The organism is Bradyrhizobium sp. USDA 4474 (assembly GCF_054057515.1).
The window spans coordinates 2,660,001-2,770,446 of sequence record NZ_JBSRZJ010000002.1; the positions used below are offsets into that span (position 1 = coordinate 2,660,001).

The window sequence follows — 110,446 nt, forward strand, 5'->3', positions numbered from 1 at the left end:
CCAGGTACTTAGATGTTTCAGTTCCCTGGGTTCGCTTGAAACCTCCTATGTATTCAGAAGTCTCATACCTTCTCTTGATAACCGGAAATCCAAAACCTCGAGGGTTATGGTCCCGATCATTTCTGGTCGAACACCAAGACCTGAGGTCTTGGAGTTCCGGCTATCGAAGGTGGGTTTCCCCATTCGGAAATCCGCGGATCAAAGCTTCTTCGCAGCTCCCCACGGCTTATCGCAGCGTAGCACGTCCTTCATCGCCTCTCAGCGCCAAGGCATCCACCGAACACCCTTAAGGCACTTGATTGCTCTCATTATCAATGTCCACACACTCGGCAGAATGTTGTCTGTACGATTGCCTTTCGGCGCGCGCCCTCGATGAACGCTACGTACAGCCGGACAATGATTAGAAAGACCAGCTTGCTTCGTAAGATCGTTCCGATAGCGAGGCGGTCAAGCTTCGCTAAAAGGATCATTTCACAACTCGAGAGCCAACCTTGCGGTCAGCGTCGAGCGCCGAAAATGATCCGGAGATAATGAAGGATTCGCGCAGCAATCTGCTACACGACCCAACTCGGATCGATCTCCTCTTTACGATGTCAGAAAACCCGCAACTTGCTGTCTATCCAGACTAGCAGGATGCGAAGTGATGTTTCGCGGACGACGGTACATGACCTCGGTGATCAAACCATCTGGTGGAGCCAGACGGGATCGAACCGACGACCTCATGCTTGCAAAGCACGCGCTCTCCCAGCTGAGCTATGGCCCCGTAACCAGAAGACGAATGCTCACTCGATGAGTGTGGTGGGCCTGGGAAGACTTGAACTTCCGACCTCACGCTTATCAAGCGCGCGCTCTAACCAACTGAGCTACAAGCCCCTAACGCCTATCCCGTTAAGGACCATGGGATCCTGCGCAGCAGGCCCAGCGCGTGTTCGTCCGCGAAGAAAGAGAAACGTAGACGGCGAAATCCCGCCAATGGAGCTCAACGATCTGGCGATCTGTTGGCCCCTGATGTTTCTAAAACAGCTCGATAGAAGCAAGCTTCTGAAGAGCCATCCTTAGAAAGGAGGTGATCCAGCCGCAGGTTCCCCTACGGCTACCTTGTTACGACTTCACCCCAGTCGCTGACCCTACCGTGGCCGGCTGCCTCCTTGCGGTTAGCGCACCGTCTTCAGGTAAAACCAACTCCCATGGTGTGACGGGCGGTGTGTACAAGGCCCGGGAACGTATTCACCGTGGCGTGCTGATCCACGATTACTAGCGATTCCAACTTCATGGGCTCGAGTTGCAGAGCCCAATCCGAACTGAGACGGCTTTTTGAGATTTGCGAAGGGTCACCCCTTAGCATCCCATTGTCACCGCCATTGTAGCACGTGTGTAGCCCAGCCCGTAAGGGCCATGAGGACTTGACGTCATCCCCACCTTCCTCGCGGCTTATCACCGGCAGTCTCCTTAGAGTGCTCAACTAAATGGTAGCAACTAAGGACGGGGGTTGCGCTCGTTGCGGGACTTAACCCAACATCTCACGACACGAGCTGACGACAGCCATGCAGCACCTGTGTTCCAGGCTCCGAAGAGAAAGTCACATCTCTGCGACCGGTCCTGGACATGTCAAGGGCTGGTAAGGTTCTGCGCGTTGCGTCGAATTAAACCACATGCTCCACCGCTTGTGCGGGCCCCCGTCAATTCCTTTGAGTTTTAATCTTGCGACCGTACTCCCCAGGCGGAATGCTTAAAGCGTTAGCTGCGCCACTAGTGAGTAAACCCACTAACGGCTGGCATTCATCGTTTACGGCGTGGACTACCAGGGTATCTAATCCTGTTTGCTCCCCACGCTTTCGTGCCTCAGCGTCAGTACCGGGCCAGTGAGCCGCCTTCGCCACTGGTGTTCTTGCGAATATCTACGAATTTCACCTCTACACTCGCAGTTCCACTCACCTCTCCCGGACTCAAGATCTTCAGTATCAAAGGCAGTTCTGGAGTTGAGCTCCAGGATTTCACCCCTGACTTAAAAACCCGCCTACGCACCCTTTACGCCCAGTGATTCCGAGCAACGCTAGCCCCCTTCGTATTACCGCGGCTGCTGGCACGAAGTTAGCCGGGGCTTATTCTTGCGGTACCGTCATTATCTTCCCGCACAAAAGAGCTTTACAACCCTAGGGCCTTCATCACTCACGCGGCATGGCTGGATCAGGGTTGCCCCCATTGTCCAATATTCCCCACTGCTGCCTCCCGTAGGAGTTTGGGCCGTGTCTCAGTCCCAATGTGGCTGATCATCCTCTCAGACCAGCTACTGATCGTCGCCTTGGTAGGCCATTACCCTACCAACTAGCTAATCAGACGCGGGCCGATCTTTCGGCGATAAATCTTTCCCCGTAAGGGCTTATCCGGTATTAGCACAAGTTTCCCTGTGTTGTTCCGAACCAAAAGGTACGTTCCCACGCGTTACTCACCCGTCTGCCGCTGACGTATTGCTACGCCCGCTCGACTTGCATGTGTTAAGCCTGCCGCCAGCGTTCGCTCTGAGCCAGGATCAAACTCTCAAGTTGGACTTGAACTTTGAACCGGCTGATCACAACGTTTGACGAGGTCCCACCATTATCGACCGAAGTCGATGTGCTGCCTGCGATTCACATCGCTGGCAACGATGGTGTTTCCTTTGAAACGTGTACCGCCGAAGTCTTTCGTCCGGTCTCGATCAGAAAAGCCGAAGCTTTTCAGAAGCGAGACCCGCAAGGACTCCGCCGTCCACGTTTCTCTTTCTTCATCTTCACTTGTCAAACAGCCCGGGACCAGGAGGCCCCAACCTTCCGGAGTGGAAGGGTTCCGACACCCTTACTGACGTCGAATGACTCCAACCGATTGTGTCGGCTGTTGTGTCACTCAACAAGTTGAGGAGCATCAGTGGCGCGTTCGCTCGCCTTGGTCAGTGACCCGGCGGCGCCGCGCTCAGTGGTTGGGGTTATAGGCCGCACCTTCCGGGCTGTCAACGCCAATCGTCAACAAATCGTCGCACAGTGGATTGTCGCAAAAAATCTAGTGATTACAGTACATTAGCGAGCCATGGAGCGCGCGAGGCGGAGCGTCTCGGTAAAAAATCTGAAAAAAAGTTTGGGCCCGGGCGGCCTCCTGAGGGGGCCTGGGAGGGTCCTGAGGGGGGCCGGAAGAGGCCTCGGGCGCCGCGTCGCCCAAGGCCCTGCGCCCGCCATTCAGGAAACTTTTTCGATCTTAGGCGCCGTACTAGAGCCACAATCCCGCGGCGTTCTGGTATGACACAAGCTTGAATCGCAGTGATGCCAGTGGGGGCTGCCGGCGATTTGCTTGGGGTTCAGGGAAGGCGATCTGACGATGACGCGGCCTTCTTCGGACATTCGAAAGACACCGAGAGACCTTCACCTGCCCAGCTGTTCGTAATTTCGACCGGGCCCTCACTTGGGGCCTTCTGAGCGCGAGCACCTGTGCGGTACGGCTTTTTCCGCAATCCCCTGGAGAGGGCGAGCTGGGGAAGGTCTGCGGCGAGGGTTCGGATCGTTGATTGGGGGACTTGGGTTGAACCAGAGGACGTCACGCGGCGCTTACGGGCGTGAGACCGGGATCATCGATCTCGGCCACGAGCCGCCGCTGTCCGTCGATGGTTCCGAGGCCGCCGTCATCGATCGCCGTCGCGTCTCGGTGCAATGGTTCAGCGGCACAATTCTGACCGGACTCTGCGGCGCAGCCCTGATCGGCGGCGCCGTATTCGCATCTCTCGACGGCGAAATGACTTTCGCCAAGGTGCCGGAGCGGGTCGAAGGCGCGCTGCGTGGCGCCTTCGGCGCGGCCGATCGCACCGCGACCCTGCACAAGAGCGACCGTCTGCCCCCGCCGAGCGACACCACGGCCTCGCGCAACATCGTCCGCGTCTCGACGGTGGCTCGCGTCGGCAACCGTGACGTGATGCGCGTCCGCCCCTTCGTTCGGATCGCCGGCAATCTGTCGATGACGACCAGCGACCTGTCGGCGAAAATCCCGCCTTTCAACGCGCAACGTCTGCTCACCGACGTCGGCTCAGACGCGAAGACTGCTGCCGACGACCCGAACAACCCCGAAGCCGTCGAGCCCGACGCCGAGGTCTCCTTCGTCACCAAGGACCTGTCGCCGGTGCTGCCGAAGGCCAAGATTTCCGCGGTCGTGGCGCTCGACGACATCCTGATGCGGGTGCGCGATGCCGCCAATTGGCGCGGCAATGGCGGGGTGCGCTACGCATCCCTCGCCAATGCCACCGCCGACGTCTCAGGCACGACCGGACCATCCGAGATGAAGATGGCCTACGCCGCCGAAGCGTCGCCGTCCGATCCCTATGCCGGTTTCGAGACCCGCGTGGTGCCTGAAAACGTCACGCTGCTGCCGAAGACGAAGGAGCAGATCACCGGCGGCAATCCGAACGGCGAGCGCGTCCACCTGGTCAAGAAGGGCGACAGCGTCGGCTCGGTCCTCCGCGATCTCGGCGCCACCGCGGACGAGATCAAGGCGATCACGGCAACGCTCGGCCCGCGCGGCCGCGACGGCGGCCTGAAGGAAGGCGAGAAGCTTCGCATCCTGATGGCACCCGCAAGCCCCGGCGCGCGGCTCCAGCCCTACCGCGTCGTGGTCGCCAACGACACCGTGGTCGAAGCGATCGCGGCGTTGTCCGATCTCGGCAAATACGTCGCGGTCGACGTTTCCAGCATGAATACCGTCGCCGACGCTACGGCCAACACCAACAGCGACGACGATGAAGATGACGACGGCAGCGGCGTGCGGCTCTACCAGAGCATCTACGAGACCGCGATGCGCAACAAAGTGCCGATGCCCGTCATCGACGACATGATCAAGATCTACTCCTACGACGTCGATTTCCAGCGCAAGGTGCAGCCGGGCGATTCGTTCGACGTGTTCTATGCCGGCGAAGACGAGGGCTCGACGGCGGTCGACAAGAGCGAAGTGCTGTTCGCCTCGCTCACGGTCGGCGGTGAAACCAAGAAATATTATCGCTACCAGAGCCCGGACGACGGCGTCGTCGACTACTATGACGAGACCGGCAAGAGCGCGAAGAAGTTCCTGGTCCGCAAGCCCGTCAACAGCGCCATCATGCGCTCCGGCTTCGGCGGCCGCCGCCATCCGATCCTCGGCTATGTGAAGATGCACACCGGCGTCGACTGGGCCACGGCCTACGGAACGCCGATCTTCGCCGCCGGCAACGGCGTGATCGAGAAGGCCCAGCTCGAAGGCGGCTACGGCAAATACGTCCGCATCAAGCACAACAACGGCTACGAGACCGCCTATGGCCACATGTCGGCCTTTGCCAAGGGCATGGAGCCCGGCAAGAAGGTGCGGCAGGGCCAGGTCATCGGCTTCGTCGGCTCGACCGGCCAGTCGACCGGCCCGCACGTTCATTACGAGATCCTCGTCAACGGCCGCTTCGTCGACCCGATGCGCGTGAAGCTGCCGCGCGGCCGTTCGCTCGAGGGCCCGATGCTCGCGGGGTTCGAGAAGGAGCGCGACCGCCTCGACGCCATGATGAGCGGCCGGGCCGGCGCCATCGCCCGCATGTCGGATGCGACCGGCGGGCCGTTGCAGGTCAGCAACCGCTGATTGGACAAGCGGTTGAAATCGACCTGCCATCCCCCGAAACGTGATTGCGGTGCGACGTCATTTTGACGCGCCGCAATTTCAAGTTTCGTTTGCCAAAGCGGTTTGACGAGCAAATACTTTCCAAAAAAGGGGAGGTCTCGCCATGACGCACAGGTTCGCCTGCGCAGCCTTCGCCGCTGCGATTTTTGCAACCACGAGCGCTTTTGCCGATGGCTGGGAGGTCACAAAGCTTGTCCCGGGCTCGGCCTTCCACGGCGTGCACGGACTCGGAATCGATAAGGACGGCCATCTGTTTGCGGGCAGCGTCGCAGGTGCGGCGCTCTATGAAGTTGACGTTGCCGCGGGTACCGCCAAGGTTGCAATCCCCGCACCTGTGGGCATGGCCGACGACATCGCCTTCGCGCCCGATGGCACCATGGCCTGGACCGGTTTCCTGACCGGCGATCTCTATGCGCGCAAGGGCGACGGCCCGATCAAGAAGCTGGCCAGCGGCCTTCCCGGCATCAATTCGCTCGCCTATCGCAGGGATGGCCGGCTCTACGCCACCACCGTCTTCCTCGGCGACACGCTCTATGAAATCGACGTCGACGGAGTCAAACCGCCGCGCCAGATCATGGACAAGATGGGCGGCCTCAACGGCTTCGAGTTCGGGCCCGACGACAAGCTCTACGGTCCGCTCTGGTTCAAGGGACAGGTCGCAAAGGTCGACGTCGACAAGGCCGAACTGACCGTCGTCGCCGACGGATTCAAGGTCCCCGCCGCGGTGAATTTCGATTCCAAGGGCAATCTCTGGGTGGTCGACACGGCGCTCGGCCAGCTCGTTCGCGTCGATCCCAAGTCCGGCACCAAGACCGTGGTCGCGCAACTGAAGCCGTCGCTGGACAATCTCGCCATCGACGACAGGGACCGCATCTACGTCTCCAACATGGCCGACAACGGCATCCAGGAGGTCGATCCGGCGACCGGCCAGGCGAAGCAAATCATCGTCGGCAAGCTCGCTTTGCCCGGCGGCATCGGCGTTACCTCTGAAAACAGCAAGGATACGATCCACGTCGCCGACGTGTTTGCCTATCGCACGGTGGACGGCGCAACCGGCGAGGTCATCGAGAAGGCGCGCATGCACGCCGACGGCGTCACCCTCGAATATCCGATGAGCGCGACGGCGAAAGGCAACGACGTGGTCCTGTCGAGCTGGTTCACCGGCACGGTACAGGTGATCGACGGCAAGTCCGGCGCGACGCGCGAGATGCTGCACGGCTTTAAGGCGCCGCACGACGCCATCGTGCTTGCCGACGGCAGCCTGCTGGTGGCCGAACTCGGCACCAAATCTCTGGTCAAAGTCAGCGGTGAGCACGGCAAGGATCGCGCCACGCTGATCGGCGGGCTCGAAGGCCCGATCGGCCTCGTCGCCGGATCGGGCGACGAGGTCTATGTCACCGAAGCCTTTGCCGGTACCGTCTCCAGGATCGACAAGAATGGCGAGAAGACGGTGCTGGCCAAGGACCTCAAAATGCCCGAAGGTCTTGCGCGCGCAAACGACGGCCGGTTGATCGTGGCGGAGGTCGGCGCCACCAGGCTGATCGAAATCGACCCGGAGAACGGCCAGGTTACGGAGATTGCGGCCAATCTTCCGATCGGCCTGATCGGAGCGCCCAATGGCCTGCCGACCCACATCCCGACCGGCGTTGCGGTCGGCAGCTCCGGCACCATCTATTTCAGCTCGGACGTCGAGAATGCGATTTACAAGGTCGTGAAGAAGTAGGCTCGCCTGGGGGGACGCCGGCCGCGGAACAGGTGCCCCGGCTTTCCTGTTAGACGCTGACGGAAACCCCCACCAGCAGGAGGACCGTCCCATGACGCGCCTCTCACGCGACGATGTCGTCAAGGCCGTGGACCGGGCCGACGACGTCACCATAGCCCAGATCATCGAAACCGGCGCAACTGTCGAGGAACTCACTGAGGCCCAAGCCTGGCTCGCCAACGACGAACCCATGATCAACGATTTGCGGCCACTGGCACAGGGCCGCGTGCGTGAACTCGTGGATATTCTCTCGGAGCTAGAACAGGACGATGACGAGCAAGGTCCTGCCGGGCCTGGCTCGGCGTCGGCAATCAGCTAGCCGATCAACTGACAAAAATTCGCCCCGGAGAGAGCAACCTCTCCGGAGCGAATTGCTTTGGCGATGCGCGTCGGCGCTCAGTTCAGCTTGCGCTTCGGCACCGGCGCCTCGAACGGGGCGATCTCAGCGGTCTGCGGCGCCTTGCCGTTGAAGGTCAGCACATTGCCTTCAGACGAGATCGCAACCGTGTCGCCATCCCTGACGTCGCCGGCCAGGATCATCTCCGCGAGCGGATCCTGGAGGTAGCGCTGGACCACCCGCTTCAGCGGCCGCGCACCGTAGGCCGGATCCCAGCCCTTGGCCGCGAGCCAGTCGCGGCCCGAGGCGTCGAGCGTCAGCACGATCTTGCGATCGGTCAGCAGCTTCTGCAGCCGCGCGAACTGGATCTCGACGATCCGGCCCATCTCGCTGCGCTGCAGGCGATGGAACAGGATGATCTCGTCGACGCGGTTGAGAAACTCGGGGCGGAAATGCCCCCGCACCATTCCCATCACCTGCTCACGCACGGCGGAGGTGTCTTCGCCCTCCGGTTGATTCACCAGAAACTCCGAACCGAGGTTCGAGGTCATGATGATCAAGGTATTGCGGAAATCGACGGTACGGCCCTGGCCATCGGTCAGGCGGCCGTCGTCGAGCACCTGCAACAGGACGTTGAAGACGTCGGGATGGGCTTTCTCGATCTCGTCGAACAAGACGACCTGATAAGGCCGGCGCCGCACCGCTTCGGTGAGTGCACCACCCTCGTCGTAACCGACATAGCCGGGAGGCGCGCCGATCAGCCGCGAGACCGAATGCTTCTCCATGTACTCGGACATGTCGAGGCGAACCATCGCGGTCTCGTCGTTGAACAGGTACTCGGCGAGCGCTTTCGTCAACTCGGTCTTGCCGACGCCGGTGGGACCCAAGAACATGAACGAGCCGGTCGGCCGATTCGGATCCTGCAGGCCCGCGCGCGAGCGGCGCACGGCCGTTGCGACGGCACGCACGGCCTCGGCTTGGCCGACGACGCGCTTGCCGAGCTGCTCCTCCATCTTGAGGAGCTTCTCCTTCTCGCCTTCCAGCATCTTGTCGACGGGCACGCCGGTCCAGCGCGAGACCACCTGCGCGATGTGGTTGGCGGTGACCGCCTCCTCCATCATCTCGCCGGAGTTCTCCTTGGCCTCGATATCAGCCAGTTGCTTTTCCAGCTGCGGGATCCGGCCGTAGGCCAGCTCGCCCGCCTTCTGGAACTCGCCGCGCCGCTGCGCATCGGCCAGATCGACGCGCAAGGCGTCGAGCTCCGACTTCAGCTTCTGGGCGTTGGAGAGCTTGCTCTTCTCCGCACTCCAGCGCGCGGTCAGCGCGGTGGATTTCTCCTCGAGCTCGGCCAGCTCCTTCTGCAGCGTTTCGAGACGCGACTTGGAGCCGAGATCGCTTTCCTTCTTCAGCGCTTCCTGCTCGATCTTGAGCCGGATGATCTCCCGATCGAGCGAATCCAGCTCTTCCGGCTTGGAATCGACCTGCATCTTCAGCCGCGCCGCGGCCTCGTCCACGAGGTCGATGGCCTTGTCCGGCAGGAAGCGGTCTGTGATGTAACGGTTGGACAGCGTCGTCGCGGCCACGAGCGCGGAATCGGTGATCCGTACTCCGTGGTGCTGCTCATACTTGTCCTTGAGGCCGCGCAGGATCGAGATCGTGTCCTCGACCGAAGGCTCGCTGACGAAGATCGGCTGGAAACGCCGCGCCAGCGCCGCATCCTTCTCGACATGCTTGCGGTACTCGTCGAGCGTGGTCGCACCGATGCAGTGCAGCTCGCCGCGGGCGAGCGCGGGCTTGAGCAGGTTGGAGGCGTCCATCGCGCCCTCGCCCTTGCCGGCGCCGATCAGCGTGTGCATCTCGTCGATGAACAGGATGAAGGTGCCTTCGCTCGCGGTCACTTCCTGGAGCACGGCCTTCAGCCGCTCCTCGAACTCACCGCGGTATTTTGCACCCGCGATCAGTGCGCCAAGATCGAGCGATAGCAGCTTCTTGTCCTGGAGGCTCTCCGGCACGTCACCGTTGACGATGCGCAGCGCGAGGCCTTCGGCGATGGCGGTCTTGCCGACGCCGGGCTCGCCGATCAGGACGGGATTGTTCTTGGTCCGGCGCGAGAGCACCTGGATGGTGCGGCGGATCTCCTCGTCGCGGCCGATGACCGGGTCGAGCTTGCCGTCGCGCGCGGCCTGGGTCAGGTCGCGGGCATATTTCTTCAGCGCGTCATAGGCGTTCTCGGCGGTCGCGGAATCCGCGGTGCGGCCCTTGCGCAGCGCCTCGATGGCGGCGTTGAGGTTTTGCGGGGTGACGCCGCCCTTCGCGAGAATCGCGCCGGCCTCGCTGGTCTTCTCCAGCGTGAGGCCGAGCAGCAGACGCTCGACCGTGACAAAGCTGTCGCCCGCCTTCTCGCCGGCTTTTTCGGCGGCATCGAAGGTGCGGGCAAGCTCGGGTGCCAGATAGATCTGGCCGGCACCGCCGCCGGAAACCTTCGGCACCTTGCCCAGGGCATCCTCGGTCGCCTTCAGAATGGCGCGGGAATTACCGCCGGCGCGGTCGATCAGGCCGGAAGCCAAGCCTTCACTGTCGTCCAGCAGCACTTTCAGGAGATGCAGGGTGGAAAACTGCTGATGTCCCTCGCGCATCGCAAGCGACTGCGCGGACTGGATGAAGCCCCTGGAGCGTTCGGTATATTTATCGATATTCATGTGGTTTCTGTCCCTCGGCCTGCCCCTGGGGCCCTAACAGGCACCCCAAACGGCATCTTCATTGGGTTTCCGCTTGCCGCGTTGACGTTGCTCAACCGGCAGCGGTCGTTATCGGCCGACACTGGCGCCGGCCTGAACCAGATGTGGGAAGCGTGCCCTCGGATCGGAAGAGGCAAGTTCACAATTTCGTGCGCAGATCGGCCCACTTGGCGAGGACAGAGCGAATCCCCTAAGTAGCCGCATGACCGCCAATCAGACGGCCGAGATCACCGGCCTTTACCGCTACCCGATCAAAGGCCTGACGCCGGAACCCCTGTCCCGGGTGCCCTTGCGCTCAGGCCAGACCCTGCCCTCCGATCGCCGCTACGCCATCGAGAACGGACCCAGCGGATTTGACCCGGAAGCCCCGGGATGGCAGCCCAAAATCCAGTTTCTGATGCTGGCCCGCAATGAGCGGTTGGCCTCCCTGGACAGCCGGTTCGAGGACGCGACCAATCGCCTGACCCTTCGCAAGAACGGCCAGATCGTCGCCAGCGGCGATCTCGAGACCGCCGACGGCCGCGCCGCCATCGAGGCCTATTTCGCGGAGAATTTTCATGCGGAGCTGAAGGGGCCGCCAAAAGTTCTGTCCGGCCGTGGCCACAGTTTTTCCGACGTGGCCCGCAAGGTCGTGTCCATCATCAACATCGAGAGCGTCCGCGCCATCGAGACCATGCTCGATGGCATCGCCGTCAATCCCCTGCGCTTCCGCGCCAATCTCTACGTGACGGGCTGGCCAGCCTGGTCCGAGCTCGACCTCGTCGGCCAGACGCTCGCGATCGGGCAGGCGCGGCTGAAGGTGGTGAAGCGCATCGTCCGCTGCCCGGCCACGAATGTGGATCCGGTGACGGCGAAGCGCGATCTCGAGATACCGCCGACGTTGTCGCGCCATCTCGGCCACATGGACTGCGGCATCTATGCCGAGGTGATGGCCGACGGCGAGATCGGCGTGGGCGATGCGGTCGCCGTGGAACAACCGAGATTGGTGTGAGCTTCGTAGGGTGGGTTAGCGAAGCGGATGCGCAAGGCGCAATCCGCTGCGCGTAACTCATCACTTCTGCCGCCGCGGAGACCAAAGTGGTGGGTTACGCCAGCGGATCACGATTCGCGCAATCCGCTAGCTAACCCACCCGACGCACCGTCACCTCAATTCGGCATCACATACGCATAGATGCGGCCGCGCGAGATCGGGGCCTCGCGGACGCGATTGCCGTTGTTGCCGGAGATCATGATCGGATTGCCGTGCGCGTCGATGCCGGTAATGATGCCGACATGCCCGCCGCGGCGGCCGCGCGACATCACCGCGATGGCCCCGACCTGCGGGCCGGAGACGCGCGTGCCGTAATGCGCGAACGAGCTCGCCATGTCGGACCCGGTGCCCTGATGGCCGGTCTTCTGAAGCACCATGTTCATGAAACGCGCGCACCACAGGCTGCCGCGCCCAGTCGGATTGCCGCCGAGATAACGGCGCGCCTCGGACACGAGCCCCGATCCACCGCCGAAGCCACCGCTCGCGACCGCGCCGCCGCCATTGGCGCTCGGATCATAGCTGGCCTGCGTGTTGGCGAATCCACTCCCCTGCAATTGCGCCGCGCTGCGCTCGAAGCGCGAGCTGCCTGCATGGTGGCGATAATGATGATGCCTGGCGTGATGCACGTAGGCGTGCCGCTCCGCGCTGTGACGATGATGGGGCCGCGCTGAGGCCGGAGAAACGAACGCGGCACAAGCCGCGAAGATGAACGCCAGCGCGACAACACAACGCGACAGGCGAGACGCAAACAACTCAACCATACTTCATCCTCGTTGACACCCCCACTTCCCAAGTCGGCCCGTGCGGTGGCCGACATCGACAGAGGCCGTTAAGCCGCCCGATGTGGCGAGAAAAAGACACCATGGCCCGTGAATAGCTGCGATGATTTTGCGGCAATGTTGGTGTGAAGCCGCCTCATTGCCGACATCTGCATTAACCGCAATTCTCAAGTCGCGGCTTGAAGAGAGGGAAACAGTTAATACCCCACGCCACGACCAGGGACGGCGTCCGCCTCCCGTTCGAGGAAGCGGGTCAGGCAACGCCGATACTTTTTCTGCACGAGTTCAAGCAGTGCCGCGCCAATGCCGATCAATTCGAGACGCTGGGCTCGGCGGTCCGCGGAAGGATTCCGGATGGCTTCCCTGCGCTGGCAACGGACGGAGTCCCGACTTCGGAAACATCGCGAGGCCGGTAGATGCTTTTCGAAACAGTCTCGCGCCCCATGCAAGGGTCATCCTCGTCGCCGCAGATGATCAGCGCGGGACACTCTGGATTGCTTCGTCCCAAGAGCTCCTCGCAGTGACGACGGATCGAGCTGAGTTCCTTGGGGCAAGGCGATCTTTACTTCCCCTGCCCGCGCGTGAGCAGAAACACGCCCTGCTCGCCGAACAGATTCCACACCCACCATGGCAGCCGAAGCCGCAGCGGGCGGCCGTAGAGGTCGAGCGCCTCGGCGCGCTCCATCTTGACGTGGATCTCGTCGCAGAGTTCGACGAAATCCTTGATCGTGCAGAAATGGATGTTGGAGGTGTCGTACCAGCTCGCCGGCAGGTTCTCCGTGCGCGGCATGTGGCCGCCGATCAAGAGCTGCAGGCGCATGCGCCAGAAGCCGAAATTGGGGAACGACACGATGGCGCGGCGGCCGATGCGCAGGAGGTTCTCCAGCACGACCTTGGGCTGCCGCGTCGCCTGCAGCGTCTGCGACAGGATCACGTAGTCGAAGGCATCGTCGGGATAGTTGACGAGGTCGGTATCGGCATCGCCCTGCACCACCGCGAGGCCCTTGGCCACGCAGCGGTTGACGCCTTCGCGCGACAGTTCGATGCCGCGGCCGTCGATGCCGCGGGTCTCCAAGAGCTGCAGCAGATCGCCGTCACCGCAGCCAACGTCGAGCACTTTCGAGCCGGGCTTGACCATTTCGGCGACCAGCAGATGGTCGGCGCGAAATGGACCGGGCTGTTCGGACGCGAGGCCATTGAGCGGCAGCAGTTCCTGTACAGACATCGCCAGCCGTCCTCGTCAGTCGTTCTTGCCGGTCAACCCGCGCGCCTTGCCCGCCGATTGCAGGAAGGCACGCGAGATGTCGAAGAATTCGGGCACGTCGAGCAGGAACGCGTCGTGGCCGCGGTCGGTCTCGATCTCGGCGAATGACACCCGCGCGCTCGAGGCGTTCAGCGCGTGCACCAGCGCGCGCGATTCCGACGTCGGGAACAGCCAGTCGCTGGTGAAGGAGACCACGCAGAAGCGCGTCTCGATCCCGGCGAACGCTTTCGCCAGCACGCCGCCATGGTCGCCGGCGATATCGAAATAGTCCATCGCGCGGGTCAGATACAGATAGGAGTTGGCGTCGAAGCGTTCGACAAAGGACGAGCCCTGGTAGCGCAGATAGGACTCGACCTGGAAGTCGGCGTCGAACGAGAAGGTCGGCAGCTCGCGGTCCTGCATGCGGCGGCCGAACTTGCGATGCAGCGCGGCGTCCGAGAGATAGGTGATGTGCGCCGCCATGCGCGCGACCGCAAGGCCGCGATGCGGATGGATGCCCTGATCGGCGTAGGCGCCGTTGTGCCAGTCGGGATCGGCCATCACGGCCTGGCGGCCGAGCTCGTGGAAGGCGATGTTCTGCGCGGAGTGCCGCGTCGAGCAGGCAATCGCCAGCGCGGAGTAGACGCGCGCAGGGTACGCCGCGGTCCATTGCAGCACCTGCATGCCGCCCATCGAGCCGCCGACCACGGCAAACAGCGTATCGATGCCGAGCCGGTCGATCAGCATCGCCTGCGCGCGCACCATGTCCGGGATGGTGATGACGGGGAAATCGAGGCCCCAGACCTTGCCGGTCGCGGGATTGATCGAGGCTGGACCCGTAGAGCCCATGCAGCCGCCGATCACGTTGGAGCAGATGATGAAGTACCTGGCAGGATCGAGGGGCCGACCGGGACCGACCAGCGTCTCCCACCAGCCGGATTTGCCGGTGACGGGATGCACATTGGCGACGTGCTGGTCGCCAGTCAGCGCATGGCAGATCAGAACCGCGTTGGAGCGATCGGCGTTGAGCTCGCCATAGGTCTTGTAGGCGATCTGGAACGGGGTGAGATCGACGCCGCAATCCAGCCGCAGCGGCTGGTCCGCGCCGAACAGCGCGACTTCCGAACTCGGATGATCGACCTCATGCGACCGGTCGTCGGCACTGATCGCGGGACTGGGTACGGACTTGACGCCAACCATCTCTGACCATCGACCTCGTTTGCGATCGGACTTCAGATCGCGACTGACATCAGGCCATGAAAAACCCGGCCTGAACGATAGGTTCGGCCGGGATCGAAAGCGTCCCCGGCCTGTTTAGCGAGTTTTTTAACGTGGCTGCAAGCCGGCCGGCTCAAATGACCACGGAACAGGCAAAAACCTACCGGCTTGGGCCCATTTCGTCAAGTCGCGCTCCGGATGAACCAAAATCGTCTCTCACTGGGCAGCTCTGCAGGACGTCATTTCTCTTTGCTTTCGCCGCCCTGACTGCCTAATCAGGACATTGCCCGCAGCTTCCCAACAGTCCTGTCAGACATGTCCCAACGCCCGCCCGCGCCACCATCGCTCCAGGAATTGCGCAAGGAGATCGACGCGATCGACGAGGGCATGCACCGCCTGCTGATGCAGCGCGGCGACATCATCGACCGGCTGATCCAGGTGAAGCAGACCCAGGAGGTCGGCTCCGCGTTCCGCCCGGCGCGCGAGGCCTCGATGATGCGCGAGATCGTGCAGCGCCATCGCGGCATCCTGCCGCTCGACACGGTCGAAAGCATCTGGCGCGTCATCATCTCGACCTTCACCTATGTCCAGGCGCCGTTCTCCGTGCATGCCGACATCTCGGTGAGCGAGCCCGCGATGCGCGATTCCGTGCGCTTCCATTTCGGCTTCACCGTTCCTTACGTCGCACATTTCAGTGCACAGGCAGCGGTGGAGGCGGTGGCGAAATCCAAGGGTGATCTGGCGCTGGTCTCGGCGACCTCGAGCCGCACGCCGTGGTGGCTGGAGCTCGAAGCCGACGGCGCGCCGAAGATCATCGCGCGCATGCCCTTCGTCGAGCGCGCCGACCATCCGGCCGCGCTGCCCGTGTTCGCGGTGTCCCGCGTTGCCGACAGTGCCGTGGTGACGGAGGTCGAAACGTTCAGCGTGCGTGTCTCGGGGTGGAACGCCGAGGTCGCGCGGGCGCTGTCGCCGCTCGCCGAGATCGTGGCGGTGCCCGATACCGCCTTCGACGGCGCGGCGCTGCTGGTCTCAGTCGCGGGCGCCGCCAGCATCGACAAGATCAGGGCGGCCCTGATCGCAGCTGGGGCCTCCGTGCGCTCCACGGCCCTCGTCGGCAGCCACGCAACGCGCTATACGGTGCCCCCGACCGGGTCGAAATCGTAGATCGCGAACCGCCTCAAGACCATTTTCGGAGTTGAAGATGTCCCGCCCCGTGCCGAATCCCGGCATTCTCGATATTGCGCCCTACACGCCCGGCAAGAGCCCGGTCGCCGAGCCGGGCCGCAAGGTGTTCAAGCTCTCGGCCAACGAGACGCCGTTCGGACCCTCGCCCAGGGCGATCGAGGCCTTCAAGCATGTCGCGGAGCATCTGGAAGACTACCCCGAGGGAACCTCGCGCGTGCTGCGCGAGGCGATCGGCCGCTCGTTCGGGCTCGACCCGAACCGCATCATCTGCGGCGCCGGGTCGGACGAAATCCTCAACCTGCTCGCCCACACCTATCTCAGCCACGGCGACGAGGCGATCTCGACCACGCACGGCTTTCTGGTCTACCCGATCGCAACCATGGCGGTCGGCGCCAAGAACGTGGTCGCGGCCGAGAAGAACCTGACCTGCGACGTCGACGCCATTCTCAACGCAGTGACGCCGCGCACGAAGCTGGTCTGGCTCGCCAATCCCAACAACCCGACCGGCACCTATGTGCCGTTCGACGAGGTCAAGCGCCTGCGCGCCGGCCTGCCCTCGCACGTGCTGCTGGTGCTCGATGCCGCCTATGCCGACTATGTCTCGCGCAACGATTACGAGATGGGAATCGAGCTCGTCGCCACCACGGAGAATACCGTGGTGACGCACACCTTCTCAAAGATCCACGGTCTTGCGGCACTGCGCGTCGGCTGGATGTTCGGCCCCGAACACATCGTCGACGCGGTCAACCGCATCCGCGGACCCTTCAACGTGTCCACGCCGGCGATGTATGCCGCGGTCGCGGCGATCGAGGACACCGCCCACCAGGCGATGTCGAAGCAGTTCACCGAGACCTGGCGCAACTGGCTCACCGAGGAGATCGGCAAGCTCGGGCTGAAGGTGACGCCGGGCGTCGCCAATTTCGTGCTGATCCACTTTCCGCAGGAGGGCAAGACGGCGGACGCCGCCGACGCCTTCCTCACCAAGCGCGGCCTGGTGCTGCGGGCGTTGAAGAACTACGGCCTGCAGCATGCGCTGCGCATGACCATCGGCACCGAGGAGGCCAACCGCCTCGTCGTCGACGCCTTGCGCGACTTCATGGCCGGCAAATGAGTGTGGATCCGCACTTCCAGCGCATCGCGCTGATCGGCTTCGGCCTGATCGGCGGCTCAATCGCACGCGCTGCGAAGCGCCAGGGTCTGGCCGGCGAGATCGTCACCACCGCGCGCTCGGAGAAGACGCGTGCGCGGGTGCTGGAGCTCGGCATCGTCGACCGGGTCGTGGCGACAAATGCGGAAGCGGTGAAGGACGCCGATCTCGTCATCCTCTGCATCCCCGTCGGCGCCTGCGGGCCGGTGGCGCAGGAGATTGCGGCGCATCTCAAGCCCGGCGCTGTGATCTCGGATGTCGGCTCGGTCAAGGGCGCCATCGTCAGGGACATGGCGCCGCATTTGCCGGAGACCGTTCATTTCGTGCCGGCACATCCGGTCGCAGGCACCGAGCATTCGGGGCCGGATTCCGGCTTCGCCGAGCTCTTCATCAACCGCTGGTGCATCCTCACGCCGCCTGACGGCACCGACGCCGAGGCCACCGCGCACCTGCGCGCTTTCTGGGCGGCTATGGGCGCCAGAGTCGAGGTGATGACGCCGGATCACCATGATCTCGTGCTCGCAATCACCAGCCATCTGCCGCATCTGATCGCCTACACCATCGTCGGCACCGCCGACGAGCTGGCGCAGGTGACGGAATCGGAGGTCATCAAGTTCTCCGCCGGCGGCTTCCGCGACTTCACCCGCATCGCAGCCTCCGATCCGACGATGTGGCGCGACGTCTTCCTCGCCAACAAGGACGCCGTGCTGGAGATGCTCGGCACCTTCACCGAGGATCTCGCCAAGCTCACCCGCGCGATCCGCCGTGGCGACGGCGAGGCGCTGTTCGACCATTTCACCCGCACCCGCGCCATCCGTCGCGGAATCGTCGAGATCGGCCAGGATTCGGCCGCAGCCGACTTCGGCCGCCAGCACGGGCAGCTCGACAAGAAGCCGGGCTAACCAATCCTTGATCCCTGCGATGCGACGGCGTCCGGCCGGCGCTTCATCATCATGGCGCGAAGGCGCCGTGAGCGCGGATCAATACAGCGGGGGAATCTGGCCGACCTTGATGGGGCCGAGCATCACGGCGCCATCGGCGAATTTGAGCGGAAAGGTACGGGCCTTCTTGCCCTCGAGCGTGCTCTCGGTGCCAATCGAATTGATGCCGGCGGCAACACCGGCATTGGCGTTCTGCTTGATGACCTTGCCGAGGCCGGGAACGGCGCGGTCGAGTGCGCCGAAGAGATTGTTGAGATCCTGCGACTTGACGCCGGGCGCGACGCGATCGAGCGTCGCCTGCGGCACGCCGTCTTCCAGCATCTTCTCGATGCCGAGCGCCGGGATGATGCGCTCGAGGCCGGTCACGGTCATCTGCAATTCGCCGTCCAATCGGCCATTGGCCGAGAGGCCCAGCGTGCCGGCTGCGACCGCGATCATCTCGCCCTGCTGGATCCGCGACTGCACGATCTCGATATGGCCGCCGGCGGCCTGGATCTCCCGGAAGCGCTGCGGCCAGGGCTTCGGTGTGAGATCGGAAAGCCCGGTGATCTTCGCGCGCGTGTCGGCCTCGAACGGCTCGGCGAGCAACGGATGGACGCCCTGAATACTGCCCTGCGAAATCTGGAGCACGGTCTCGATGACAGGATGATCTGCCGACGATCCGTCCGCGAGACGTCCATGCAGCTCGATTTCCTTGGCGCGCGCAAGGGGTACCTGCACGGCGCCGTCGACCCTGACGATGCTGGGATCGTCGAACACGATCGAGGCGCGCTCCGGGATGGCCGGCAGGCCGATCACGCTGCTGCGGCCCTTGCTCCAGTTCACCACGAAGGTGTTTTGCGTGACGCCGTCGACCAGCGTTGCGGGCGCCGAGAACTCGGCGATGACGTGCTTGGGATCGTAGACCTGTCCCACGACCAGAATGTTGTCGAGCTTGGCCGTGAAGGGGGTCTTGCTCGCATTCTGCGAGACCAAGGCGACGCTGGCGCCGGAGCACTGAATCTCGAAGCGGAACGGGAATCCCGCGATCGAGCGCCTGGCGCAATCATAGATGCGCCCGGCCTTTGCCTCCTGCGCGCGCCAGGCATCGACCGCCACCCCGGCCTGCGAGGCCGCATAGAACCAGAAGCCGCTCCAGGCGGCTGCAAGGATCAGGAGGAGGACGGGAGCAATGAAAAGCCCCCAACGGGAGCGCCGGCGTACGGCAATGGTCATATCGGACATGCGGCGACCCTTTGGTCCCAGATTTTGTCAAAATGTAAGCGAGGCAGGCCCGGGACAAAAGGCGGAGAATTCGCTTCGCTTGGGCAACCACTTCTGGTAGCGGTGCCCGAAATGTCGGAAATCACCCTCCCCTCCGTCACATCAGCCAAGGGCGACCTCTGGGTGTTCGGCTACGGCTCCCTGATGTGGCGGCCGGGCTTCGAATTCGAGGAGCGCGTCCCGGCGCGGCTGGTCGGCGAGCATCGTGCGCTCTGCGTCTATTCCTTCGTGCATCGCGGCACACCGGAACAGCCCGGCCTGGTGCTGGGGCTCGACCGCGGCGGCGCCTGCCGCGGCATCGCTTTCCGCGTCGCTGAAAAGAACCGCGCCGACGTCGTCGCTTACTTGCGCGCGCGCGAGCAGGTGACGTCGGTCTATCGCGAGGTGATGCGCTCGGTGTGGCTGGAGAATGAAGCGCGCGAGCGCGTCTCGGCGCTCGCCTACGTCGTCGACCGCGGCCATGTCCAATATGCCGGGCGGCTGTCGCTCGCCGACCAGCATCGCCATGTGCTGCAAGGCCACGGCCAGTCCGGCGCCAACCGCGATTACGTGACGGCGACCGTGAAGGCGATCGAGGCCGAGGGCTTTCGCGACACGCAATTGCATCAGCTCGCGATGATGCTGCATGGTGACGCGCATACTTCGCACGCGCCGGCGCCCGACGAAAACAGAGACAGCCGCTAGCTGCCCGACGGAGCATAACTCGGCGCGCTGCCGATCAACTGCTCCTGCTCCTTGCGGCCGGCCTCGACGAGGCGAGCGGTCGCATCTTCGATCGCGGTCTGCACGCGCGTGAGAAATTGGTCCTTGGGCAGGCTCGGCGGCAGCGGATCGAGAAACTCCACCACCAACGTGCCGGGATAGCGCATGAAGGTTCGGCGCGGCCAGAACAGGCCGGAATTGAGCGCGATCGGCAGACACGACACGCCACAGGACGAATAGATCTGCGCAAAGCCGGTTTTGTAATCCGGCGGCGCCCCCGGCGCGCGACGGGTGCCTTCGGGAAAGATGACGAGCTGACCGCCTGCGCGCACGGCCTCGCGCGCGCGCCGCGTCATGTCCAGCAGAGCCTTCACGCCGGCATTGCGATCGATCGCGATCATCCCGGTCTTGACCAGGAACTGACCGAACACCGGAATCTGCATGAGCTGGCGCTTGAGGATGAAGATCGGCCGGTGAAAGAAGCCCGGCAGCACGAAGGTTTCCCAGAACGACTGGTGCTTCGCTACGATCACCAGCGGTCCCTGCGGAATCTTCTCGACCCCGCGGAATTCGACCTTGATGTCGCAGACCACGCGCATCAGCACCAGTGTGGCCTTTGCCCACCACTCGGCCACCGTCAGCATGGCACGCGGCGGCAAGGCGAAGGTTGGCAGCGCCACGATCGCGAGGCATACCAGCACCGCGTAGAACAGCACGTTGAACAGGAGCGAACGGAGGAAAATCAGGAACATCGAAAATCCGATCAATTGGCCTGCGCCGTTGCAGGCCGCCTGGATTGCAGACCCGCAGGCTGCTCCGACATCTCGGGCGAAAGGTCAATCCCGAAATCCTCCAGCCGAACCCTGAGTTCGGCGGCGATGTACTTGACGTATTCCAACAGCAAGAGCCGCAGCGTCGAGCCCGAGGTCCACCACGGCTCCTCGCGCCATTTGTCACCCACCACCGCGAACGGGACCAGCACCGTTTCCGGCATCGCATGCGAGAATTCCACCAGCGCGCGCGGCATGTGGTAGTTCGAGGTGACCACGATCAACGATTTGAAGCCTCGTCCCTCGGCCCAGCGCCGCGCCTCTGCCGCGTTGCCGCGGGTCGTGAGCGCGGTGCGGTCGAGATCGACGCAGCAGGCCATGAAGGATTGGTTCTCCGGCAGCGTCCGGGAGATGTCATTGGCGGTTGAGGTCGGGTGCACGCCCGAGATCAGGAGCCTCTTGCCGTAGCCGGCCGCCAGCAGCTCCATCGCGTCCGGCACCCGCGAAGAGCCGCCGGTCAGCACCACAATTCCGTCGGCCTTGCGATCAGGGGCGATCTCGGCGCCGCGCAGTTGCGACAGGAACGCGACGAATCCCGCCGCAGCGGCGACAAAGGCGAACGCGATCGTCGATACGACCGTCGCGCGCAGCCAGCCGCGCGGCAGTTTCGGCGATCGATCGTCGGTCGGCGAGGTCATTATGATGTCGGTAATCCCTTCCCGAATGATTTTAGGACGTTTTGAGGCGAAGTGGAGTCCGGTTTATCGGGCTCAATCAACGTCATTCAATGTTGCGAACAGCGTCTGGCGCGAGGCGACCGCGGTGATCGCACCGATCAGGACGGCCTGCACTGCGAGCACGACATAGCCTGATGGCCGCAGCGAGAAGGTGCCGAGCAGGGCTGCGAACTGGTCGCCGACCGGGGTGCCGGAGAACCAGCCGGCGATCGACTCCGAGAAACCGAACAGCAACATGGCGACGCCGCCCCCGATGACGCCCCCTTCGAGACCGAGACGGAGGAAGTGCCGCAGGAAGTGATTGGCGATGTAGCGGTCGCCCGCGCCGACGAAATGCAGGACCTCGACGATCGGCCGGTTGGCCGCCATCGCGCCGCGGGTCGCGAACGAGACCGAGATGATGGTCGCGACGATGACGAGCGCGAGGATGCCGATTCCGGCGAGCACGGTGGCATTGGTCATCGAACGCATCCGCTCGATCCAGGCGCGGTGATCGTCGACGCTGGCGTTCGGCGCGACCTGCGTCACGCGCGCGCGCAAGCCGCCGAGATCGAGCACCGTTCCGGGCTGCACGCGCGCGATGATCATGCGCGGCACCGGCAGATCGTCCATCGACAGCCCGGTGCCGAGCCAGGGCTCGAGCAGCTTGCCGCTCTCCTCCTTGGTGAACGGCTTGACGTCGACGATACCGGGCTGCGCGCGTACCACCTCGCTGACCGCAGCCGTGTCGCGCTCGATGTCGCGCCCGGATTGCGGACGGACCTGGATGGTGATCTCGCTCGCGACATCCGACTGCCATTCCGCTGCCGACGCGCTGACCAGCAGCACCGCGCCCGTCGTCATCGAGGCGAGGAAGGTCATGATGGCGACGACGGCAACCAGCGCGCGGCCGTGGATCGAGGCGCGCGGCACGATCGGCGACATGTTGCGGGCCCTGGCCGGAAGCTGCGGACGCTCCTGCCCGAGATCGACCAATACGCCGCGCTCGTCGGTCCTACTCATAGACGTGCAGCCGTCCCTGATGCAGCACGAAGCGGCGCGCTTCGTACTGGTCCATCAACGCAATGTCGTGGGTTGCGATGATCACGGCCGTGCCCGACTTGTTGAGCTCGATGAAGAGCCGCAGCAAGCGTCGCCCGAGCGTCGGGTCGACGCTGCCGGTCGGCTCGTCCGCGAGCAGCAGCTGCGGCCGCGAGATCACCGCGCGCGCGATCGCCGCGCGCTGCTTCTCGCCCCCGGACAGGATCGGCGGCAGCGCATCCATGCGGTCCCCGAGCCCGACCCAGCGCAGGAGATCGATGACTTCCTTGCGGTAGCTGGATTCGCTGCGGCCCATGACGCGGAACGGCAGTGCCACATTCTCGTAGGTCGTCATGTGGTCGAGCAGGCGGAAATCCTGGAGCACGATGCCGATGCGCTTGCGCAAATCGGCGATCTCGTCCTTGCCAAGGGTGGAGATGTCGTGACCGAACAGGTTGACGAGGCCCCGCGTCGGCCGGTGCGACAGGAACAACAGGCGCAGCAACGACGTCTTGCCGGCGCCGGACGGTCCGGTGAGGAACTGGAAGGAATGCGCCGGAATCTGGAAACTGAGGTCGCGCAGGATCTCCGGCCCCAGACCGTAGCGTAATCCGACATTTTCGAACCGAACCAAGCTCAGCTCCGTTCGAGAGGGGACGTAAGCCGCATCGCGGGCGAGGTATCGCCGCATGCGAGCAAGGGGTTGTGCGACCGTTATGGTTTCCGGTTCGTTAACGGTCGCCGTGTAGCATCACCGGCTGCATCCTTAGAAGTCCCTTCTCGGGAGAACCTGCCTCAGGAGAATCTTGGCGCCAGGTTCCCCGCGACAAGGTCATCGTCGAGGCCGTCCATGCATATCGTCTGCCCCCATTGTACGACTTCCTACGCCATCAAGCTTGCTAGCCTTGGCGCCAATGGGCGGACGGTCCGCTGCTCGCGCTGCAAGGAAACCTGGATGGCGCATCCCGCAGATGCCATCGAAGAGGCGACCGTACCGGCCATGGCTGCGGCCAGCCGGACCGACGACCAATCCGACCTCGCCGCCCAGTGGAACTCCTACGCCTCGGACGCGACCGCCGAGACGCCGGTGGTCGAAAGCCCCTCGATCGCCAGCGACTGGCCGACCGAGGATGCCGCTGAGGACGAATGGTCAGCAGCAGCCCGGCAGGCCGAGGAGGAAGTCGCCGGGGTACAGCACCAATCCTGGTTCCGAGGGCTGTTCCGCCGCCGCGGCGCGAAGGTGAGCCGGCCGAAGCCGGCCGTGGCCCCACGCAAATCTTACTACGGCCTGCCGACCACCTGCGCCGCCATGGGCGCGCTGGTGCTGGCGCTGGTGATCTGGCGCGGCGACATGGTGCGCTTGCTGCCGCAGACGGCGGCCTTCTACAAATTGGTCGGGCTCGAGGTGAACCTGCGCGGCCTCGCCTTCAAGGACGTCAAGCTCTCGACCGAGACCGTGGATGGTAAGCAGGTGCTGGTGATCGAGGGCGTGATCGTTGGCCAGGGCAAGAAGCCGCTCGATATCCCGCGCTTGCGTTTTGCCGTGCGCGATGCGCAGGGCGCTGAGATCTACGCCTGGAATTCGGTGCTGGAGCAGACCGTGCTGCAACCCGGCGAACGCGCCTTCTTCCGCTCGCGTCTGGCCTCGCCACCGCCGGAAGGCCGCAATATCGACGTTCGCTTCTTCAACCGGCGCGACATTGCCGGCGGCAGCATATAATCCGGCCTTGTAGAGTCCGCACGGGAGGCTGTCCCATGCCCAAGATATTGATCGCCGATGACGAGGATTCGATGCGCCAATTGGTGGCGCGCGCGATTGCCATGGACGGCCACCAGACCGTCACCGCACAGGACGGCGCCGAGGCGCTGGAAATTTTGACCCGCGAGGACGGCGCGTTCGACCTGTTGCTCACCGACATCCAGATGCCCGTCATGGATGGCATCGCGCTGGCCCTCTCCGCCGCGCGCGAATTTCCTCAGCTCACCATTTTGCTGATGACCGGCTTTGCCGACCAGCGCGAGCGCGCCTCGAACCTCAATGCGCTGGTGCATGATGTCGTGACCAAGCCGTTCTCGGTCGCGGATATCCGCACGGCGGTCGCGGACGCGCTCGCGGCGAAGAAGGGGTAGCGGCGGCTCCATATTCCGCTGTCATGCCCCGGCTTGACCGGGGCATCCAGAACGCCGCGGCCTCTCGGTCTAGACACAATTGTCTCTGGAAAACTGGATCGCCCGATCAAGTCGGGCGATGACGGCGAGATTGGAGTGGGGGGCTGCACAAGCCCGTCAGGATTTGCGCAGCGACTCCTGCCCTCAAAAATCCTTCAGCAGCCGCTCGATGTAGTCGAGCTCGATCTGCGGGCGCGAGGGGTCGCCGAGGCGGCGACGCAGCTCTTCGAGAATGCGGCGGACGCGCTGCACGTCGATCTCGCCGGGAATCTTGACCGTGTAATCGTCACCGAGATCGCCGCGGCGAAGCGGACGGCCGAGCGGATCGGTCTGATTCCCGCCACTCTGCTGGCGGCCGGCGCGATTGCCGGGACCATCTCCCTGGCCGTCGCCGTCGCCCTGCTGCATCGCCTCAGCCATCTTCTGCGCACCCTTGCGCATCGCATCCAGCGCCTTGCCCTGGGAATCCACCGCACCGTCGGCATTGCCTTCGCCGAGCTTCGAGCCGGCGTCACCCATGGCGCTGTCGGCGGAGTCGAGCCCGCCGTCATCATCACCCTGGTCGGCGTCCTGATCGCCGTCCTGGCCCTGGTCGCCTTGCTGACCCTGCTGCTGGCCCTTCTGTCCTTGCTGGCCTTTCTGACCCCTTTGCGAGAGGCCGCGCTTGGCCATTTCGTCCTGCAGCTTCTTGAGGCGGTCGCGCAGCGCCTGCTGGTCCTGCTGCAGGTCCGACATCGACTGGTCGCCCTGCTGCTTGCCGCGCATGCGGTCGCGGCGCGAATCCTGGCCCTGCTTGTAGGTCCTGTCGCGCAATTGCTGCTGCTTGCGGATCATGTCGCCGAGCTCGTTCAGCGCCTGCTCCATATCGCTCTCGCCGGACTGTCCCGGCTGCGCCATCTGGAGGCCCTCCAGCATCTGCTGGAGCTGGTCGAGCAGCTGCTTGGCCGCATCCTTGTCGCCGGAGCGCGACAGGCGCTCCATGCGATCGATCATGTTCTGGAGGTCCTGCTGGCGCAGGATCTTCGTGTTCGGATCGAGCGGTCGCGCGAGATTTTGCGCGTCCTTGTTGTTGCGGAACTGTTCGGCGAGCTGGCGCATGAAATTGTCCAGCGCCGCCCGCAGATCCTGCGTGAGCTTCTTGATCTCCTCGTCGCTGGCGCCGCGATCCAGCGCCTGCTTGAGCGCGTCCTGCGCCGCGCGCAACGCCTTCTCGACGTCGGAGATGTTGCCGTCCTCGATCGTCACCGCGAGCGCCCACAGGCTCGCCACCACCTCGCGCAGCGCGTCGTCGGTGCGCGCCGCCTCGAGCTGGCGCGTGACACTGTAGAGGCCGAGATATTGTCCCGTCTCCTGCGTGAACAGTTCGGGCGCGATCATCAGCGCGTCGAGCGCGGTGTAGACGTCGGAATTCCTGTTGGCGTCGAGCGCGAGGATACGACGCTGCTCGATCAGCGCGCGCGCCAAGGGTTTGGTGAACAGACGCTCCGGCAAGCGCATGTTGAAGGGTTCGCTTCGAGCCTCGTTGCCGGCCTCGTCCTTGGCGGTGAGCGTCAACGTGACGTCGGCGCCGGCATAGGGATCCTCGCTAAGATCCTTTACCGTCTGGCCGACGCCGTTACGGGTGCGCGCGTTCGGCAGCACGAGCGGGAATTGCGGCGGCTGGAACAGCGGTCGCGCCGCGGTCTTGTTATCGGCCTTGTTATCGGCCTTGCCGTCACCGCCCTTGGCGGCATCATTGGTGCGCGCCGCAACCTGCGCCTCGGCGCCGGTGACGCCGTAATCATCCTCGATCTTGTAGACGAGTTGGAGCGCGCCGCGCGCCTGACGCTCCGGATCCTTGGCGAGCGCGATGGTCGGCGGACGGTCCGGCGTCGCTGCGAAGGCCCATTGCGGCTGGCCCGAGGGCGCGCGGACATGCGCGGTGCCGTCGCCGGCGATGGTGAAATGCTTTTCGTTGGTGCCCTTCGGTGCGGCCTCGGTCGGCGCGACTTCCTTCAGGCCGCCGGAGGTGACGACATCCAGGCTGCCGCCGGACGATCGCACGATCAGGGTCGAACCCGCGGGAACGGCGAGCGGGCCGGAGACCGGCAGCGCCGCCGCCTCCTTGTTGGCGGCCGACAGGATGACCGGCGGCTTTGCGGTGTAGAGCGGCGGCGTCACCCAGGCGTCGACGCGGACATTGGTCGGCGTCAGTACGCCGTTCCAGTCGAAGGCCGCGCCCAGCCGCATCGCGCGCTCGTCGCCGGCGGCAAAGAAGGTCGCGACCAGCATCACCGTGACCAGCGCGCGCAGGGCCCAGGGGTCGTGGATGGCGAGGCGCGGGTGAGGCAGACCGGCCCGGATGCGCTTGAGCGAGGCCAGCGTGCGCTCGCGCTGAGCCCGCCAGAGCGCCTGCGCGACCGGGTCTTGCGAGGTCAGTGTGTCCGTGAGTGTCGTGGCGGGGCGGTGGCGGATGCCCGAACCGCGATCGAGCCGTGCGAGCGCCTCTTCGCGGCTTGGCCAGCGAAAACGAACCAGCGGGAACAGCGCGGCGACTGCAAGGCCCGCGAAGATGACGAGGCCGATGGCGCGCGCGACGGAGGGCAACGCCAGCCAGAGGCCCGCCCAGGACACCACCAGAAACAGGCCGATAACGGTGAGGACGCGCGCCAGACCGGGCCAGGCACGCTCCCAGGCGATAGCGTAGGTGGACCGCTCGAGGGCCTGCGCCAGCTTCAAGCGCGACACAGCATCGCCATCACGGATCGGGTCCGACGGGTCTGGGGGGGCGCCGTTCAATCAACTCTCCAGGTTGCCCGGTAGAGAAGCGTACCACAACGGCAGCACTGAGGCATCCGTTCCTGTACGGGAGAGCCCCCTTTTCCCGCATAACACGGGGACGTGACTGGCCCGGCGCAACCCCGTAACTTTCCGCGGCATCCCCTCGGGGAATGCAAGCGAAGAAGAGGAAACGTCATGGACAAGAAGATGCACGACAAGGGCCTTGAGGTCCGCAAGGCGGTGCTGGGCGAGGCCTATGTCAACAACGCCCTGAAGAACGTCGACGATTTCAACCGTCCGTTCCAGGAGATGCTCAACGAATATTGCTGGGGCACGGTGTGGGGCCGCGAGGAGTTGCCGCGCAAGACCCGCAGCATGCTCAACATCGCGATGATCGCGATCCTCAACCGACAGCACGAATTCCGCGCGCATCTGAAGGGCGCGCTCACCAACGGCGTCACCCGCGACGAAATCCGCGAGATCCTGATGCAGGTCGCGATCTATGGCGGCATGCCGGCCGCGGTCGACAGTTTCCGGATGGCGCGCGAGGTGTTCGCCGAGATCGATGCGAAGGCGTGAACGAAGCTGACGGCTCTCAACTTTATTGCTCCGTCATGGCGAGCGGAGCGAAGCAATCCGGAACTCCCTCCGCGGAAATAGCTTGGATTGCTTCGTCGCTTCAGCGCAAAATTGCTACGGCGTGGAAGGAATCAACACCATGGACATCGGATTCATCGGCCTCGGCAACATGGGCTTTCCAATGGCGCGGCGGCTGATCGAGGCCGGCCACACGCTCGTCGTGTTCGACACCCGCAAGGAGGTCGTGGACAAGCTGGTCGCACGCGGCGCGACCGCTGCGATGTCGCCGAAGGACGTCGCCGACAAGGTCGAGACCGTGATGGCGAGCCTGCCGTCGCTCAAGGCTTCGCTCGAGGTCGCCACCGGCGCGAACGGCGTGATCGAGGGCGGGCGAGTAAAACGCTTCATTGATCTGTCGACGGTCGGCTCGCAGATGGCGGCGAAAATCCACGGCCTGCTCGCACAACGCAACATCGTGCAGATCGACTGCCCGGTGTCCGGGGGCGTCGGCGGCGCCGAGAAGGGCACGCTCGCGGTGATGGTGTCGGGGCCGAAGGGCGACTTCGAGCTGCTCAAGCCTGTTCTCGACGTTATCGGAAAAGTGTTCTTCATCGGCGAGAAGCCGGGCGCGGCGCAGACCATGAAGCTCGCCAACAATTTCCTCTCGGCCACCGCCATCGTGGCGACATCGGAAGCCGTGGTGATGGGCGTGAAAGCCGGGCTCGATCCGGCCGTGATGATCGACGTCATCAATGCGGGCTCGGGCATGAACACCGCGAGCCGCGACAAGTTTCCGCGCTCGGTGCTGCCGCGCAGCTTCGACTTCGGCTTCGCCACCGGATTGATGGTGAAGGACGTCCGGCTCGCGCTGGAGGAGATGAAGCAGCTCGGCCTGTCGATGGAGGTTGCCGACGCCGTCGGACGGCTGTGGGAAGCGGTGATAGCTGCGGAAGGCGCTGAGTCCGATTTCACCGCGGCGATCAAGCCGATCGAGAAGAAGGCTGGCGTCGTGGTTGGCGGAGCGAAGGGCGGATTGGCGAGGAAATAGGACCCGAACCACTCACAGCCACGGCGCCGGGGTGTCCATGGCGATGAGCTGCTCGACCTCGATGCGAGGGCGCACGACGGCATACTGGTCGCCCTTCACCAGCACTTCCGGCACCAGCGGCCGGGTGTTGTAAGTGCCGGCCTGCACCGCGCCATAGGCGCCTGATGTCATGATGGCGACGAGATCGCCCGGCTTCGGCGTCGGCAAGGTGCGATCAAGCGCGAGATAGTCGCCGGTCTCGCAGACCGGGCCAACGACATCGGCGGTGATGGTCGCCGCCCCCTTCGCCGGCTGCATCACCGGCAGAATGTCGTGATGCGCCTCGTACAGCGTCGGCCGAATGAGGTCGTTCATGGCGGCATCGATGACGACGAAGTTCTTGCCGTCGCCGTGCTTCACATAGATCACCTTGGCGACGAGGATGCCGGCATTGCCGACGATCATGCGGCCCGGCTCGAACATCAGGGTGCAGCCTAGATTGTGGCTGACGCGCTTGACCATCGCGGCGTAGGCATCGGGCGCTGGCGGTGCCTCGCGATCCATGTAATAGGGAATGCCGAGCCCGCCGCCGAAATCGACGTGGCTGATGTTGTGGCCATCGGCGCGCAGTGTCTGCACGAATTCGGAGAGGATGCGGAACGCGATCTCCATCTTCGAAAGGTCAGTGATCTGGCTGCCGATGTGAACGTCGGCGCCTGTTACCTCGATGCCGGGAAGCCTTGCGGCGCGCGCGTAGACCTCGCGCGCGTGCACGATCGGAATGCCGAACTTGTTCTCGGATCTGCCGGTGGAGATCTTGGCGTGGGTGCCTGCATCGACATCAGGATTGACGCGGATGGAGATGCGCGCGGTCTTGCCCATGTCGGTCGCAAGCCGCGACAGCAGCTCCAGCTCGGGCTCGGATTCGACATTGAGACAGAGGATGTCGGCGGCCAGCGCCGCGCGCAGCTCGGTCTCGGTCTTGCCCACGCCGGAGAACACGATCTTGCTGGCGGGGATGCCGGCCGCCAGTGCGCGCTTCAGTTCGCCGCCCGAAACCACGTCAGCGCCGGCGCCCAGCCTGGCCAGCGTGCGCAGCACCGACTGGTTGGAGTTCGCCTTCATGGCGTAGCAGACCAGGACCTTCTCGCCGGCAAAGGCATCGGCGAAGACGCGGTAATGGCGCTCCAGCGTCGCGGTCGAATAGCAATAGAACGGCGTCCCGACGGCCGCGGCCAGCTCGGACAGGTTGATCGCCTCGGCGTGCAGCACGCCGTTGCGGTAGTCGAAATGGTTCATCACGTCAGCTCGATTGGCCCAGCCTACCGGCCGGGCGTTTCGTCCAGGAGCGGGTCAAGGATAAACGTTTTCTTCCTGCCCTTGGCCGCCGCCGGCGGTGCCTCCGAACCATAGGTCGGATTGAACACGCTCGGCGTCTTCTGGGCTTCGGTCTCGGTATCACCAGGCGCGGAGATATTGGCCGTGGACGCGTTGGAGGCGGTCGGCGGAAGGTCGAGCGGGCCCCGGCGGCCACAACCGGCGAGCGCAAGCGCGCTCAGGCTCAAGACGATGATGGCCCACCCCGAGCCGGCCGGGCGAAACTTTGACGTCACGACGAAATCCCCACTACGCGGCCGCACCATACAGAGGTTGGCCCGGTCTGGCGAGTGCAGGAAGGCCACGGAAGGTCGGTCAAATTTCGGCCCTCAGCCCAATTTTCGCTCTTTTTCCAGCCGCTTGGCCCAGGCTTTGGCCTGTGACGCCACGTTCTTCGGCGCGGTGCCGCCGAAGCTGGTGCGGCTCTTCACCGACGATTCGACCGAGAGCACGCCGAGCACGTCCCTGGTGATTTTGGGCTCGATCGCCTGCATCTCCTTCAGGGGCAGCTCGTGCAGCGCCACACCACCCTCGGCAGCCTTGGCGACGATGCGGCCGGTGACGTGGTGGGCCTCGCGGAACGGCATCTTCAGCGTCCGCACCAGCCAGTCGGCAAGATCGGTCGCGGTGGCGTAACCCTCGCCGGCAGCAAGCCTCATCCTGCCTTCGTCAGGCACGAGGTCGCGGACCATGCCGGTCATGGCGCGGATCGCGAGCGACAGCGCGGCAAAGCCCTCCATCGCGCCCTGCTTGTCCTCCTGCATGTCTTTTTGATAGGCGAGCGGCAGGCCCTTCATCACGATCAGGAGACCGTTGAGCGCGCCGATGACGCGACCGGTCTTGGCACGCACGAGCTCGGCCGCGTCAGGATTGCGCTTCTGCGGCATGATCGAGGAGCCGGTGGTGAACTTGTCGCTGAGGCGGATCATGCCGACCAGCGGCGAGGTCCAGATCACGATCTCCTCGGCAAAACGCGACATATGCACGGCGCAGATCGAGGCGGCCGAGAGCGTCTCCAGCACGAAGTCGCGATCGGACACCGCGTCCAGCGAATTCGCCATCGGTCGATCGAAGGCGAGCGCCTTCGCGGTGGCGTGGCGATCGATCGGAAACGAGGTGCCGGCGAGCGCGGCTGCGCCCAGCGGCGATTCATTGAGCCGCTTGCGCGCGTCCTGGAAACGGCCGCGGTCGCGCGCGGCCATCTCGACATAGGCGAGCAGGTGGTGGCCAAAGGTCACGGGCTGCGCGGTCTGGAGATGGGTGAAGCCGGGCATCACGGTGCCGGCGTGTTCGAGCGCACGATCCACCAGCGCCTGCTGGAACGCGGCGAGCGCGGCGTCGGTCTCGTCGACGATATCGCGGACATAGAGACGGAAATCGGTCGCGACCTGATCGTTGCGCGAGCGTGCGGTGTGCAGGCGGCCGGCCGCGGGACCGATCAGCTCCGACAGGCGGCTCTCGACATTCATATGGATGTCCTCGAGCGCGCGCTTGAATTCGAAGCCGCCCTTGCCGATCTCTGACAAAATCGTGTCTAGACCCTTGCCGATATTTTTCGCATCAGAGGCCGTGATGATGCCCTGGCTGGCCAGCATCGCGGCGTGGGCCTTGGACGCGGCAATGTCCTGGGCAAAGAGGTGACGATCGACGTCGATGGAGACGTTGATCTCTTCCATGATCTCATCGGGACGTTCCGAGAACCGGCCGCCCCACATCTTGTTGCTCATGATCCCCTGCTCACGCCTTTGCCGCATGTTTGCTGGCGCAAGCCAGCCGTATTAAGAGGCCCCTGATAGCCATATCTGCGACCGGATGACAAACGATATGCTCGACCCCAAGCCCTCCGCCACGCGCCGGATCCCCATCGTGATCGCCACCGTGCTGGTTGGCGGCCTGGCCGGCTTTGCGGCGCTGTACGGACTGGGCCGGAGCCGGGCCCCGTCAGGCGATCCGGCCTGCAAGGCCGCTGTCGCCACGGCCCAGAAGATCGCTCCGCTCGCCCAAGGCGAGGTAGCGGCGCTGACCATGGCGAGCGCGCCCCTCAAGCTGCCGGATCTCACCTTCGAGGATGCCGACGGCAAGCCGAGGAAGCTGTCGGATTTCCGCGGCAAGACGCTGCTGGTGAACCTCTGGGCCACCTGGTGCGTGCCCTGTCGCAAGGAAATGCCGGCGCTGAACCAGCTCCAGACCAAGCTTTCAGGCCCTGACTTCGAGGTGGTGGCGATCAACATCGACACCCGCGACCCGGAGAAGCCCAAAAACTTCCTGAAGGACGCCAACCTGACCCGTCTCGGCTATTTCACGGATCAGAAAGCCAAGGTTTTTCAAGATCTTAAATCAATAGGTCGAGCCCTGGGCATGCCGACCTCGGTGCTGGTCGATCCGCAGGGCTGCGAGATCGCGACGATCGCGGGGCCGGCGGAATGGGCGAGCGACGACGCGCTCAAGCTGCTGCGGGCCGCGCTGGGACCGGCGGCTGCGTCCTTTTAAGCAGAGATATTGAGGTTGCCGCCGACGCCAGGGCCGACATTGGCCAGCGAAGGCTGACCGGCGCCCATCAGCGTCAGGACGGCGGACTTCTCCGCATCCGCGTTCTGCTTCATCAGCGTCGCCGCGATGTTCGACTGCAGCGCGCCTTGCTGAGAGGCCAGCATGGTGCTGACCATCGCCATCGTGTCCATTACGCAACCCTCGTACCGGCGACAGCCTAGGCGGAGCGGGTTAACGCGCCATGAATTGTCACGGGGCGTATTGGCGGCCTTACCGCGTCGGAACCGGCTTGGCGCCGCGATAGTCGTAGAAGCCGCGTTGGGTCTTGCGCCCGAGCCAGCCGGCCTCGACGTATTTCACCAGCAGCGGGCACGGCCGGTACTTGGAGTCGGCCAGCCCCTCATGCAGGACCTGCATGATCGACAGACACGTATCGAGACCGATGAAATCGGCGAGTTCCAGCGGGCCCATCGGATGGTGCGCGCCGAGCTTCATCGCCGCGTCGATGGCCTCGACGTTGCCGACGCCTTCATACAGCGTGTAGATCGCCTCGTTGATCATCGGCAGCAGAATGCGGTTGACGATGAAGGCCGGGAAATCCTCGGAGACCGCGACCTGCTTGCCGAGCTTGGCGACGAATTCCTTGGACGCCTCGAAGGTCGAATCATCGGTGGCGATGCCGCGGATCAGCTCGACCAGCTCCATCAGCGGCACCGGATTCATGAAGTGAATGCCGATGAAGCGCTCCGGCCGGTCGGTGGCGGCGGCAAGGCGGGTGATCGAGATCGATGACGTGTCGGAGGCGACGATCGCCTCCGGCTTCAAGATCGCGCAGAGGTCGTGGAATATCTTGCGCTTGACCTCTTCCTTCTCGACCGCGGTCTCGATCACGAGATCGCAGTCGGCGAGGTCGTCGAGCTTCTCGGCGAGCTTGATGCGCCCGATCGCCTTGGACTTGTCCTCCTCGGTGACCCCCTTCTTGGAGACCTGGCGGGCCAGATTGCCATTGATGGTCGCCATGCCTGACTTGAGACGATCGGCCGAGATGTCGTTGAGCACCACGTCGAAACCGGCCAGGGCCGCGACATGCGCGATGCCATTGCCCATCTGCCCCGCGCCGATCACGCCGACCTTCTTGATTACTGCCGCCATAATGTCATCCACCGGAACGGCGCGCATATCGCGCCCTGCCTATCCCCTGAGCCGGGAGGTCTGATTTCATCAGAAACCCGATTAGATCAGAATCCTGGCTCGAAACCTAGATTGGATCGCTTCGAAGGCGTGCCCCACGCCAAAGAAAAGGGGTGAGAAATGCAACAGCGGCCGGAGTTGATGCCTCCGGCCGGTGCTTTTAACGCGTTTTACTTACCGAGCTTGCCGAGTTCGGCCGCCAGTTCCGGAACTGCCTGGTAGAGGTCGGCGACCAGGCCGTAATCGGCGACCTGGAAGATGGGCGCGTCCTCGTCCTTGTTGATCGCAACGATCACCTTGGAATCCTTCATGCCGGCCAGATGCTGGATCGCGCCGGAAATGCCCACCGCGACATAGAGCTCGGGGGCCACGACCTTGCCGGTCTGGCCGACCTGCCAGTCGTTCGGCGCATAGCCGGCGTCGACCGCCGCGCGCGAGGCACCGACACCGGCCCCTAGCTTGTCGGCGAGCGGCTCGATGTACTTGGCGAAGTTCTCGCGGCTCTGCATGGCACGACCACCGGAGACGATGATCTTGGCCGAGGTCAGCTCCGGACGGTCGCTCTTGGCGACCTCCTCGCCGACGAAGGTCGACAGGCCGGGATCGGCCGCCGCCGCGACGGCCTCGACCGGCGCGCTGCCGCCCTCGCCGGCTGCGGCGAAGGTGGAGGTGCGGACCGTGATGACCTTCTTGGCGTCCTTCGACTTCACCGTCTGGATGGCGTTGCCGGCATAGATCGGACGCTCAAAGGTGTCGGGCGCGACGACCTTGATGATCTCCGAGACCTGCATGACGTCGAGCAGCGCGGCGACGCGCGGCATCACGTTCTTGAAGCGCGAGGTCGCGGGCGCGACGATCGCGTCATAGGACGGGGCCAGCGAGACGATCAGCGCGGCCAGCGGCTCGGCGAGATCGTGCGCGTAGGTCCCGCCGTCGGCGAGCAGCACCTTCTTGACGCCGGCGAGCTTGGCAGCGGCGTCCGCCGCGGCCTTTGCGTTCTCGCCGGCGACGAGCACCTCGACATCGGCGCCGAGCGCGGCGGCCGCGGTCAGGGCCTTGTTGGTTGCATCCTTGAGCGACGCGTTGTCGTGTTCGGCAATCAGCAGCGTCGTCATCAGAGCACCCCGGCTTCGTTCTTGAGTTTCGACACCAGCTCGGCGACGTCCTTGACCTTGACGCCCGCCTTGCGGCCCGCCGGTTCAGTCGTCTTGAGAACCTCGAGGCGCGCGGCGACATCGACGCCGTAATCGGCGACGGTCTTCTCCGCGATCGGCTTCTTCTTCGCCTTCATGATGTTGGGCAGCGACGCATAGCGCGGCTCGTTGAGACGAAGGTCGGTGGTGACGATCGCCGGTCCCTTCAACTTCACGGTCTGGAGACCGCCGTCGACTTCGCGGGTGACCTTGAAGTCGCTTCCGTCGACCTCGAGCTTCGAGGCAAACGTCGCCTGCGACCAGCCCAGCAGCGCGGCCAGCATCTGGCCGGTCTGATTGCTGTCGTCGTCGATCGCCTGCTTGCCGAGGATGATCAGCCCCGGCTGCTCTTCGTCCGCAACCTTCTTCAGGATCTTGGCAACCGCGAGCGGCTCGACGGTGCCTTCGGCCTTCACCAGGATGCCGCGATCGGCACCCATGGCAAGACCGGTGCGGATCGTCTCCGACGCCTGCGCCGGTCCGATGGAGACCACCACGACCTCGGTCGCCTTGCCGGCTTCCTTCAGGCGCAGCGCTTCCTCGACCGCGATTTCGTCGAAGGGGTTCATCGACATCTTCACGTTGGCGAGTTCAACGCCCGATCCATCGCCCTTGACGCGGACCTTGACGTTGTAATCGACCACCCGCTTTACCGGCACTAAGACCTTCATCGATCCTCTTTCACTCAACTTGGGAGGGGGTTATTCAACTGGCGCGGAACCTAAAGGCCTGATCCGGCCCGGTCAACGCGCGACGGGCCTAATTTTAGCTCCCTGAAATGCCGACCTCAATGGGTCAGCGATTCTGGCCCGGGACCCAGAGCACGTCGCCGGCGCCATTCCCGTTAGCAGCGCGGCTGGCCACGAACAGGAAGTCCGACAGTCGATTCATATATTGAATGCCAGCTGCACCGACCGGCTCTCCGGGTTGGGCGGCCAGTTCCACGATCATGCGTTCCGCCCTGCGGCAAATCGTGCGGGCGACGTGGAGGTGGGCGGCGGCCGGCGTACCGCCCGGCAGCACGAAGGACGTCAGCGGCGCGAGCTTGTCGTTGAGCGCGTCGATGTCGCGCTCGAGCCGCTCGACCTGGCCTGCCACCACCCGCAGCCGCTCGGCTTTACCCTCGCGCTCAGGCACAGCTAGGTCGGCACCGAGATCGAACAGATCGTTCTGGATACGGCCGAGCATCGCATCGAGCTCGGGAGCATCCTCGGTGTGGAGGCGGACCACGCCGATCGCGGCATTGGTCTCGTCGACCGTGCCATAGGCCGCGATGCGCAGATCGTATTTCGGGCGGCGCTCGCCGGTTCCGAGCGCTGTCGTGCCGTCGTCACCGGTCTTCGTGTAGATGCGGTTCAGGATAACCATGGTCAGCGTCCCATGATCCAGACGGCGAGCATGGCAATGACGATCGCGACGAACTGCAGCAGCACGCGCAGACGCATCAGCTTCTGCGAGGTGTTGGGCGAGCCGCCGCGCATCATGTTGACCAGACCAAGCAGCAGCACCAAGGCCACGGCGCCGGCTGCGACCGGCAGGATGAAAGTACTCAGGAGAGATGCCATTTGGGGGTGATAACACCGTGTGCGGCGCTCCGCCATGGCGTTCCCAATCTGGCCTTTGAGACGATAATGTCAGAAACTCATGAGATGATTTCCGATCCGCGCCCATCCCTGGCCCTGTTCGCCTCTCGCCGCTTGCGGGGAGAGGCCGACGCGCGGAACGCGCGGCGGCTGACGGGGGCTCTCCGCAAGGATGATGACGGAGGGCTTCGCGGAGACTCCCCCTCCCGCGGAATCCGCGCTACGTGCGCCTTCCGGCCGCTCCCCGCACGCGGGCAGAGGCGAAGTCGGAGCAAGCAGTGAGAGCAATCCGTACCATCTACGTCGTCGTAGAGGACGCTTTCTACACCTTCCTGGCCGACGACGGCTGGGCGATCGCGAGCCACATCGCGCTATCGACCCTGATGGCGCTGTTCCCGTTCCTGATCGTGTTGACTTCGCTCGCCGGCTTCTTCGGCTCCAAGGAGCTCGCCGATCAGGCCGCCAGCCTGATGCTTCAGGTTTGGCCCAAGCAGGTGTCCGATTCGATTTCGGGCGAGGTCCACGACGTGCTCACCACGACCCGCTCCGGCGTGCTGACGATCGGCGCGGTGCTGTCGGTCTATTTCGCCTCGAACGGCGTCGAGGCGCTCAGGGTCGCGCTCAACCGCGCCTATGCGGTGGTGGAGATGCGGCGCTGGTACTGGCTGCGGCTGGAATCGATCGGCTACACGCTGGTGGCGGCCGTCACCGCACTCGCCATGGCATTCCTGATCGTACTCGGGCCGCTGCTGATCGAAGCTGCGCGGCGCCATATTCCACTCTTCGTCGAATCCAACGAAAGCATCCTCACCTCGCTGCGCTACGGCATCACGATCGCCGCGCTGGTCGTCGCGCTCTTCATCCTGCATGCCTGGTTGCCGGCGGGGCGGCGCAGCTTCCTTCAGATCCTGCCCGGAATCGTCTTCACGATGGTGGCATCGCTGATCTCCGGCATCGTGTTCGGACAATATCTGGCGCGCTTCGCCAACAATTACGTGACGATGTATGCGGGGCTCGCCTCGGTGATCATCGCCCTGGTGTTTCTGTATTTTATCGCTGCGATCTTCGTTTACGGCGGCGAGCTCAACGCCGCGATCATCAAGTCACGGCTTCCTCACGGCGTGTCGCTTCAAGCAGCGCAGTCGCTAGAGCACGCGGGGACACAGGCTTGACCAGGAAAGCATCCGCGCCGGCCTCGCGCGACGCCGCCTCATCCTCGCCGCGACCGGACACGCCGATGATCGGGATCTGAGCCAGCGGCGCCTGCATCGTGCGGATCCGTCTGATCGCCTCGACGCCATCGATGCCGGGCAACACCATGTCCATCAGCACGGCATCGAAGCCGCCCTGCGCGAGCCGGTTCACCGCGTCCTCACCGCGCCCGATGAACTCGGCATGATGGCCGAGCTCGGTCAGGATCGTGTTGAGCACGACACGGCCGAACGGATTGTCTTCGACGCTGAGCACGCGCAACGCGGCCAGCCCATCCGCGGCGTCACCAGCAGGCTTGCGCCTCTTCACCGGCCCCGCCGCGTCGAGCGTGACTGTCAGCGTAAAGGTCGCACCGCCACCACGGCGCGGCGCGACCGTGATGTCGCCGCCCATCGCGCGCGCCAGCTGCTTCACCGAGGACAAGCCGAGCCCGGCGCCGCCGAAGCGTGACGCGATGGTGACATTGGCCTGGGTGAACGGGCGGAATAGTCGCTTGATCTCGGCCATGGTCAGGCCGATGCCGCTGTCGGAGACCGCAAAGGCAACGCCCACCCGGCGCTTGTCGCTCTTCCTGCTCTTGGCGGCACGCCAAGGCTTGACTGCGAACGCCACACCCCCTTGGTCGGTGAATTTGACCGCATTATCGATCAGGTTCTCGAGCGCGGCGCGCAGACGCACGGGATCGCCAACCACCAGCCCCGGCAGCTTCTCTGAGATATCGACCTGTCCCTGAAGTCCCTTGGCTGCAGCACGCCCGGCGAGCGAATCGCCGGCGCTGCGAGCCAGTGCACGCAAATCGAACAAATCCTCCCGCAGCGTGCTGCCGCCGCTCCCGTTGCCTTGGCCGGTCCTGGCGGCGTCCACGAACAGAGTCGCAAGGCTCGCCAGATGCTCGGCGCCGGCCTTGATGGTGTCGGCCCAGCGCCGTTCCCGCTCGCCGAGATCGGAGGTCGCGAGCAGGTCGCTGATCGCGAGAATGCCGGTCAGGGGCGTGCGGACCTCATGGGCAAAGGCCGCGAGGGCAGCCTGGACCACGTCCGGAGCGACCGCCTTGGTGCTGCGCTTGCGCACCTTGGCGGCCGGCCCGGGTCGCTTCCGAGGCGACCGCCTAGACGTCCGCGTGGTGCGCGCCGGGCGCGTTTCTGCCGCCATAAGTCCCCTTCGAAGCAGTACCTTCGAACCCCAGCCTGTCAGGCAGCATGGCACGACGGAATAGGTGGAGTCACGGCGGTGTTGGGCTAAACCCCAGAGAAATCTAACCTAATCCCACCAGCTGGCGGATACCGGCGGGCGAGGCTCCGATTGCGCGCAACTGCCGCAGCCCGGTCGAGCGACCCGATTTCGACAGCTTCCTTCCGTCACTGTCTCGAATCAGGGCGTGGTGGCGATAAGCCGGCTCGGCCAGGCCGAGCAAAGCCTGGAGCAGGCGGTGGACCGAGGTGGCGTGAAACAGGTCCTGACCGCGCACGATCTCACTCGTCTCCTGGAGCGCGTCGTCGACCACCACGGACAGGTGATAGCTGGTCGGCGTCTCCTTGCGGGCCAGGATCACGTCGCCCCAGGCGTCAGGCCGCGCTGCGACCACGCCCCGCTCGCCATCGGGTCCCTCGCCCAGCTCGTTCCAGGTCAGGCTGGAGACGCGCCGGCGGGCCGCTGCCATGTCGAGGCGCAAGGCGTAAGGCACGCCGCTGTCGATCAAGCGCGACCGCTCGCCGGCAGACAGTAATTGGGCGTTACCAGGATAGAGCGGCGCGCCGTCGGGATCACGCGGCCATGGCCCGTCCGCCGCGCGCGCGGTCACCAGCCTGGCAATCTCGGCGCGGCTTTCGAACGCGGGATAGACGAGACCGAGCGCCGAGAGTTTTTCCAGCGCGGCGCGATAGTCGGCAAGATGCTCCGACTGTCGCCGTACCGGCATTTCCCAGGTGATGCCCAGCCAGGCAAGGTCTTCGTAGATCGCGGCCTCATATTCCGGCCGGCAGCGCGTCGCGTCGATGTCCTCGATCCGCAGCAACAGACGCCCGCCGCTGCCCCGCGCGCGATCGAAGTTCAGCAGCGCCGAATAGGCATGGCCGAGATGCAAATGGCCGTTCGGGCTGGGGGCAAATCGGAAAACGGGTGGCGGCATAGGCAAAGATCTCGTCATGGCCGGGCTGTCCGGGCCATCCACGTTCTTCGGTGCGACTTACCAACCGTGTCAAGGTCGCGAACGAACACGATGTCCCCGCCCATGCTAACAATAACGCGCGGTTGGAAAGACGCGGATGGCCGGGAAAGCCCGGCCATGACGCCGAGAGAGTTTGCCGAGCCATCATGACCATCCACCTCGAAACCCAATCCGATCTCGAAGAAGCTGTTCGCACGCTGGTCAAGCGCGATCCGCGGCTCAAGCCGGTGCTTGATATCGCCGGGATGCCGGCATTGCGGCGGCGGGAGCCGGGCTTTGCGGGGCTTGCGCACATCGTTTGCGGGCAGCAGCTTTCCACCGCGAGCGCGGCGGCGATCTGGGGACGTCTGTCAGCCGCCTTCGATCCGTTCGACCACGAGGCCGTGCGCCGCGCCCGGACCGACCGGCTGGGGCGGCTCGGCCTGTCCGCGGCCAAGATCAAGACCCTGAAGCATCTCGCGCGCGAGATCATCGAGGAACGGCTGAACCTCGACGTGCTCGCGGAGGAAGATGCAGATGCCGCGCATCACACGCTGATCTCGCTGCCCGGCATCGGCCCGTGGACCGCCGACGTCTATCTTCTGTTTTGCCTCGGTCATGGCGATGCATGGCCGGCCGGCGACCTCGCCGTGCAGGAAGGCATCAAGATCGGCCTTGGCCTTCAGGCGCGGCCGACGGAAAAACAGATGGCCCCGCTCGCCGAGCCCTGGCGCCCGCTGCGTGGTGCCGCCGCGCATCTGTGGTGGAGCTACTACCGCGCGGTCAAGAAGCGCGAGGGCATCATCGCGGGCGAAGCGAACCCTGTTTCAGACAATATTGCTGTTGCAAAGCGCACAGCCCTCAAGAAGAAGGCGCCGGCGCGGGGAAAACGGGGATCTTCACCATGACGCCGATCGACTGCGTCGTCGCACGCAGCGATCTCGAGCGATGCAAGCTGATCGACACTCCCCCTTCCGGATGCGGCCGCACCGACCGCTTCGCATTCAGTGCCAACAACGTCACGTGTGCCGCGATGGGCGACGAGCTGAAATCCTGGCAGATCCTACCGGCGTCGCAGGGGGTTCGGCAACATTCGTGTGTGGGACTTTGGCGAGGTGATCGCCTCGGCGCGTCTCAACGCGCAGCCCTCCCAATCGCGGCGTTTTTGCGCGTTTCGCCACCCCGCCGCCGCATTGCTTGCGCCTGAATAAGTCGCTCGACGGGCTTCACAATCCCGTCACGCTGCATGTAGTATGTCAGTACATGCTGCTTCGCAGCGTATATTGGAGGCCAGGAGCGTTACTTGAACGCACATGTCTCGCAAGGCAGTTGGCCGGTGCTGGTCCTGAACGCGGACTTCCGGCCGCTGAGTTACTACCCACTGTCTCTGTGGTCGTGGCAGGACGCGATCAAGGCGGTGTTCCTCGACCGCGTCAATATCGTAGCGCATTACGATCAGGCGGTTCACAGTCCCACGCTGCAAATGCAGCTGCCGAGCGTGGTCTCGCTCAAATCCTTCGTCAAGCCGACCACCCATCCCGCCTTCACACGGTTCAACGTCTTCCTGCGCGATCGTTTCGCCTGCCAATATTGCGGCTCGCCCGAAGACCTCACCTTCGATCACATCATTCCCCGCAGCAAGGGCGGCCAGACCACCTGGGAAAATGTGGTTGCGGCGTGCTCGCCCTGTAATCTGCGCAAGGGCAATCTGACGCCTGCACAAGCCAAGATGTTTCCGCGTCAGAGCGCGTTCGCGCCGACCGTGCACCAGCTCCACCGCAACGGCCGGCTGTTCCCGCCAAACTATCTGCACGACAGCTGGCTGGACTACCTGTACTGGGATACGGAGCTGGATCCGTAAGGCATCGCTGCGTCCCGTCTCGTCGCCCTCCCCGGCGGCGACAGAACGCGGGCAAGGTCCGGCCGTGCCGGCCAACCCCTATCCTTTCGTTACCGGACCTTAACTCTCCGTCCGCAATCTCGCCGACAGATCGGCCGGCCATGTGCCCAGTAGAGATTAGCGAACGGATGCTCACCGCAACATTGGAGCAGATCCAGGCCTCGCCGCGAAAGCGGACGATTTATGTCTGCATCATCGTCACACTGCTGGCAGCCATCCTCATCTTCAAGGCGATCCGCTTTTTCGACGGCGGCCTCTGGTATGGCGGCCAGACCGTCGACTTCGCAGCCTTCCACATTGTCGCGCAGCGCATCTGGCTCGGTGACCTCGACCTGACCTACCGGTTGGCTGCGTTCACGAAGATGCAGATGGCAGCAGCCGGCGGCGCCACCGCCGTCATGCCCTGGACCTACCCACCGCAATTCGATCTGTTGCTCGCCCCCCTGGCGTTCCTCCCGGGCTGGGCCGCCTATGCTCTGTTCACGACCGTCACGCTGGCGGCCTATCTGATGACGCTCCGCGTGATTGCTGGAAACAACCTTGCGCTCGTGCTCGTCGTGTTTTTCCCGGCGATCGCGATCACCATCGCCATCGGGCAGAATGGTCTGCTGACCGGGGCCCTGATCGGACTGATCTGCATCAACGCGGAGCGGCGCCCGGTGCTATCGGGCATCGCCCTCGGAATCATGGTCATCAAGCCTCACCTGGCGGTTACGGCCGGCATCTACGTGCTGATGACGCGCCGCTGGACGGCGGTGCTGACCGCCGCGATCGTGGTGATCGCGAGCTCGCTCGTCTGCGCGCTCGCCTTCGGCCCGCAAATCTGGAGCGCGTGGCTCGGCAGCATCCGCGAAGCCGCGAGCTATCTGGAGGAAGGCCGCTATCAGCTGTTTCGGATGATCTCGGCCTATGCGGCCTTGTACAATGCCGGACTTCCGCCAGCCGGAGCGTTCTGGGGACAAATGGCCATGGCTGCATTGGCGCTCGTCACCGTCGCACTCGCGGTTGCGCGCGGACCGTCCCCCCGCTTCGCGCTCGGCGTCGTCGCGGTCACCTCCGTGATGATCAGCCCCTATGCCTACGACTATGACTTGCCGATCGTGGGAATCGGTCTCGCGCTGCTGCTTCCCGATCTTGCCCGGCTGGCTTGCCGGCGCGAACGCGGCGCCATCTATGCTCTCCTGCTGCTGGCCAACGGCTACGGATTGTTGCAATCGGCGCGGCTGTCCGCGGAAAACGCCCAGGCTGACAGCCTTGGGCGCACCATGACGCCGGCCGTCGGAGGCTTCGCCCTCATGGCCGTGCTCGTGATGCTGCTGTGGGTCCTGCTGCGCCAGGCGGGCCCCGCCGCGGTTCGCCTGCACGGCGAGCCTGCCTAACTTTCCTCCCGCTCGCGCACGAGGGAACCGGAATGGCCGGCGCCCGTTCAGATGAGAGGCCAAGCCGCGGCGAGGGCCGTGGTGCCAGCAACGGAGGTCCACCATGCCCGCAACCGAGAGGGATCACGTCTACAAGATCTTGGAACTGGTCGGATCGTCCGAGGCCTCGATCGAGGATGCGATCAAGAACGCGATCGGCCGGGCCTCCAAGACCATTCGCGAAATGAAATGGTTCGAGGTGGTACAGACGCGGGGCCACATCGAGAACGGCGCGGTACGGCACTACCAGGTCACGCTGCGCGTCGGGTTCACACTCGATGAGTGAAGCGCCGAGCGCGAGGTGACCATTACACCACGGCTGCGTGGTTAACATCCGCGTACGAGGGCTCGATCAAATGTCGACAAACCTCACCGGTTCAGTACGGCCCCGCGCAATCATCACAGTTCCTGCAACAGGCCGTTAAGACCAAAGTGAGAGGTTTGCCCAGAATTGGAGCAAACCCGATGGTCACGAGCCGCGAACTCGGCAAGACCCACCTTCCGCTCTGGGCGGCGGGATTCGTTGCGCTGATCTGCGTCACGATTCTGGGCTTGAGCATCTGGCGCGAATGGGAAACGCGCAATGCAGAAGTCCGAAACGCCGAGATCGACGTCACCAATCTGGCGCATTCGCTGATCCAGCACGCGGACGATACGTTCGAGCTCGCCGATACGATTCTGGTCGGATTGGTGCACCGGCTCGAGCTCGACGGATTGGGTCCGGACACGATCTCAAAGCTCCAGACCTATCTGCCGACCCGGAAATCATCGGACCGTATCCGCGGCATCTTCGTCTACGACGAAACCGGCCGCTGGCTCGCCACAACCGAGCATGTCGACTTCTCCGGGCTCAACAACAGCGACCGCGAATATTTCCAGCAGCATCGCGCCTCCCCGGACAAGGGCACGCTGATCGGTCGGCCCGTCAGGAGCCGCTCCGGCGGCCAGTGGATCATCACGGCGTCCCGCCGGATCAACCATCCCGATGGCAGCTTCGCCGGCGTCGCGCTGCTCACGATCGACGTCGCCTATTTCTCGAAATTCTATGAACGTTTCGACCTCGGACCGAATGGCTCGGCGTCGCTGCTCAACGACGCCGGCATCCTGCTGGCCCGGACCGGCGACAAGAGCGAAGCTTTCGTCGGCCGGGACCTGTCCAAAACGCCCTTGTTCAGGGATTGGGCAAGCCGGCCCGAAGCGGCGGTCTATTACTTCAAGTCGCCGCTCGATAACCTGCAGCGCCTAAGCTACTATCAGCGCAGCAGCCGCTATCCCCTGATGGTGCTGGCGAGCAAGTCTCAGGAGGACGTGCTGGCCCCCTGGCGACGCGCGGCGGGCACGCGCATGATCTTCGTCCTCGGTCTCGTGCTGCTGATCGCCGTGATCGGCTTCTATCTGGTCCGTCAGTTGCTGCAACGGCAGCGCATGGCACAGGTCCTGGTTGCCAAGGAAGCAAATTTTCGCCTGCTGGCCGAGCAATCCAGCGACATGGTGACCCGGATCGGGCTGGATAACCGGCTGCTCTACGTCTCGCCCTCGTGCGTACGCATCACCGGGTGGTCGGCCGACGAACTGCTCGATACGTCGGCCCTGGCCGGCATCCACGAGGATGACATGGAACGGGTCGAGCAGGCCATCGCCGCGCTGAAGAACGGCGAGGCCGAGGAAGCGCGGTTCATCTATCGCCAGCGCCATCGCGACAAGGGCGAGATCTGGGCCGAGGCGGCTCTGCACGTGACGCTAGCGTCTGACAGCGGCGAGATCGACGGCGTCGTCGCCGTCATGCGCGACATGACCGAGCAGAAGGACCTTCAGGACAAGCTTGCCTCGCTTGCGACGACCGACGGCCTCACCGGGCTTGCCAACCGACGGGCATTCGACGAACGCCTGGCCGACGAATGGGCGCGCGCCCGGCGCGACGGAACGCAGCTGTCGCTCCTGCTGATCGATGTCGATCATTTCAAGAAATTCAACGACCATTACGGACACCTGGCGGGCGATGGTTGCCTGCGCGCGCTGGGCCGGATTCTATCCGCCACCGCCAGGCGCCCCGCCGACCTCACGGCGCGCTACGGCGGCGAGGAGTTCGCCGTGCTGTTGCCGAACACCGGTCCGGACGGCTGCGTCGAGGTCGGCGAAGGGATTCGCCAGGCCCTGCACGACCTCGCCATGCTGCACGCGCAAAATCCACCCTCCCGTCTGGTGACTGTCAGCGTCGGCGCCGCGACGAGCCTTCCATCCCAGGCCCCGGACTCAAATACGCTGCTCGCCGCCGCCGACCGCGCACTCTACGCGGCCAAGGACAGCGGCCGTGACCGGCTGGTGATGTCGGGGCAGGTCGTCCCCTGGCCCGCGAAGAGCGCCTGACGGAATTGTCGGTCACGTCCCGACGGGATATGACTGCAGTCGTCGCCGAATGTTCGGCCTACCCGCGAGCGCAGCAGTGACCGACGAAATAAAGCTCGTCCTCTTCGACATGGACAACGTCCTCTGCGACTACGACAGGAGCAAGCGCGTGGCGCGCCTGGCGGAGCTTGCGGGATCGACCGACGAATTCGTTCACCAGGCGATCTGGGGCAGCGGCTTTGAGCTGCTCGGCGATTCCGGCACGCTCGATGCCGTCGACTACCTGCGGGGCTTCGGCGAGCGCATCGGCTATCTGCTGTCGCTCGATCAATGGGTGGAGGCGCGGCGCTGCTCGATGCGGGCCGATCGCGCGATGCTGGAGCTTGTCGGGCAGCTGCGCCGAACCGTCGATATTGCGGTCCTGACCAACAATACCACGCTGGTTGCCGATCACATCGATACGCTGCTGCCTGAATTGCGACCGCTGTTCGGAATCAAGATCTACACCTCGGCACAGTTCAAGACGGCGAAGCCCGATCCGCTCTGCTACCGGCGCTGCGTTTCGGAGCTCGAAGTCAGACCCGAGACCGTCCTCTTTGTCGACGACCTCCCGGCCAATGTCACCGGCGCCAGGGAAGCCGGCCTGCTTGCGCATCACCACACGTCCGTGGACACGTTCAGGCAAGCCCTTTCGGGTCACGGCCTGCTTGGCCAGCGATGAGCGAATTCGACATCAGGCCAGATCGACGCCACGCCGCTCCGGGATCAGCGCGAGCAACGCCACGATATCGATGAGGTAGAGCAGTGCAAGTCCTGCGATCGCGGTCGGAAAGCCATAGGCGGCACTGACGATGCCGACGACCAGCGGACCGAAGCCGGCCACCGCCCGACCGATGTTGAAGAACACGTTCTGCGCAGTGGCGCGCGCTGCGGTCGGATAAAGCTCACTCATCAACGCGCCGTAACCGCCGAGCATGCCATTGACGAAGAAGCCCATCACGGCTCCGCCGATCAAGAGCGCAGCAGCGGTCGTGAGCTGCGAATAGACCACCACCATGGCAGCCGCACCCAACATATAGGTCAGAAACGTCGCCCGGCGGCCGAAACGGTCGGCCGCATGACCGAACAGGAAGATGCCGAGCGCCATGCCTGCGATGGTGACTGATGTCTAGACGGCCGATTGCGTCAGGCCATAGCCGAACTGCATCGAGAGATAGTTCGGCAGCCAGATCATGATGCCGTAATAGCCGAAATTCTGCACCGAACAGAGGATGATCAACCCGATGCCGATCCGGGTCGTCTCCGCATCGGCCACGAGCGCGCGAAGTGACGAGCCAGCACTCTCCGCCTTTGCCTTGTGCGCAATGAAGACGTCAGGCTCGTGCAGCTTGCGCCGGATCACGTAGGCGATTACTGCCGGAAACACGCCGAGCGCAAACATCCCGCGCCAGCCGATGATCGGCAACAGGACCGGTGTCACCAGCGCCGCCGTGAGCACGCCGAACTGCCAGCCCAGCCCGACATAGGAGGTGGCCCGCGCGCGTTTGCTCGCTGGCCAGACCTCGGCCACCAGCGCCATGCCGATGCCGAATTCGCCGCCGAGTCCAATACCGGCGACGGCCCGATAGGCCAGCAGGTCCCAATAGCCCTGCGCCAGCGCGCAGAGGCCGGTGAAGACCGCGAACAGAACGATGCTCCAGGTCAGAACCCGCACGCGGCCAAGCCGGTCCGACAGCACACCGAAGATGAGACCGCCGACGACCGCGCCGACCAGAGTGCCGGTCACCAGCGAGGCCGCCTGCGGCTGCGTCAGGTGAAGGTCTTTCGAAATCGCCGTCAACATGAAGCCGAGGATGAGCAGGTCGAACCCGTCCATGGCGTATCCGAGCGCCGATCCCCACAGCGCCCGACGTGCTTCCACGTCCCGACCGCTCGCACGCGCCATCTCGACCGCGCCGAGAACCACATCCTGTACCTGGCTCATGCATCCCCCTACGCCAGCCGATCCCTTGCGATCAAGACCCCCGAAGAGCTACGCACCGCGCAACTTAGACGAGATGACACGCCACAAAATGCCCGCCCGCGCCTTCCTTCAGCTCAGGCGCGGATTCGGCGCAGCGCGGCTGGGCAATCGGACAACGGGTGTGGAAGTGACAACCCGCGGGCGGCTTCATCGGGCTCGGCACGTCGCCCTTGAGGCGGATGCGGTTGCGCTTGAGCTTGGGATCGGGCACCGGCACCGCGGAGAGCAGCGCCTTGGTGTAGGGATGCTGCGGATTGCGATAGAGATCGCTCGCCTTGGCCAGTTCGACGATACGGCCGAGATACATCACCGCGACACGGTCGGAGATGTGCTCGACCACCGACAGGTCGTGCGCCACGAAGAGATAGGTGAGGTTGAGCTCGGCCTGGAGATCTTCCAGCAGGTTGATGACCTGCGCCTGGATCGAAACGTCGAGCGCGGAGACCGGCTCGTCGCAGACGATCAGCTTCGGCTCGACCGCGAGCGCACGCGCGATCACGATGCGCTGGCGCTGGCCGCCGGAGAATTCATGCGGATAGCGGCGCATGTGCTCGGCCTTGAGGCCGACCTTCATCAGCAGGCCAGCCACGCGCTCCTCGCGCTCTTTGGCGTTGGCTGCGAGCTTGTGGATGGTAAAGGCTTCGCCGAGAATGGAGCCGACCGTCATGCGCGGATTGAGTGAGGCGAACGGATCCTGGAACACCAACTGCATGTTCCGCCGCATCGCGCGCAGGTCGTTGCCGTCGAGCTTGCCGACGTCCTGGCCGTCAAACACGACGTTGCCCTCAGTAGGCTCGATCAGGCGCAGCACACAGCGCCCCGTCGTCGACTTGCCGCAACCGGACTCGCCGACGAGACCGAGCGTCTCGCCGCGGTCGACCGAGAACGACACGCCGTCGACGGCGTAGACGGTGGCGACCTGGCGCGACATCAGGCCGCCAAGTACCGGGAAATGTTTCTTCAGGCCGCTGACGCGCAGCAAGGGCTCGCTCATGTCGCGCCTCCCAACTGCGGATCGCCGAGGTGACAAGCCATGCGATGACCGGGCGCGATCTCGCGCAGCAGCGGCTCCTTCGCTGTGCAGACGTTCATGGCGAACTTGCAGCGCGGCGCAAAGCGGCAGCCGACCGGCGGATTGATCAGGATCGGCACAGAGCCGCCGATCGCCTCGAGCCGCGTCTTGTGCGCGCTGTCGAGATCGATGCGCGGGATCGAGCGGATCAGGCCCTGCGTATAGGGATGGCCCGGATCGGCGAAGAGCGCGTCGACGCCGGCTTCTTCCACCACCTTGCCGGCATACATGACGACGACACGTTGCGCCGTTTCGGCGACGACACCCATGGCATGGGTGATCAGCATCACCGCCATGCCGAAGCGCTCCTTCATGTCCTGGAGCAAATCGAGAATCTGCGCCTGGATGGTGACGTCCAGCGCGGTGGTCGGCTCGTCGGCGATGATCAGCTTGGGCTTGCAGGCGAGCGCCATCGCGATCATCACGCGCTGGCGCATGCCACCGGAAAACTGATGCGGATAATTGTGCACGCGGCCCTCGGCGTTCGGGATCTGCACCAACTTCAGCATCTCGATGGTACGCGCGAGCGCCTGCTTCTTGGTCACGGCCTCGTGCCGGCGCAGGCTCTCGGCGATCTGCTCGCCGACCGTCAGCACCGGATTGAGCGAGGTCATCGGCTCCTGGAAGATGAAGCCGATCTCCTTGGCCCTGATGTCGTCGAGCTGGTTGCTCGTCAGCGGCACCAGGTCGCGTCCCTCGAAGATGATCTCGCCGGCCGCGATGCGGCCCGGTGGCATCGCGATCAGCTTCAGGATCGACATCGCCGTGACGGTCTTGCCGCAGCCCGATTCGCCGACGACGCAGAGCGTCTCGCCCTTGTTGATGGTGATGTCGACGCCGTCGACAGCCTGGAGGATGCCGTCATCGGTGGAGAAGTGGGTCTTGAGACCTTTGATCTCGAGCAGCGCCGCCATCAGATCACCCGTCGCGCATCCAGCGCGTCACGCAGACCGTCGCCGATGAAGTTGATGGCGACGACCGCGATGAAGATCGCACCGCCGGGAAACAGGGCCCAATGCGGCCCGATGTCGAGAAAGTCCTTGGCGTCGTACAGCAGCCGGCCCCAGGTCGGGGTGTCAGGCGGGAAGCCGAGGCCGAGGAAGGACAGCGTCGATTCCGCGATGATCGCGGCGGCAACGTCGATGGTACCGGCGATGATCACCGGACCGAGCGCATTGGGCAGGATGTGCTTCACCACCTGACGCACCGGGCTCGCACCGAGCGCGCGCGCGGCCTCGACGAACTCCTTCTCGCGGATCGACAGGAACTGTGCGCGGACGAGACGCGCCACCGGCATCCAGCGCAGGCCGCCGATCACGAGCACGATCAGGATGAAGATGCCGCCCTCCGGGCCGAACACCTGCTTCAGCCCGTCGCGGAACAGATAGATCAACAACAGCAGCAGCGGCAGTTGCGGCAGTGACAGAAACAGGTCGGTCAGCCACATCAATCCGTACCCGAGCGCGCCGCGGGACATGCCGGCGAGCGAACCAATCAGCGTGCCGATGAACACCGACACCAGCATCGCGGCGAGCCCGACGGCGAGCGAGATACGGCCGCCATAGATCATGCGGGCGAGGATGTCCTGACCGAGATCGTCGGTGCCGAAGGGATGGGCGAGCGACGGCCCCTGCAGGCCCGCCACGATATCGATGTCGTCGATCTTGACGGGCCAGACGAAGGGGCCGGCCAGCACCGCCAGAATCAGGATGAGGAGCAGAAACGCGCTGACCACGGCAAGCCTGTGCCGGCTGAAGCGCCGCCACGTCTCGCGCGAGGGCGAGTAGACGCGCCGCTCAGCGGAAGGAGATGCGAGGGTCAAGCCAGCCATAAAGGACGTCCGCGATGAGATTGAACAGCACCACGAGGCACGCGAAGACGAAAGTGACGGCCATCACCACCGGCGTGTCGTTGGAAAGGATGGAAGAGATCAGGAGCGAGCCGATGCCGGGAATGCGGAAGATCTGCTCGGTGACGAGGGCGCCGCCGAACACCGCCGGCATCTGCAGCGCGATCAGCGTCACGACCGGGATCATGGCGTTGCGCATCACGTGCTTGACGATGACCTTGGTCTGGCCGAGGCCCTTGGCCCGCGCCGTGGTGACATAATCGAGCCTGATGACGTCGAGCATCGCCGAGCGGACGAATCGCGTCATCGAGGCCGCCTGGAACAGGCCGAGCACGGCCACCGGCATGATCGCCTGCCGGATCATCTCCAGCACATAGTGGATACCGGTGGCCTTGATGTCGGCGGTATAGACGAACGGCAGCCAGTCCAGCGTCACCGAGAAGATCAGGATGAACAGGATGCCGGTGAAGAAGGTCGGCAGCGAGAAGCCGACGAAGGCGAGCGTGTTCGCGACCTGGTCGAACAGCGAATAGGGTTTTGTGGCGGCATAGACGCCGACGGGAATCGCGATCAGCAGCGCCAGGATCTGCGCCGAGCCGATCACGTAAAGCGTGGCCGGCAGGCGCTGCAGGATGAGCGTGTCCACATTCATCCGGCTGACGAAGGAGAAGCCCCAGTCGCCGTGCAGCATGGCGTTGAGCCAGTGCAAATAGCGAAGGTAGATCGGATCGTCGAGGCCGAACCTCGCCCGAAGCGCGGCTTGCACCTCGGGCGGCACGTTCGGATTGGTCGCGAGTTCGCTGAAGGGATCGCCTGGCGCAAGCGCCAGGACGACGAACAGGACCAGCGAGATTCCGAGCAGGCTCGGAATCGCGATCATCAGACGACGCAGGACGTACTGACTCATGAGCGAATAATCCGCTTAGACGCCCGTGCTCAGCCCTCGCGATACCAGTCCTGGATGTTGTCAGTCCGGTTGGCCCAGCCCGAGATGACCGGTCGCAGCGTATTGGCGCAGGCATCGACCGTAAGACGGTGCATCACCGGGATGAACACGGTGTCCTGCCACAACATGTCGTTGCACTTGATGTAGAGCGCGGCGCGCTTGACCGGGTCGATCTCGGTCTCGGCCGCATCGATGGCGGCATCGTAGTCCTTGTTGACCCAGCGCGGGAAGTTCTGCCCCTGCCATTTGTTGTCCTTGCTGGCCACCTGGCTCGAGATGTAGCGCTTCATGTGCAGCGCCGGATCCGGCTGCGTCATCGGAATCTGGAATTCCTCGATGTCGGCGTAAAACTTCGAGTAGGTGTCGGGGTTGGCTACGTCGGAAGAGAAGAACACCGAGGCGACGACGGATTTTAGTTCGACGTCGATCCCTGCTTTCTGACAGGCCTGCTTGACGATGGCCTGGGTCTTCTGCCGCGGACCGTTGGTCGAGGTCTGGTAGAGAAGCTTCAGCTTCTTTCCGTCCTTCTCGCGGATGCCGTCCGCACCGGCCTTCCAGCCGGCCTGCTCCAGCAACGCGATCGCCTTGTCGACGTTGAACTCCCATTTGGTGTTCTTCGACACGAAGTCGTCGGGGCCATTGAGGTAATTCGAGGTGGTGCGTCCGGCACGGCCGTAGATGGCCTTCTTGACGGAGGCGCGATCGACCAGCAGCGCGAGCGCCTGGCGCACCGCGGGATCCGACAGGGTCGGGTGCTTGGTCTTCATCGACGACCGCTCGCCGTCGACCTCGGTGTTGGGATCGGTGAAGTTGATGGCGATGAACTCGATGTCGCCGCCCACGGCATAGGTGGTCTTGCCCTTACCGCCCTTCTCGAGACGCAGCAGCACCTCGTCCTCCACCTGCATGTTCCAGGCGAAATCGAATTCTCCGGTCTGGATCACGGCCCGTGCTGCGGAGACGGCATCGCCGCCGCCCTTCATGTCGATTGTGTCGAAATACGGTCTGTTGGGCATGTGATAGTCGGGATTGAGCTGGCCGCGGACCAGATCGCCCGGCTTGAATTCGACGAATTTGTAAGGGCCTGTCCCGACAGGAGCCAGGTTGGTCGGCGCCTCGCGGGATTTCGATCCCTTGTAGTCGGCAAACAGATGTTTCGGAATGACGCAGCCGTAAGCGCCGACGAATGCATTCGCCCAGAATGGCGTAGGCTTGTTGAACAGAAGGCGGATGGTCAGGTCATCCACCTTTTCGACGGTCAAGTCACTGTAGGCCGTGATGGAGACGGCCGCGGTAGCGGGGTCGCTGGCATAGGCCCAGGTAAATACGAAATCATCGGCCGTCAGGGGCTTGCCGTCATGCCATTTGACGCCCGGCTTGATCTTCCAGGTCACCGACTTGCCATCGGCTGCGAGGCCGCCATTCGCGACCGAGGGGATTTCGGCGGCTAGGATCGGATTGAGGTGACCGTCGATGTCCCAGCTTGCGAGCGGCTCGTAGAACAGGCGCGAGCCGTCCTGATCCTTCGTGCCGGTGGCAAAATGCGGATTGAGCAAGGTGGGGCCCTGCCACCACAACAGCTTGAGCGGACCGCCACCACCGCGCTTGGTCGGAGGATACGGAGACGGGCTCTGGGCCATGGCTACGCCGCCGAGGGCAAGTATCTGGTTGGCGAGGGGCGCGGTCAGGCCGACCGCGGCCAGACGTTTGACGAAGGCGCGGCGATCCATCCGCCCGTCCTTCACGTCACCGATCATCGAACGCAGTTCTTTGTCCAGCATGGTTGTCCCCCGTCTGGTCCCGGATGGATGCAGGCAGCCGCGGGAGGCCGCCTGATTTTGGCTGGCGGTAGATGGCACACTGAATAGGCCGCACGTCAACTGCGACCGTGTGTATGCAAACGGTGTTCTGGCTGTCGGTTGAGCAAAACTTTGCTTCCAAGCCCAACAGTTCGGCATTCCGGCGTCAAAATCCGCCGGAAACCAAGTTGCACTGCGAAAAATTTGTTCGCGAGATCAGACGAAGTATCGAGATGGAATTCTACGCCACGGACATCGTGAGCGGCGGCGCGACATGGTCCGGCAGCGGGCAGACATAAGGCGTCTTGGCGGTCCGCTTCGTCAGATCGGCCTTCGCAGCCTTGATCAGTTCCGGTTCGGTCAACGCCTTGATTCCGAGGCCGGCCATGGCCTTGGCCGCCTGCACCATGGCCTTGTGGGCATGCGGGCTCTTGCCCTGTGCCACCACCTGCCAGGTGTGGAAAGGTGTGCCGATTGCAACCGTTGGTGCGTGAACCTGCACGGTCGGCACCACCCAGCTCACATCGCCCACGTCGGTCGAGCCGACCAGCGGGTTGCGCTTGGCATCGAGCGGCACCAGGAAGTCGGCGAGCGGCCGATCGGTCGGCTCCATGCCGATCGCGTAATAGACCGACGCGATGTCCTTGTCGGTCAGCGTCGCGCGTATCCGACTGGCAAAGTCGTTGTCCGTATCGTCGAAATGCGGCGGTCCGAGCTCTTCCATGACCCGATGCAGCGCCTGCTCCAGCGGTGTGTTCGGCAGGATATTGGAGACCGCGGAGATGATCTTCATCTCGACCTTGGTCTCGGTCATCAGGGCAGCGCCCTCTGCGATCTTGCTGACACGCCCGACCAGTTCGTTCATTCCGGGAAGGTCGCGGGCACGAATGGAATAACGCACGCGGGCATGGGCCTGCACCACGTTGGGGGCGATGCCGCCGGTATCGAGCAGCGCGTAGTGCACGCGCGCGTCGCTCGGCATGTGCTCGCGCATGTAGTTCACACCGACGTTCATCAGCTCGACCGCATCGAGCGCGGAGCGGCCGAGATGCGGCGAAGCCGCCGCATGGGAGGTACGGCCGGTGAAGATGAAGTCGGCGCGCGTATTGGCGAGCGACGGGGTGACAGCGACTTCCCAAAAGCTGTGCGGGTGCCAGGTGATGGCGATATCGGCGTCTTCGAACGCGCCGGAGCGCACCATGAAGGCCTTGGCCGCACCGCCTTCTTCCGCCGGGCAGCCGTAATAGCGCACGCGGCCGGGCACCTTGTTCTCGGCGAGCCAGTCCTTGACCGCGGTCGCAGCCAGTAGCGCCGCAGAGCCGAGCAGATTGTGACCGCAGCCATGGCCGTGCCCGCCGGTCTCGACCGGACGGTGCTCGGCAACGCCCGCCTCCTGGCTCAGGCCCGGCAGCGCGTCATACTCACCCATGAAGGCGATGACCGGACCCCCTTCGCCCCATTCGCCCATGACAGCGGTCGGAATGCCCGCCACCTTCTCGGTGACGCGGAAACCCTGGTGGCGCAGCTCGGCGAGATGCTCGGCCACGGAACGCGCCTCGGTGTAGCAGACTTCGGGCATGCCCCAGACCTTGTCGCTCAGGTCGATGAAACGTCCCTTGATGGTGTCGATGCCACGCCAAATGTCGCTGCGATTGTCCATGGTTCGGTCCGTGATCTCTTGGTCAAACGAAGCGGCAATGGTTAGCAGCTTCACCGGACCCCGCCTAGCACCTCGCCGGACACCAGCCATGCGACCGCTGCCGGATCAGGCAATCGTCAACCGGCTTTAGGCCAACAATTCCGGTCATCTTCGCAAATCGCCGTCACGAGTCCGGAATAGTTGCGGTCAAGTCTTTCAAGACGGCCTCCTCCGGCCTAAATTATGCTTGCTTCGCGCGTCGTTCCGCAGCCACGGCGGAGCGATGCTCTCAGCCAGGAGAACTCCATGCCCGCCCTGACCGAATGGAGAGTGCCGCCGGCCAATCAGCCGCGTGCGACCGATTACGGTTTCGATCTCGACCGCGCGCTTGCATCCGTCGTTGGCCTGCACGCCATCATCCCGTCGGATGCCTTCAGCGCCGAAACTCTCGGCACCGAACGCGCCGGCAACGGCGTCGTGATCGATCACGGGCTGGTTCTCACCATCGGCTACCTCATCACAGAGGCCGAGTCGGTGTGGCTGCATCTCGGCGACGGCCGCGTGGTGGCGGGACACGTCCTCGGATTCGACGCCGTCACCGGCTTCGGCCTGGTCCAAGCGCTCGGCCAGCTCGAGATCGAACCGCTCCCGCTCGGTTCCTCGGCAGAGACCCGGCTCGGCGACCGCGTCGTGGTCGGCGGCGCCGGTGGGCGCACGCGATCGGTTGCGAGCCAGATCGTCGCCAAGCAGGAATTTGCCGGCTACTGGGAGTATCTGCTCGACGAGGCATTGTTCACCTACCCCGCCCATCCGAATTGGGGCGGCACCGCGCTGCTCAACGACCGGGGCGAATTGATCGGCATTGGTTCGCTCCAGCTCGAACGTGAACGCGACGGCAGGGCCGAGCACGTCAACATGATCGTTCCCATCGACCTGTTGAAGCCGATCATCGACGATCTCCGCAAATTCGGTCGCGTCAACAAGCCGGCGCGACCGTGGCTCGGACTCTACTCGACCGAAATCGACAACCGCGTGGTGGTGATCGGCACCTCCGCCAACGGTCCGGCCGCCCGTGCCGAACTCAAGACCGACGACATCATCCTGGCCGTGGACGGCGACAAGGTCACGAGCCAGACGGCCTTTTACAAGAAGTTGTGGGCGCTCGGCGCCGCCGGGGTCGACGTGCCACTCACCGTGCATCATGCAGGCGTCACTTTCGACGTTACGGTGACGTCGACCGACCGCTTCAAGCTCCTGAAGGCACCGAAGCTGCACTGACCGGACCGAACTGACGCCAAGCAAAGGAAGCGGCGATGACCGAGGCCGTCATTGACGACATCGTGGCCGTGCTGCCGCCGCTGCTCAATGCGCTCGAAGCGCTCGGTGATTTCGCCCGGCATTTGCATCCGCCGGCTTTCGGCTCGGTGATGACCGCAATCGGCGCGCCCGATAATGCACTACAGACGGCACACGCTGCGATCGGAGAATGGCCGGAGCAGTTCGCCGGCCTGCGCGAACGGCTCGATCGCAGCTGCAAGGAGACGCTCGCCGCCTTTGCCGGCATCCGCGGCGTCGAGCGCGGCAATGGCGATCTCGTCGCGGTGTTCCGCGCGCTGCGCCATCTGCCGCGCGCCCAGGAGGCGCTTTATCCGCTGTCGCTGCAGTTTCCGCCGGTCAGCAATTTCTTCCTGAACTCAGCCAATCGCGACAACAGCGATGTGCTGGCGCGACTCGAAACGGGCGCCGCCGATGACACCGGTATCTTGCACGATCACAACGAGCCCGGCAGCCGCGGCGGCTTCTCGGTGTATGTGCCCGAGTATTACACAGCCGATCGAGCCTGGCCTCTGGTGATCGCGTTGCATGGCGGCAGCGGCAACGGACGTGGTTTCCTGTGGAGTTGGCTGCGCGATGCCCGCAGCGTTGGCGCGATCCTGGTCGCGCCAACGGCGACAGGACAGACCTGGGCGCTGATGGGCGACGACACGGACACGCCGAACCTGATGCGCATCCTCGAAATGGTGCGCAGCCGCTGGAGCATCGACCCCTCACGCATGCTGCTGACCGGCATGAGCGACGGCGGCACCTTCTGCTATGTCAGCGGGCTCGATGGCGCCTCACCCTTCACTCATCTCGCCCCGGTGTCGGCGACCTTCCATCCGCTGATGGCTGAAATGGCCGACGCCACGCGCCTGCAAGGGCTGCCTGTTTTCATCACCCACGGCAAGCTCGACTGGATGTTTCCCGTGCAGAGCGCGCGGCAGACGCAAGCCGCACTGAGGGCGGCCGGTGCTGACGTCACCTATCGCGAGATCGACGACCTCAGTCACACCTATCCGCGCGAGATCAACGCGGAGCTGCTTCATTGGCTGAACGAGGGATGAACCGGATGTCCTTACCTGCGCCGCACTGTCGCGGAACCATCACTCCGGGCTGACGTTATCCGCCCGTCACCGGAGGTTCGCCATGCAGACTTTTTTCGGAATGATTTTAGGCGCCCTGCTGCTCGCTTGTGGCGTCTATGTCTATGACTCCATGCAGACGTCCTCAGTCGCCAATGGCGAGGTCGCGACCAGCAATCGCACCATCGTGAACTGGGATGTCGCGAAGGCCGATTGGGATCTGCTGCGCGATCGTGCGCACAAGGACTGGGTCCGGATCTCGTCGAAGTAATCTCGGTGGACCAGACATGAACAAGGCGCCGTCGCGGGTCCGCGACGGCGCCTTGTTCTTGTCTGCGATAGGTCAGTTCATCTTGGCCTTGCGGGCGTCGGCGATGACCTGCTCGAACTCGGCCATACTGAGCACGCCCGGCACGCGGTACTTGCCGACGATGAAGGACGGCGTGCCGCGGAAGCCAAAGGCTTCAGCCTGGTCGTTGTTGCGCTTGAGGATCGCCTCGATGTCCTTGCCGTGCGCGGTGAGATCACTCTTGAGGCGATCCATGTCGAGGCCGACGGAAGCCAGCAGCTCGTTGACGCGCGACTCGGTCAGGCGCGAGCTGACGCCCATCATGGCGTCGTGGGCCTGATGGTACTTGTCCTGGAATTTCGCGGCCAGCGCGATCCGCGCGGCCGTGACCGAGACAGGCCCGAGAATCGGCCAGTCCTTCAAGACCAGCCTGACCTTGCCGTCGTCCTGGATGACCTGGCGCAGCTCCGGCTCGAGCTTGCGGCAATAGGGACAGTTATAGTCGGACCACTCGATGATAGAGATGTTGCCATCGGGATTGCCGGCGACGGGAACGTCGGGATCACGCAGTACCTTGGCTTCGGTCAGCACCTCGCCATCGTCGGCAGCCGCACGCGCCAGGCTCATACCGCCAGCCGCGAAGGCGCCCACGCCGATCCACGTCAGCGCCGTACGGCGCGTCGGCCGAAGGCCTCCATCAAGGCCCTTATTCCTAAATCCAGCCATATCTCGTCCCGTTTCGGTCCCATCTCTGCAGATACGCGTCGGAACCGGAAGATGTTACACCCCTATAGAGCGTCGCGGGGACGATGTCATCGCACCAGCCGCGTGACCGAGCGCATCGGGCCGCTCAGGCCAGGCCTGGATCGTATTCGCCGGCTCAAAAGCGAGGCTTCCTTCATGAATGACGGCACGGGCGACGTCTGGGTCGAGGCCGGTTACCGAGCTCGCGATCCGGCAGTGGACCCGCGAAAGCGATCGCAGATGGCGCCGAAACTGGCCGGGAGGCTATTGGTCTGAACAAGAGGCCGGAGCTTGGCTCCGGCCTCGGCGTCATCTCGAAACCTCAGGCGGCGCCTTTCAGCTTCTTGTTGCATTCGCTGTAATAGCCGCCGCCCTTTTCGATCCACTTCATGCCGCCATTGCCGTTGGTGGCCTTGTTGGCGTTGTACTGGTCGACACAGGTGTGCAGGCGCGCCTTGCCGGCCGTCTCCTTGGCATATTTCGGATCGACCGCGTTCGGGAAGATCGCGGGGCCGGCCGGCAGGGTGGGCGCCGGAGCAGCAGCGGGCGCGGCCTCCTTCTTGGCCTGCTTCGGCTCGGCCGCAGGCGGAGGCGCGGCCGCAGCCGGTGCAGCGGCCGGCGTCGCATCCGCGCCGCACTGGGCCTTGCGGAATTCATTCCACTTCATGGTACCGAGCGAGCCGTCCTTCTTGGCCGCCTGATATTTCGCGCTGCACTCCTGCGAGGTCAGCGCCTGAGCCGGCGCGCTCGCCACCAGCGCGGCAACGCCCGATACCGCAATTGCACACAACAATTTGGCTTGAATGGTCATCCTTGGTCTCCCTCGGGGAAGCAAAACGAGGGTTGCTATCCTAGCGTGTCGACGCCTTCCGACAAGGAAGCGATGGGGGCCGGGGCCAAAATATAGTGCTCGCGCCGTTCAGATTATTCATGTCGCGTTCAGCAACGCGGGCCGAGGTTTGCGTCCCTTCGCAATTCCCGCAAGAAGAGTGCAACACCATGACCATCGCTTCCCGCCTCGCCGTCGTTGCTATTGCCTCCCTGTTCGCCACCGGCACGGCGTTCGCCCAGACCGCGGCGCCGGCCGCCAAGACCGATGCCACCACGACCGCCGACAAGAAGGCGCCCAAGGAGCACTCGGCCGAATCCCTCGAATGCTCCAAGCAGGCGGACGCCAAGGGGCTGCACGGCAAGGAGCGCAAGAAATTCCGCTCCGAGTGCATCAAGACCGCCAAGGGCGGCGCCGCGCCTGCCCCCGCCGCCGACAAGAAGTAAATCCGTCACAATCCTCTCCTCGCCTTTGGCGAGAGGCGCGCGCATTGCGGCATGACGAGCCCGCAATTGTGCGCCTCTCGCCGATTTGCGATAAGGTGGTGTGAAGCAAATCACCGCCTCCCTTCCGTTCGAATGGCCGAGCCGTGCCAAGGTTTTGAGCACTGCGGAGACGCTCGTCATCGGCGCCGCCGGCGGATTGGCCTTTCTGGCCGCGGGCTTGCCGGGCGGATTGATCTCGGGATCGATGATTGCAGTCGGCGTCGCCGCGATTGCCGGACGCCAGTTGTCCGTGCCGCCCCTCCTGACCCAGACAGTGCTGGTGCTGCTCGGCATTTCGCTGGGCTCCGTGGTCTCGCGTCACCTGATCCAACAGGTCAGTGCCTACCCGCTGACCATCGGGCTCCTGGCTCTCGCCACCTTCTGCTCGACTTTCGGCTCGAGCTATTACCTTCAGCGCGTCCATGGCTGGGACCGCACCTCGGCCTTCCTTGCCGGCAGCCCCGGCGCACTGTCTCAGATCTCCATCCTGGCAGTTGAGCGCGGGGCCGATCTGCCGGGAATCGCGGTGGTGCAGACCATGCGCGTGATCATCCTCACGGCGGCGCTGCCGATGGTGCTGGCAATCGCGGGCGTCGCGCCCTCTGTTGGACCGTCGCTGACGACGACGATCGCTTCACCGCGCGATCTTCTCGAATTGGTCGCCGCTTCGCTGGCGGCATCGCTGGTGCTGCGGCTCATCGGGTTTCCGGCAAGCTGGATGTTCGGGGCGATGATCGCCTCCAGCGTGCTGCACGGCGCCGGCTGGGTCGACGGCGGTCTTCCGAACTGGGTCCGCGGCGTGTCGCTGGTCGGCATTGGCGCGCTGATCGGCAGCCGCTTCGCCCGGATGCGGATCAAGACGCTGGCCGGCCACATCAACGCCGCGCTGGGCTCGTTTGCCGTGGCCATCGCCGTGTCCGCGGTCTTCGTCGGCATCGTCGCGCTCACGACGCAGGTGAAGTTCTCCGACGTCGTCGTCGCCTTCGCACCCGGCGCGATGGACGCAATGCTGGCCCTGGCGCTCACGCTGCACATCGACCCGATCTTCGTCGGCGCCCACCACCTCTCGCGCTTCGTGTTCGTGACCATCGCGACACCTGGTATCGTCCACCTGTTCGGCCGCACGCAGGACGACGTCGACGATTAGCCCGGTCCTGCCGTTGCCTGCCCCTTCAGCTCGGCAATCTGCGCCTCGAGGTCCGCAATCCGCTGGTCTCTTGCCGCCAGCGCCGCCGCCACATCGGGGGCGTCGAACTTTTGCGGAATGTGCTGCGGGCAGTTGGTGTCCCACGCGGCGATCTTGAATACGATCACCTGCTCGGGCCGGGCGCGATAGCCCTTCGGCATCAGCGCATCCGTCAGTGCATCGTCATCCTCGACCACCCGTGCCTCGCCCCAGATCTTCACCCGGCGGCGATGGGCGTAATCCATCACGAAAATGTAGGCCCTGGAATTCTCGGAGAGATTACCCTGAGTGACGTATTGCCGGTTGCCGGCGTAGTCGGTGAAGGCGAGCGTTTGCTTGTCCAAGACCTTCAAAAAGCCCTTCGGCCCGCCGCGATGCTGGATATAGGGTTGGCCGTCGGCCGAGGCCGTGGCGAAATAGAAGCTGTTGGCATCAGCAAGAAAAGCCGCGAGATTCTCATCGACCTCGGTGCGCCACCCCCGCTGCTCGGCCTGGGCATAGCCGTCCCGCGATCCCTTTCGGGTCTGGATCGATTTTACTGCCGGCGAGAAGGCGACGTCGCTGGCGTAGGCGTGAGTTGCCGTCATCGGAACATCTCCTGGAATTCCGGCGCAATGCTGCGTCTGTCGGCAGATAAAATGGACCTTCCATCTATCAAAACAATCTGGCCTGTTGACACTTCATCATTTCACTATATGCAATAATGCGCATGGACCGGCTGGAAGCCATGCACGTCTTCGTCACCGTCGCCGACCTGCGTGGCTTCGCGCCGGCAGCGCGAAAATTGCGGCTGTCGCCCTCCGCGGTGACGCGACTGATCGCCTCGCTTGAAGAGCATCTCGGCGCAAGGCTGCTGCAACGGACCACGCGGCAGGTGAGACTGACCGACGTCGGGACGCGCTATCTGGAGCGCGTCCGGCGGATCCTCGCCGATGTCGAGGAAGCCGACGGCTCCGCGCGGGAGGAGCGCAACCGGCCGAGCGGGCGCCTGGTGGTGTCGGCCCCGGTCGGCTTCGGCCGGCTGCATGTCAGTCCGGTCATGACCGCCTATCTGAAGCGTTATGCCGGCGTTGCCTGCGAACTCCGGCTGTCGGATAACCTCGTCAACCTCGTGGAAGACGCTGTCGACGCCGCGGTACGGATCGGCCACCTCGCCGACTCCTCCCTGGTCGCGCGCCACGTCGGCGAGATGCGGCGGATCACGGTGGCAGCGCCGGACTATCTCAAGCGCCATGGCGAGCCGAAGACGCCGGAGGCGCTGACCGAGCATCGGACCATCCTGTTCGGTCCCGCGACGGCGTGGCGCTTCGCGCAAGGCGGGCCGCGACCTCGAGGTGACGCCATCGCCGCGCTTCACCAGCAACAGCGCCGATGCCGCCCTGCAATATGCCGAGGCCGGCGGCGGCATCACGCGCGTGCTGGCCTATCAGGCCGCAGAGGGGCTGAAGCGCGGACGGCTCAAGATTCTGCTGGCGAAATACGAGCAGCCGGCGCTGCCGATTCACATCGTCTACCCGACCTCGCGCCTGCTCTCGGCCAAGGTGCGCGCGTTCATCGATCTCGTGGTGGAGAAGGCGGATTGGCGGTTTGGGTAGGCTCAGCCTTTCTTGGGCACCACCCGAAACGTCCCGCTCGCCCGCGCGATCACGACGCCGTCGGCCTTGATCAAGCTCTGCGCGAAGCAGATTGTCTTGCCGGTCTTGATCACGTCGCTCTCGATCGAGCACCATTGACCGATCTCGGCGGAGCCGACGAAATCGATAGACAGCGAAACCGTCACGAACGAAATGGTCCAGCCCGTCGCCTGCGCGCAACTGTAGCCCATGGCGTTGTCGGCGAGCGCGGTGATCAGCCCGCCATGGATCAGACCACGGCCGTTGGTGTGTGGCCTTGCCAACCGAAGACCGATGACAACGGCCCTCTCCGTTTTCTTTGCGTAGAGCGGCTCCCAGGGTTCGGTCAGCGGACTCTTGCGGGGGAGCGGCTCGAAGCCGTCGGGGATATCGGTCATGTCAGTCTCGTGCGCGTCGCAATGATTGTTGCCACATTGAACGCGATGGACGTGACGGACGCATCAATTACAAAGTTTTAAACGGGATTTGCGCGGATGTTTGAAACGGATGGCGTCCCAGTGGCGGAGCTAGAGAGATGGTGGGCACGGCGCTTCGCGACCTTGCCCACCCTACGGCACCGACTTCGTCGTGCTAAAACGGCAGCCCCACATAGTTCTCCGACAGCGACGTCATCGCGGCCCGGGACTGCGTGACGTAGTCGAGCTCGGCGACCTGGATGCGCGCGCCGATGCTGCCATTGTCAGGGAATTTGTGCAGCATCGAGGTCATCCACCAGGAGAAGCGCACGGCTTTCCAGACGCGCGCGAGCGCCTTGGCGGAATAGCCATCGATGCCGGCGCTCGATTTCTCGCCGTAGAACTCGCGGAGCGCACTCGACAGATAATGCGCATCGCTGGCCGCGAGGTTCAGCCCCTTGGCGCCGGTCGGCGGCACGATGTGGGCGGCATCGCCGCACAGGAACAGCTTGCCGAAACGCATCGGCTCGGCGACGAAGCTGCGCAAGGGCGCGATGCTCTTCTCGATCGAGGGGCCCGTCACCAGGTTGTCGGCCGCCTCCTGGTCGAGCCGGCGCTTCAATTCGTCCCAGAAGCGGTCGTCGGACCACTGATCGACATGGTCGTCGAGCGAGCACTGCAGATAATGCCGGCTGCGCTTCATCGATCGCATGGTGCAGAGGGCAAAGCCGCGGGCATGGTTGGAATAGATCAGTTCGTGACTGACCGGCGGTGTCTCCGACAGGATACCGAGCCAGCCGAACGGATAGACCCGTTCGAACTGCTCGATCGCCGAAGCGGGTACGCTGGCGCGGCTGACACCGTGAAAGCCATCGCAGCCAGCGATGAAATCGCAATCGAGCGTTTGGGTGACGCCGTCCTTGACCCAGGTTACGCGCGGGTGATTGCCATCGAAATCATGCGGCTGCACATCCTTGGCCTCGTAGACGGTGGTGAGGCCAGCCGCTTTCCGCGCGTCCATCAGGTCGAGCGTGACCTCGGTCTGGCCATAGATCATGACCGTCTTGCCGGTCGCGGCCTTCATGTCGATGCGATGCCGACGGCCGGCGAAGGCAAGCTCGATGCCTTCATGCAACAGCCCTTCGGCATGCGCCCGCGCGCCGGCGCCGATCTGGTCGAGCAGTCCAACCGTTCCCTGCTCCAGAAGGCCGGCCCGGATGCGTCCGAGCACGTAATCCGGGCTCTGTCGCTCGAGAATAACGTTGTCGACGCCGTATTGACGCAGAAGTTGCCCGAGCAACAATCCTGCCGGCCCGGCCCCGACGATTGCGACTTTTGTCCGCAATACTTGCTCCTCCCGATCCTGTAGGCTTTCGTCGCGGCCCGCTTGTCGCGTTGATCCGCCCAGGATAATTATATCATATAACGGTTGGAAAAAAGGGAGGCCGGTCGCCTGGGAAGCGACAAATCCATGCAGCATCCCTGACGTAGATGACGCAGCAGTTCCGGCTTGAACGCGCCGGCCAATTAGATAACATGTTAATTAACGAGACCGGGCCGTCGAAGCCCGCCGTCACAAAGAGGGAGAGACACGTGATGAGGAAAGCCTGTCTGGCTTTGCTGCTGGCCGCAAGCGCGACGCCAGCGTTCGCGCAGGACAAGACCGTCGATCTAAAGGTCTCGCACTGGGTGCCGGCCTCGCACCCGCTGCAAAAGTCGCTGGAAGACTGGGTGGCCGCGGTGAACAAGGACTCCGGCGGCACCATCACGGGCAAGGTGTTCCCGGCCCAGCAACTCGGCAAGGCGTTCGACCATTACGACATGGCGCGCGACGGCATCGCCGATGTCACCTATGTCAATCCCGGCTACCAGCCCGGTCGCTTCCCGATCATCGGCGCCGGCGAATTGCCCTTCCTGGTCTCGGACGCCAAGGGCGGATCGGAGGGGCTGGACGCCTGGTATCGCAAATATGCCGCGAAGGAGATGAAGGACGTCAAATACTGCCTCGCCTTCGTCCACTCACCTTCCTCGTTCCACTCCCGCACCAAGAAAATCGTGGTGCCGGAGGACGTGAAGGGCATGAAGATCCGGCCCGCCCATGCCACCATGGCGAATTTCGTGACCGCGCTCGGGGGCACCAATGTGCAGTCCTCCGCACCTGAAGTGCGCGACATCATCGAGCGCGGCGTCGCCGATGCGGTGACCTTCCCCTGGGGCTCGCTGGTGCTGTTCGGCATCGACAAGGTGACCAAGTACGACATGGACGCGCCACTCTACACGACCACGTTCGTGTTCGTGATGAACAAGGACAAGTACGATGCGATGTCCGACAAGCAGAAGGCCGCGATCGACAAGAACTGCACGACCGAGATGGCCGGCGTGGTTGGCGAGCACTGGGGCAAGTTCGAGGATGCCGGAATCGACAAGGTGAAGGCGGAAGAAAGTCACGAGATCTACAAGCTGACACCGGAGCAGACCGCCGCCTGGAAGAAGGCGGCCGACCCGCTGGTCAAGACCTGGGGTGAAGGCGCCCGAAAGGCCGGCGTCGATCCCGACGCCGCGCTGGCGGATCTCAAGGCATCGCTGAAGAAGTACAACGCGCTGGCGGAGTGAGGCCAGCTGATGCAGCGGCTTCCTTCTTGCCCCTCGCCCCGGCTAACGGGGAGAGGATCGGGGTGAGGGGCTGCTTCCGCAAAGATGGTGACAGATACTCTCGCGGAGAGTCCCCCTCACCCGGAATCCGCCCTTACGCGCGCATTCCGGCCTCTCCCCGCACGCGGGGAGAGGCGGGCGGGCGCGGCGAGATCCGGATCAAAGCAATGACGGCACACGACGAGGCACTCCCAACAAAGCGCTCCTGGATGGACCGCATCATCGACACGATCGAATGGATCGCGGCCGCGTTCGTCGGCCTCGTCGCGCTGGACATCTTTTTGTCGGTGCTGCTGCGGAACACGCTGAATTATTCAATTCCTGACAGTTTCGACATCGGCCGCATGCTGCTCGGCATCCTCATCTTCTGGGGCATTGCGGCGACCTCGTATCGCGGCACGCATATCACGGTGGACCTGGTCTGGGGCAATGTCGGCCCGCGCTACCAGCGCTGGATCGACGTGTTCGCGACGCTGGTGCTGCTGTTCGTCGTCACCGTGCAGACATGGACGCTGTTCGACAAGGTCCGCGGCACCTACAGGGACAACGTCCAGACCTTCGACATGCACATGCCGACCTGGCCATTCTTCGCAATTGCATGGATCGGCGACGTCTCGGCCGTGCTGCTGATCGCAATTCGCACTTACCGACTGATCTTCCATCCCGAAGAGATGCACGACCCCAAGCTGAAGGCGACGGAGTAGTCATGAGCACCGATGTCGTCGCCGTTCTCGGCTTCGTTTCCCTTTTCACATTGATGCTGCTGCGCGTGCCTGTCGGCATGGCCATGGGCCTGGTCGGCGTCTCCGGCTTCGCCTATCTCGTCGGTCCGACCCCTGCACTGAAGCTGGTCGGCCAGACTTCGATGCGCACGGTCACCGACTACACGTTCGGCGTGATCCCGATGTTTCTGCTGATGGGGTCGTTCGTCAGCAATTCGGGCATGAGCCGCGAGCTGTTCCGCGCCGCCAACGGCTTTGTCGGCCACTTGCGCGGGGGCCTCGGCATCGCCACGGTCGGCGCCTGCGGCGGCTTCGCCGCGATCTGCGGCTCCTCGGTCGCCACCGCGGCGACCTTCTCCGCCGTTGCGTATCCGGAGATGCGCCGCTTCGGCTATCCGCAGTCCTTTGCGACCGGCGTGATCGCCGCCGGGGGCACGCTGGGTGCGATGCTGCCACCCTCCACCGTGCTCGCGGTCTACGGCATCATCACCGAGCAGGACATCGGAAAACTCTTCATCGCCGGCATCATCCCCGGCCTGCTGGCGATGACCATGTACATGATCACGATTTTCCTGATCGGCTATTTCCGCCCGGATTTCCTGCCCAAGGGCAAGGTGCTGCCCTGGCGCGAGCGTTTCGCGGGCCTGAAGGAGATCTGGGCGCCGGTGCTGCTGTTCGTGTTCGTGATCGGCGGCCTTTACGGCCTGCCCTTCCTGCCGCGTTTCACGCCGACCGAAGCCGGCGGCGTCGGCGCCACCGGCGCTTTTATCATCGGCATCGTCACCGGGCGGCTCGACCGCGAGAAGGTGCTGGTCTCGCTGCTGCAGGCAACGCGCACGGCCGCCGCGGTCTTCACCGTGCTGATCGGCGCGCTGATCTTCGGCTACTTCCTCACGGTGACTCAGACGCCGCAGAAGGTGACGGAATTCCTCACTGGTCTCGGCCTCGGCTCCTACGGCGTACTGGCACTGATCATGATAATGTATCTGGTGCTCGGCTGCCTGATGGACGCAATGGCGATGATCATCCTGACCGTGCCGATCATTTTCCCGGTCATCATGCATCTCGGCTTCGACCCGATCTGGTTCGGCGTCATCATCGTCATGACCGTCGAGCTCGGCCTGATCCATCCGCCTGTCGGCATGAACGTCTTTGTCATCAAGAGCGTGGTGAAGGACGTCTCCTTCGCCACCATCTTCAAGGGCGTCATCCCGTTCGTAGCGACCGATCTCGTACGCCTGGTGATCCTGATCACCTTCCCGCTACTGGCGACATGGCTGCCGACGCGGATGATGGCACACTAGAGAGATGAAGCGATGACCACGCCGACGCTCGAGACGAAATACGTCTTCACCATCACCGCCGAGATCGGCGACGTCATCACCGCCGGCGAGACCGGCATCGGCGTCCGCCGCATCATCCCCATCGTCGGCGGCGCGGTGACGGGCGCGATATCAGGCAGGGTGCTGCCGTTCGGTGCCGATTTCCAGACCATCCGCCCCAACGAGCTGATCGACCTGGAAGCCAAATACGCGTTCGAGACCGACGACGGCGCAATCGTCTACGTCGAGAACAAGGGCATGCGCTTCGGCCCTGTCGAACTCCTGCAAAAGCTCAAACGCGGCGAACCGGTGGATCCGAAGCTGATCTATTTCCGCACCGTGCCGAGATTCGAGACGGGACACGAGAACTATCGCTGGCTGATGGAGCACATCTTTGTGGGCTCGGCCGCACGGCATGCCGACCGGGTGGTGATCGACGTGCATCAGGTGCTGTGAATACACTCCGCTGTCGTCCGGCGGGGTGAAACACCGCAGACCCCCTCCTTGACTCCTCCAGAATTCGTTATACAACATAACTATTCTGACAAGGACGCAAATGACACAGGGAAACGCCGAGACCGCTGGCGCGGGCGCCTCCGGGTTGCTTCAGATCGAGAGGGTGGACCGGGTTCTGACGGTAGGTCTGAACCGGCCGGCCAAGCGCAATGCGCTCAACGACGGCATCATCCTCGAAATCGGCGAATGCTTTACGTCCCTGCCCGAGGACATCGGCGCGGTCGTCATTCACGGCATTGGCGACCATTTCTCCAGCGGTCTCGACCTCTCCGAACTGCAGGATCACGACGCCACCGGGGGCCTGCTGCACTCGCAGATGTGGCACCGGGTGTTCGACCGCATCCAATATAGCCGCGTGCCCGTGATTGCGGCGCTCAAGGGCGCGGTGATCGGCGGCGGGCTCGAGCTTGCCTGCTCCGCCCATATTCGCGTCGCGGAGCCCACAGCCTATTTCGCACTGCCGGAAGGGCAGCGCGGCATCTTCGTCGGCGGCGGCGGCTCGGTGCGGCTGCCGCGGCTGATCGGCGTCGCCCGCATGATGGACATGATGCTGACCGGGCGCGTCTACTCCGCGACCGAAGGCGCATCCTACGGCTTTGCCCAATATGTCACGGAGGCCGGTCACGGCCTCTCCAGGGCGCTGGAGCTCGCGACCAAGATCGCGTCCAACGCGCCGTTGACGAATTTCGCCGTGCTCCAGGCATTGCCGATGATCGCGGAAGCGAATCCGCAGACTGGCCTGCTCATGGAATCGCTGATGGCGACGGTTGCGCAGAGCGACAAAGAGGCAAAACGCAGGATCCGCGAGTTCCTCGAGCACAAGACCGCCAAGGTGAAGCCGAAATCATGAGCGCACAGCCGTCCTCTTCCAGCACAGAGCGCGGCGTGAGCAATTCTCCGCTGCGGCCCATTTCGTTCGGCGATCCCGTCGTCGACATCGAGCGTCGCACCGATGGCACGATCTATCTGCGACCCAAACAGCCGCTCGGCGACTATCCGGTCCGCATCACCGACCGCCTGCATCACTGGGCGACCACGACGCCGGACCGCGTGTTCATGGCGGAGCGCGAAGGCGGCCGCGGCTGGCGCAAGATCACCTATGCCGAGCTGCTCACCGCGAGCCGGCATATTGCCTCGGGATTGATCCAGCGCGGCCTCTCGGCAGAGCGGCCGGTCGTCATCCTGTCAGGCAATTCGATCGACCACGCATTGCTCGCCTTCGGCGCATTCTATGCCGGCGTTCCGTTCTGCCCGGTGTCGCCGGCCTATTCGCTGGTGTCGAAGGATTACGGCAAGCTCTCCTACTTGATGAAGCTGCTGACGCCCGGCCTGGTTTTCGCAGACGATGCCGGCAAGTTCGCGGATGCGCTCGCCGCCAATGTCTCGCTCGGCACCGAGATCGCCGCGTCGTACGGCAGCGCGCCGGGCCGCGACGTCACCTTGCTCGCCGACCTCATGGCAACCCCGATCCGTGACGACCTCGATGCCGTGCACGGCAACATCGGCCCCGACTCGATCGCAAAGTTCCTGCTGACGTCAGGCTCGACCGGCAACCCCAAGGCCGTCATCAACACCCAGCGCATGATCTGCGCCAACCAGGTGATGCTGCGCGAGACGCTCGCCTTTCTCAAGGACGAGCCGCCCGTCATCATCGACTGGCTGCCCTGGAACCACACTTTTGGCGGTAACCACAATATCGGGCTGACCTTGTACAATGGCGGCTCGATGTTTCTCGACGCCGGCAAGCCGGTGCCCGGCGGCATCGAGGAGACCGTGCGAAATCTCCAGGAGATTTCTCCGACGGTCTATTTCAACGTGCCGAAGGGCTACGAATCGTTGCTGCCTTACCTGCGCGACGACCAGGGGCTGCGCGCCAAATTCTTCGACCGCCTGCACGCGATGTTCTTCTCCGGCGCGGCGCTATCGCCCTTCGTCTGGGATAGCCTCGACGAACTGGCCGTGAAGGAGAAGGGCTATCGCGTGCCGATGCTGACCGGACTTGGCGCGACCGAGACCGCGCCGTTCTTCATGTCGGTCAATCCGCGCACCAGCCGTTCCGGCCATGTCGGCCTTCCCGTTTCCGGCAATGACGCCAAGCTGGTGCCGAACAACGGCAAGATGGAAGTCCGAGCCAAGGGGCCGAACGTGATGCCCGGCTATTGGCGTCAACCCGACATCACCGCGAAATCCTTCGACGAGGAAGGATTTTACAAGATGGGCGATGCGCTCAAGCCCGCTGACCCCAATGATCTCAACGCCGGCTTCGACTTCGACGGCCGTGTCAGCGAGGATTTCAAGCTCGCGAGCGGCACCTGGGTCAGCGTCGGCCCGCTGCGCGCGCGCCTCACCGCGGCCTGCGCGCCGCTGGTGCGCGACGTCGTCATCGCCGGCATCAACCGCGACGAAGTTTCCGCGCTCGTGCTGCTCGATCTCGACGGCTGCCGCCTGGTCAACCCGACACTGCCAGCCGACGATCTCACCGTGACCGCACGCGACCGCCTGGTGCGCGAAGCCTTCCGCGAGCGCCTGACGCACTTCCTCAGCCAGGCCACCGGGTCCTCGACGCGGGTCACACGCGCGATCCTGATGGACACGCCACTCTCGATCGACATGGGCGAGGTTACCGACAAGGGCTCGATCAACCAGCGCGCGGTGCTCGAGCATCGCACCGCTCTGATCGAGGAGCTCTACGCTGCCAATCCATCTGACCGTGTGATATCGGTCGGCTAAGAATTCATCGAAGGAGAACGCCATGTTGTTGAAGGATCAGGCAGCCATCGTCACCGGCGGCGCATCGGGGCTTGGCGCGGCGACCGCGCGAAAGCTGGCGGCGCAGGGCGCCAAGGTCGCGGTATGCGATCTCAATGCCAAGCTCGCGGAAACCGTTGCCGCCGAGATCAAGGGCGTGGCCGTGACCTGCGACGTTTCCGATGCGGCATCGGCTGAGGCTGCGATCGCGCAGGCGACCAAGGCCCATGGCCCGGCCCGCGTGCTGGTCAATTGCGCCGGCATCGGCGTGGCGAAGCGCGTGGTTGGTCGCGACGGCCCGATGGCGCTCGCGGATTTCGACAAGGTGATCAAGGTCAATCTGATCGGTACCTTCAACATGCTGCGCCTCGCTGCGACCGAGATGTCCAAACTCGAGCCGCAGGCGACAGGCGAGCGCGGCGTCATCATCAACACGGCCTCCGTCGCCGCCTATGACGGCCAGATCGGCCAGTCAGCCTATTCGGCCTCCAAGGGCGGCATCGTCGGCATGACGCTGCCGATCGCGCGCGAGCTCGCCCAGTTCGGCGTTCGCGTGCTGACCATCGCGCCCGGCCTGTTCCTCACGCCGCTGCTGGCCAACCTGCCGCAGGAAGCTCAGGACTCGCTTGCCGCGGCGATCCCCTTCCCGCGCCGGCTCGGCCACGCCGACGAGTTCGCGGCATTGGCGCTGCACATGGTCGAGAACTCCTACCTGAACGGCGAAGTGGTACGCCTCGACGGTTCGCTGCGCATGGCGCCGAAATAGGCGCGCAACGCATGTTCGTGAACCGGCGCGACGTCCAGATCCAGTGGGGCGACTGCGACCCCGCCAACATCGTCTACTATCCGCGTTACTTCGCGATGTTCGACGATTCGACGTCGACCCTGTTCGAAGTCGCCGGCTTCTCCAAGCAGGACCTGGTCCGCAAATACGGCTTGGTGGGCATCCCCATGGTCGATACCAGGTCCAAGTTCTACATCCCCTCGACCTATGGCGACTGGATCACCATCGAGACGAAGATCGAGAGCATCAAACGCTCGAGCTTTGAGGTGAAGCACAACGTCTACAAGGGCGAGGCCCTCGCCATCGAAGGGTTCGAGACGCGTGTTCTGGTCGGCCGCGACCCGGACAACCCCGACAGACTGAAATCGGCGCCATTCCCTCCGGAAATGGTCGCCAAATTCACGGGAAGCTAGTCCGGAGCCAACTCGCCGCATCGACAAAAGACGGGGCTGAACTCAACCCCGGTTTCTGCTTTCAAGGAAAATCGTCAAGGGAGGAACAGATGAAACGCTTTTACCTGACCGCCGCGATCGCGGCGGCGACGCTGGCGCTGCCGGCTCTGCCCGCGCTGGCGCAGACGAACGAAATCACCATCGGCATCACCACCACAACGACCGGTCCGGGCGCCGCGCTCGGAATCCCCGAGCGCAACGCGCTGGAATTCGTGCCGAAGGAAATCGGCGGCGTGCCGCTGAAGGTGATCGTGCTCGACGACGGCGGCGATCCGACCACCGCGACCACCAACGCCCGCCGCTTCGTGACCGAATCCAAGGCCGACATCATCATGGGCTCGGCGCTGACGCCGCCGACGATCGCCGTCTCAAACGTCGCCAATGAAGCCGGCATTCCGCATTTCGGGCTCGCGCCTTTTCCGATCACCCCGGAGCGCATGAAGTGGTCCGTGGCGATGCCACAGCCGATCCCGATCATGGGCAAGGTGCTGTATGAGCACATGAAGGCGCATAACGTGAAGACGGTCGGCTACATCGGCTACTCCGACTCCTACGGCGACCTCTGGTTCAATGATTTCAAGGCCCAGGGCGTGCCGCTGGGCCTCGCGCTCGCGGACGAAGAGCGGTTTGCACGTCCCGATACCTCGGTCACTGGGCAGGTGCTGAAGCTCGTCGCCGCCAATCCCGACGCGATTCTGGTTGGCGCCTCCGGCACTGCCGCAGCACTGCCGCAGACCGAATTGCGCGAGCGCGGCTATCAGGGCCTGATCTACCAGACCCACGGCGCGGCCAGCATGGACTTCATCCGTATCGCGGGTAAGGCCGCCGAAGGCGTGCTGATGGCGTCGGGCCCCGTCATGGATCCCGAAGATCAGCCTGACAGCGCCCTCACCAAAAAGCCGGGATTGGCGCTGAACTCCGCCTATGAGGCCAAATATGGCCCCAACAGCCGCAGCCAGTTCGCCGGCCATTCCTACGATGCGTTTGAGATCCTCAAGCGCGTCATCCCTGTTGCGCTGAAGACCGCAAAGCCCGGCACGCCGGAATTCCGCGAGGCCATCCGTCAGGCACTGCTGTCGGAGCGGGAGATGGCCGCCAGCCAGGGCGTCTACAACTTCACCGAAAAGGATCGGTACGGCCTCGACGACCGCTCGCGTATTCTGCTTACGGTCAAGGACGGCAAATACACGCTCGCGAAATAAGCAGCCGCAGTTTCCGAGACCACGAGAGCCGGCCCACAGAGGGCCGGCTCTTTTATTTTATTGTTGCGTCCCGCGTACGCGTCAGGCCGCCTGCCTCAGCGGCGTCCAGGCGAATTCGGGATAGTAGATGTCCATCATCCGGTCGACATAAGCGGTGAGGTTCGGAAATCCTTCCGCGCGCTCGCGCAGGCTCGATTCGAAGAACGGCGTCAAAATGCCGGCCAGCGCGCCGAACGCGGTGGCATCGACCCCACTGGGCTTGTTGCCCATCAGATAGGACTTTTCGCCGAGCTGCACGGACAATGCGAACAACGAACGCACCGCCAGTTCGACGTCGTCGTCGGGTCCATGGCGACCAAGCCCGGAGAGCAGATAGTTCTCGGCCACGCGGAATTGCGCGTCCTCGCGCAATTTTTCGCGATTGTGTTCCGGCGCGCCGTCGAAGAAGTGGGCAGGGCCCTTGGCGAAATTGGCCGGATCGACCCAGCGTGCGCCGACCAGCGCCCAATAGACGTGATGCTCGATCATGCGCTCGAACGCCCAGGCCTGCGCTCGTTCGGCCAGTGACAGTCCGGCATCGAAATCGAAGCCGTAGCGGCGCTCGAGATGGGCGCGGATGAAGGTGGAATCGGCCACCGCCTCGCCACCATCGTCGATGAAGGGCAGCTGCCCCTTCGGCGAGGCCGGCGGCATCGCACGCTCCTTCCGGTAGGGCAAGCCCGCCATCTTGAGCTGCACCTCCGTCTTGGTGACGAAGGGGCTGATTTCCGGCAGGCCGAAGCCGGCGCCAAAGCCATAAAGCGTGATCATGCGGGCTCTCCTGAACGAGCGAAAGAGTTGACGGGACCTACTGACGCGCTGCTGCCACCATGGTGGCAGCAGCCGTGATATCTTCTGCGAAACGGGCCCCCTGCCAGGCGCGGCTCATGACATGGCGGACCACCAAGTCCGCAGCCTGGGTTAGCGAGCGTGCCAGCATGGTCGCGAGCGCCATGCGGAGGTCGACCATTGTGAGATCGAAAAACATCAGCCGGCTGAAGGCCCGGGCGTACAGCAACGCATGCAATGGAGCCTGTGCCCGCCACAGCGGACCGGCCGGACCGAAATGGCTTGGAATGATCATGGACAAATCCTCTTCAGTCGATGTGTTGTCCCGGTATAGAACTCCCCTGCTGCCAACATCCTGTCAGCAGCCACGCGGCATTTTCTGATCCGCCCCCGATGAGAGAATTGTCATGAGACGCGCCGACCGGCTGTTTCAGATCATCCAGGTGCTGAGGCGCACCCGTAAGCCGCTGACGGCGGACGCGATTGCCGCCGAGCTCGAGACGTCGAAGCGCACCATCTATCGCGACATCGCAACGCTGATGGGCCAGCGCGTGCCGATCCGCGGCGAAGCCGGCATGGGCTACATCCTGGAAAAGGGCTTTGACCTGCCGCCCTTGATGCTGACACCTGACGAGATCGAGGCGGCGGTGCTGGGCGCGCAATGGGTCGCCGGCCATGCCGATTCCACGCTGGCGCGTGCGGCCGAAGATCTGATGGCCAAAATCGCCGACACCGTGCCCGAGCGGCTGCGGCCCTTCGTGCTGGAGCCGGCGAGCCGCGCACGGCCGAGCTGGAACAGGGAGCCGGACCGGCTGGACATGGCGCGCACGCGCACCCAGATCCACGAAGGCAAGAAGATCATGCTGCGCTATCGCGACGAGCAGGGCCGCTCCAGCGAGCGCACGATCTGGCCGATCTCGGTCGGCTATCTCGAAGCCGTACGTTTGCTTGCGGCATGGTGCGAGCTGCGCAGCGACTTCCGCAGCTTCCGCACCGACCGCGTCGTGGACGCCACCTATCTCGACGAAAGATATCCCGAGAGGCGCGACGTGCTGCGCGCCAAATGGCGGCAGAGCCTGGTCTGGGGCCCGCCAAAGGACACGTGACGGCGATGGACGAGACATCCACCATCGATCTGTCGAGCTGTTGCCAGAGCTGCGGCGCCTGCTGCGGCTATTCGCAGAACTGGCCACGATTCTCGATCGAGAGCGACGAGGAGCTCGCTGCGATCCCTGAGGCGCTCGTCAACGAGCGTCAATCCGGGATGCGCTGCGAGGGCGATCGCTGTTCGGCTTTGCAGGGCGAAATTGGAAAGGCCACCGCGTGCAGCATCTACGCGGTGCGGCCGGAAGTGTGCCGCACCTGCATGCCGGGCGATGCCGAATGCGCGATGGCGCGGCGAAAGTTCGGGCTGCCTGTGATCGAGAGCGTATGACCAGGAAAACTGTGCAGCGGTTTTCCGCCGGGATCATGCCCAAACCATAGAGCCTTAGGCCGGAACGGCTTGGCTGATCTCGTCGTCGATTTCGTCGTCCAGCGGTGCGAGCACCGAGAGCGGCTTGGTCGACAGCGTGATCGGCTTGCGGCCTCCCGACAGCGACGGTGACGATTTGGCCGTGCTCGCGCGCGACAGCGCATAGAGTGTCGAGCCGACACGACCGCCGTTCTCGATCAGGTCGCGCTCGCTGCAGCTTCCTGCGATCGCGACAGCCAGCGAATGAAGATGGCTGCGGCGATAGCAAAACAGCGCGAGCCTGGCGCGCGCGTCAGGGGAAACACTCTCAATCAGCCTCGGCAGGCCACTCTCGCTGGCGCGGTACATCTCGCCAAGGAGCTCGTCGCGAACCGGGCAGAAATCGCCTTCATAAGCGTCGCGGCTTGAAAACATTGCAGTTCTCCCTCGTGAAGGGAAGATGCAGCGCAATTCTCTAATGAAAGGTTAACCACCCTCGGCGGTAGTCACCCGGGGTCCTTGCCATCCTGCCGCGAATCGAAGGGGAGCCCTATCGGGTTGAATACGGGGTTGCAGCCGTCCTTCGAGAAGCCGGCATTCGGCGGGCTCTCAGGATGAGCCTTGAGTCTCAGTTCGCCGCCATGAAAATCGAGAGGCCGAAGCCGGTCAGGTGATGCAGCGCCTGATCGACGCCGATCAGGGTCCAGAACCAGGGGTGCTCCTGGTTGACGCCGAAATTGGCCGAGACGAGTCCCTTGGCCCGGTCGATCGTGATGTGGATGACGAAATCGATCAGCGCCACGAACCAGAACCTCGGCGCTGCGATCAGGATCAGCGGCAACGCAACCGCAAGATGAATCAGGCAATGCACCAGAAGCGGCAATGCCCAGCCGTGCTTCTGGTCCTTGCCTTGCGCCATCCAGGCCGTCTGCAAGACGAAATCGGCGATGATGTGCTTGAAGGTGAGCAGCAACATCCAGCCAATAAGCGCTTCGACCGGAACCGCCGATGACAGGGGTGGAAACGACAAAGCTGACGCCCTCGTTGACTCGAAAAGAAAAAATGGAGCGTTCAGCGCAACTTCTTCTTGGACCCGTCAAATCATCGGGACCCATGATTTATGGCACCTCCCGGGCCGGAATGCAGCTAGGGGAACCGGAAAATCGAGAACTGTGGCTAAAGGGTGATAGGATGGGCAAGCGGCGTGGGATCGGTCGAGTAAGGTTACCTCCGGCGCGGAATTTGCATTCTCTCGCCGGCGCGCTATCATTTCCAAGCTGCGGATTGTCGTTCTTATTTTTCAGACGCTTGCAAATTTTTCGCGGGCCGCCGGCGATGGGCGCGCCGCCCGCCGTTTCAGGAATAAGGCCAGGGGGCTGCCATGGGTACTGAAGGCTCGACCTCGTCGACCGAGCTCCCGCCGCCGCGCCGCCCCAAGGTCATCAAGACCAATCAGCAGCAGGTCCTGCTGTATGTCGTGCTGACCCTGCTGCTGTCGCTTGCGACCGTCTGGGCCGGCCGCTCCCTCTTGCACAATTCGGAGACGCTGACCTTTGCCGTCGGTGCTCCCAACAGCGACGAGGCGCTGTTCGCGACCAAGCTTGCCACGCTGCTGAAGAACAACGCCTCTCGTTTCCGGATCAAGATCGTCAACAATACCGATAACGCCAAGGCGCTCGCGCAATTCGATCGCAGGCAGGCCGATCTTGCCGTCCTCCGCACCGACGCCAAGGTGCCGCTGCGAGCACGCACGCTGGCGATCCTGGAGCACGATCTCGTGCTGCTGCTGGGTGCCGGCAACAAGAAGATCAAATCGCTGGCCGAGTTGAAAAAGAAGAGGGTCGCGGTTCTCGCCGAGAACGATTCTTCGCTCGCATTCGTCCGCAGCCTGCTCGACATGCCCGACGGTCCCGACGCGGCGAAGATCCAGATGGCGCCGCAGGGCGCGACGCTGGACAAGTTGTTCGCGCCGGCCACCGGCTTCAGCGCGGTGATTGCGATCGTCCATGCCTCCAAGGCCGTGCGCGACAAGGCCTACGAGCAGGTCGCCAGGCACGGCGGCTTCACGCTGAATGCGATCGACGAGGCCAAGGCACTGGCGCTCAAGTTCCCCGGTATCTCCGATGAGACGCTGTCGGCAGGCACGCTGTCCGCATCGCCCGAAATTCCCGATGACGATCTCGACACGATCGGACTGGAATGGCTGCTCGTCGCGCAATCCAGGATGTCGGCGACCACCGCGGGCGACATTGCGCGCATCGTCTACGAGAACAAGTCCGCGCTCGGGCTCGACAACGGCTTTGCGACGCACATCGAACCCGCCTCCGTCGAGAAGGACGCCTACGTGATGGCGCATCAGGGGGCGGCCGACTACATCAACGACGACACCAAGTCGTTCATGGATAAGTATAGCGACATGATGTATCTGGGCGCCGCCGCGCTCAGCGTCATCGGCTCGATCTTCGCCGCCATCTACGCCAAGATCACCCGCATCGCGCCGGAGAAGGCGAGCGAGCTCTCCACCGCCATTCTCGACATCGGCGAACGCATCGAGCATGCGCATTCGCTGGATCAGCTCGAATGTCTGCAGGACGAGCTCGAGACCATCTTGCGCGGCGCGGTCATCGGCTTGCGCGACGGCACGATCAGCACAGACGGGCTCGACACTTTCAAGCTGGGCTACGAGTTCGTCCGGGACGAAATCAGCATGCGTCGCGACTTCCTGAAACGTCATGCCAGCGAGATCGAGAAGGTCGCCATCGGGGCGCTCCCTCCCCCGCATGACGACACCAACGTCGTGGTGGTGAAAACAGCTCAGAGTGCCTGACCTATCGATTCGTGCTTTGGGCCGCGGACTCTCGCATTTCGGGCGAATCGCGTCCCGCTCCGGAACCGTTTCGCTGGCGCAACCGTTGGTTACCGGCACAACCGGAAAACGCACGATGCGTATCCTCCTTCTCATCATCCTGCTGGGAATGCTGGTTGCGGTCGGCTACTTCGCCTATTCAGCCATGTCGGTTGCAGGCGACCCGATCCCGACCGAAGGCTATGTGGCACTGGCGCTGGGGGCGGGGTTCTCCGTGGTCGTCGGCGTCGGCTTGATGATGCTGCTGTTCTGGAGCAGCCGTCGCGGCTATGATGAGCCTCCGCATTTCAAATAACGACCACCCCAGGTAGCCAGCTGGCTCCCCCGAAGCATCCTGACCGTCCTGATCTGAGCGGATGGCGCCGCTGCCCGTCCCGTCGTTGACGGCCCCGGTGCGGGCGGGCACCTTGGCACCGAAGTCCCAACCAGGACCGCAGGAACCAGACCGAGCCACCGTCCCGTATGTCAAAGCCGATGTTTTCCGCTCTGGCCCAATTCATGGCCGCGACCGCCGGCCGCAACATGACCAAGGCGGCCTATGTGGCCGTGACCGTCGGCGTGCTCAGCATGGTGTTGCTGACGATCGACCCGGCCTATGACACTACGCACCGCTGGGTGGATGTCCTGCTGTGGGCCTGTCTGATCTATTTCGTGTTCGAATGGCTCGTCCGACTGCGCCACATGGCGCGGCAGCAGCGGCTGGGGCTCTACATGTCCTCCTCCGCGGGGGTGGTCGACGCGCTGGGGGCGCTGGCCGTGCCGGTCGCGCTGATGCTCGGAGCCGAACCCAAGACCGCGTGGCTGCTGAGCGTGCTCTGGGTGCTGAAAGTGGTGCCAGGCATTCCTGGCCTGCGCCAGCTCCGCCGCGTGCTGGTGCTTGAATCCGGGCCGTTGATCAGCGTGCTCGTCATCTTCCTGATGGTGGTTTTCCTCGCCTCCGTCGCCGAATATTTCCTGGAGCGGGACGTGCAGCCGCAAACGTTCGGCAGCGTCCCAGCCGCCCTGTGGTGGGCGGTCGTCACGCTGACCACGACCGGCTATGGCGACGTCGTGCCGGTCACGCCGCTCGGCCGCATGGTGGCAGCCCTGGTCATGATCTCCGGCCTCGGCGTGTTCGGCCTGTGGACCGGTATTCTGGCGACCGGGTTCGCAGCGGAAACCCGGCGTGACAATTTCCTCAAGACCTGGGAGTCCGTCAGCAAGGTGCCATTCTTCGCGGCGCTGGGTCCAGCGGCCATCGCCGACGTCACCCACATGCTGCGCACAATGGAGCTGCCGGCGCGCACCATGATCATCCGCAAGGGTACCCAGGGCGACTGCATGTATTTCATCGCGGCCGGCGCCGTCGAGGTCGATCTCCCCGGCAAGAAGGTGCAGCTCGGCGAAGGCGCCTTCTTCGGCGAGATGGCGCTGCTCGGCAACAACATGCGCGGCGCCAACGTCTCGACCACGAAAGTGTCGCGGCTTTTGGTGCTCGACCTCGTCGATTTCCGCGTGCTGATGGCGCGGCACCCTGATCTCGCCGAGACCATCGACGCCGAAGCCAAGCGCCGCGCGCTTGAAAACAAGTAAATGGAGGCAAGAATGTCGGATATAGCCGACGCGGCAAGTCCCCCCGTGCTCGAAATCAGCGGTGCACGCGCCACCATCCGCCTGAGCCGGCCAAAACATCTCAACCGGCTCCAGGCGGAGGATCTCGGTGAACTGATCAAGCTGTTCGACCGGGTGGAAAGCGATCCTGATATCCGGGTGCTGGTGCTGACCGGCACGGGACGAGCGTTCTCCGCAGGCTATGATCTGAATTCTGTCGCCGAGCGCGCGGTGAGCGCCAACGAGCAGCAGAGCGCGGGCTCGGCCTTCGAGGTCGTCGTCAACCGCCTGGAGGATCTCGGCGTGCCGACGATCTGCCGGCTGAACGGCGGGGTCTATGGTGGCTCGACCGATCTCGCGCTCGCCTGCGATTTCCGCATCGGCGTCGACACCGCCGAGATGTTCATGCCGGCGGCCCGGCTCGGGCTGCATTACTACAGGAGCGGCATCAAACGCTACGTGACCCGGCTTGGCGTGGACAACGTCAAAAAGCTGTTCCTGACAGCGCAGAAGATCACCGCTCCGGAGATGCTGCGGATCGGCTATCTCACCGCGATGGTGCCGGTGGAAACCCTCGACGAGGAGGTCGACAAGCTCGCCAACCTCCTCGCCGGCAATGCTCCGAACGCGATGCGCGGCATGAAGCGCGCCATCAACGAATTCGCCCGTGGCGCGCTCGATGAACAAGCCGCCGACCAGCGTCACCGCGACAGCATGCGCGGCGACGAGATCAAGGAAGGCATCAGGGCGTTCGCGGAGAAGCGGCTGCCGAGGTTCTGATCACCCACCGATAGCCTTTAACCACCCAGAGCCTTGGCATGCTGTGCCGCCATCTCGTCGTCCGCTGCATTGATGCGCTGGAACGCCGGCCGGGAGGTGATGCGCTCCGAATAGCGGACGAACACATCCTTCTTCGGCACGATGCCGAACATCATGGTCCAGTTGAACGCGACGCCCCACAGCACATCGGCGGCGGTCATGCGCTCGCCGAGCAGATATGGTCCTTTCGACAGCTGCGCCTCGAGCGCACCCAGCATTGTGTCGTAATCGGCGTAGGGTGACTGCGTAATCGGCGCGGGCTCGCGCTGCATGAACTTGTCGATCAGGGCTGGCTCGAACGAGGAGCCGTAATAGGCGGTCCAGCGCAAATAAGGACCGCGGAGCGGATCGTTCAAGGCGGGCGTAAGCCCCGCCTCCGGAAACAAATCGGCGAGATAGATGTAGATGGCGACCTGCTCGGTCACGAGCACCTCGCCGTGCCTGACGGCCGGCACCTTGCCGAGCGGATTGAGGGCAAGGTAGGCGGGCTGCCGCTGCTCGCCGGCCTTCATGTTGAGGATATGGAGATCATAGGGCGCGCCAAGCTCTTCCAGCAGCACCCGCGTGCCGGTGGCCCGGCTCTGGGGCGAGTAATACAACGTGACGCGGTTTGGATCGGTCATGGCTAGGCTCCATCTGGCTGGCGATGGCTCGCCTTGTAGCCGAGCATACCTGACATCCTGTGTCAGGTATGGTTTAAGAGGTTATGCGCGCGAGCCGAATGTTGTCGATCCTCACCACTCTGCAGGCCAGGGACAGGTCACTGCGCCTGAGCTTGCGGATGCCTGCGAAGTCTCGGTTCGCACGATCTATCGTGACATCGATGCGCTCGCCGCATCCGGCGTCCCCGTTTATGCCGACCGTGGTGCTGAGGGCGGCTATCGCCTGCTCGACGGCTATCGCGTGCGCCTGAACGGCTTGTCGCAGAGCGAGGCCGGCGCGCTATTCTTAGCCGGGCTCCCCGGCCCGGCGGCGGCGCTGGGGCTGGATGCGGCAATGATCGCCGCGCAGAACAAATTGATGGCGGCGTTGCCCGCGAATTTGCGCGAAGATGCCGGGCGGATGCAAGAGCGTTTCCATCTCGATGCTCCTGGCTGGTTCGGCGAGACGGAAGAGCCGAAACATCTGCGCACCATCGCCGGCGCAGCACTGCGCGGGACTCTTATAAAGATCCGCTACCAGAGCTGGCGTGCCGAGAAGCAGCGCCGTGTTGCCCCACTCGGTCTGGTGCTGAAGGGAGGCAGCTGGTATCTCGCAGGTCAAGTCGACGGTACCGTGCGCACCTATCGCGTCGCGCGCGTGCTCGACTGCACGGCCCTCGATGACCGCTTCGACCGTCCCGGCGATTTCGATCTCGCCGCCTATTGGCAGGACGCGACGCTGCGGCTGGAAGCCGAGATGCATCCCAGTGTCGCGATCGTGCGGCTGTCGCCGTTCGGCGTGAAGTTGCTCGATGCGCTGACCCAGCCTTACGTGAGGGCGCGCACGCAGCTCGACGAGACCGCCGATGCCGACGGCTGGCGGATTGCAAGAGTGCCGACGGGGAAAACGTCATGGCATGCCGCCTCTGAGTTGCTACGGCTCGGGGCCGAAGCTGAAGTGTTGGAGCCCGCCGATCTCCGCGAGAAGATGGCCGAGATGACGCAGGCGATGGCCGCGCGCTATCGCACGGCGCGTAAAGCCGGATCGCGGCGGATCCCGCCGCGGCCGGCGAAACAATCCTGAAACACGATTCTCCTGCCTCCCTGTGAACGTAACCGCGCTTCGCCTCGACCGAGAAGCAGGGACACAACAACGGCTTCGCGCCACACTGGAGAATGAAGATGTTTCGTAAGCTTGCACTCGGTCTGATCGCCGCCGGCTCGCTCGGCGCTGCCGCTCTCGCGCCCACCGCCGCATCGGCGCACGGCTTCCACCACTACTGGGGTCCCGGCTGGGGCTATGGCGGCATCTACGTCAACACCGGCTTCGACAATTGCTACCAGGAGCGCGTGATCCAGACCCGCCACGGCGCACGCGTGCGCGTCGTGAATGTCTGCGGGTACACCGTTTACTGATATCGCGCCTTCGACAAAGCTCCGGTCGCGCCGCGGCCGGAGTTTTGCGTCAGTCTTGGGCGCTCTGTCGATTCCGACGAAACCAGGCCCAGGTCTCGCGCGTCGTTCTGATGTAGCCGCGGCCGCGATAGACGATCTCGCCGTCGACGATGCTGTTCAGCTTTGGCAGCGCATGAAACGGAATTGACGGGTACGCGTGATGCTCGACATGGTAGGGCATGTTCCACGCGATCCACTTGACGATCATGCCGGTATAGGTGGTGCGGGTATTCTGGAAGGCGTTGCGACTGCGCTCACAGCCGGTGTGCTCGGCCAGGAGATAGGGCCTGAGGAAGAATTGCCCGATGATGAGCGGGACGATCCAGACCTTGAGCAGCAGCGCGGAGGAAAACCACAGCGAGAGCGTGAGCAGCAGGACATAGAGGGCGGCATAGACGCGCGCCTCGGTCACGATAATGGCGCGCTTGTTCTCGGGAATCCAGGGCACCGTGACCTTGCCGGTGACGGCATGGCCGAGCATCAGCCGGAGGCGGCCCGCAACCTGGAGCAGGCCGCTATAGGCAAGCGCGATCTGGGTGTGGGATTTGGGCTTCACGCCGACGATCAGCTCCGGGTCCTTCTCGGGATCCTGGGTGTAGCGATGATGGTCCCAGTGGAACAGGCAGTAATATTCGTAGGGTTGCCCGATGATGAAGGCCGAGAGGTAGCCTACCGCGAGGTTGAGGCCGCGGCTCCTGAACGCGGTCTTGTGCGCAGTCTCGTGCAGCGCCATGAACAGAAAAGGCGATGAAATAGCCCTGTATCACCATCAGCGGTGAGGCCCAAAGGACCCCATAGCTCGAGCTCACCGTCCAGATCAACGATCCGACCAGCACGACCACGGCGTAGTGGCAGAGGCTGCGCAGGGCACCCCTGAGATCGGAGCGAACGGACAGTTCGCGCAGCATCGCCGGTGTCAACGGCTTCACGCGGTCGCCGGGTTCTGAAATGGTCGCGTCAGTCATGAGCGGGGACCTGCACTATTTGTTGAGGAACTCGGCGATCTCGGCTTTGAGGAAAGCCCGGTCGCGCGGATTGCTGACGGGGTTGCCGGCGCGATGGCCGTGCAGCGACGGAATCGGATGCAGCACGGCCGATTTCGCATTGATCAGCATGCCGAGTTCGTCCTCGTTGTCGCGGACGTCGAAATAGCGATCGGTCGCGCCCGGCATCAGCAGCATGTGCGCCTTGATCGCCGCCAGTGCGCGATCGAGATGGCCGCCGAACGCTGCACAAGCGCTGATGTCGCCGCGCTGCCAGATGCCGGCCTGCGCCAGCAGATCGTTGCCGTCGCGCCGGGCAAAGGTCGAATCCCAAGTTCGGACGAGATAATCCTCGAGCGACGTAAAACCCGCCTCGCGCCACAGTTCGTCGCGGTAAAAGCCGTGAGACATGGCCCAGCCGGCATAGACGCGACCCATGGCGCGATAGCCGGCTGTCGGCTTCTCGACAAAGCGGCCGTCGCGGAAGCCGGGATCGCCCGATAGCGCAGCCTTCACGCTTTCGAGAAAAACATGGTTGTAAGGCGAGCAACGCGCGCTGCCGCAGACCACCGCGGCGCGCTCAACCATAGCCGGATGTAGCGCCGCCCAGTGATAGGTCTGCATGCCGCCCATCGACCAACCATAGACCAGCGCGAGCTTCGTAATGCCGAAGTGCTCGGTCAACAGGCGATGCTGGGCCGCAACTGCGTCGTGATAGGTGAGTTGCGGAAAGGGCCTGGCGCCGCAGTTCGAGGGCGAGGACGACAGTCCGTTGCCGAACAGGTTCGGGATGATGACGAAATAGCTGAGGGGGTCGAGCACGCCATCGGGCCCGATCAACCATTCGGTATCAAAATGTTGCGCGCTGAATGAGGTCGGATAAAGGATGACATTGTCCTTCGCCTGATTCAGCGTGCCGTAAGTCTTGTAGGCGAGCTTCATCGCGGGGAACACCGTGCCCGACTGAAGCACAACGTCGCCGGCCTCAAAGATCTCGTAGCCGCGATGCCCGGTCACTTGTCCAACTCCCGCTCACGCGGCGCAGAGTGCGCCCCGCCGCGACGACGATGCATCGATCATGCCGGACCAGCAAACGCATCGTTGCGTCGCGCTCAATAACTGTACTTTTAGTCCACTTATTTGGAAAAGGCAATGGGGGAGTCTCGCCTTCCCGGCTCAGGCGATGGCTGCGATGTATCGCTCCACCGACGCCGCGAAGACAGCTTTGGCGCCTGCGGCGATGTTGCGGTCCCACCAGGCACCATAGATGCGGTCGAAGGCGAGCGGCTCAACAGCCGCCGCGATCCGCCGCACCGCGGCGGCGTCGAGCGGGATATAATTCGGATAGGAATACATGAAGCTGAGGAAGCGGCGATCCATCGCCACCTGCGCAATATCGCCAGTGAGCAGCGCGCCTTTGCCCTCGGCACCGCGCGCATGGTGCAGCACGGTGGCGCCAGCAAAATGCCCGCCGGTGCGCAGCAGCAGAACATCTTCAGAGATGCGATGCTGATCGCCGGTCCAGTGCACGATCGAGGAATGCGGACGCGTTACCCATTGACGGTCATCGGCATGAAGATAGACAGGCACGCCGCCAAAGGCCTCGCTCCAGTCGGCGAGCGCGCCATAGTAATGAGGGTGCGAGATGGCGATCGCCGTCAGGCCGCCGAGCGATTTGACGTGTGCGATCGCCTGCGAGGTTGCCAGCGGAATACAGTCCCACATCACGCATCCCCTGCCATCGGGGATCAGCAACGCGCGCTGGCCAATCGCAAAACTCGGATCGAGTGCGATACCGGTGAGGCCGAGATCGTCGCGCCAGACGAGGCGATGGCGCTCGGCGAGCGTCTCGCGGGTCAGAAAGGTCTGCCCTTTCCAATTCACATACTGCCGTTCGTCTTCGCAGATCGGACAGGATGCGGCCGGCTTCCCGCTGTTCGGGAATTGCGCGCCGCAGGTTTCGCAGGTCCAGAGAGGCATGGCTGTGATCCGGAGGAGAACGGGATACCTGTGAGGTGGCATCGCAGCCCTCCAATCGCAAGCCCGAAGGAACCAACGCGATTAGCGCAGGTTACTTTTCTGTCCGCCTTGGGCGCGATTGGTCAGCCATCTCCGCTTGCACGAGACCCCATGCGATCCGCAGCATCACGTTCAGAGTCTCGATGATGTCGCGCCCTTCCCGAATCTGGCCCTTGTTCGCCGTCAATTTCTTCATGGCCGACATGCAGTCCGGCATCGGACCATTCGTCGGCGTATTCCTTCAAGAGCGCGGTTGGGCGACCGGGTTGATCGGCACGGCGCTGACGATCGGCAATGTCGCGGGCATGCTGGTCACGACGCCGATCGGCGGCTTCATCGATTCCAGTCGCAACAAGCGGCTGTGGGTCATCATCCCCGGAATCTGCGTCGTCCTTGCTTCCACGATCATCCTGGTCTCGCAAAATTTCTGGGCCGTGACCTTCTCGCAAGTGGCCCAGTCGCTGGCGAGTGCTGCAATCGTTCCAGCGGTCACCGGCATCACGCTCGGCATCGGCAAGCAAAAAGGCTTCAACGCGCTGAACGGGCGCAATCAGGCCTTCAACCATGCAGGCAACATGGTTGGCGCGGCATTGTCCGGATATCTCGGCTACAAGTTCGGTTACGTCGCCGTGTTCGTTCTGGCGGCGGTGTTCGGCGCCATCGCGATCGCCTGCGTGTTGATGATCCCTGCCAAATCCATCGACGATCGCCAGGCCCGCGGCAGCAAGGAGGACGAGAGCAAGAACCCGCCGGATGCCATGTCCGTCCTCCTCAAGCACAAGCCACTGCTGGTGCTGGCGCTCGCGCTCGCCATCTTTCATCTCGGCAATGCGGCGATCGTTCCGCTCTATGGCCTTGCGGCGGTGGCTCAGGGACAGGCCAACGGCCCGAGCTTCGTTGCAACCACGGTCGTCATCGCACAGGGCGTCATGGTCGTGACGTCGCTCATTGCCATGCAGGTCGCAGGAAAGCGCAATTATTGGCCGGTGATCCTGGTATCCTTCATGTTTCTGCCGATCCGCGGTGTGCTGGCGTTTTTCGTGACAGGGTGGTGGGGCGTCGTTCCGATGCAGGTGCTCGACGGCATCGGAACCGGATTGCAAACAGTTGCGGTGCCCGGGATGGTCGCGCGCTCGCTCGACGGCACCGGCCGCATCAATCTGGGCCAAGGCGCTGTCATCACGGTCCAAGGCGTAGGCGCGAGCCTGAGCCCCGCACTCGGCGGCTGGATCGCGCAGTGGATCGGCTATGGCCCGACCTTCCTGTTACTCGGCAGCTTCGGTCTCGCCTCGATGGCGCTGTGGCTGGTGTTCGGCGCGCACGTGAAGAAGTACTGAGGCGCATCGCTCTGCTTCCGCGCGCCGCGATGCGGACCAATCTGCCGGTGATGCCCATTCCACATCTGTCCGGCGCGCGCGAAGGCCGGAGAAGCTAGTCCTCTAGGATCGCGACAGCGCGTGTCCAACCCGCCGAGGCGCGCTCGATCTTCACGGGAAAGCATGACACCTTGAAGCCGGTCGACGGCAGCAGGTCGAGATTGTGCAGCTTCTCGAGATGGCAATAGCCGATGTAGCGGCCGGCCTTGTGGCCTTCCCAGATCAGGCTGGCGTCCTTCGTCTCGGCGTATTTCTTCGCGGTATGAACGAACGGTGCGTCCCAGCTCCAGCCGTCGATGCCGGTCAGACGCACACCACGCTCGAGCAGATACATGGTCGCCTCATAGCCCATGCCGCAGCCCGAGGTGACGTAGTCCTGCCGGCCATATTTGGCGCCGGCGCTGGTGTTGACCACGACGATCTCCAGCGGCTTCAGCTCATGACCGATGCGCTTGAGCTCGGCCTCGACATCTTTGGCCGTTGCGACATAGCCGTCCGGCAGGTGCCGGAAGTCGAGTTTCACACCGGGCTGGAAGCACCATTCCAGCGGCACCTCGTCGATGGTCCAGGACCGCTCGCCGCGATTCATGGTCGGATGGAAATGCCAGGGCGCGTCGAGATGCGTGCCGTTGTGAGTCGAGAGGGTGACCTGTTCCACCGCCCACCCCTGCCCGTCCGGCAGATCCTGGGCTTTCAGTCCGTCGAAGAACTGCAGCATGCGCGGCAGGCCCTGCTGATGATCGATATACTGGATCGTCGGATGATTGCCGGGCGGATCGGCCGGCACGTCGTTCTGGAGAGGGACGGAGATGTCGATCAGCTTGGTCGTCATGACGCTTCCTCGTTGATTGTTTTGGTTGGCGGCCGTCAGGCGTCCGTTCAGGCTTCCTGCCGCTCGACGCGGTTCTTCAAGATACCGATCCTCTCGACCTCGAGCTCGATCGTATCGCCATGCTCGAGATACCATCCAAGCTCGAGGCCGCAGCCATTGCCGACCGTGCCGGAGCCGATGAATTCGCCGGGCATCAGCGTCTCGTCCTGGGTGACGTGGGCGATGATCTCCTCGAAGGAAAACAGCATGCCCTCGGAGACGCCTTTCGAGCGGGCCTCGCCGTTGACGCGCGCTTCCATCTTCAGCTTGTAGGGATCGCCGATCTCGTCTGGCGTCACGATCCAGGGGCCCATCACGTTGCCGCCATCGAAGCTCTTGCCCTTGGCCGGGCCGAGCCGCCCCTCCATCTCGATGCGCTGTGCGTCGCGCGCGGAGAAATCGTTGAAGATCGTGTAGCCGAAGATGTGATCCTTCGCTTTCGCGGCGGAGATGTTGGCGCCCTTGTTCTTGGTGATGATCCCGAATTCGAGCTCGTAGTCCATGACCTTGCTGTAGCGCGGCCATTTCACCGTGGTGTTTGTGCCGCGGACGCTAAAACGGTTGGTGATGTAAAAGATCGGCTGCTTGCGATAGACCTCGGGCAGCTCGCCGAGTGGCTCGGCATCGATGCGCGCCAACTCCGCCATGTCACCCTTGGCGCGCGCGGCGAGCTTCCGCTGCCCGCGCGGCGCTTGCAGGATGTGCAGCGCGAACGACATGCCGTCGCGCATCTGCCTGGGCTCCGGCACCGGCGCGAGGATATCGACGGCGCTGACCGCCGTTGACAGCGTCGCGTCCTCGCCGCGCTTGTCGAACAGGGCCCGGGCCTGATCGAGCGCGCTGGGCCCGGCGTCGATCAGCGCCAGCATTGAGCGGAAGGCCGGATTGGCCTCGCCGTCTCGCGCGGCGGCGGCGGCGAGATCGAACATCTGGCTGTCATTGGCATGGACGGCGCCGATCTTCTCCTGACCGGCCGATCTGAATGTTGCGAGCTTCACCTCGGATCCTTCTTGCTATCGTGAAGAATATATGATCAGATAAAATATCGATACACAACCCAAAAAAATACAGATTTGGGGAGAGCGCGTGGTGGGGCGAATGCACAATAGGGTGATGCGGGCGGGTCTCGTGCTTGGGATGTCCATTGCCTTGACGGCACCAGCGCTGGCGCAGGCCAAGATCCAGATCGGCTGCACCGCGACCTCCGACTGCGCCTCGGCCATGGTCGCGGTCGACGAAGGCATCTTCAAAAAGCACGGGCTGGACGTCGAGATGACGCCGATCGCAATCAACTCCAACATCCCGGCGGCGATCCTGTCGAATTCGATTCAGGTCGGCGGCCCAACCTCCACCGTCTTCCTCCAGGCCGTCGACGGCGGCCTCGACCTCGTCGCGATCGCCGGCGCCTCGGTCATGAACACGACTTCGAACACCGCGATCGCCGCCTTCGTCCGCAACGGCATCACCATCAAGGCGCCGAAGGATTTCGTCGGCAAGAAGGTCGGCGCCCCCGGCCTGAATGCCTTCCTGCACGTGTTGTTCGTGAAATGGCTGGTCGAGAAAGGCGTCGATCCCAAGAGCGTCAATTTCGTCGAAGTCACCTTCCCGACCATGGCCGACATCATCAAATCAGGCGGTGTGGATGCCGTACTCACCGCCGAGCCGTTCGTCACGCGCATGACCGATGCGGGGCTCGGCTCGGTTGGCGCGCGCTATGGCGCCGAGCTCGGCCGCACCGATCCGATCATCTTCTACGCCGCATCGCGCGACTGGGCGGAGAAGAATACGGCGACGGTGAAAAGATTCCGCGAAGCGGTCGCGGAGGCCGCCGCCATCGTCAACAGCGATCGCGAGAAGGCCTCCGCCTCGATCGCCAAGTTCACCAAGCAGCCGCTTCAGCTCGTCAAGGCGACGCCGCCGAACCGGTCCGAGCCGAGCCTGAAGCCGGAAGACCTCGCCTGGTGGATCGACGTGATGTCCTCGCAAAAGATGCTGCAATCGAAGCTCGACACCGCGAAACTGGTGCTGAACTGAAGGATATCGACGATGCCTGCTCCTGAGCGCACTCTCGAACGCCTGCCGACTGAGGCCGGCACCTTGAGCGAGCGCGCCGCAAACCTCATCGAGCAGGACATCCTGGCCGGACATCTCGCGCCGGGATCGCGGCTCGGCATCGTCGATCTCGTGCAGCGCTACGACATCGGCGCCACGCCCCTGCGCGAGGGCTTGTCGCGGCTGATGTCGCGCGGCCTGATCGTCGGCATCGGCCAGCGCGGCTTCCGTGTCGCCGAGGTCAGCCGTGAGGATCTCGCCGACATCACCTGTATGCGGACAGCGGTTGAGATCGAGGCCGTCAGGCTCGCCATCCTCCGCGGCGACGTCGCCTGGGAGGCCAACATCGTCAGTGCACTGCATCAGATGCGTCGGCATATCGAGCGCACCGGCAATGAATTCCGCGAAGGCGCGGCCGATTTCGACCGGCTGCACAAAGGCTTTCACACCGCGCTGCTCGCCGCCTGCGGCTCACAGCGCATGCTGGCCGCCCATTCCGACCTCTACGACCAGGCCTATCGCTACCGCCGCGTGATGATGGGCGTCATCGACAGCGGCGAGGGCTTTATCCGGAGCCACCAGATGCTCGCCGACCACGTGCTCGCCCGCGACGTTGCCGCCGCGCAAAAAATGCTGACGGCGCATCTGCACTCGACCATCAATTTCGTCTATCCGCCTGATAGCAGGGAGCAATCATGAGCGTCGTTGCCAGGCTCGACGAGGCGCGCGCCGCGCGACGTCAAAAAACGCTGATTGCGTTCAACGCCGCGACGCTGCAGCTTGGCGGCAAGACCATCATCGAGAATCTCGACCTGGAGGTGCGGCCAGGCGAATTCCTCTGCATCGTCGGCGCCTCCGGCTGCGGCAAGACCACGGCGCTGAGGCTCGCCGCGGGCCTCTATCGCCCCACGAGCGGTACAGTGACTTTCGACGACGAGTCGATCACCGGGCCGCGCCGCGAGGTCGCGATCGTGTTCCAGGATTATGGCAAGGCGCTGTTGCCGTGGCGGACCTCGTCCGGAAACATCTCGCTGGCGCTGGAGGCTTCTCGTGTGCCGGCGCGTGAGCGCGGTGTGCGCATCGAGGCGCTGTTGCGCAAGGTCGGTTTGCCCGGCCATGCCGACAAATATCCGACCGAGATGTCGGGCGGCATGCAGCAGCGTCTGCAAATCGCGCGCTGCCTTGCGCAGGAGCCGACGACGCTGCTGATGGACGAACCCTTCGGCGCGCTGGATGCGATGACGCGCCAGGGCCTTCAGGACGAGGTGCTGTCGCTGACGCAAGCGAGCCAGACGACCGTCATTTTCGTGACTCACGATCTCGACGAGGCGATCTATCTCGGCGACCGGGTCATTGGCTTGTTGCCGCATCCGGGCCGGATCGGGATCGAGCTCGATGTCGACCTGCCGCGCCCGCGCGACCAGCTCGCCACCCGCGAGCTCCCCGAATTCCTGCGGCTGCGCCGGCAGTTGTTCGACTTCATCAAGGCGACCGAACATTGAGCCTCGATCGCACCAGGCCCCTGCTGCTACCGCTGGCGCTGATGCTGGCGTTCGAGCTCTGGGCGCGCCTCACCCATCTGCAAAGCGACAGCCTGGCCCCGCCGAGCGCGATCCTCGCAGCACTGGCGGCGGCGCTTGCCGATCTCTCGATTCCGATCGCGATCCGCGACACACTGTTCGCCGCCTTTGCAGGGCTGGCGATCGGTGGCGCAATCGGACTTGCCCTCGGCATCGCCTTCGGCATCTCGCGCCCGATCGACCGGCTGATGGAGGTGACGGTCGAGGCAATCCGTCCCATTCCCTCGATCGCGCTGCTGCCGATCGCGTTGATCGCGCTGGGGTTCGGCTACCGGATGGAGATCGTGATCGTGGCGTTCGCCTGCGTCTGGCCGATGCTGATCCTGACGCGCAGCGCGGTGCGCAGCATCGAGCCGCGATTGATGGAAGTATCGCGCGCCCTGCGGCTAAGCGCGACGCAACGAATCGCGAAGATCGTGATCCCGGCGGCGCTACCGCGGATCTTCATCGCCTTTCGCCTGTCGGCTGGGATCGCCCTGATCGTCGCCGTCACCGTCGAGATTGCGATCAATCCGATCGGCCTCGGCGCCGGCATCATGCTGGCGCAGCAGGCGCTGCGCGCCGATCTGATGCTCGCCTACCTCGTGTGGATCGGCGTGATCGGCTACGCGCTGAACATCCTGTTGATTGCGATCCAGCGCCGACTATTCGGCCGTGCCGCGCTTGCCGGAGACAATGCATGAACCGCGCGGAGATCCTCTGGCGTGTCGCAAGCGTCCTCGTCGCGGCCGGCGTCTTCGCGGCCTGGCAACTCATCGCCAATCTGCGCGTGGTCTCGCCGGTGTTCCTGCCCGGTCCCGATAGGGCCTGGGCCGCGCTGCTGCGCGGCTTTTCGAGCGGAGATCTCGCCGGCAAGCTCATCGGGACGCTCGAGCACATGGCCTATGGGTGGCTCGCCGCCTCGATCGCCGGTATTGCGCTCGGTGCGCTGATCGGATCGTCGAAGGTGATGCGCGCCTATGTCGCGCCGTCCCTGGAATTCTTGCGGCCCCTGCCGGTCTCGGCGATCATCCCGGTTGCGATCGCGATGCTCGGGCTGACGCAAGGCATGGCACTGTTCGTGATCGCCTTCGGCGCGATCTGGCCGATCATGCTCGCAACCATTCATGGCTTTGCCGCAGTCGAGCCGCGGCTCTACGAGGTCGCCCGCTCGCTGCAGATGTCGCGCGCCGCCGTGATCAGCAAGATCGCACTGCCGTCGGCTTTGCCTGATATCCTCGCCGGCATGCGGCTCAGCCTGACGGTCGCGCTGATCCTCTCGGTGGTCTGCGAGATCCTGGCCGGGCTCGACGGCCTTGGTCAGTGGGTTCTGCTCTCGGCACGTGCGTTCCGGTCCGCCGACCTCTTCGCCGGCGTCATCCTGCTCGGTGCGACCGGATATCTGACGTCGATTGCAATGTCGCTCGTCGAGCAGCGACTGCTCGCCTGGCAAACTGCCGCCCGGTAGCGCGGCAGCGATTTGGACGACACCCAAGCCTAATTCTCGAAGAACCCAGGGTGCTTCTCCACGAACGCGTGCAACTCGCGCGCGACGCGATCGAGGTGGTTGGCCATCTCTGCCCTTGCTCTTTCGGGATCGCGATCGGCAATGCTGCGGTAGATCGCCTCGTGCTCCGTGTACGTTCCCTTGAGCCGGCCAGGCTCCGGCAGCAGGGTGCGGCGAACGCGTTCAAGATGGGTGCGGATCGGATCGAGCACTTCGCCGACGCGCGCGAGGCTCAGGTTCTCGGTCATCTGGTGATGAAACCGGGTATCGAGCTCATGGAAGCCTTCGAGGTCTCCGCTCGCGATCGCAGCCTTTTGATAAGCGAGGTTCTGGCTCAGCGCGCCGATCGAATCGTCGGACAAGCCGGCCGCGCAGACGCCGACGACCTCGACCTCCAGCGCGCGGCGCATCAGCATCCACTGCCTGACGTCCTCGAGATGAATCCGGGCGACGTAGGAACCGCGCTGCGGCTCGACCACGACCAGTCCTTCGAAGGCGAGCCGGTTGATCGCCGTCGTGATCGACAGCTTGGACACCTCGAAGCGTGCGCACCATTCGTTCTTGTCGATCGGCGTTTCGGGCGCGAGCAAGCCGGAGACGATGGCGCGTTTCAGCGCAACATAGGCCTGGTCGACCTTTGATCCGCCTGCACTGCGCCCGCGCGCTGGCCGTGTGCCGCCACTGAAACCACCGACTGAATGCATGCTTTGATCCCCAGCCGATCTACACATTTCCATGCCGCAACGCCAATCGCGCTGACCAAAAGGCTTGACGAGCATCAACTGATATAACTAGCATATCAGTCAACTAATAAACCATCACCTGCGGCTCGATGTCTTCCCAGGGACTGACGGCACGCCGGGAGGAAAGCCAATGGACACACGCTTCGGCGCGCTCGGGGCAGATGACGAGCGTGGCGCGCCGCGCTCCTCTCGCGTGGTCGAGCTTGGTAGCCGCCCCGGCGTGCCGGCTGGACATGCCGTGCTCAGCGCGGAGCGGGTCTCCAAATCCTTTGCCGGCGTGAAGGCGCTCCAGGACGTCGACTTCGATTTGCGCCACGGCGAAGTGCATGCGCTGATGGGTGAGAACGGTGCCGGCAAGAGCACCCTGATGAAGATTCTTGCCGGCGTGCACACGAGCTACGACGGCACCATTCTGGTCGAGGGCCGTGCTGCATCCTTCAGCGGCGTACGCGATGCCGAAGAGGCCGGCGTCGCCATCATCCACCAGGAGCTCAACCTCGTTCCCGAGCTGAGCGTCGCCGACAATATCTTCCTTGGCCGGGAGCCGCTGATCGGCGGCGTATTGATCGACCGGCGCCGGATGATCAGAGCGGCCGGACGTCTGCTGGCGCGCCTCGGCGTCAGCATCGCGCCTGATACCAGGATCGCGGGCTTGCGCGTCGGCGAGCAGCAGCTCGTCGAGATCGCCAAGGCGCTGTCACTGAACGCGCGCATCCTCATCATGGATGAGCCGACCTCGGCGCTGTCGTCGTCGGAATGCGACACGCTGTTCAAGATCGTGCGCCAGCTCGCGCGCGAAGGCGTCGCGATCATCTATACGTCGCATCGCATCGAGGAGGTGCTGGAGCTTGCCGACCGCGTCACCGTGCTGCGCGACGGCCGGCGCGTGGTGACCGCGCCCATCGACGAGCTCTCGCGCGGCGCCATCATCTCGGCGATGGTCGGCCGCGAGATGACGGCGAACGAGCGCGGCGCGACGGCGCGGGACGGCGCGGTCGTCCTCTCGGTGCAGGGCCTGACGCTGGATACGCTCGGGCCGCACGGATGGCGAAGGACGCTGCACGGTGTCAGCTTCGAGCTGAAGCGCGGCGAGATCCTCGGCATCGGCGGCCTGCTCGGGTCCGGGCGGACGGAGATCCTGGAATCGATCTTTGGCGTGGCGCGCGGCTGGCGCACCGGCAGCATCGCGATCGACGGTGCGGCGGTCGACATCGTCTCTGCCTCCGACGCCTACCATCACGGCGTCGCGCTCGTCAGCGAGGACCGCAAGGAGCGCGGCCTGCATTTGGCTGCCTCGATCTGCGACAATGTCGCGCTGCCCTCGATCGGCGCGCTGTCGCGATTTGGCCTGCGAGCCTTCGCCCGCGAACGCGCACTCGCGGCCGACATGGTCAGGCGGCTCTCGGTTCGCTGCACCGGCATCGGTCAGGAGGCCGCCGCGTTGTCCGGCGGTAACCAGCAAAAGGTCGTGATCGGCAAATGGCTGGCGACCGAACCGCGCATCCTGCTGCTCGACGAGCCGACCCGCGGCATCGACATCGGCGCCAAGCAGGAGATCTACCGGTTGATCTTCGATCTCGCCGCGCAGGGGCTCGGCATCATCGTGGTGACCTCGGAGATGCCCGAGCTGCTGCTGTTGTCCGACCGCATCCTCGTCATGTGCGAGGGACGGCAGACCGGCATCCTGGCGCGCGAGAATGCGACGCAGGAGACGGTGATGCGCCTTGCGGCACCGGGGATGGCGAGATGGTTGCAGGAAGCCGCGTCATGAAAGCACTGTTCCGCCTGCTCTCCCGCACCAAGCTCTATTGGGGTCTGCTGCTGATCTGCCTGGTCGGCGCCCTCACCTCGCCGCACACCTCATCCGGCCACAACATCTTCCTGTCCTACGGCAATCTCACCGACGTGCTGCGCCAGGTCTCGATCACCGGACTGGTCGCGACCGGCATGACCATGGTCATCCTGCTCGGCGGCATCGATCTATCGGTCGGCTCGGTGATGGGCTTTTCGACGGTGATCTGCGCGATGCTGCTGACCAAACGCGGCTGGACCTCCGCATCCGTGATCGGCGTGCCGGCCGCGATCCTCGTCGGCGGCGCGGCCGTGGCGCTGGCTGCGCGCTTCGTGTTCGCTGGTCTCGCGCGCGGCCGCGATGTCAGTGCCGGACGGCGGCGCGAGATCGCGCTGACGCGCTGGCAGAGCATGGGCATTCCGGGATTGCTCGGCCTTGTCGTCGCCATCGCCATCGGCTGGTGGACGATGAACCAGGTGCCGGCGAAATTCGGCGTGCTCGGTGTCCTCTTGATCGCGCCCTGCCTCGCGATGGTGCTCGGCGGCGTCAACGGGCTCCTGATCGTCACCGGCCGGCTGCAGCCCTTCATCGCGACGCTCGCGATGATGGTCAGCGCACTCGGCATCGCGCGATTGACAGCCGGGTCCGACAATGCCGTGGTCCCTGTCTACACCGGGACCAATGCGACCGAGGCCTTCGAGCTGTTGCGCTCGATGCTGTGGGGCGTGCTGCCGGTGCCGAGCGTGTTCTTCCTCGCGGCCATCTGCCTGTTCGGCGCGATCCTGCGCTTCACCACGTTCGGGCGCTATGCCTATGCGATCGGCGGCAATGTCGAGGCCGCCAAGCTCTCCGGCGTCAAGGTCGCGCAGGTGCAACTCACCGCCTATTTGTTGTCGGGCCTGCTCGCGGGCATCGCCGGCGTGCTGTTCGTCGCGCAATACCGGCAGGGCAAGCCCGACGCCGGCACCGGCCTCGAGCTCGATGCGATCGCCGCCGTCGTGATCGGCGGCACCAGCCTGATGGGCGGTCGCGGCGGCCTCGCCGGCACCTTTGTCGGCGTCCTGATCTTCGGCCTGCTCTCCGACATCCTGCAGCTTCAGAACATCGACTCCAACGTCCAGCTCGTGATGAAGGGGTTGATCATCGTCTGCACCGTGCTGGTGCAGGAACAGAATCTCGGTCAGCTCGTCGCGCGATGGCGGTTCCGCCGATCGGGCGGGGCAGAGGCCGATCCGAAAACAGCCGAGCCCCATCGGCTGCCAAGCGCCGCAAAGGCCCAACTCGCAAGGGAGGATCTCGATGAAGCGTCGTGAGTTCTTGAAGTTGTCGACCACCGCGGCAGGTGCCGCAATGACCATCTATCTGCCGGCCGGCTGGACGCCCGCGAAGGCCGCCGGCAAGTCGAAAGTCGGCTTCAGCCAGTGCACCACGCTGGAGCCGTGGCGCGTGCAGTTCAACAAGGACATCCTCGCCGAGGCCAAGAACCATCCGGATATCGACCTCATCATCACGGACGGCCAGGACAAGACCGAGAAACAGGTCGCCGATTGCGACAATCTGATCGTGCAGCAGGTCAACGTGCTGCTGATCTCACCCAAGGAATCGGCCGGCCTGACCGGCGTGGTCGAGAAGGCGATCGACGCCAAGATTCCCGTCATCGTGCTCGACCGCAATGTCGACACCAAGCGCATCACCCAGTTCATCGGCGGTGACAACGTAGCGATCGGCAAGGCGGCCGGCGAGCACGCGGTGAAGCTGCTCGGCGGCCCCGGCAAGGCGGCCGGCAACGTCGTCGAAATCTGGGGCGGCATGGGCACCCAACCGGCTCACGACCGGCACGACGGCTTCCATGCCTTCACCGACAAGGAGCCTGGCATCAAATACCTGCTCAACAACCAGTCGGGCGACTGGAAGCAGGACAAGGCCTACGACATCATGACGACGGCGCTGCGCAACAACGAGAAGATCGACATGGTCTACGGCCATAACGATCCGATGGCCTACGGCGCCTATCTCGCCGCCAAGGACGCCGGCCGCGACAAGGACATCAAGTTCATCATCGGCATCGACGGATTGCCGGACGAAGGCGTCACCTGGGTCTCCAAGGGCCAGCTCACCGCGACCTTCCTCTACGCAACGCCCGGCGCGGAAGGATTGAGGCAGGCGGCAAAGCTGCTCAAAGGCGAGAAGCTCGAGCCCGTCATCACCTTGCCGACCATGCTGATCACCAAGGAGAACGCGCCTGAGATCCTGAAGAAGAACGGGCTGCTGTGATTTGAACGCCCTGACATGCGTCTCGGAGAGCCGGGGTCGCCATCGCGACCCCGGCTCTCCGTTCGCCCTGCGCTTGCGCGCCAGATCGACGTCAGGCGGATTCAAAAACTTTCACCGAGGTTTGACATGAGCGCTGCCATCTTCGCGAGGCACGATGGAGTTTGGCTGAATGAACCGGAGCGGTGGACCGCGCAGGGCGACAGGCTCGATATCGTCACCGACAACGCCACCGATTTCTGGCAGAAGACGCATTACGGGTTCTGCCGCGACAACGGCCACTTCCTGGGCTTTCGGACCGCGGAGGCGTTTACGGCCGAGCTTCGCGTCCAGTGCGATTTTAAGGAACTCTACGATCAGGCCGGCATCATGGTGCGGATCGACGCCGAGCACTGGATCAAGGCCGGAATCGAGTTTTCGGACGGCCGCGCCATGCTGTCGAGCGTACTGACCATTGGGCAGTCGGATTGGGCAACGGCCCCGTATCAGCACGATGCCCGCGATTTCCGGATGCGCGTCACCGTCTCGGACGGCGTCGTTCGAGTGCAGGCCTCGGCTGACGGTAAAAGCTGGCCGCTCGTGCGGCTGGCTTCTTTCACGAGAGCGCAATCCTATCTCATCGGTCCCATGGCTTGCACACCCGAACGCGCGGGATTGCCGGTCACCTTCACTGGATTTTCCCTGAAAGCGCCGCTCGGCAAGGATCTGCACGATCTCAGCTAAAGCATGTTCCAGAAAAATGTGCAGCGGCTTTCCGAAATGATATGCGCAAACAATAACCTAAAGCGCGATGACGATTCATCGCGAGCTCATCGCGCCTTGGAGCAGACCGCTTCCGTGCGTTGCATCCGGTCGGATCAGCGTCCCGCCGCCTTCGCCATCCGCGTCAGAACCCGCCGTCCAACAATGGCCTCGATGAGCACGATCAGCGTGGCCGTTCCAAGATTCCAGATCAGGTTCATGACCGTCGCATCGAGGCGATAGAGCAGCGACATGGCCGTCGACGTCATGCCCGCAACGGCCAATCCTGCCGCCAGCGTCACCAAGGTCGGACGCAGGCGGGCCGCATGACGCAGCATCACGAAAATGGACGCCGAAAGCGGCAAGCTGACGAGGAGAACCGTGGCGAAGCACTGAAACGCCGCGCCCATCCGCAGACCACCGGCGTCGTAGCTCACCCAATCTGTCAGGCAACCATATCCAAGGGTCGCCGTCCACACCGCGAGCGGCGGCAGTGGAAGCAGCAGCCAATAGCGCGAACGGTCCGGCAGGCTCGCCATCAGGCAACCGAGGGCGGCCAGCGCGCCGGTGAGGCAAGAGGCCGTCGTCCCAACGAGGAAAGACGGGTTGCGCAGCTGGTTCGCGATATCCGACCGAAGACCATGTTCGAGGGCCAGCAAAACCAGAGCGACGAGCGTGATCAGCAACCAGCAGCCCGCGCGAAGCAGCGGAGGGCGAATGACGCGGATCGGCCGCGCCGTATTCGCAAGGGACTGAATGAGATCGGAGGTCTCCATCTACGCGTCTCCGTCGCCCAGAAGACGCCTGAGCGCCTTGATCCCCCGATGAGCAGACACCTTCAGAGATGCAATGGACATCCCGCTCTGCGCGGCGGCCTCCTTCAACGATTGTTCTTGCAGCTTCAACAGCGTGATGGCCTGGCGCTGGCCCGCCGGAAGCGCCAGCAGCGCTGCTTCCACGGCCCGGCTGTTCAGTGCCGCGTCGCCGCTCTTGTCGACCGCCGCAAAGGCTTCATGTTCGATGTCCAACATCACTTCCCCTGCGGCCACCCGTCCGAGCGCGCGCAAGCGATCGGCAACACGATGTCTCGCGATGCCGGCCAGCCAGGGCTTGAACGGGCGTGCCGGGTCGTAGGTGTGCCGAACCTCGTGCAGAGTCAGCAGAATATCCTGAACAGTATCTTCCGCATCGCTCGGGTTGCGATGCACCCGGTTAGCAATGGCCCGCAGATAAGGTGTGATGCCGAGCAACAGCCGGTGATAGGCCTGTGTATCGCCGCGTTGCCCCTCAACCATGAGCGCCGTCCATTCCTGTGGGTCCGCCGCGCGCAAGCCGGACATTTCAGAACCGCGTGGTGAAATCGACCAGCCAAGCCGGCGACGCGGCGACCAGCGCGCCTTCCAGGACATGATCCGCGCCGGTCAGGATCAGGATAGCCACTGTCACCGCGCTGGCACCGAGCAAGAACTTGCCGCCCTTTCCAGCATTCATCATTCTGCCCCGCCAGCGCATCAACGCCGTTCTGGACAGCGCCCCAACGATGAGCAAGGGGACCGCCGTTCCCAGCCCGAAGGCAATCATGACGGCCGTCACGCTGACGAGATTCTGGCCCCGGGACGCAAGCACCGATGCGGCTCCGAGCGTGGGTCCCACGCAGGGACTCCAGAGCGCTCCCAGCAGGATGCCCACCGCGAACTGCCCCTTGACGCCGGTCGGACTCATACGGGCGATCAGCCGGCTCCCGGCATTGCTCACACCGCTGGCAGCCAACGCGAACCGCTGTTGCAGGACGTCGCTGAGCAGGAGGCCGCCCAATCCGGCGAGCAGAACGGCAGATATGTCGCGGAACACGTCACCATCGAGACCGATCGCGAAACCCATCGTGGCGACGAAGATTCCGATGCCGGTGAAAGACAGCACCAGACCTGCCAGCAGTGCCGGCACACCCAGACGATGCGCGGCCAGCGCAGGCCCGAGCACGAGCGGCAGCAACGGCAGGACGCAAGGAGACAAGGTCGAGAGCATGCCGGCGATAAAGCCGAATCCCACGCTGACGAATGACAAGGTCACTCCGATATTTCTTCAAGCAGCGCGTCCTGGCGAAACCAGCGCTGGCACGAACGAGCACGCGCCGGAACCAACGAGGCGAGCTAGTCGTTCGCCTTCCGCAGCAACGTCTTGATCGAGTTGGCATCGGTATCGCCGGTCGAGCGCCCCTTTTCGGCTGCGCCGTGGAATACGATGAGCGTGCTTTGCTTCTGGGCGCCCAAACTCCGGACGATGTCCTTTTGCGTGTCGAAGTCAACGTTGTAGACGACGAGATCCTTGAACGCCGCCTCACTCTCGATGCTGTCCAGGATCGGCCTCTGCTTGGCGCAATAGGGACACCAGGGTGCGGTGATGTGGACTAGGATCGGCTTGCCCTCGTGCTGGGCCGAATCGAATGCCTGCGCTGTGAACGGCATCTCCGTCGCAGCTGAAGCAGCGGGCGCCAGTCCCGCAGACAGGCCCAGGGCCAGCACGGCCGCAGCCATCGTTCTTGAAAAGCGCATCCCAATCTCCTGGTCGCTGCTGACATCCCGGCAAACGCCGCCGGGTTCATGCTCCAAGGTTCGGATGCAGGTGCGAAAGAGTTACAGCCGTCGAAGATAAATTCGCGTCGCGGCATCGCGATGCTGGGCACACCTGGCGAAGACCAAATGCGGACGCAAAAAATAACCCCGGCAAATCACATTGCCGGGGTTATCAATTTGGTTGCGGGGATAGGATTTGAACCTATGACCTTCAGGTTATGAGCCTGACGAGCTACCGGGCTGCTCCACCCCGCGTTAAACTATTGCCTTGCCTTCGTGAAAAGGCCGGGGACGGTGGATTGAGGGCCGACGCTGTGCGCGCGGCTTGCTTCTCCCGTCCCGAAGGCTTCCTGGAAGGCAACCCCGGGCAAAACCCGTTGGGTGCGGGCGCTATGTACCAACCCGGACCGCCTTTGGAAAGGGCTGTGGGGACGTTTTTTTCGACTTTGTGACAGCTAGCGGGCGCGGTTTCCGGCCGATTTGCCGCACACTTGCCAGAAGTTCCACAAAGCGCCAGCTTGGGGCAACAAAACAGCGGCCAACCGTGTCACAGGGGGCGCAATGGATTTTCGGGTCCGCGCTGCGCGCGCCCCGGAATGACGAGAAAAAATGGGGGAAACACAAGTGGCTGACACATTCGATTTCGTCGTCGTGGGCGCGGGTTCCGGCGGTTGCGCGGTGGCGGGGCGGCTGTCGGAGGACGCGGCGACATCGGTGGCGCTGCTCGATGCGGGTGGGCGCAACGACAACTGGCGCATCACCACGCCGTTCGGGCTCGCTCTGCCATACAAGACGGCCAACTGGGCCTTCGATACCGTGCCCCAAAAGGGCTTGAATGGCCGCATCGGCTATCAACCGCGCGGCAAGGGCCTCGGCGGCTCCTCGGCCATCAACGCCATGGTCTATATCCGCGGCCACAAATGGGACTACGACCACTGGGCCGCGCTCGGCAATGAGGGCTGGTCGTATGCGGACGTGCTGCCCTATTTCAAGCGCTCGGAAGACAACAGCGATTTCGACGACGACTATCACGGCAAGGGCGGCCCGCTGCATGTCAACAGGCTGCGCTCGGACAATCCGATCCATGAGATCTTCCACCAGGCCGCACGCGAGGCGCAATTCCGCATCCGCGAGGACTTCAACGCCGAAGATCACGAAGGCCTCGGCAGCTATCAGGTGACGCAGCACAGGGGCGAGCGCTGGAGCGCGGCGCGGGCCTATGTGAATCCCCATCTGGACAAGCGCACCAATCTTCGCGTCGAGACCGGGGCGCATGCCACGAAGATCCTGTTCGAAGGTGGGCGCGCGATCGGCGTCGAATATGTACAGGGCAAGCAAAAGAAGCAGCTGCGCGCACGTCGTGAGGTGGTCCTCGCCGGCGGCGCGTTCCAATCGCCGCAACTCTTGATGCTGTCAGGCGTCGGCGATGGTGAGGCACTTGGCAAGCACGGTATCGGCGTCACGCATCATCTGCCGGGCGTCGGGCGCAATCTGCAGGACCATCCGGATTTCGTGTTCGTCTACGCCTCCGACTATCCGCACTTCGTGCACGCCTCGCTCGGTCGGCTGCCTTCCCTGCTCCGGGGCATCCAGCAGTACCGCAAGGAGAGACGCGGCCTGATGACCACCAACTTCGCCGAGTGTGGCGGCTTCCTGAAGACGCGGCCCGACCTCGAGGTGCCTGACATCCAGCTGCACTTCGTCATTGCGATGCTCGATGATCACGGCCGCAAGAAGCACAAGGAGGCAGGCTTCTCATGCCACGTCTGCCTGCTCAGGCCGAAAAGCCGCGGCAGCGTATGGCTGAAAAGCGTCGATCCACTCGCCGCGCCGATGATCGATCCGAACTTCCTGGGGGAGACGGAAGACCTCGAGTCGATGGTCGCGGGCTTCAAGACCACGCGGCGCCTGATGGAGACGCCTGCGCTGCGCGCATTGCAGAAGAAGGACATGTTCACATCAGATGTGCGCACCGACGACGACATCCGCAACATTTTGCGCAACCGGGTCGACACCGTCTATCATCCCGTCGGCACCTGCAAGATGGGCACGGATGCGATGGCCGTGGTCGATCCGAAGCTGAAGGTGCATGGCGTGGACGGTTTGCGCATCGTCGACGCCTCGATCATGCCGACGCTGATCGGCGGCAACACCAATGCGCCAACCATCATGATCGGGGAGAAGGCCGCGGATATGATCCGGGCGGAGATGCGGTAGGGCGAAGCTCTCCCTCAAACTCCGCCGTGATCCCGGGCAAGCGAAGCGCAGATCCGGGAAGCGATTGTGGCGTGAGCTGGCAATTCCGAATCTTCGCCGAACCACACCTTGGACTATGGGTCGCAGCCCCCGCATGCAAATTGTGCACGCCGAGACCGCAACCAGAAGATGTTTTCTTTACCCGTCTCGAATAATCCTGAAAGGCGCAGTATCCGTTCCTGTGGAGCCAACGAAAACGCAGACGATTTTAGCGATCTGAAACCGAATGACCGGTTCGCCGTTCATTGGTTCGATCGGCAGGGTTTCGCTCATGAACAGCTTCGATCTCGCGGTCTATGCCGCGTTGGCAATCGCGATCGGCTTCGGCTTCAAAACCGGCCTGCTCCGCAGCGCCATGACCATTCTCGCCTATCTCCTTGCCGCCCCGATCGCGGTCTCGCTGATGCCGATGATTGCGCCGCAGATTGCGGGCAATCCGCATGTCCCGCTGGTCCAGAGCTGGATCTGGTTCTTCGGCATCTTCGTGGTGGTCGGCATGTTGCTTGGATATATCGGTCGCTTCGTCCTGGACGACACCATCCGTGACGCCGGGATCGGCGACCGCCTCGGCGGCGCCGCGCTCGGCGCCGTCAGGGTCGGGCTTGTCGCGACCTCGCTGGTGCTGGTGTTCGACCAGATCGTGCCGGCCAATCGCCAGCCGCCCTTCCTCGCGGGCTCGCATCTGCGGCCGTTGTTCTCGGCGGTCGGGCAGATGGGCTTCAAGTCACTCCCTCCAGAGGCGGCCGAGGCAATCGATCGCCTCAAGCAGGAGCGGCGCATCTGATCGTCGGGCACCATCCTTTCGGAAAACCCACAGGATTTCGGATCATATCTGCGCATTTGCATCGCCAAGCGCCGCGCCATGCATTTTGACGCGGGCCCGTCCCTTATCAGGGGCACCGCAGTTGGCTAGAGTGCCGCCATCCAAAAACTTTGCCTGACACCATGGGAGTGAAACAGTGGATCTTGGGATCAAAGGTCGCCGCGCCATCGTCTGCGCATCCAGCAAGGGCCTCGGCCGCGCCTGCGCTTTCTCGTTGGCCGACGCCGGCGTTGACGTCACGCTGACCGCACGCGGCGCCGAGGCGCTGAAGAAGACGGCGGACGAAATCCGCAAGGCCTTTCCCGCGGTGAAGGTCACCGAGATCGTCGGCGACATCACCACGCCAGCCGGCCGCGAGGCCGTGCTGAAAGCCTGCCCCGAGCCCGACATCCTCATCAACAATGCCGGCGGCCCGCCGCCCGGCGATTTCCGCAACTGGACTCGCGACGACTGGATCAAGGCGATCGACGCCAACATGCTCACCCCGATCGAGTTGATCAAGGCGACCGTCGACGGCATGATGTCGCGCAAGTTCGGCCGCATCGTCAACATCACCTCGGCGGCGGTCAAGGCGCCGATCGACATTCTCGGCCTCTCCAACGGCGCGCGCGCCGGCCTCACCGGCTTCATCGCCGGCCTGTCGCGCAAGACCGTGATCAACAACGTCACCATCAACGGCCTGTTGCCGGGCCCGTTCGAAACAGATCGCCTGACCAGCACCGCGAAGGGCGAAGCCGACAAGCGTGGCGTCACGCCGGCGCAGATCCTGGCCGAGCGCGCCAAGCTCAATCCGGCCGGCCGCTTCGGCCAGCCCGACGAGTTCGGCTATGCCTGCGCCTTCCTCTGCGGCGCCAAGGCCGGCTTCATCACCGGGCAAAACATCTTGCTCGACGGCGGCGCTTTCCCCGGCACCCTGTGAGAGCTTGATGCTGTCACCGCTCCCGCTCGCGGGAGAGGTGACAGCAGAACGCGCTATGACGCCGGCGTGGTTCGCTCGTCGGTCCAGCTTATGCCGAGCTCGTCCATGCCGTCGGCGAGCAGATCACCGAGCATCGGCTCGCCCAGCAGATATTGCACCACTTCGCGCCGCGGCGCTTTGTATCCGGCGCGGGCCTCGATCGCCCGGCTACGCAGATCGTCCCACTCGTCCACGTTGCCATCGCCGCGGCCGAGCCACATCAGCGTGACGAGGTCAAGTTGCTCGTCTTCGTTCAGCGCCCGGATGAATCCAGTGAGCTCGGCTGCGACCGGGTCGGAGGCCGTGTCCTCCAGCACGTCGATTTCGTCGTCATCGGTGGCATTCGAGCCGGAATCCTCATCGGTCGCGGATTCCTTGACGTCGAATTCGCGGGCCTTCTCGATGATAAAGGCGATCTTGTCGGCAGAAATGGCAAGCTCTGGCATGGGTTTCCCCTCAGCTCGTGGCGTGACTGATTTCAGGTTCCCGAGACAACGCGGCATCACGGCAGATGATCCATTGCGTTCGACGGCGCGACGCCGCATCTTTCGCGAAAGCAAGAAATGAGGGACGCCCGATGCAGTGGAAGGTCGGCAGGGTCAAGATCACCCAGGTGGTCGAGATGGAGACAGTCGGCTCGACCCGGTTCATCCTGCCGGCCGCGACCAATGATGAAATTCGGAAGCTTCCCTGGCTGATCCCACATTTCGCCACCGAAGAAGGCCGGCTGAAAATGTCGATCCATTCGCTGGTGGTCGAGACGCCGACGCGGCGCATCGTGGTCGACACCGGCCTTGGCAATGACAAGCAGGGCCGCGGCGTCCCGACCTGGAATAACCGCAACACGCCGTTTCTCGAAACCATGATCGCAGCCGGCTTTCCGCCTGAGAGCATCGACACCGTGCTATGCACGCATCTTCACGTCGATCACGTCGGCTGGAACACGAAGCTGGTCGGGAGCAATTGGGTGCCGACGTTCCCCAAGGCGCGCTACCTGTTCGGCAGGACCGAATATGAGTATTGGCGCGACTATACGGCGGAGCCGGACAAGGTCGCGGTGTTCAAGGATTCCGTAAAGCCGATCGTCGATGCGGGCCTGGCCGAACTGATCCGGAGCGACCACCGGCTCTGCGAGGAGATCAGCCTGATCCCAACCCCGGGCCACAGCCCGGGCCACGTGAGCGTCGTGATCGAATCCGACGGCGAACAGGGGCTGCTCGGCGGCGACGTCGCCCATCACCCCTGCCAGATGGCGCATCCCGACTGGTGCTCCGTCGTGGACAGCGATCCCGCCGGGGCGGTCGCGAGCCGCTACAAGGTGTTCTCGCGCTTTGCCGATACGCCGACATTGGTGATCGGCGGGCATTTCTCGGCCGGACATGTCCGGCGGGAGGGCGATGCGTTCCGGTTTGTAGCGTTGGGACGATAGGGTTCGTGGCCCACCCACCCGCGAATGAAGGGCTGCAATGCACGCCTTTTCGGCGGTTGAATTTCCCGCGGCCCTGTTCCATGAAGCTGTTCAACCGATCAGTCCACTCAGGGAGAGACGAGAATGAAGCTTGTTCGTTACGGCGAAAAGGGTGCGGAAAAGCCCGGCCTGATCGACAAATCCGGCCAATTGCGCGACCTGTCGGCGCATGTGAAGGATCTGACCGGCGAGACCTATTCGCCTGACAGCCTCAAGAAGCTCGCGGCCATCGATCCCGCCTCCCTGCCCGCCGTCTCCGGCAAGCCGCGCTTCGGCGCGCCCGTCACCGGCATCTCGAAATTCGTCGCCATCGGCCTCAATTACAGCGACCACGCCAAGGAGACCGGCGCGGCCATCCCGACCGAGCCGATCATCTTCATGAAGGCCAACACCTCGCTGTCAGGCCCGAACGATAACGTCGAAAAGCCGCGCGGCTCGACCAAGCTCGACTGGGAGGTCGAGATCGCGGCCATCATCGGCACCCGGGCCAAATACGTCTCGGAAGCCGACGCGCTGAACCACGTCGCCGGCTATTGCGTCTGCAACGACGTTTCCGAGCGCAACTTCCAGACCGAGCGCCTGGGGCAGTGGACCAAGGGCAAGTCGCACGACACATTCGGCCCGCTCGGCCCCTGGCTCGCCACCAAGGACGAGATCAAGGACGTGCAGAACCTGTCGATGTGGCTCGACGTCAACGGCCAGCGCCGCCAGACCGGCTCGACCAAGACCATGATCTTCTCGATGGCCAAGTGCGTCTCCTACGTCTCGCAGTTCATGACGCTGTTGCCGGGCGACATCATCACGACCGGCACCCCGCCCGGCGTCGGCCTCGGCATGAAGCCGCCGACCTTCCTCAACGTCGGCGACGTCATCACGCTCGGCATCGAAGGGCTCGGCGAGCAGCGTCAGGAGATCGTGGCGGCGTAAGGCTGCGCTCTCTCCTCGTCATTGCGAGGAGCCCGCGACAAAATTGCGAAGCAATTTTGCGCTGGCGACGAGGCAATTCAGACTATTTCCACGGAAACGGACTGGATTGCTTCGCTTCGCTCGCAATGACGAACGCCGATCATCCCGCAGGACAATTTCCCATGAAACTCTCCTTCTCCCCCGCCTCGCCCTTCGCCCGCAAGGTGCGCATCGCCGCGATCGAGCTCGGGCTGATCGACAAGATCGAATTCACGCCGGCAACGGTCACGCCAGGCACGGTCAACGAGGACTATTCGAAGATCACGCCGCTGAAGAAGCTGCCGGTGCTGATCACTGATGACGGCGACGTCATCCTGGATTCCTACGTCATCGTCGAATATCTCAACGAGATGGCCGGCGGCAGCCTGATCCCGGATTACGGTGCGCGGCGCTGGAAGGCCAAGACCAATCATTCGCTCATCAACGGCATGCTCGATTCCATGCTGCTGTGCCGTTACGAGAAGATGGTGCGGCCGCAGGGCCTGCAATGGCAGGCATGGTCGGATGACCATTGGAACCGGGCCTGGACCGGCATGGCGCGCTTCGAGAATATGCCCGAGGTGCTGAACGGCCCGTTCGACATTTCGCAGATCGGCCTCGTCTGCGTGCTCGGCTACGCCGACTTCCGCTTCGCCGATTGCGGCTGGCGCAAGGCCTATCCGAAACTCGACGCCTTCCACCAGAAGATGCTGGAGCGACCTTCGGTGAAGATCTCGGTGCCGCCAGCGGCGTAGTGGGAACAGGCGGGGAGAATGACGGTGCGCGATCGCTTCTCCCGCCTCACAAGCCTCAGTGCCCGCCTCGTGCTCGCGCTCTCCGTCTCGGCCACCAATCTATGGGCGGCGAGCATGCCGCCTGGACCGACCGATCAGTCCGGAGCGCCTGCAGCGATCGAGGATGGCTGGGAGATCGCCTCGCCCGACAATATCGGCATGGACGCCGCGAAGCTTTGCACCATCGCCGCACGACTCGCACAGCGGGCAACCGCGGTCCATTCGGTCGGCGTCATCAGGCATGGCAAGCTCGTCTTCGAGCAATATTTTCCTGGTTACGACCAACCCTGGGGACAGCCCGACGGCCAGCACGAATTCACCGCAACGACGAAGCACGACATGCGCTCGGCAACCAAGAGCGTGACCTCGCTGCTGGTTGGAATCGCGATCGACCGCAAGCTCATCGCAGGCGTCGATGAGCCCGTCCTGAAATTCTTCCACGACTACGCAGCGGTGAAGCAGCCGGGATGGGACGCCATCACGCTGCGCCATCTGCCGCCGCGCAATACGGCCAACCGAAGGAAGGCCTGGCCGCGATCGACATTCTCACCAATCTCGTCATGCCATCCGTGCGCGACGCGCGCTGATCACGAAGGAAAGCGAGCATGAGCCTGAAATATTCGGTCGGCGATCTCACCATTCAGCGCGTCATCGAGCAGGAGACGTCGTTCGTCCCGGCGCTGGAGATGCTGCCGGGATTGACGCCCGAGGTGCTGGCCGAGAACCGAAATTGGATGCGGCAGGCACGCGCGCTGGATGAGCAGGACGTCCTGATGCTCTGCTTCCAGTCCTATGTGGTGAAGACGCCGCATCACACCATCCTGATCGACAGCTGCATCGGCAACGACAAGCCGCGACCCAATCGTCCGAAATGGAACATGAAGACTGACGACACATATTTGCGCGCACTCAATGCCGCCGGGGTCTCGGTTGATGACATCGATTTCGTGATGTGCACGCACCTGCATGTCGATCACGTGGGCTGGAACACGCGGCTGGAGAACGGCCGCTGGGTGCCGACCTTCCCCAGGGCGCGCTACCTTTTCGCCAAGCAGGAATACGACCACTGGTTCGAGCAGAATGCGACGACGGCGATCCCGCCCTTCGTCGATAGCGTGCTGCCGGTGGTCGACGCCAACAGGCATGAACTGGTCGGCAATGATCACCAGATCGGCGACCACGTCCGCGTCGTGCCGACGCCTGGCCATACGCCCGGCCACGTCGCGATCGCGATGGGACGCGGCAAGGACGACGCGGTGTTCTCCGGCGACCTCATGCACTCGCCGTTGCAGACGCTTTATCCGGAGCTGTCGATCAAATTCGACGTCGATCCGGTCAAGGCGGCCACGACGCGCCGCAGTTTTCTGGAGCGCTATTGCGACACCGACACGCTGTGCTGCACCGCGCATTTCCCTTCGCCCTCGGTCGGCAAGATCAAGCGCAAGGGCAGGGCGTTCGTGT

General features: G+C 63.9%; 109 protein-coding genes, 3 tRNA genes, 2 rRNA genes, 3 pseudogenes and 1 riboswitch (2 of these 118 only partly in view). Of the genes and pseudogenes, 62 read left to right on the top strand and 55 right to left on the bottom strand.

Features of this window, described 5'->3' with window-relative positions; translation table 11 throughout:
* From ACVW16_RS14395 to ACVW16_RS14410, 4 genes are all read right to left on the bottom strand, one after another.
* A 23S ribosomal RNA gene (locus ACVW16_RS14395) occupies window positions 1–301 on the bottom strand; it reaches 2,546 nt to the left of the window's first position.
* A gap of 386 nt (window positions 302–687) precedes the next feature.
* Window positions 688–763: transfer RNA gene (locus tag ACVW16_RS14400), tRNA-Ala, on the bottom strand.
* Window positions 764–796: 33 nt separating this feature from the next.
* Window positions 797–873 (bottom strand) — tRNA-Ile (locus ACVW16_RS14405).
* A 186-nt stretch (window positions 874–1,059) separates the two neighbouring features.
* A 16S ribosomal RNA gene (locus ACVW16_RS14410) occupies window positions 1,060–2,546 on the bottom strand.
* The 16S and 23S rRNA genes sit together here with 2 tRNA genes alongside, the layout of an rRNA operon.
* A gap of 1,000 nt (window positions 2,547–3,546) precedes the next feature.
* Here ACVW16_RS14410 and ACVW16_RS14415 point away from each other — a divergent pair.
* The 3 genes from ACVW16_RS14415 to ACVW16_RS14425 all read left to right on the top strand — a co-directional run bounded on the left by ACVW16_RS14415 (window position 3,547) and on the right by ACVW16_RS14425 (window position 7,730).
* Complete coding sequence (locus ACVW16_RS14415; RefSeq protein WP_456737147.1) at window positions 3,547–5,610, top strand: M23 family metallopeptidase; 2,064 nt, start codon at window positions 3,547–3,549, stop codon at window positions 5,608–5,610.
* A 142-nt stretch (window positions 5,611–5,752) separates the two neighbouring features.
* The gene (locus tag ACVW16_RS14420; protein ID WP_456699849.1) at window positions 5,753–7,372 is read left to right on the top strand and encodes a hypothetical protein; all 1,620 of its coding nucleotides are present in this window, start codon (window positions 5,753–5,755) and stop codon (window positions 7,370–7,372) included.
* A 91-nt stretch (window positions 7,373–7,463) separates the two neighbouring features.
* A complete protein-coding gene (locus tag ACVW16_RS14425) occupies window positions 7,464–7,730 on the top strand; it encodes a hypothetical protein (protein WP_456699850.1) in 267 nt (88 codons plus the stop codon).
* A 77-nt stretch (window positions 7,731–7,807) separates the two neighbouring features.
* On the opposite strand, the gene clpB is transcribed toward ACVW16_RS14425, so the two are convergent.
* Entirely contained in the window at window positions 7,808–10,447 is a 2,640-nt protein-coding gene (gene clpB, locus ACVW16_RS14430) for an ATP-dependent chaperone ClpB (protein ID WP_456699851.1), read from the bottom strand.
* A 241-nt stretch (window positions 10,448–10,688) separates the two neighbouring features.
* Between clpB and ACVW16_RS14435 the strand changes: the two genes are divergently transcribed.
* Window positions 10,689–11,477 (top strand): MOSC domain-containing protein, encoded by a 789-nt coding sequence (locus ACVW16_RS14435; protein ID WP_456699852.1) that lies wholly within the window; start codon window positions 10,689–10,691, stop codon window positions 11,475–11,477.
* A gap of 155 nt (window positions 11,478–11,632) precedes the next feature.
* Here the strand turns inward: ACVW16_RS14435 and ACVW16_RS14440 are convergent, their stop codons facing one another.
* From ACVW16_RS14440 to metX, 3 genes are all read right to left on the bottom strand, one after another.
* Complete coding sequence (locus ACVW16_RS14440) at window positions 11,633–12,277, bottom strand: TIGR02594 family protein (protein ID WP_456699853.1); 645 nt, start codon at window positions 12,275–12,277, stop codon at window positions 11,633–11,635.
* Window positions 12,278–12,857: 580 nt separating this feature from the next.
* The gene (gene metW / locus ACVW16_RS14445) at window positions 12,858–13,520 is read right to left on the bottom strand and encodes a methionine biosynthesis protein MetW (RefSeq protein WP_456699854.1); all 663 of its coding nucleotides are present in this window, start codon (window positions 13,518–13,520) and stop codon (window positions 12,858–12,860) included.
* A gap of 15 nt (window positions 13,521–13,535) precedes the next feature.
* On the bottom strand, window positions 13,536–14,738 hold the full coding sequence (gene metX, locus ACVW16_RS14450; protein ID WP_456699855.1) for a homoserine O-acetyltransferase MetX: 1,203 nt from the start codon (window positions 14,736–14,738) through the stop codon (window positions 13,536–13,538).
* A 93-nt stretch (window positions 14,739–14,831) separates the two neighbouring features.
* A riboswitch (SAM riboswitch) is annotated at window positions 14,832–14,911 on the bottom strand.
* A gap of 160 nt (window positions 14,912–15,071) precedes the next feature.
* Here metX and ACVW16_RS14455 point away from each other — a divergent pair.
* From ACVW16_RS14455 to ACVW16_RS14465, 3 genes are read left to right on the top strand one after another with little or no spacing between them, the layout of a single operon-like run.
* A complete protein-coding gene (locus ACVW16_RS14455) occupies window positions 15,072–15,920 on the top strand; it encodes a chorismate mutase (RefSeq protein ID WP_456699856.1) in 849 nt (282 codons plus the stop codon).
* Between the two features lie 37 nt (window positions 15,921–15,957).
* Entirely contained in the window at window positions 15,958–17,052 is a 1,095-nt protein-coding gene (gene hisC / locus ACVW16_RS14460; RefSeq protein WP_456737146.1) for a histidinol-phosphate transaminase, read from the top strand.
* Window positions 17,049–17,990, top strand: a complete 942-nt coding sequence (locus ACVW16_RS14465) for a prephenate/arogenate dehydrogenase family protein (RefSeq protein ID WP_456737145.1) — start codon at window positions 17,049–17,051, stop codon at window positions 17,988–17,990. The genes hisC and ACVW16_RS14465 overlap by 4 nt, the downstream gene beginning before the upstream one ends.
* 78 nt (window positions 17,991–18,068) lie before the next feature.
* Here the strand turns inward: ACVW16_RS14465 and ACVW16_RS14470 are convergent, their stop codons facing one another.
* Window positions 18,069–19,253 carry a DUF2125 domain-containing protein gene (locus tag ACVW16_RS14470; RefSeq protein ID WP_456699859.1) on the bottom strand — a complete coding sequence of 395 codons (1,185 nt, stop codon included), beginning with the start codon at window positions 19,251–19,253 and terminating at the stop codon, window positions 18,069–18,071.
* A gap of 111 nt (window positions 19,254–19,364) precedes the next feature.
* Between ACVW16_RS14470 and ACVW16_RS14475 the strand changes: the two genes are divergently transcribed.
* Window positions 19,365–19,976: a gamma-glutamylcyclotransferase gene (locus ACVW16_RS14475; RefSeq protein ID WP_456737144.1), complete on the top strand. Its 612-nt coding sequence runs from the start codon at window positions 19,365–19,367 to the stop codon at window positions 19,974–19,976.
* Here ACVW16_RS14475 and ACVW16_RS14480 read toward each other — a convergent pair.
* The 4 genes from ACVW16_RS14480 to ftsE form a co-directional block, all read right to left on the bottom strand.
* Window positions 19,973–20,746 (bottom strand): lysophospholipid acyltransferase family protein, encoded by a 774-nt coding sequence (locus ACVW16_RS14480; protein WP_456737143.1) that lies wholly within the window; start codon window positions 20,744–20,746, stop codon window positions 19,973–19,975. The genes ACVW16_RS14475 and ACVW16_RS14480 overlap by 4 nt on opposite strands.
* Before the next feature lie 11 nt (window positions 20,747–20,757).
* Complete coding sequence (locus ACVW16_RS14485) at window positions 20,758–21,462, bottom strand: YdcF family protein (protein WP_456699862.1); 705 nt, start codon at window positions 21,460–21,462, stop codon at window positions 20,758–20,760.
* 72 nt (window positions 21,463–21,534) lie between these two features.
* Window positions 21,535–22,503 (bottom strand): cell division protein FtsX, encoded by a 969-nt coding sequence (locus ACVW16_RS14490; protein ID WP_456699863.1) that lies wholly within the window; start codon window positions 22,501–22,503, stop codon window positions 21,535–21,537.
* Entirely contained in the window at window positions 22,496–23,155 is a 660-nt protein-coding gene (ftsE, locus tag ACVW16_RS14495) for a cell division ATP-binding protein FtsE (RefSeq protein ID WP_057746699.1), read from the bottom strand. Before ftsE ends, ACVW16_RS14490 begins: the two co-directional genes overlap by 8 nt.
* A gap of 216 nt (window positions 23,156–23,371) precedes the next feature.
* Between ftsE and ACVW16_RS14500 the strand changes: the two genes are divergently transcribed.
* Together ACVW16_RS14500 and ACVW16_RS14505 are read left to right on the top strand one after the other, a co-directional pair.
* Window positions 23,372–24,241, top strand: coding sequence for an MJ0042-type zinc finger domain-containing protein (locus ACVW16_RS14500; protein WP_456737142.1), 870 nt, complete (start codon window positions 23,372–23,374; stop codon window positions 24,239–24,241).
* A 35-nt stretch (window positions 24,242–24,276) separates the two neighbouring features.
* A complete protein-coding gene (locus ACVW16_RS14505; RefSeq protein ID WP_456699865.1) occupies window positions 24,277–24,651 on the top strand; it encodes a response regulator in 375 nt (124 codons plus the stop codon).
* Between the two features lie 183 nt (window positions 24,652–24,834).
* Here the strand turns inward: ACVW16_RS14505 and ACVW16_RS14510 are convergent, their stop codons facing one another.
* The gene (locus tag ACVW16_RS14510; protein ID WP_456737141.1) at window positions 24,835–27,468 is read right to left on the bottom strand and encodes a TIGR02302 family protein; all 2,634 of its coding nucleotides are present in this window, start codon (window positions 27,466–27,468) and stop codon (window positions 24,835–24,837) included.
* A gap of 177 nt (window positions 27,469–27,645) precedes the next feature.
* On the opposite strand from ACVW16_RS14510, the gene ACVW16_RS14515 reads away from it, so the two are divergent.
* Both ACVW16_RS14515 and ACVW16_RS14520 read left to right on the top strand, forming a co-directional pair.
* Window positions 27,646–28,029 (top strand): carboxymuconolactone decarboxylase family protein, encoded by a 384-nt coding sequence (locus ACVW16_RS14515; RefSeq protein ID WP_456699867.1) that lies wholly within the window; start codon window positions 27,646–27,648, stop codon window positions 28,027–28,029.
* Between the two features lie 139 nt (window positions 28,030–28,168).
* Window positions 28,169–29,077, top strand: a complete 909-nt coding sequence (locus ACVW16_RS14520) for an NAD(P)-dependent oxidoreductase (protein WP_456737140.1) — start codon at window positions 28,169–28,171, stop codon at window positions 29,075–29,077.
* A gap of 12 nt (window positions 29,078–29,089) precedes the next feature.
* Here the strand turns inward: ACVW16_RS14520 and lysA are convergent, their stop codons facing one another.
* From lysA to argH, 3 genes are all read right to left on the bottom strand, one after another.
* Window positions 29,090–30,355 carry a diaminopimelate decarboxylase gene (gene lysA, locus ACVW16_RS14525; RefSeq protein WP_456699869.1) on the bottom strand — a complete coding sequence of 422 codons (1,266 nt, stop codon included), beginning with the start codon at window positions 30,353–30,355 and terminating at the stop codon, window positions 29,090–29,092.
* 23 nt (window positions 30,356–30,378) lie between these two features.
* Window positions 30,379–30,669, bottom strand: coding sequence for an LPS translocon maturation chaperone LptM (lptM, locus tag ACVW16_RS14530; RefSeq protein WP_456737139.1), 291 nt, complete (start codon window positions 30,667–30,669; stop codon window positions 30,379–30,381).
* A 93-nt stretch (window positions 30,670–30,762) separates the two neighbouring features.
* Window positions 30,763–32,160, bottom strand: a complete 1,398-nt coding sequence (argH, locus tag ACVW16_RS14535) for an argininosuccinate lyase (protein WP_456737138.1) — start codon at window positions 32,158–32,160, stop codon at window positions 30,763–30,765.
* A gap of 97 nt (window positions 32,161–32,257) precedes the next feature.
* Here argH and tlpA point away from each other — a divergent pair, with 97 nt between their 5' ends.
* On the top strand, window positions 32,258–32,923 hold the full coding sequence (tlpA, locus tag ACVW16_RS14540; protein ID WP_456699872.1) for a thiol:disulfide interchange protein TlpA: 666 nt from the start codon (window positions 32,258–32,260) through the stop codon (window positions 32,921–32,923).
* On the opposite strand, the gene ACVW16_RS14545 is transcribed toward tlpA, so the two are convergent.
* From ACVW16_RS14545 to ACVW16_RS14570, 6 genes are all read right to left on the bottom strand, one after another.
* A complete protein-coding gene (locus ACVW16_RS14545; RefSeq protein ID WP_092230929.1) occupies window positions 32,920–33,114 on the bottom strand; it encodes a hypothetical protein in 195 nt (64 codons plus the stop codon). The two genes, tlpA and ACVW16_RS14545, sit on opposite strands and share 4 nt — an antisense overlap.
* A 79-nt stretch (window positions 33,115–33,193) precedes the next feature.
* Complete coding sequence (locus ACVW16_RS14550) at window positions 33,194–34,075, bottom strand: 3-hydroxybutyryl-CoA dehydrogenase (protein ID WP_456699873.1); 882 nt, start codon at window positions 34,073–34,075, stop codon at window positions 33,194–33,196.
* 209 nt (window positions 34,076–34,284) lie between these two features.
* Window positions 34,285–35,229: an electron transfer flavoprotein subunit alpha/FixB family protein gene (locus tag ACVW16_RS14555; RefSeq protein WP_456737137.1), complete on the bottom strand. Its 945-nt coding sequence runs from the start codon at window positions 35,227–35,229 to the stop codon at window positions 34,285–34,287.
* Complete coding sequence (locus ACVW16_RS14560) at window positions 35,229–35,978, bottom strand: electron transfer flavoprotein subunit beta/FixA family protein (RefSeq protein ID WP_456699874.1); 750 nt, start codon at window positions 35,976–35,978, stop codon at window positions 35,229–35,231. The genes ACVW16_RS14555 and ACVW16_RS14560 overlap by 1 nt, the downstream gene beginning before the upstream one ends.
* A 124-nt stretch (window positions 35,979–36,102) precedes the next feature.
* Window positions 36,103–36,675 carry a cob(I)yrinic acid a,c-diamide adenosyltransferase gene (locus ACVW16_RS14565; RefSeq protein ID WP_456699875.1) on the bottom strand — a complete coding sequence of 191 codons (573 nt, stop codon included), beginning with the start codon at window positions 36,673–36,675 and terminating at the stop codon, window positions 36,103–36,105.
* Window positions 36,676–36,677: 2 nt separating this feature from the next.
* Window positions 36,678–36,872, bottom strand: a complete 195-nt coding sequence (locus tag ACVW16_RS14570; protein WP_092230919.1) for a twin transmembrane helix small protein — start codon at window positions 36,870–36,872, stop codon at window positions 36,678–36,680.
* 296 nt (window positions 36,873–37,168) lie between these two features.
* Here ACVW16_RS14570 and ACVW16_RS14575 point away from each other — a divergent pair, with 296 nt between their 5' ends.
* A complete protein-coding gene (locus tag ACVW16_RS14575) occupies window positions 37,169–38,062 on the top strand; it encodes a YihY/virulence factor BrkB family protein (protein ID WP_456699876.1) in 894 nt (297 codons plus the stop codon).
* On the opposite strand, the gene ACVW16_RS14580 is transcribed toward ACVW16_RS14575, so the two are convergent.
* Complete coding sequence (locus ACVW16_RS14580; RefSeq protein WP_456737136.1) at window positions 37,989–39,254, bottom strand: ATP-binding protein; 1,266 nt, start codon at window positions 39,252–39,254, stop codon at window positions 37,989–37,991. The genes ACVW16_RS14575 and ACVW16_RS14580 overlap by 74 nt on opposite strands.
* Before the next feature lie 103 nt (window positions 39,255–39,357).
* A complete protein-coding gene (gene gluQRS / locus ACVW16_RS14585) occupies window positions 39,358–40,230 on the bottom strand; it encodes a tRNA glutamyl-Q(34) synthetase GluQRS (protein WP_456737135.1) in 873 nt (290 codons plus the stop codon).
* A 185-nt stretch (window positions 40,231–40,415) separates the two neighbouring features.
* Between gluQRS and ACVW16_RS14590 the strand changes: the two genes are divergently transcribed.
* The 7 genes from ACVW16_RS14590 to ACVW16_RS14620 all read left to right on the top strand — a co-directional run bounded on the left by ACVW16_RS14590 (window position 40,416) and on the right by ACVW16_RS14620 (window position 46,633).
* The gene (locus ACVW16_RS14590; protein WP_456737134.1) at window positions 40,416–41,156 is read left to right on the top strand and encodes a DNA-3-methyladenine glycosylase family protein; all 741 of its coding nucleotides are present in this window, start codon (window positions 40,416–40,418) and stop codon (window positions 41,154–41,156) included.
* Window positions 41,153–41,455, top strand: a complete 303-nt coding sequence (locus ACVW16_RS14595) for a hypothetical protein (protein ID WP_456737133.1) — start codon at window positions 41,153–41,155, stop codon at window positions 41,453–41,455. The genes ACVW16_RS14590 and ACVW16_RS14595 overlap by 4 nt, the downstream gene beginning before the upstream one ends.
* A 96-nt stretch (window positions 41,456–41,551) precedes the next feature.
* Window positions 41,552–42,109, top strand: coding sequence for an HNH endonuclease (locus tag ACVW16_RS14600; protein WP_008142962.1), 558 nt, complete (start codon window positions 41,552–41,554; stop codon window positions 42,107–42,109).
* A gap of 167 nt (window positions 42,110–42,276) precedes the next feature.
* On the top strand, window positions 42,277–43,527 hold the full coding sequence (locus ACVW16_RS14605; RefSeq protein WP_456737132.1) for a glycosyltransferase family 87 protein: 1,251 nt from the start codon (window positions 42,277–42,279) through the stop codon (window positions 43,525–43,527).
* Between the two features lie 103 nt (window positions 43,528–43,630).
* Window positions 43,631–43,852 (top strand): dodecin, encoded by a 222-nt coding sequence (locus ACVW16_RS14610; RefSeq protein WP_456699881.1) that lies wholly within the window; start codon window positions 43,631–43,633, stop codon window positions 43,850–43,852.
* A 179-nt stretch (window positions 43,853–44,031) separates the two neighbouring features.
* On the top strand, window positions 44,032–45,933 hold the full coding sequence (locus tag ACVW16_RS14615; RefSeq protein ID WP_456737131.1) for a sensor domain-containing diguanylate cyclase: 1,902 nt from the start codon (window positions 44,032–44,034) through the stop codon (window positions 45,931–45,933).
* Window positions 45,934–45,982: 49 nt separating this feature from the next.
* Window positions 45,983–46,633, top strand: a complete 651-nt coding sequence (locus ACVW16_RS14620; RefSeq protein WP_456737130.1) for an HAD family hydrolase — start codon at window positions 45,983–45,985, stop codon at window positions 46,631–46,633.
* A gap of 12 nt (window positions 46,634–46,645) precedes the next feature.
* On the opposite strand, the gene ACVW16_RS14625 is transcribed toward ACVW16_RS14620, so the two are convergent.
* The 8 genes from ACVW16_RS14625 to ACVW16_RS14660 form a co-directional block, all read right to left on the bottom strand.
* Window positions 46,646–47,068, bottom strand: coding sequence for an MFS transporter (locus ACVW16_RS14625; protein WP_456802617.1), 423 nt, complete (start codon window positions 47,066–47,068; stop codon window positions 46,646–46,648).
* 12 nt (window positions 47,069–47,080) lie between these two features.
* Window positions 47,081–47,896: an MFS transporter gene (locus ACVW16_RS14630; protein ID WP_456802368.1), complete on the bottom strand. Its 816-nt coding sequence runs from the start codon at window positions 47,894–47,896 to the stop codon at window positions 47,081–47,083.
* A gap of 64 nt (window positions 47,897–47,960) precedes the next feature.
* Complete coding sequence (locus tag ACVW16_RS14635) at window positions 47,961–48,929, bottom strand: ABC transporter ATP-binding protein (RefSeq protein WP_456737128.1); 969 nt, start codon at window positions 48,927–48,929, stop codon at window positions 47,961–47,963.
* Window positions 48,926–49,921, bottom strand: a complete 996-nt coding sequence (locus ACVW16_RS14640) for an ABC transporter ATP-binding protein (RefSeq protein WP_456699886.1) — start codon at window positions 49,919–49,921, stop codon at window positions 48,926–48,928. Before ACVW16_RS14640 ends, ACVW16_RS14635 begins: the two co-directional genes overlap by 4 nt.
* A complete protein-coding gene (locus ACVW16_RS14645; RefSeq protein ID WP_456699887.1) occupies window positions 49,921–50,838 on the bottom strand; it encodes an ABC transporter permease in 918 nt (305 codons plus the stop codon). The genes ACVW16_RS14640 and ACVW16_RS14645 overlap by 1 nt, the downstream gene beginning before the upstream one ends.
* Window positions 50,804–51,763 carry an ABC transporter permease gene (locus tag ACVW16_RS14650; protein ID WP_456699888.1) on the bottom strand — a complete coding sequence of 320 codons (960 nt, stop codon included), beginning with the start codon at window positions 51,761–51,763 and terminating at the stop codon, window positions 50,804–50,806. The genes ACVW16_RS14645 and ACVW16_RS14650 overlap by 35 nt, the downstream gene beginning before the upstream one ends.
* A gap of 29 nt (window positions 51,764–51,792) precedes the next feature.
* On the bottom strand, window positions 51,793–53,583 hold the full coding sequence (locus ACVW16_RS14655; protein ID WP_456699889.1) for a peptide ABC transporter substrate-binding protein: 1,791 nt from the start codon (window positions 53,581–53,583) through the stop codon (window positions 51,793–51,795).
* Between the two features lie 259 nt (window positions 53,584–53,842).
* On the bottom strand, window positions 53,843–55,261 hold the full coding sequence (locus ACVW16_RS14660; RefSeq protein WP_456737126.1) for a M20 family metallopeptidase: 1,419 nt from the start codon (window positions 55,259–55,261) through the stop codon (window positions 53,843–53,845).
* Window positions 55,262–55,546: 285 nt separating this feature from the next.
* Here ACVW16_RS14660 and ACVW16_RS14665 point away from each other — a divergent pair, with 285 nt between their 5' ends.
* The 3 genes from ACVW16_RS14665 to ACVW16_RS14675 all read left to right on the top strand — a co-directional run bounded on the left by ACVW16_RS14665 (window position 55,547) and on the right by ACVW16_RS14675 (window position 57,913).
* Window positions 55,547–56,518, top strand: a complete 972-nt coding sequence (locus ACVW16_RS14665; protein WP_456737125.1) for a S1C family serine protease — start codon at window positions 55,547–55,549, stop codon at window positions 56,516–56,518.
* Window positions 56,519–56,553: 35 nt separating this feature from the next.
* The gene (locus ACVW16_RS14670; RefSeq protein WP_456737124.1) at window positions 56,554–57,624 is read left to right on the top strand and encodes a carboxylesterase family protein; all 1,071 of its coding nucleotides are present in this window, start codon (window positions 56,554–56,556) and stop codon (window positions 57,622–57,624) included.
* 82 nt (window positions 57,625–57,706) lie between these two features.
* Window positions 57,707–57,913, top strand: coding sequence for a hypothetical protein (locus ACVW16_RS14675; RefSeq protein ID WP_092230865.1), 207 nt, complete (start codon window positions 57,707–57,709; stop codon window positions 57,911–57,913).
* A 72-nt stretch (window positions 57,914–57,985) separates the two neighbouring features.
* Here ACVW16_RS14675 and ACVW16_RS14680 read toward each other — a convergent pair whose 3' ends face one another.
* Window positions 57,986–58,657 carry a DsbA family protein gene (locus tag ACVW16_RS14680; protein ID WP_456737123.1) on the bottom strand — a complete coding sequence of 224 codons (672 nt, stop codon included), beginning with the start codon at window positions 58,655–58,657 and terminating at the stop codon, window positions 57,986–57,988.
* A gap of 340 nt (window positions 58,658–58,997) precedes the next feature.
* Window positions 58,998–59,486, bottom strand: a complete 489-nt coding sequence (locus ACVW16_RS14685) for a hypothetical protein (RefSeq protein ID WP_456699895.1) — start codon at window positions 59,484–59,486, stop codon at window positions 58,998–59,000.
* A gap of 188 nt (window positions 59,487–59,674) precedes the next feature.
* Here ACVW16_RS14685 and ACVW16_RS14690 point away from each other — a divergent pair, with 188 nt between their 5' ends.
* The gene (locus tag ACVW16_RS14690; protein ID WP_456699896.1) at window positions 59,675–59,950 is read left to right on the top strand and encodes a PsiF family protein; all 276 of its coding nucleotides are present in this window, start codon (window positions 59,675–59,677) and stop codon (window positions 59,948–59,950) included.
* A 100-nt stretch (window positions 59,951–60,050) separates the two neighbouring features.
* Entirely contained in the window at window positions 60,051–61,136 is a 1,086-nt protein-coding gene (locus ACVW16_RS14695; RefSeq protein ID WP_456737122.1) for an AbrB family transcriptional regulator, read from the top strand.
* On the opposite strand, the gene ACVW16_RS14700 is transcribed toward ACVW16_RS14695, so the two are convergent.
* Window positions 61,133–61,762 (bottom strand): pyridoxamine 5'-phosphate oxidase family protein, encoded by a 630-nt coding sequence (locus ACVW16_RS14700; protein WP_456737121.1) that lies wholly within the window; start codon window positions 61,760–61,762, stop codon window positions 61,133–61,135. The two genes, ACVW16_RS14695 and ACVW16_RS14700, sit on opposite strands and share 4 nt — an antisense overlap.
* A gap of 122 nt (window positions 61,763–61,884) precedes the next feature.
* On the opposite strand from ACVW16_RS14700, the pseudogene ACVW16_RS14705 reads away from it, so the two are divergent.
* A pseudogene (locus tag ACVW16_RS14705) lies at window positions 61,885–62,770 on the top strand (LysR family transcriptional regulator).
* Between the two features lie 2 nt (window positions 62,771–62,772).
* Here the strand turns inward: ACVW16_RS14705 and ACVW16_RS14710 are convergent.
* Window positions 62,773–63,186: a PaaI family thioesterase gene (locus ACVW16_RS14710; protein WP_456737120.1), complete on the bottom strand. Its 414-nt coding sequence runs from the start codon at window positions 63,184–63,186 to the stop codon at window positions 62,773–62,775.
* A 193-nt stretch (window positions 63,187–63,379) separates the two neighbouring features.
* Complete coding sequence (gene pobA / locus ACVW16_RS14715; RefSeq protein WP_456737119.1) at window positions 63,380–64,549, bottom strand: 4-hydroxybenzoate 3-monooxygenase; 1,170 nt, start codon at window positions 64,547–64,549, stop codon at window positions 63,380–63,382.
* 251 nt (window positions 64,550–64,800) lie between these two features.
* On the opposite strand from pobA, the gene ACVW16_RS14720 reads away from it, so the two are divergent.
* The 9 genes from ACVW16_RS14720 to ACVW16_RS14760 all read left to right on the top strand — a co-directional run bounded on the left by ACVW16_RS14720 (window position 64,801) and on the right by ACVW16_RS14760 (window position 73,602).
* On the top strand, window positions 64,801–65,817 hold the full coding sequence (locus tag ACVW16_RS14720) for a TRAP transporter substrate-binding protein (RefSeq protein WP_456699902.1): 1,017 nt from the start codon (window positions 64,801–64,803) through the stop codon (window positions 65,815–65,817).
* A gap of 206 nt (window positions 65,818–66,023) precedes the next feature.
* Window positions 66,024–66,560, top strand: a complete 537-nt coding sequence (locus ACVW16_RS14725; RefSeq protein WP_456737118.1) for a TRAP transporter small permease — start codon at window positions 66,024–66,026, stop codon at window positions 66,558–66,560.
* 2 nt (window positions 66,561–66,562) lie between these two features.
* On the top strand, window positions 66,563–67,882 hold the full coding sequence (locus ACVW16_RS14730; protein WP_456699904.1) for a TRAP transporter large permease: 1,320 nt from the start codon (window positions 66,563–66,565) through the stop codon (window positions 67,880–67,882).
* Window positions 67,883–67,894: 12 nt separating this feature from the next.
* Window positions 67,895–68,356, top strand: a complete 462-nt coding sequence (locus ACVW16_RS14735) for a DUF3237 domain-containing protein (RefSeq protein WP_456737117.1) — start codon at window positions 67,895–67,897, stop codon at window positions 68,354–68,356.
* A 100-nt stretch (window positions 68,357–68,456) separates the two neighbouring features.
* Window positions 68,457–69,266: a crotonase/enoyl-CoA hydratase family protein gene (locus tag ACVW16_RS14740; RefSeq protein WP_456737116.1), complete on the top strand. Its 810-nt coding sequence runs from the start codon at window positions 68,457–68,459 to the stop codon at window positions 69,264–69,266.
* Window positions 69,263–71,146: a feruloyl-CoA synthase gene (locus ACVW16_RS14745; protein WP_456737115.1), complete on the top strand. Its 1,884-nt coding sequence runs from the start codon at window positions 69,263–69,265 to the stop codon at window positions 71,144–71,146. Before ACVW16_RS14740 ends, ACVW16_RS14745 begins: the two co-directional genes overlap by 4 nt.
* Window positions 71,147–71,168: 22 nt before the next feature.
* On the top strand, window positions 71,169–71,930 hold the full coding sequence (locus ACVW16_RS14750; protein WP_092230819.1) for an SDR family NAD(P)-dependent oxidoreductase: 762 nt from the start codon (window positions 71,169–71,171) through the stop codon (window positions 71,928–71,930).
* A gap of 11 nt (window positions 71,931–71,941) precedes the next feature.
* Window positions 71,942–72,361, top strand: a complete 420-nt coding sequence (locus ACVW16_RS14755; RefSeq protein WP_092230816.1) for an acyl-CoA thioesterase — start codon at window positions 71,942–71,944, stop codon at window positions 72,359–72,361.
* An 89-nt stretch (window positions 72,362–72,450) separates the two neighbouring features.
* Window positions 72,451–73,602, top strand: a complete 1,152-nt coding sequence (locus ACVW16_RS14760) for an ABC transporter substrate-binding protein (RefSeq protein ID WP_456737114.1) — start codon at window positions 72,451–72,453, stop codon at window positions 73,600–73,602.
* 81 nt (window positions 73,603–73,683) lie between these two features.
* On the opposite strand, the gene ACVW16_RS14765 is transcribed toward ACVW16_RS14760, so the two are convergent.
* A complete protein-coding gene (locus ACVW16_RS14765) occupies window positions 73,684–74,412 on the bottom strand; it encodes a glutathione S-transferase family protein (protein ID WP_456737113.1) in 729 nt (242 codons plus the stop codon).
* Window positions 74,413–74,449: 37 nt separating this feature from the next.
* A complete protein-coding gene (locus tag ACVW16_RS14770) occupies window positions 74,450–74,725 on the bottom strand; it encodes a hypothetical protein (RefSeq protein WP_456737112.1) in 276 nt (91 codons plus the stop codon).
* Between the two features lie 112 nt (window positions 74,726–74,837).
* Here ACVW16_RS14770 and ACVW16_RS14775 point away from each other — a divergent pair, with 112 nt between their 5' ends.
* Together ACVW16_RS14775 and ACVW16_RS14780 are read left to right on the top strand one after the other, a co-directional pair.
* Window positions 74,838–75,536, top strand: a complete 699-nt coding sequence (locus tag ACVW16_RS14775) for a helix-turn-helix transcriptional regulator (RefSeq protein ID WP_456699912.1) — start codon at window positions 74,838–74,840, stop codon at window positions 75,534–75,536.
* A 5-nt stretch (window positions 75,537–75,541) separates the two neighbouring features.
* Complete coding sequence (locus ACVW16_RS14780) at window positions 75,542–75,865, top strand: YkgJ family cysteine cluster protein (protein ID WP_456699913.1); 324 nt, start codon at window positions 75,542–75,544, stop codon at window positions 75,863–75,865.
* Window positions 75,866–75,919: 54 nt separating this feature from the next.
* Here ACVW16_RS14780 and ACVW16_RS14785 read toward each other — a convergent pair whose 3' ends face one another.
* Complete coding sequence (locus ACVW16_RS14785) at window positions 75,920–76,318, bottom strand: hypothetical protein (protein ID WP_456737111.1); 399 nt, start codon at window positions 76,316–76,318, stop codon at window positions 75,920–75,922.
* Between the two features lie 193 nt (window positions 76,319–76,511).
* On the bottom strand, window positions 76,512–76,859 hold the full coding sequence (locus tag ACVW16_RS14790; RefSeq protein WP_456705094.1) for a DUF3307 domain-containing protein: 348 nt from the start codon (window positions 76,857–76,859) through the stop codon (window positions 76,512–76,514).
* A 405-nt stretch (window positions 76,860–77,264) separates the two neighbouring features.
* Here ACVW16_RS14790 and ACVW16_RS14795 point away from each other — a divergent pair, with 405 nt between their 5' ends.
* The 4 genes from ACVW16_RS14795 to ACVW16_RS14810 all read left to right on the top strand — a co-directional run bounded on the left by ACVW16_RS14795 (window position 77,265) and on the right by ACVW16_RS14810 (window position 81,119).
* Complete coding sequence (locus tag ACVW16_RS14795) at window positions 77,265–78,710, top strand: TAXI family TRAP transporter solute-binding subunit (protein ID WP_456699915.1); 1,446 nt, start codon at window positions 77,265–77,267, stop codon at window positions 78,708–78,710.
* A 115-nt stretch (window positions 78,711–78,825) separates the two neighbouring features.
* Window positions 78,826–79,044: a hypothetical protein gene (locus ACVW16_RS14800; protein WP_456699916.1), complete on the top strand. Its 219-nt coding sequence runs from the start codon at window positions 78,826–78,828 to the stop codon at window positions 79,042–79,044.
* Window positions 79,045–79,211: 167 nt separating this feature from the next.
* Window positions 79,212–80,321, top strand: coding sequence for a cyclic nucleotide-gated ion channel (locus tag ACVW16_RS14805; protein ID WP_456737110.1), 1,110 nt, complete (start codon window positions 79,212–79,214; stop codon window positions 80,319–80,321).
* A 12-nt stretch (window positions 80,322–80,333) separates the two neighbouring features.
* On the top strand, window positions 80,334–81,119 hold the full coding sequence (locus ACVW16_RS14810) for an enoyl-CoA hydratase/isomerase family protein (RefSeq protein WP_456737109.1): 786 nt from the start codon (window positions 80,334–80,336) through the stop codon (window positions 81,117–81,119).
* Window positions 81,120–81,136: 17 nt separating this feature from the next.
* On the opposite strand, the gene ACVW16_RS14815 is transcribed toward ACVW16_RS14810, so the two are convergent.
* On the bottom strand, window positions 81,137–81,781 hold the full coding sequence (locus ACVW16_RS14815; RefSeq protein ID WP_456737108.1) for a glutathione S-transferase family protein: 645 nt from the start codon (window positions 81,779–81,781) through the stop codon (window positions 81,137–81,139).
* 83 nt (window positions 81,782–81,864) lie between these two features.
* Here ACVW16_RS14815 and ACVW16_RS14820 point away from each other — a divergent pair.
* Window positions 81,865–82,883, top strand: a pseudogene (locus ACVW16_RS14820) (helix-turn-helix transcriptional regulator).
* A gap of 98 nt (window positions 82,884–82,981) precedes the next feature.
* Entirely contained in the window at window positions 82,982–83,215 is a 234-nt protein-coding gene (locus ACVW16_RS14825) for a hypothetical protein (RefSeq protein WP_456699921.1), read from the top strand.
* 49 nt (window positions 83,216–83,264) lie between these two features.
* Here ACVW16_RS14825 and ACVW16_RS14830 read toward each other — a convergent pair.
* From ACVW16_RS14830 to ACVW16_RS14840, 3 genes and pseudogenes are all read right to left on the bottom strand, one after another.
* Window positions 83,265–84,219, bottom strand: a pseudogene (locus tag ACVW16_RS14830) (fatty acid desaturase).
* Window positions 84,220–84,234: 15 nt separating this feature from the next.
* Complete coding sequence (locus ACVW16_RS14835) at window positions 84,235–85,254, bottom strand: alpha/beta fold hydrolase (RefSeq protein WP_456737105.1); 1,020 nt, start codon at window positions 85,252–85,254, stop codon at window positions 84,235–84,237.
* Window positions 85,255–85,413: 159 nt separating this feature from the next.
* Entirely contained in the window at window positions 85,414–86,217 is an 804-nt protein-coding gene (locus ACVW16_RS14840; RefSeq protein WP_456738839.1) for an MBL fold metallo-hydrolase, read from the bottom strand.
* Between the two features lie 182 nt (window positions 86,218–86,399).
* Here ACVW16_RS14840 and ACVW16_RS14845 point away from each other — a divergent pair, with 182 nt between their 5' ends.
* Window positions 86,400–87,593 carry an MFS transporter gene (locus tag ACVW16_RS14845; protein WP_456699925.1) on the top strand — a complete coding sequence of 398 codons (1,194 nt, stop codon included), beginning with the start codon at window positions 86,400–86,402 and terminating at the stop codon, window positions 87,591–87,593.
* A gap of 94 nt (window positions 87,594–87,687) precedes the next feature.
* Here the strand turns inward: ACVW16_RS14845 and ACVW16_RS14850 are convergent, their stop codons facing one another.
* Together ACVW16_RS14850 and ACVW16_RS14855 are read right to left on the bottom strand one after the other, a co-directional pair.
* A complete protein-coding gene (locus tag ACVW16_RS14850) occupies window positions 87,688–88,464 on the bottom strand; it encodes a cyclase family protein (RefSeq protein WP_456737103.1) in 777 nt (258 codons plus the stop codon).
* Window positions 88,465–88,511: 47 nt separating this feature from the next.
* Window positions 88,512–89,501, bottom strand: coding sequence for a fumarylacetoacetate hydrolase family protein (locus ACVW16_RS14855; RefSeq protein ID WP_456699927.1), 990 nt, complete (start codon window positions 89,499–89,501; stop codon window positions 88,512–88,514).
* Between the two features lie 100 nt (window positions 89,502–89,601).
* Here ACVW16_RS14855 and ACVW16_RS14860 point away from each other — a divergent pair, with 100 nt between their 5' ends.
* The 5 genes from ACVW16_RS14860 to ACVW16_RS14880 are packed head-to-tail and all read left to right on the top strand — an operon-like array spanning window position 89,602 to window position 93,582.
* Window positions 89,602–90,537: an ABC transporter substrate-binding protein gene (locus ACVW16_RS14860; protein WP_456699928.1), complete on the top strand. Its 936-nt coding sequence runs from the start codon at window positions 89,602–89,604 to the stop codon at window positions 90,535–90,537.
* Window positions 90,538–90,549: 12 nt separating this feature from the next.
* On the top strand, window positions 90,550–91,254 hold the full coding sequence (locus ACVW16_RS14865) for a GntR family transcriptional regulator (protein WP_456699929.1): 705 nt from the start codon (window positions 90,550–90,552) through the stop codon (window positions 91,252–91,254).
* The gene (locus ACVW16_RS14870) at window positions 91,251–92,057 is read left to right on the top strand and encodes an ABC transporter ATP-binding protein (RefSeq protein WP_456699930.1); all 807 of its coding nucleotides are present in this window, start codon (window positions 91,251–91,253) and stop codon (window positions 92,055–92,057) included. Before ACVW16_RS14865 ends, ACVW16_RS14870 begins: the two co-directional genes overlap by 4 nt.
* Window positions 92,054–92,818, top strand: a complete 765-nt coding sequence (locus ACVW16_RS14875; RefSeq protein WP_456737102.1) for an ABC transporter permease — start codon at window positions 92,054–92,056, stop codon at window positions 92,816–92,818. The genes ACVW16_RS14870 and ACVW16_RS14875 overlap by 4 nt, the downstream gene beginning before the upstream one ends.
* Window positions 92,815–93,582, top strand: a complete 768-nt coding sequence (locus ACVW16_RS14880) for an ABC transporter permease (RefSeq protein WP_456699932.1) — start codon at window positions 92,815–92,817, stop codon at window positions 93,580–93,582. Before ACVW16_RS14875 ends, ACVW16_RS14880 begins: the two co-directional genes overlap by 4 nt.
* 29 nt (window positions 93,583–93,611) lie before the next feature.
* Here ACVW16_RS14880 and ACVW16_RS14885 read toward each other — a convergent pair whose 3' ends face one another.
* Entirely contained in the window at window positions 93,612–94,325 is a 714-nt protein-coding gene (locus ACVW16_RS14885; protein ID WP_456737101.1) for a GntR family transcriptional regulator, read from the bottom strand.
* Between the two features lie 169 nt (window positions 94,326–94,494).
* Between ACVW16_RS14885 and ACVW16_RS14890 the strand changes: the two genes are divergently transcribed.
* The 4 genes from ACVW16_RS14890 (at window position 94,495) to ACVW16_RS14905 (ending at window position 99,150) form a co-directional block, all read left to right on the top strand.
* Window positions 94,495–96,135 (top strand): sugar ABC transporter ATP-binding protein, encoded by a 1,641-nt coding sequence (locus ACVW16_RS14890; protein WP_456738841.1) that lies wholly within the window; start codon window positions 94,495–94,497, stop codon window positions 96,133–96,135.
* The gene (locus ACVW16_RS14895; RefSeq protein WP_456737099.1) at window positions 96,132–97,469 is read left to right on the top strand and encodes an ABC transporter permease; all 1,338 of its coding nucleotides are present in this window, start codon (window positions 96,132–96,134) and stop codon (window positions 97,467–97,469) included. The genes ACVW16_RS14890 and ACVW16_RS14895 overlap by 4 nt, the downstream gene beginning before the upstream one ends.
* A 37-nt stretch (window positions 97,470–97,506) precedes the next feature.
* Window positions 97,507–98,430, top strand: coding sequence for a substrate-binding domain-containing protein (locus ACVW16_RS14900; protein ID WP_456738279.1), 924 nt, complete (start codon window positions 97,507–97,509; stop codon window positions 98,428–98,430).
* Window positions 98,431–98,556: 126 nt separating this feature from the next.
* Entirely contained in the window at window positions 98,557–99,150 is a 594-nt protein-coding gene (locus ACVW16_RS14905) for a DUF1349 domain-containing protein (RefSeq protein WP_456737098.1), read from the top strand.
* Between the two features lie 134 nt (window positions 99,151–99,284).
* Here the strand turns inward: ACVW16_RS14905 and ACVW16_RS14910 are convergent, their stop codons facing one another.
* The 5 genes from ACVW16_RS14910 to ACVW16_RS14930 all read right to left on the bottom strand — a co-directional run bounded on the left by ACVW16_RS14910 (window position 99,285) and on the right by ACVW16_RS14930 (window position 101,996).
* The gene (locus tag ACVW16_RS14910; RefSeq protein WP_456737097.1) at window positions 99,285–99,944 is read right to left on the bottom strand and encodes an NrsF family protein; all 660 of its coding nucleotides are present in this window, start codon (window positions 99,942–99,944) and stop codon (window positions 99,285–99,287) included.
* Entirely contained in the window at window positions 99,945–100,577 is a 633-nt protein-coding gene (locus ACVW16_RS14915) for a sigma-70 family RNA polymerase sigma factor (RefSeq protein ID WP_456699938.1), read from the bottom strand.
* Complete coding sequence (locus tag ACVW16_RS14920) at window positions 100,510–101,232, bottom strand: cytochrome c biogenesis CcdA family protein (RefSeq protein ID WP_456738278.1); 723 nt, start codon at window positions 101,230–101,232, stop codon at window positions 100,510–100,512. The genes ACVW16_RS14915 and ACVW16_RS14920 overlap by 68 nt, the downstream gene beginning before the upstream one ends.
* 86 nt (window positions 101,233–101,318) lie before the next feature.
* Window positions 101,319–101,720, bottom strand: coding sequence for a thioredoxin family protein (locus tag ACVW16_RS14925; protein ID WP_456699940.1), 402 nt, complete (start codon window positions 101,718–101,720; stop codon window positions 101,319–101,321).
* A gap of 199 nt (window positions 101,721–101,919) precedes the next feature.
* Window positions 101,920–101,996 (bottom strand) — tRNA-Met (locus ACVW16_RS14930).
* A 369-nt stretch (window positions 101,997–102,365) separates the two neighbouring features.
* Here ACVW16_RS14930 and ACVW16_RS14935 point away from each other — a divergent pair.
* From ACVW16_RS14935 to ACVW16_RS14945, 3 genes are all read left to right on the top strand, one after another.
* Window positions 102,366–103,958, top strand: a complete 1,593-nt coding sequence (locus tag ACVW16_RS14935; RefSeq protein ID WP_456737095.1) for a GMC family oxidoreductase — start codon at window positions 102,366–102,368, stop codon at window positions 103,956–103,958.
* Between the two features lie 310 nt (window positions 103,959–104,268).
* On the top strand, window positions 104,269–104,781 hold the full coding sequence (locus ACVW16_RS14940) for a CvpA family protein (RefSeq protein WP_456737094.1): 513 nt from the start codon (window positions 104,269–104,271) through the stop codon (window positions 104,779–104,781).
* Window positions 104,782–104,956: 175 nt separating this feature from the next.
* Window positions 104,957–105,739 (top strand): SDR family oxidoreductase, encoded by a 783-nt coding sequence (locus ACVW16_RS14945; protein WP_456737093.1) that lies wholly within the window; start codon window positions 104,957–104,959, stop codon window positions 105,737–105,739.
* A gap of 53 nt (window positions 105,740–105,792) precedes the next feature.
* Here ACVW16_RS14945 and ACVW16_RS14950 read toward each other — a convergent pair whose 3' ends face one another.
* Complete coding sequence (locus ACVW16_RS14950) at window positions 105,793–106,224, bottom strand: DUF3775 domain-containing protein (RefSeq protein ID WP_456699943.1); 432 nt, start codon at window positions 106,222–106,224, stop codon at window positions 105,793–105,795.
* Between the two features lie 131 nt (window positions 106,225–106,355).
* Here ACVW16_RS14950 and ACVW16_RS14955 point away from each other — a divergent pair, with 131 nt between their 5' ends.
* The 5 genes from ACVW16_RS14955 to ACVW16_RS14975 form a co-directional block, all read left to right on the top strand.
* Complete coding sequence (locus tag ACVW16_RS14955) at window positions 106,356–107,207, top strand: MBL fold metallo-hydrolase (protein WP_456737092.1); 852 nt, start codon at window positions 106,356–106,358, stop codon at window positions 107,205–107,207.
* A 123-nt stretch (window positions 107,208–107,330) separates the two neighbouring features.
* Window positions 107,331–108,173 (top strand): fumarylacetoacetate hydrolase family protein, encoded by an 843-nt coding sequence (locus ACVW16_RS14960; RefSeq protein ID WP_456737091.1) that lies wholly within the window; start codon window positions 107,331–107,333, stop codon window positions 108,171–108,173.
* Window positions 108,174–108,334: 161 nt separating this feature from the next.
* A complete protein-coding gene (locus ACVW16_RS14965; RefSeq protein WP_456737090.1) occupies window positions 108,335–108,946 on the top strand; it encodes a glutathione S-transferase family protein in 612 nt (203 codons plus the stop codon).
* An 18-nt stretch (window positions 108,947–108,964) separates the two neighbouring features.
* A complete protein-coding gene (locus ACVW16_RS14970) occupies window positions 108,965–109,594 on the top strand; it encodes a serine hydrolase (protein WP_456737089.1) in 630 nt (209 codons plus the stop codon).
* On the top strand, window positions 109,591–110,446 hold the 5' portion of the coding sequence (locus ACVW16_RS14975; RefSeq protein WP_456737088.1) for an MBL fold metallo-hydrolase. The gene runs 14 nt beyond the window's last position; the window shows 856 of its 870 coding nt (coding positions 1–856); it begins with the start codon at window positions 109,591–109,593; its stop codon lies beyond the right edge, outside the window. The genes ACVW16_RS14970 and ACVW16_RS14975 overlap by 4 nt, the downstream gene beginning before the upstream one ends.

Excerpts from the sequence above, each read along its gene's own strand:
- ACVW16_RS14505 (WP_456699865.1), top strand. The coding sequence starts at position 24,277 with ATGCCCAAGATATTGATCGCCGATGACGAGGATTCGATGCGCCAATTG.
- ACVW16_RS14615 (WP_456737131.1), top strand. The coding sequence starts at position 44,032 with ATGGTCACGAGCCGCGAACTCGGCAAGACCCACCTTCCGCTCTGGGCG.
- ACVW16_RS14915 (WP_456699938.1), bottom strand. The coding sequence starts at position 100,577 with ATGTCCTGGAAGGCGCGCTGGTCGCCGCGTCGCCGGCTTGGCTGGTCG.
- lysA (WP_456699869.1), bottom strand. The coding sequence starts at position 30,355 with ATGAACCATTTCGACTACCGCAACGGCGTGCTGCACGCCGAGGCGATC.
- ACVW16_RS14725 (WP_456737118.1), top strand. The coding sequence starts at position 66,024 with ATGACGGCACACGACGAGGCACTCCCAACAAAGCGCTCCTGGATGGAC.
- ACVW16_RS14840 (WP_456738839.1), bottom strand. The coding sequence starts at position 86,217 with ATGCCTCTCTGGACCTGCGAAACCTGCGGCGCGCAATTCCCGAACAGC.
- ACVW16_RS14765 (WP_456737113.1), bottom strand. The coding sequence starts at position 74,412 with ATGATCACGCTTTATGGCTTTGGCGCCGGCTTCGGCCTGCCGGAAATC.
- ACVW16_RS14815 (WP_456737108.1), bottom strand. The coding sequence starts at position 81,781 with ATGACCGATCCAAACCGCGTCACGTTGTATTACTCGCCCCAGAGCCGG.
- ACVW16_RS14435 (WP_456699852.1), top strand. The coding sequence starts at position 10,689 with ATGACCGCCAATCAGACGGCCGAGATCACCGGCCTTTACCGCTACCCG.
- ACVW16_RS14780 (WP_456699913.1), top strand. The coding sequence starts at position 75,542 with ATGGACGAGACATCCACCATCGATCTGTCGAGCTGTTGCCAGAGCTGC.
- tlpA (WP_456699872.1), top strand. The coding sequence starts at position 32,258 with ATGCTCGACCCCAAGCCCTCCGCCACGCGCCGGATCCCCATCGTGATC.
- ACVW16_RS14635 (WP_456737128.1), bottom strand. The coding sequence starts at position 48,929 with ATGAGCGAGCCCTTGCTGCGCGTCAGCGGCCTGAAGAAACATTTCCCG.
- ACVW16_RS14745 (WP_456737115.1), top strand. The coding sequence starts at position 69,263 with ATGAGCGCACAGCCGTCCTCTTCCAGCACAGAGCGCGGCGTGAGCAAT.
- ACVW16_RS14790 (WP_456705094.1), bottom strand. The coding sequence starts at position 76,859 with ATGTTGCTGCTCACCTTCAAGCACATCATCGCCGATTTCGTCTTGCAG.
- ACVW16_RS14675 (WP_092230865.1), top strand. The coding sequence starts at position 57,707 with ATGCAGACTTTTTTCGGAATGATTTTAGGCGCCCTGCTGCTCGCTTGT.
- ACVW16_RS14720 (WP_456699902.1), top strand. The coding sequence starts at position 64,801 with ATGAGGAAAGCCTGTCTGGCTTTGCTGCTGGCCGCAAGCGCGACGCCA.
- ACVW16_RS14555 (WP_456737137.1), bottom strand. The coding sequence starts at position 35,229 with ATGACGACGCTGCTGATTGCCGAACACGACAACGCGTCGCTCAAGGAT.
- ACVW16_RS14650 (WP_456699888.1), bottom strand. The coding sequence starts at position 51,763 with ATGAGTCAGTACGTCCTGCGTCGTCTGATGATCGCGATTCCGAGCCTG.
- ACVW16_RS14960 (WP_456737091.1), top strand. The coding sequence starts at position 107,331 with ATGAAGCTTGTTCGTTACGGCGAAAAGGGTGCGGAAAAGCCCGGCCTG.
- ACVW16_RS14710 (WP_456737120.1), bottom strand. The coding sequence starts at position 63,186 with ATGACCGATATCCCCGACGGCTTCGAGCCGCTCCCCCGCAAGAGTCCG.
- ACVW16_RS14890 (WP_456738841.1), top strand. The coding sequence starts at position 94,495 with ATGGACACACGCTTCGGCGCGCTCGGGGCAGATGACGAGCGTGGCGCG.
- ACVW16_RS14560 (WP_456699874.1), bottom strand. The coding sequence starts at position 35,978 with ATGAAGGTCTTAGTGCCGGTAAAGCGGGTGGTCGATTACAACGTCAAG.
- ACVW16_RS14730 (WP_456699904.1), top strand. The coding sequence starts at position 66,563 with ATGAGCACCGATGTCGTCGCCGTTCTCGGCTTCGTTTCCCTTTTCACA.
- ACVW16_RS14810 (WP_456737109.1), top strand. The coding sequence starts at position 80,334 with ATGTCGGATATAGCCGACGCGGCAAGTCCCCCCGTGCTCGAAATCAGC.
- ACVW16_RS14590 (WP_456737134.1), top strand. The coding sequence starts at position 40,416 with ATGACCATCCACCTCGAAACCCAATCCGATCTCGAAGAAGCTGTTCGC.
- ACVW16_RS14580 (WP_456737136.1), bottom strand. The coding sequence starts at position 39,254 with ATGGCGGCAGAAACGCGCCCGGCGCGCACCACGCGGACGTCTAGGCGG.
- ACVW16_RS14805 (WP_456737110.1), top strand. The coding sequence starts at position 79,212 with ATGTCAAAGCCGATGTTTTCCGCTCTGGCCCAATTCATGGCCGCGACC.
- ACVW16_RS14750 (WP_092230819.1), top strand. The coding sequence starts at position 71,169 with ATGTTGTTGAAGGATCAGGCAGCCATCGTCACCGGCGGCGCATCGGGG.
- ACVW16_RS14880 (WP_456699932.1), top strand. The coding sequence starts at position 92,815 with ATGAACCGCGCGGAGATCCTCTGGCGTGTCGCAAGCGTCCTCGTCGCG.
- ACVW16_RS14970 (WP_456737089.1), top strand. The coding sequence starts at position 108,965 with ATGACGGTGCGCGATCGCTTCTCCCGCCTCACAAGCCTCAGTGCCCGC.
- ACVW16_RS14900 (WP_456738279.1), top strand. The coding sequence starts at position 97,507 with ATGACCATCTATCTGCCGGCCGGCTGGACGCCCGCGAAGGCCGCCGGC.
- ACVW16_RS14905 (WP_456737098.1), top strand. The coding sequence starts at position 98,557 with ATGAGCGCTGCCATCTTCGCGAGGCACGATGGAGTTTGGCTGAATGAA.
- ACVW16_RS14700 (WP_456737121.1), bottom strand. The coding sequence starts at position 61,762 with ATGACGGCAACTCACGCCTACGCCAGCGACGTCGCCTTCTCGCCGGCA.
- ACVW16_RS14955 (WP_456737092.1), top strand. The coding sequence starts at position 106,356 with ATGCAGTGGAAGGTCGGCAGGGTCAAGATCACCCAGGTGGTCGAGATG.
- ACVW16_RS14670 (WP_456737124.1), top strand. The coding sequence starts at position 56,554 with ATGACCGAGGCCGTCATTGACGACATCGTGGCCGTGCTGCCGCCGCTG.
- ACVW16_RS14425 (WP_456699850.1), top strand. The coding sequence starts at position 7,464 with ATGACGCGCCTCTCACGCGACGATGTCGTCAAGGCCGTGGACCGGGCC.
- ACVW16_RS14420 (WP_456699849.1), top strand. The coding sequence starts at position 5,753 with ATGACGCACAGGTTCGCCTGCGCAGCCTTCGCCGCTGCGATTTTTGCA.
- ACVW16_RS14485 (WP_456699862.1), bottom strand. The coding sequence starts at position 21,462 with ATGACCTCGCCGACCGACGATCGATCGCCGAAACTGCCGCGCGGCTGG.
- ACVW16_RS14785 (WP_456737111.1), bottom strand. The coding sequence starts at position 76,318 with ATGTTTTCAAGCCGCGACGCTTATGAAGGCGATTTCTGCCCGGTTCGC.
- ACVW16_RS14680 (WP_456737123.1), bottom strand. The coding sequence starts at position 58,657 with ATGGCTGGATTTAGGAATAAGGGCCTTGATGGAGGCCTTCGGCCGACG.
- ACVW16_RS14480 (WP_456737143.1), bottom strand. The coding sequence starts at position 20,746 with ATGTTCCTGATTTTCCTCCGTTCGCTCCTGTTCAACGTGCTGTTCTAC.
- ACVW16_RS14740 (WP_456737116.1), top strand. The coding sequence starts at position 68,457 with ATGACACAGGGAAACGCCGAGACCGCTGGCGCGGGCGCCTCCGGGTTG.
- ACVW16_RS14910 (WP_456737097.1), bottom strand. The coding sequence starts at position 99,944 with ATGGAGACCTCCGATCTCATTCAGTCCCTTGCGAATACGGCGCGGCCG.
- ACVW16_RS14760 (WP_456737114.1), top strand. The coding sequence starts at position 72,451 with ATGAAACGCTTTTACCTGACCGCCGCGATCGCGGCGGCGACGCTGGCG.
- ACVW16_RS14755 (WP_092230816.1), top strand. The coding sequence starts at position 71,942 with ATGTTCGTGAACCGGCGCGACGTCCAGATCCAGTGGGGCGACTGCGAC.
- ACVW16_RS14645 (WP_456699887.1), bottom strand. The coding sequence starts at position 50,838 with ATGGCTGGCTTGACCCTCGCATCTCCTTCCGCTGAGCGGCGCGTCTAC.
- ACVW16_RS14440 (WP_456699853.1), bottom strand. The coding sequence starts at position 12,277 with ATGGTTGAGTTGTTTGCGTCTCGCCTGTCGCGTTGTGTTGTCGCGCTG.
- ACVW16_RS14465 (WP_456737145.1), top strand. The coding sequence starts at position 17,049 with ATGAGTGTGGATCCGCACTTCCAGCGCATCGCGCTGATCGGCTTCGGC.
- ACVW16_RS14895 (WP_456737099.1), top strand. The coding sequence starts at position 96,132 with ATGAAAGCACTGTTCCGCCTGCTCTCCCGCACCAAGCTCTATTGGGGT.
- ACVW16_RS14470 (WP_456699859.1), bottom strand. The coding sequence starts at position 19,253 with ATGTCCGATATGACCATTGCCGTACGCCGGCGCTCCCGTTGGGGGCTT.
- ACVW16_RS14950 (WP_456699943.1), bottom strand. The coding sequence starts at position 106,224 with ATGCCAGAGCTTGCCATTTCTGCCGACAAGATCGCCTTTATCATCGAG.
- ACVW16_RS14665 (WP_456737125.1), top strand. The coding sequence starts at position 55,547 with ATGCCCGCCCTGACCGAATGGAGAGTGCCGCCGGCCAATCAGCCGCGT.
- ACVW16_RS14825 (WP_456699921.1), top strand. The coding sequence starts at position 82,982 with ATGTTTCGTAAGCTTGCACTCGGTCTGATCGCCGCCGGCTCGCTCGGC.
- ACVW16_RS14965 (WP_456737090.1), top strand. The coding sequence starts at position 108,335 with ATGAAACTCTCCTTCTCCCCCGCCTCGCCCTTCGCCCGCAAGGTGCGC.
- ACVW16_RS14640 (WP_456699886.1), bottom strand. The coding sequence starts at position 49,921 with ATGGCGGCGCTGCTCGAGATCAAAGGTCTCAAGACCCACTTCTCCACC.
- ACVW16_RS14520 (WP_456737140.1), top strand. The coding sequence starts at position 28,169 with ATGGACATCGGATTCATCGGCCTCGGCAACATGGGCTTTCCAATGGCG.
- ACVW16_RS14925 (WP_456699940.1), bottom strand. The coding sequence starts at position 101,720 with ATGCGCTTTTCAAGAACGATGGCTGCGGCCGTGCTGGCCCTGGGCCTG.
- ACVW16_RS14800 (WP_456699916.1), top strand. The coding sequence starts at position 78,826 with ATGCGTATCCTCCTTCTCATCATCCTGCTGGGAATGCTGGTTGCGGTC.
- ACVW16_RS14940 (WP_456737094.1), top strand. The coding sequence starts at position 104,269 with ATGAACAGCTTCGATCTCGCGGTCTATGCCGCGTTGGCAATCGCGATC.
- ACVW16_RS14565 (WP_456699875.1), bottom strand. The coding sequence starts at position 36,675 with ATGGTTATCCTGAACCGCATCTACACGAAGACCGGTGACGACGGCACG.
- ACVW16_RS14620 (WP_456737130.1), top strand. The coding sequence starts at position 45,983 with ATGTTCGGCCTACCCGCGAGCGCAGCAGTGACCGACGAAATAAAGCTC.
- ACVW16_RS14795 (WP_456699915.1), top strand. The coding sequence starts at position 77,265 with ATGGGTACTGAAGGCTCGACCTCGTCGACCGAGCTCCCGCCGCCGCGC.
- ACVW16_RS14475 (WP_456737144.1), top strand. The coding sequence starts at position 19,365 with ATGTCGGAAATCACCCTCCCCTCCGTCACATCAGCCAAGGGCGACCTC.
- hisC (WP_456737146.1), top strand. The coding sequence starts at position 15,958 with ATGTCCCGCCCCGTGCCGAATCCCGGCATTCTCGATATTGCGCCCTAC.
- ACVW16_RS14630 (WP_456802368.1), bottom strand. The coding sequence starts at position 47,896 with ATGAGCCAGGTACAGGATGTGGTTCTCGGCGCGGTCGAGATGGCGCGT.
- ACVW16_RS14685 (WP_456699895.1), bottom strand. The coding sequence starts at position 59,486 with ATGACCATTCAAGCCAAATTGTTGTGTGCAATTGCGGTATCGGGCGTT.
- gluQRS (WP_456737135.1), bottom strand. The coding sequence starts at position 40,230 with ATGCCGCCACCCGTTTTCCGATTTGCCCCCAGCCCGAACGGCCATTTG.
- argH (WP_456737138.1), bottom strand. The coding sequence starts at position 32,160 with ATGAGCAACAAGATGTGGGGCGGCCGGTTCTCGGAACGTCCCGATGAG.
- ACVW16_RS14870 (WP_456699930.1), top strand. The coding sequence starts at position 91,251 with ATGAGCGTCGTTGCCAGGCTCGACGAGGCGCGCGCCGCGCGACGTCAA.
- ACVW16_RS14860 (WP_456699928.1), top strand. The coding sequence starts at position 89,602 with ATGCACAATAGGGTGATGCGGGCGGGTCTCGTGCTTGGGATGTCCATT.
- ACVW16_RS14500 (WP_456737142.1), top strand. The coding sequence starts at position 23,372 with ATGCATATCGTCTGCCCCCATTGTACGACTTCCTACGCCATCAAGCTT.
- ACVW16_RS14550 (WP_456699873.1), bottom strand. The coding sequence starts at position 34,075 with ATGGCGGCAGTAATCAAGAAGGTCGGCGTGATCGGCGCGGGGCAGATG.
- ACVW16_RS14545 (WP_092230929.1), bottom strand. The coding sequence starts at position 33,114 with ATGGACACGATGGCGATGGTCAGCACCATGCTGGCCTCTCAGCAAGGC.
- metX (WP_456699855.1), bottom strand. The coding sequence starts at position 14,738 with ATGGTTGGCGTCAAGTCCGTACCCAGTCCCGCGATCAGTGCCGACGAC.
- ACVW16_RS14455 (WP_456699856.1), top strand. The coding sequence starts at position 15,072 with ATGTCCCAACGCCCGCCCGCGCCACCATCGCTCCAGGAATTGCGCAAG.
- ACVW16_RS14570 (WP_092230919.1), bottom strand. The coding sequence starts at position 36,872 with ATGGCATCTCTCCTGAGTACTTTCATCCTGCCGGTCGCAGCCGGCGCC.
- ACVW16_RS14490 (WP_456699863.1), bottom strand. The coding sequence starts at position 22,503 with ATGAGTAGGACCGACGAGCGCGGCGTATTGGTCGATCTCGGGCAGGAG.
- ACVW16_RS14885 (WP_456737101.1), bottom strand. The coding sequence starts at position 94,325 with ATGCATTCAGTCGGTGGTTTCAGTGGCGGCACACGGCCAGCGCGCGGG.
- ACVW16_RS14850 (WP_456737103.1), bottom strand. The coding sequence starts at position 88,464 with ATGACGACCAAGCTGATCGACATCTCCGTCCCTCTCCAGAACGACGTG.
- ACVW16_RS14655 (WP_456699889.1), bottom strand. The coding sequence starts at position 53,583 with ATGCTGGACAAAGAACTGCGTTCGATGATCGGTGACGTGAAGGACGGG.
- ACVW16_RS14690 (WP_456699896.1), top strand. The coding sequence starts at position 59,675 with ATGACCATCGCTTCCCGCCTCGCCGTCGTTGCTATTGCCTCCCTGTTC.
- ACVW16_RS14595 (WP_456737133.1), top strand. The coding sequence starts at position 41,153 with ATGACGCCGATCGACTGCGTCGTCGCACGCAGCGATCTCGAGCGATGC.
- ACVW16_RS14865 (WP_456699929.1), top strand. The coding sequence starts at position 90,550 with ATGCCTGCTCCTGAGCGCACTCTCGAACGCCTGCCGACTGAGGCCGGC.
- ACVW16_RS14605 (WP_456737132.1), top strand. The coding sequence starts at position 42,277 with ATGCTCACCGCAACATTGGAGCAGATCCAGGCCTCGCCGCGAAAGCGG.
- metW (WP_456699854.1), bottom strand. The coding sequence starts at position 13,520 with ATGTCTGTACAGGAACTGCTGCCGCTCAATGGCCTCGCGTCCGAACAG.
- ACVW16_RS14775 (WP_456699912.1), top strand. The coding sequence starts at position 74,838 with ATGAGACGCGCCGACCGGCTGTTTCAGATCATCCAGGTGCTGAGGCGC.
- clpB (WP_456699851.1), bottom strand. The coding sequence starts at position 10,447 with ATGAATATCGATAAATATACCGAACGCTCCAGGGGCTTCATCCAGTCC.
- ACVW16_RS14845 (WP_456699925.1), top strand. The coding sequence starts at position 86,400 with ATGATGTCGCGCCCTTCCCGAATCTGGCCCTTGTTCGCCGTCAATTTC.
- ACVW16_RS14660 (WP_456737126.1), bottom strand. The coding sequence starts at position 55,261 with ATGGACAATCGCAGCGACATTTGGCGTGGCATCGACACCATCAAGGGA.
- ACVW16_RS14735 (WP_456737117.1), top strand. The coding sequence starts at position 67,895 with ATGACCACGCCGACGCTCGAGACGAAATACGTCTTCACCATCACCGCC.
- ACVW16_RS14515 (WP_456699867.1), top strand. The coding sequence starts at position 27,646 with ATGGACAAGAAGATGCACGACAAGGGCCTTGAGGTCCGCAAGGCGGTG.
- ACVW16_RS14770 (WP_456737112.1), bottom strand. The coding sequence starts at position 74,725 with ATGATCATTCCAAGCCATTTCGGTCCGGCCGGTCCGCTGTGGCGGGCA.
- ACVW16_RS14610 (WP_456699881.1), top strand. The coding sequence starts at position 43,631 with ATGCCCGCAACCGAGAGGGATCACGTCTACAAGATCTTGGAACTGGTC.